The sequence below is a fragment of the Streptomyces sp. NPDC023838 genome, from assembly GCF_040639555.1.
GTDB lineage: Bacteria > Actinomycetota > Actinomycetes > Streptomycetales > Streptomycetaceae > Streptomyces.
Genome location: NZ_JBFAAD010000019.1, coordinates 1 through 112,310, shown reverse-complemented (window position 1 = coordinate 112,310; position 112,310 = coordinate 1). Strand labels below are relative to the sequence as shown.

At 72.2% G+C, this 112,310-nt stretch carries 107 protein-coding genes and 4 pseudogenes (1 of these 111 running past the window's edge); 60 read left to right on the top strand and 51 right to left on the bottom strand.

Annotated elements, in window-relative coordinates:
* Positions 1–712, top strand: partial view of a M28 family peptidase gene (locus tag AB0G17_RS23215; RefSeq protein ID WP_361385904.1) — the 3' end only. Its footprint begins 2,765 nt before the window's first position; 712 of the gene's 3,477 nt are visible here — the last part of the coding sequence; its start codon lies beyond the left edge, outside the window; it ends in the stop codon at positions 710–712.
* A gap of 81 nt (positions 713–793) precedes the next feature.
* Here AB0G17_RS23215 and AB0G17_RS23210 read toward each other — a convergent pair whose 3' ends face one another.
* Positions 794–2,155 (bottom strand): FAD-dependent oxidoreductase, encoded by a 1,362-nt coding sequence (locus AB0G17_RS23210; protein WP_361385901.1) that lies wholly within the window; start codon positions 2,153–2,155, stop codon positions 794–796.
* 237 nt (positions 2,156–2,392) lie between these two features.
* Between AB0G17_RS23210 and AB0G17_RS23205 the strand changes: the two genes are divergently transcribed.
* Positions 2,393–2,689, top strand: a complete 297-nt coding sequence (locus tag AB0G17_RS23205) for a DUF4031 domain-containing protein (protein ID WP_361385898.1) — start codon at positions 2,393–2,395, stop codon at positions 2,687–2,689.
* Between the two features lie 39 nt (positions 2,690–2,728).
* On the opposite strand, the gene AB0G17_RS23200 is transcribed toward AB0G17_RS23205, so the two are convergent.
* Entirely contained in the window at positions 2,729–3,235 is a 507-nt protein-coding gene (locus tag AB0G17_RS23200; RefSeq protein ID WP_361386030.1) for a DUF664 domain-containing protein, read from the bottom strand.
* A 304-nt stretch (positions 3,236–3,539) separates the two neighbouring features.
* On the opposite strand from AB0G17_RS23200, the gene AB0G17_RS23195 reads away from it, so the two are divergent.
* On the top strand, positions 3,540–4,394 hold the full coding sequence (locus tag AB0G17_RS23195) for an arylamine N-acetyltransferase (RefSeq protein WP_361385895.1): 855 nt from the start codon (positions 3,540–3,542) through the stop codon (positions 4,392–4,394).
* Between the two features lie 107 nt (positions 4,395–4,501).
* Here the strand turns inward: AB0G17_RS23195 and AB0G17_RS23190 are convergent, their stop codons facing one another.
* Positions 4,502–4,906, bottom strand: a complete 405-nt coding sequence (locus tag AB0G17_RS23190) for a DUF5997 family protein (protein ID WP_361385892.1) — start codon at positions 4,904–4,906, stop codon at positions 4,502–4,504.
* 58 nt (positions 4,907–4,964) lie between these two features.
* Between AB0G17_RS23190 and AB0G17_RS23185 the strand changes: the two genes are divergently transcribed.
* Positions 4,965–5,756: a LysR family transcriptional regulator substrate-binding protein gene (locus tag AB0G17_RS23185; protein WP_361385889.1), complete on the top strand. Its 792-nt coding sequence runs from the start codon at positions 4,965–4,967 to the stop codon at positions 5,754–5,756.
* Between the two features lie 200 nt (positions 5,757–5,956).
* Here the strand turns inward: AB0G17_RS23185 and AB0G17_RS23180 are convergent, their stop codons facing one another.
* Complete coding sequence (locus AB0G17_RS23180; protein ID WP_361385887.1) at positions 5,957–6,619, bottom strand: histone deacetylase; 663 nt, start codon at positions 6,617–6,619, stop codon at positions 5,957–5,959.
* Positions 6,616–7,122, bottom strand: a complete 507-nt coding sequence (locus tag AB0G17_RS23175; RefSeq protein WP_361385884.1) for a GNAT family N-acetyltransferase — start codon at positions 7,120–7,122, stop codon at positions 6,616–6,618. The genes AB0G17_RS23180 and AB0G17_RS23175 overlap by 4 nt, the downstream gene beginning before the upstream one ends.
* 147 nt (positions 7,123–7,269) lie before the next feature.
* On the opposite strand from AB0G17_RS23175, the gene AB0G17_RS23170 reads away from it, so the two are divergent.
* The 4 genes from AB0G17_RS23170 to fusA all read left to right on the top strand — a co-directional run bounded on the left by AB0G17_RS23170 (position 7,270) and on the right by fusA (position 11,795).
* Entirely contained in the window at positions 7,270–7,392 is a 123-nt protein-coding gene (locus AB0G17_RS23170; RefSeq protein WP_361385881.1) for a hypothetical protein, read from the top strand.
* 155 nt (positions 7,393–7,547) lie between these two features.
* Positions 7,548–7,988 carry a hypothetical protein gene (locus AB0G17_RS23165; protein ID WP_361385879.1) on the top strand — a complete coding sequence of 147 codons (441 nt, stop codon included), beginning with the start codon at positions 7,548–7,550 and terminating at the stop codon, positions 7,986–7,988.
* Positions 7,989–8,015: 27 nt separating this feature from the next.
* Positions 8,016–9,227 carry an aromatic acid exporter family protein gene (locus AB0G17_RS23160; protein ID WP_361385877.1) on the top strand — a complete coding sequence of 404 codons (1,212 nt, stop codon included), beginning with the start codon at positions 8,016–8,018 and terminating at the stop codon, positions 9,225–9,227.
* 486 nt (positions 9,228–9,713) lie between these two features.
* Complete coding sequence (gene fusA / locus AB0G17_RS23155) at positions 9,714–11,795, top strand: elongation factor G (protein ID WP_361385874.1); 2,082 nt, start codon at positions 9,714–9,716, stop codon at positions 11,793–11,795.
* Between the two features lie 64 nt (positions 11,796–11,859).
* Here fusA and AB0G17_RS23150 read toward each other — a convergent pair whose 3' ends face one another.
* The 7 genes from AB0G17_RS23150 to AB0G17_RS23120 all read right to left on the bottom strand — a co-directional run bounded on the left by AB0G17_RS23150 (position 11,860) and on the right by AB0G17_RS23120 (position 20,097).
* On the bottom strand, positions 11,860–12,522 hold the full coding sequence (locus tag AB0G17_RS23150) for a peptidylprolyl isomerase (protein ID WP_361385870.1): 663 nt from the start codon (positions 12,520–12,522) through the stop codon (positions 11,860–11,862).
* 255 nt (positions 12,523–12,777) lie between these two features.
* Positions 12,778–13,716, bottom strand: coding sequence for an AraC family transcriptional regulator (locus tag AB0G17_RS23145; protein WP_361385867.1), 939 nt, complete (start codon positions 13,714–13,716; stop codon positions 12,778–12,780).
* A 30-nt stretch (positions 13,717–13,746) separates the two neighbouring features.
* The gene (locus AB0G17_RS23140; RefSeq protein WP_361385864.1) at positions 13,747–14,670 is read right to left on the bottom strand and encodes an NADP-dependent oxidoreductase; all 924 of its coding nucleotides are present in this window, start codon (positions 14,668–14,670) and stop codon (positions 13,747–13,749) included.
* A gap of 183 nt (positions 14,671–14,853) precedes the next feature.
* Positions 14,854–15,960 (bottom strand): glycosyl hydrolase, encoded by a 1,107-nt coding sequence (locus AB0G17_RS23135; RefSeq protein WP_361385861.1) that lies wholly within the window; start codon positions 15,958–15,960, stop codon positions 14,854–14,856.
* Complete coding sequence (locus tag AB0G17_RS23130; RefSeq protein ID WP_361385858.1) at positions 15,957–17,705, bottom strand: glycosyltransferase family 2 protein; 1,749 nt, start codon at positions 17,703–17,705, stop codon at positions 15,957–15,959. The genes AB0G17_RS23135 and AB0G17_RS23130 overlap by 4 nt, the downstream gene beginning before the upstream one ends.
* Before the next feature lie 125 nt (positions 17,706–17,830).
* A complete protein-coding gene (locus AB0G17_RS23125) occupies positions 17,831–19,825 on the bottom strand; it encodes a serine/threonine-protein kinase (protein ID WP_361385855.1) in 1,995 nt (664 codons plus the stop codon).
* Positions 19,826–19,908: 83 nt separating this feature from the next.
* Complete coding sequence (locus AB0G17_RS23120) at positions 19,909–20,097, bottom strand: hypothetical protein (protein WP_361385852.1); 189 nt, start codon at positions 20,095–20,097, stop codon at positions 19,909–19,911.
* Positions 20,098–20,504: 407 nt separating this feature from the next.
* On the opposite strand from AB0G17_RS23120, the gene AB0G17_RS23115 reads away from it, so the two are divergent.
* A complete protein-coding gene (locus AB0G17_RS23115; RefSeq protein ID WP_361385849.1) occupies positions 20,505–22,217 on the top strand; it encodes a reprolysin-like metallopeptidase in 1,713 nt (570 codons plus the stop codon).
* A 133-nt stretch (positions 22,218–22,350) separates the two neighbouring features.
* Positions 22,351–22,629, top strand: coding sequence for a DUF6225 family protein (locus AB0G17_RS23110; protein ID WP_361385846.1), 279 nt, complete (start codon positions 22,351–22,353; stop codon positions 22,627–22,629).
* Between the two features lie 9 nt (positions 22,630–22,638).
* On the opposite strand, the gene AB0G17_RS23105 is transcribed toward AB0G17_RS23110, so the two are convergent.
* From AB0G17_RS23105 to thrC, 3 genes and pseudogenes are all read right to left on the bottom strand, one after another.
* Positions 22,639–23,259, bottom strand: coding sequence for an L-threonylcarbamoyladenylate synthase (locus AB0G17_RS23105; RefSeq protein ID WP_361385843.1), 621 nt, complete (start codon positions 23,257–23,259; stop codon positions 22,639–22,641).
* 231 nt (positions 23,260–23,490) lie between these two features.
* The gene (locus AB0G17_RS23100) at positions 23,491–24,390 is read right to left on the bottom strand and encodes an arginase family protein (protein WP_361385840.1); all 900 of its coding nucleotides are present in this window, start codon (positions 24,388–24,390) and stop codon (positions 23,491–23,493) included.
* A gap of 145 nt (positions 24,391–24,535) precedes the next feature.
* A pseudogene (gene thrC, locus AB0G17_RS23095) lies at positions 24,536–25,546 on the bottom strand (threonine synthase); the annotation flags it as partial.
* Positions 25,547–25,650: 104 nt separating this feature from the next.
* Between thrC and AB0G17_RS23090 the strand changes: the two are divergent.
* The 5 genes from AB0G17_RS23090 to AB0G17_RS23070 all read left to right on the top strand — a co-directional run bounded on the left by AB0G17_RS23090 (position 25,651) and on the right by AB0G17_RS23070 (position 33,119).
* Entirely contained in the window at positions 25,651–26,487 is an 837-nt protein-coding gene (locus tag AB0G17_RS23090) for a MurR/RpiR family transcriptional regulator (RefSeq protein WP_361385837.1), read from the top strand.
* A gap of 140 nt (positions 26,488–26,627) precedes the next feature.
* Positions 26,628–26,840 (top strand): hypothetical protein, encoded by a 213-nt coding sequence (locus AB0G17_RS23085; RefSeq protein ID WP_361385835.1) that lies wholly within the window; start codon positions 26,628–26,630, stop codon positions 26,838–26,840.
* Positions 26,837–28,360, top strand: coding sequence for an NAD(P)/FAD-dependent oxidoreductase (locus tag AB0G17_RS23080; protein ID WP_361385832.1), 1,524 nt, complete (start codon positions 26,837–26,839; stop codon positions 28,358–28,360). The genes AB0G17_RS23085 and AB0G17_RS23080 overlap by 4 nt, the downstream gene beginning before the upstream one ends.
* 404 nt (positions 28,361–28,764) lie before the next feature.
* Positions 28,765–32,574, top strand: coding sequence for a helix-turn-helix domain-containing protein (locus tag AB0G17_RS23075; RefSeq protein WP_361385829.1), 3,810 nt, complete (start codon positions 28,765–28,767; stop codon positions 32,572–32,574).
* 161 nt (positions 32,575–32,735) lie between these two features.
* Positions 32,736–33,119, top strand: coding sequence for a hypothetical protein (locus tag AB0G17_RS23070; RefSeq protein ID WP_361385826.1), 384 nt, complete (start codon positions 32,736–32,738; stop codon positions 33,117–33,119).
* Positions 33,120–33,197: 78 nt separating this feature from the next.
* Here the strand turns inward: AB0G17_RS23070 and AB0G17_RS23065 are convergent, their stop codons facing one another.
* Positions 33,198–34,142 (bottom strand): helix-turn-helix domain-containing protein, encoded by a 945-nt coding sequence (locus tag AB0G17_RS23065; protein ID WP_361385823.1) that lies wholly within the window; start codon positions 34,140–34,142, stop codon positions 33,198–33,200.
* A 348-nt stretch (positions 34,143–34,490) separates the two neighbouring features.
* On the opposite strand from AB0G17_RS23065, the gene AB0G17_RS23060 reads away from it, so the two are divergent.
* From AB0G17_RS23060 to AB0G17_RS23035, 6 genes are all read left to right on the top strand, one after another.
* Positions 34,491–35,762: a phenylacetate--CoA ligase family protein gene (locus AB0G17_RS23060; RefSeq protein WP_361385820.1), complete on the top strand. Its 1,272-nt coding sequence runs from the start codon at positions 34,491–34,493 to the stop codon at positions 35,760–35,762.
* Positions 35,759–37,051, top strand: a complete 1,293-nt coding sequence (locus tag AB0G17_RS23055) for an MFS transporter (RefSeq protein WP_361385817.1) — start codon at positions 35,759–35,761, stop codon at positions 37,049–37,051. Before AB0G17_RS23060 ends, AB0G17_RS23055 begins: the two co-directional genes overlap by 4 nt.
* On the top strand, positions 37,048–38,184 hold the full coding sequence (locus AB0G17_RS23050) for a GNAT family N-acetyltransferase (protein WP_361385814.1): 1,137 nt from the start codon (positions 37,048–37,050) through the stop codon (positions 38,182–38,184). Before AB0G17_RS23055 ends, AB0G17_RS23050 begins: the two co-directional genes overlap by 4 nt.
* Positions 38,181–39,329: an acyl-protein synthase gene (locus tag AB0G17_RS23045; RefSeq protein ID WP_361385811.1), complete on the top strand. Its 1,149-nt coding sequence runs from the start codon at positions 38,181–38,183 to the stop codon at positions 39,327–39,329. Before AB0G17_RS23050 ends, AB0G17_RS23045 begins: the two co-directional genes overlap by 4 nt.
* The gene (locus tag AB0G17_RS23040; protein WP_361385807.1) at positions 39,326–41,854 is read left to right on the top strand and encodes an acyl-CoA reductase; all 2,529 of its coding nucleotides are present in this window, start codon (positions 39,326–39,328) and stop codon (positions 41,852–41,854) included. Before AB0G17_RS23045 ends, AB0G17_RS23040 begins: the two co-directional genes overlap by 4 nt.
* A 216-nt stretch (positions 41,855–42,070) precedes the next feature.
* The gene (locus tag AB0G17_RS23035; protein ID WP_361385803.1) at positions 42,071–42,688 is read left to right on the top strand and encodes a DUF4232 domain-containing protein; all 618 of its coding nucleotides are present in this window, start codon (positions 42,071–42,073) and stop codon (positions 42,686–42,688) included.
* A 16-nt stretch (positions 42,689–42,704) separates the two neighbouring features.
* Here the strand turns inward: AB0G17_RS23035 and AB0G17_RS23030 are convergent, their stop codons facing one another.
* Entirely contained in the window at positions 42,705–43,520 is an 816-nt protein-coding gene (locus AB0G17_RS23030; RefSeq protein WP_361385800.1) for a uracil-DNA glycosylase family protein, read from the bottom strand.
* A 145-nt stretch (positions 43,521–43,665) separates the two neighbouring features.
* Between AB0G17_RS23030 and AB0G17_RS23025 the strand changes: the two genes are divergently transcribed.
* From AB0G17_RS23025 to AB0G17_RS23005, 5 genes are all read left to right on the top strand, one after another.
* Complete coding sequence (locus AB0G17_RS23025) at positions 43,666–45,309, top strand: amidohydrolase family protein (protein WP_361385797.1); 1,644 nt, start codon at positions 43,666–43,668, stop codon at positions 45,307–45,309.
* 64 nt (positions 45,310–45,373) lie between these two features.
* Positions 45,374–46,255 (top strand): hypothetical protein, encoded by an 882-nt coding sequence (locus tag AB0G17_RS23020; RefSeq protein ID WP_361385794.1) that lies wholly within the window; start codon positions 45,374–45,376, stop codon positions 46,253–46,255.
* Positions 46,248–46,724: a hypothetical protein gene (locus tag AB0G17_RS23015; protein WP_361385791.1), complete on the top strand. Its 477-nt coding sequence runs from the start codon at positions 46,248–46,250 to the stop codon at positions 46,722–46,724. The genes AB0G17_RS23020 and AB0G17_RS23015 overlap by 8 nt, the downstream gene beginning before the upstream one ends.
* Positions 46,725–46,759: 35 nt before the next feature.
* Positions 46,760–49,744: a hypothetical protein gene (locus AB0G17_RS23010; protein ID WP_361385788.1), complete on the top strand. Its 2,985-nt coding sequence runs from the start codon at positions 46,760–46,762 to the stop codon at positions 49,742–49,744.
* A 30-nt stretch (positions 49,745–49,774) separates the two neighbouring features.
* On the top strand, positions 49,775–50,224 hold the full coding sequence (locus tag AB0G17_RS23005; protein WP_361385785.1) for a hypothetical protein: 450 nt from the start codon (positions 49,775–49,777) through the stop codon (positions 50,222–50,224).
* Between the two features lie 71 nt (positions 50,225–50,295).
* Here AB0G17_RS23005 and AB0G17_RS23000 read toward each other — a convergent pair whose 3' ends face one another.
* Positions 50,296–51,465 carry an alcohol dehydrogenase catalytic domain-containing protein gene (locus tag AB0G17_RS23000; RefSeq protein ID WP_361385782.1) on the bottom strand — a complete coding sequence of 390 codons (1,170 nt, stop codon included), beginning with the start codon at positions 51,463–51,465 and terminating at the stop codon, positions 50,296–50,298.
* Positions 51,466–51,578: 113 nt separating this feature from the next.
* Positions 51,579–52,181 carry a GNAT family N-acetyltransferase gene (locus AB0G17_RS22995; RefSeq protein ID WP_361385779.1) on the bottom strand — a complete coding sequence of 201 codons (603 nt, stop codon included), beginning with the start codon at positions 52,179–52,181 and terminating at the stop codon, positions 51,579–51,581.
* On the opposite strand from AB0G17_RS22995, the gene AB0G17_RS22990 reads away from it, so the two are divergent.
* Complete coding sequence (locus tag AB0G17_RS22990; RefSeq protein WP_361385776.1) at positions 52,171–52,452, top strand: hypothetical protein; 282 nt, start codon at positions 52,171–52,173, stop codon at positions 52,450–52,452. The genes AB0G17_RS22995 and AB0G17_RS22990 overlap by 11 nt on opposite strands.
* A 26-nt stretch (positions 52,453–52,478) precedes the next feature.
* On the opposite strand, the gene AB0G17_RS22985 is transcribed toward AB0G17_RS22990, so the two are convergent.
* The 7 genes from AB0G17_RS22985 to AB0G17_RS22955 form a co-directional block, all read right to left on the bottom strand.
* Positions 52,479–52,745: a hypothetical protein gene (locus AB0G17_RS22985; protein ID WP_361385773.1), complete on the bottom strand. Its 267-nt coding sequence runs from the start codon at positions 52,743–52,745 to the stop codon at positions 52,479–52,481.
* A 331-nt stretch (positions 52,746–53,076) separates the two neighbouring features.
* Positions 53,077–53,916: an alpha/beta hydrolase gene (locus AB0G17_RS22980; RefSeq protein ID WP_361385770.1), complete on the bottom strand. Its 840-nt coding sequence runs from the start codon at positions 53,914–53,916 to the stop codon at positions 53,077–53,079.
* A 75-nt stretch (positions 53,917–53,991) separates the two neighbouring features.
* A complete protein-coding gene (locus AB0G17_RS22975) occupies positions 53,992–54,180 on the bottom strand; it encodes a hypothetical protein (protein ID WP_361385767.1) in 189 nt (62 codons plus the stop codon).
* Entirely contained in the window at positions 54,180–54,602 is a 423-nt protein-coding gene (locus AB0G17_RS22970; RefSeq protein WP_361385764.1) for a hypothetical protein, read from the bottom strand. Before AB0G17_RS22970 ends, AB0G17_RS22975 begins: the two co-directional genes overlap by 1 nt.
* Positions 54,603–54,647: 45 nt before the next feature.
* On the bottom strand, positions 54,648–56,111 hold the full coding sequence (locus tag AB0G17_RS22965; RefSeq protein ID WP_361385761.1) for a HAMP domain-containing sensor histidine kinase: 1,464 nt from the start codon (positions 56,109–56,111) through the stop codon (positions 54,648–54,650).
* On the bottom strand, positions 56,108–56,803 hold the full coding sequence (locus AB0G17_RS22960; RefSeq protein WP_361385758.1) for a response regulator transcription factor: 696 nt from the start codon (positions 56,801–56,803) through the stop codon (positions 56,108–56,110). The genes AB0G17_RS22965 and AB0G17_RS22960 overlap by 4 nt, the downstream gene beginning before the upstream one ends.
* A 96-nt stretch (positions 56,804–56,899) precedes the next feature.
* Positions 56,900–57,781, bottom strand: a complete 882-nt coding sequence (locus AB0G17_RS22955) for a GNAT family N-acetyltransferase (RefSeq protein ID WP_361385755.1) — start codon at positions 57,779–57,781, stop codon at positions 56,900–56,902.
* A gap of 276 nt (positions 57,782–58,057) precedes the next feature.
* On the opposite strand from AB0G17_RS22955, the gene AB0G17_RS22950 reads away from it, so the two are divergent.
* The 7 genes from AB0G17_RS22950 to AB0G17_RS22920 all read left to right on the top strand — a co-directional run bounded on the left by AB0G17_RS22950 (position 58,058) and on the right by AB0G17_RS22920 (position 68,198).
* The gene (locus tag AB0G17_RS22950; RefSeq protein WP_361385752.1) at positions 58,058–58,618 is read left to right on the top strand and encodes an N-acetyltransferase; all 561 of its coding nucleotides are present in this window, start codon (positions 58,058–58,060) and stop codon (positions 58,616–58,618) included.
* A 248-nt stretch (positions 58,619–58,866) separates the two neighbouring features.
* Complete coding sequence (locus AB0G17_RS22945) at positions 58,867–61,320, top strand: RICIN domain-containing protein (RefSeq protein WP_361385749.1); 2,454 nt, start codon at positions 58,867–58,869, stop codon at positions 61,318–61,320.
* Positions 61,321–61,406: 86 nt separating this feature from the next.
* Positions 61,407–63,293, top strand: a complete 1,887-nt coding sequence (locus AB0G17_RS22940) for an ABC transporter ATP-binding protein (RefSeq protein ID WP_361385746.1) — start codon at positions 61,407–61,409, stop codon at positions 63,291–63,293.
* 301 nt (positions 63,294–63,594) lie between these two features.
* Positions 63,595–64,935, top strand: coding sequence for a discoidin domain-containing protein (locus tag AB0G17_RS22935; RefSeq protein ID WP_361385743.1), 1,341 nt, complete (start codon positions 63,595–63,597; stop codon positions 64,933–64,935).
* A complete protein-coding gene (locus tag AB0G17_RS22930) occupies positions 64,935–66,173 on the top strand; it encodes an MFS transporter (RefSeq protein ID WP_361385740.1) in 1,239 nt (412 codons plus the stop codon). Before AB0G17_RS22935 ends, AB0G17_RS22930 begins: the two co-directional genes overlap by 1 nt.
* The gene (locus AB0G17_RS22925; RefSeq protein WP_361385737.1) at positions 66,170–67,159 is read left to right on the top strand and encodes a hypothetical protein; all 990 of its coding nucleotides are present in this window, start codon (positions 66,170–66,172) and stop codon (positions 67,157–67,159) included. Before AB0G17_RS22930 ends, AB0G17_RS22925 begins: the two co-directional genes overlap by 4 nt.
* Before the next feature lie 193 nt (positions 67,160–67,352).
* Positions 67,353–68,198: an HNH endonuclease family protein gene (locus tag AB0G17_RS22920; RefSeq protein ID WP_361385734.1), complete on the top strand. Its 846-nt coding sequence runs from the start codon at positions 67,353–67,355 to the stop codon at positions 68,196–68,198.
* A 34-nt stretch (positions 68,199–68,232) separates the two neighbouring features.
* Here the strand turns inward: AB0G17_RS22920 and AB0G17_RS22915 are convergent, their stop codons facing one another.
* Together AB0G17_RS22915 and AB0G17_RS22910 are read right to left on the bottom strand one after the other, a co-directional pair.
* Positions 68,233–68,991, bottom strand: coding sequence for a polysaccharide lyase family 7 protein (locus AB0G17_RS22915; RefSeq protein ID WP_361385731.1), 759 nt, complete (start codon positions 68,989–68,991; stop codon positions 68,233–68,235).
* A gap of 188 nt (positions 68,992–69,179) precedes the next feature.
* Positions 69,180–69,359: a hypothetical protein gene (locus tag AB0G17_RS22910; protein ID WP_361385728.1), complete on the bottom strand. Its 180-nt coding sequence runs from the start codon at positions 69,357–69,359 to the stop codon at positions 69,180–69,182.
* Between the two features lie 593 nt (positions 69,360–69,952).
* On the opposite strand from AB0G17_RS22910, the gene AB0G17_RS22905 reads away from it, so the two are divergent.
* The 3 genes from AB0G17_RS22905 to AB0G17_RS22895 all read left to right on the top strand — a co-directional run bounded on the left by AB0G17_RS22905 (position 69,953) and on the right by AB0G17_RS22895 (position 72,978).
* Complete coding sequence (locus tag AB0G17_RS22905) at positions 69,953–70,501, top strand: AAA family ATPase (protein ID WP_361385725.1); 549 nt, start codon at positions 69,953–69,955, stop codon at positions 70,499–70,501.
* 125 nt (positions 70,502–70,626) lie between these two features.
* Positions 70,627–71,925: a 4-hydroxybenzoate 3-monooxygenase gene (locus tag AB0G17_RS22900; RefSeq protein WP_361385722.1), complete on the top strand. Its 1,299-nt coding sequence runs from the start codon at positions 70,627–70,629 to the stop codon at positions 71,923–71,925.
* Positions 71,926–72,048: 123 nt separating this feature from the next.
* Positions 72,049–72,978 (top strand): alpha-L-glutamate ligase, encoded by a 930-nt coding sequence (locus AB0G17_RS22895; RefSeq protein WP_361385719.1) that lies wholly within the window; start codon positions 72,049–72,051, stop codon positions 72,976–72,978.
* A 39-nt stretch (positions 72,979–73,017) separates the two neighbouring features.
* On the opposite strand, the gene AB0G17_RS22890 is transcribed toward AB0G17_RS22895, so the two are convergent.
* A complete protein-coding gene (locus tag AB0G17_RS22890; RefSeq protein WP_361385716.1) occupies positions 73,018–73,305 on the bottom strand; it encodes a hypothetical protein in 288 nt (95 codons plus the stop codon).
* Between the two features lie 222 nt (positions 73,306–73,527).
* On the opposite strand from AB0G17_RS22890, the gene AB0G17_RS22885 reads away from it, so the two are divergent.
* Complete coding sequence (locus AB0G17_RS22885; protein WP_361385713.1) at positions 73,528–73,716, top strand: DUF6381 family protein; 189 nt, start codon at positions 73,528–73,530, stop codon at positions 73,714–73,716.
* 66 nt (positions 73,717–73,782) lie between these two features.
* Here AB0G17_RS22885 and AB0G17_RS22880 read toward each other — a convergent pair whose 3' ends face one another.
* Positions 73,783–75,000, bottom strand: a complete 1,218-nt coding sequence (locus tag AB0G17_RS22880; RefSeq protein WP_361385710.1) for a HAMP domain-containing sensor histidine kinase — start codon at positions 74,998–75,000, stop codon at positions 73,783–73,785.
* A gap of 213 nt (positions 75,001–75,213) precedes the next feature.
* Between AB0G17_RS22880 and AB0G17_RS22875 the strand changes: the two genes are divergently transcribed.
* The gene (locus tag AB0G17_RS22875) at positions 75,214–76,194 is read left to right on the top strand and encodes an iron-containing redox enzyme family protein (RefSeq protein WP_361385707.1); all 981 of its coding nucleotides are present in this window, start codon (positions 75,214–75,216) and stop codon (positions 76,192–76,194) included.
* Entirely contained in the window at positions 76,191–76,811 is a 621-nt protein-coding gene (locus AB0G17_RS22870) for a pyridoxamine 5'-phosphate oxidase family protein (RefSeq protein WP_361385704.1), read from the top strand. The genes AB0G17_RS22875 and AB0G17_RS22870 overlap by 4 nt, the downstream gene beginning before the upstream one ends.
* Here the strand turns inward: AB0G17_RS22870 and AB0G17_RS22865 are convergent.
* Positions 76,798–77,790, bottom strand: coding sequence for a hypothetical protein (locus AB0G17_RS22865; protein WP_361385701.1), 993 nt, complete (start codon positions 77,788–77,790; stop codon positions 76,798–76,800). The genes AB0G17_RS22870 and AB0G17_RS22865 overlap by 14 nt on opposite strands.
* A 174-nt stretch (positions 77,791–77,964) precedes the next feature.
* Positions 77,965–78,531 carry a thiol:disulfide interchange protein DsbA/DsbL gene (locus AB0G17_RS22860; protein ID WP_361385698.1) on the bottom strand — a complete coding sequence of 189 codons (567 nt, stop codon included), beginning with the start codon at positions 78,529–78,531 and terminating at the stop codon, positions 77,965–77,967.
* A 127-nt stretch (positions 78,532–78,658) separates the two neighbouring features.
* Here AB0G17_RS22860 and AB0G17_RS22855 point away from each other — a divergent pair, with 127 nt between their 5' ends.
* The 3 genes from AB0G17_RS22855 (at position 78,659) to AB0G17_RS22845 (ending at position 80,302) form a co-directional block, all read left to right on the top strand.
* Positions 78,659–79,477 carry a carboxymuconolactone decarboxylase family protein gene (locus AB0G17_RS22855; protein ID WP_361385695.1) on the top strand — a complete coding sequence of 273 codons (819 nt, stop codon included), beginning with the start codon at positions 78,659–78,661 and terminating at the stop codon, positions 79,475–79,477.
* 118 nt (positions 79,478–79,595) lie between these two features.
* Positions 79,596–79,766, top strand: coding sequence for a hypothetical protein (locus AB0G17_RS22850; protein ID WP_361385692.1), 171 nt, complete (start codon positions 79,596–79,598; stop codon positions 79,764–79,766).
* A 113-nt stretch (positions 79,767–79,879) separates the two neighbouring features.
* A complete protein-coding gene (locus AB0G17_RS22845; RefSeq protein WP_361385689.1) occupies positions 79,880–80,302 on the top strand; it encodes an ester cyclase in 423 nt (140 codons plus the stop codon).
* A 53-nt stretch (positions 80,303–80,355) separates the two neighbouring features.
* Here the strand turns inward: AB0G17_RS22845 and AB0G17_RS22840 are convergent, their stop codons facing one another.
* The 3 genes from AB0G17_RS22840 to AB0G17_RS22830 form a co-directional block, all read right to left on the bottom strand.
* The gene (locus AB0G17_RS22840; RefSeq protein WP_361385686.1) at positions 80,356–80,487 is read right to left on the bottom strand and encodes a hypothetical protein; all 132 of its coding nucleotides are present in this window, start codon (positions 80,485–80,487) and stop codon (positions 80,356–80,358) included.
* Positions 80,488–80,523: 36 nt separating this feature from the next.
* Positions 80,524–81,066 carry an FABP family protein gene (locus tag AB0G17_RS22835; RefSeq protein WP_361385684.1) on the bottom strand — a complete coding sequence of 181 codons (543 nt, stop codon included), beginning with the start codon at positions 81,064–81,066 and terminating at the stop codon, positions 80,524–80,526.
* A gap of 395 nt (positions 81,067–81,461) precedes the next feature.
* Positions 81,462–82,427 (bottom strand): cytochrome P450, encoded by a 966-nt coding sequence (locus AB0G17_RS22830; protein ID WP_361385681.1) that lies wholly within the window; start codon positions 82,425–82,427, stop codon positions 81,462–81,464.
* A gap of 235 nt (positions 82,428–82,662) precedes the next feature.
* Between AB0G17_RS22830 and AB0G17_RS22825 the strand changes: the two genes are divergently transcribed.
* The 3 genes from AB0G17_RS22825 (at position 82,663) to AB0G17_RS22815 (ending at position 85,105) form a co-directional block, all read left to right on the top strand.
* Entirely contained in the window at positions 82,663–84,048 is a 1,386-nt protein-coding gene (locus tag AB0G17_RS22825) for an endonuclease/exonuclease/phosphatase family protein (protein WP_361385678.1), read from the top strand.
* 39 nt (positions 84,049–84,087) lie between these two features.
* Complete coding sequence (locus AB0G17_RS22820) at positions 84,088–84,234, top strand: hypothetical protein (RefSeq protein WP_361385675.1); 147 nt, start codon at positions 84,088–84,090, stop codon at positions 84,232–84,234.
* Positions 84,235–84,337: 103 nt separating this feature from the next.
* Positions 84,338–85,105, top strand: a complete 768-nt coding sequence (locus AB0G17_RS22815) for a MerR family transcriptional regulator (protein WP_361386027.1) — start codon at positions 84,338–84,340, stop codon at positions 85,103–85,105.
* Positions 85,106–85,160: 55 nt separating this feature from the next.
* Here AB0G17_RS22815 and AB0G17_RS22810 read toward each other — a convergent pair whose 3' ends face one another.
* Entirely contained in the window at positions 85,161–85,610 is a 450-nt protein-coding gene (locus AB0G17_RS22810; protein ID WP_361385673.1) for a hypothetical protein, read from the bottom strand.
* Positions 85,611–85,924: 314 nt separating this feature from the next.
* Here AB0G17_RS22810 and AB0G17_RS22805 point away from each other — a divergent pair, with 314 nt between their 5' ends.
* Positions 85,925–86,092, top strand: coding sequence for a hypothetical protein (locus AB0G17_RS22805; RefSeq protein ID WP_361385670.1), 168 nt, complete (start codon positions 85,925–85,927; stop codon positions 86,090–86,092).
* Positions 86,093–86,125: 33 nt separating this feature from the next.
* On the opposite strand, the gene AB0G17_RS22800 is transcribed toward AB0G17_RS22805, so the two are convergent.
* Positions 86,126–86,677, bottom strand: coding sequence for a YcxB family protein (locus AB0G17_RS22800; RefSeq protein ID WP_361385668.1), 552 nt, complete (start codon positions 86,675–86,677; stop codon positions 86,126–86,128).
* A 341-nt stretch (positions 86,678–87,018) separates the two neighbouring features.
* Here AB0G17_RS22800 and nadE point away from each other — a divergent pair, with 341 nt between their 5' ends.
* Entirely contained in the window at positions 87,019–87,849 is an 831-nt protein-coding gene (gene nadE, locus AB0G17_RS22795) for an ammonia-dependent NAD(+) synthetase (RefSeq protein ID WP_361385665.1), read from the top strand.
* A 184-nt stretch (positions 87,850–88,033) separates the two neighbouring features.
* Here nadE and AB0G17_RS22790 read toward each other — a convergent pair whose 3' ends face one another.
* Positions 88,034–88,966 carry an aminoglycoside phosphotransferase family protein gene (locus AB0G17_RS22790; RefSeq protein WP_361385662.1) on the bottom strand — a complete coding sequence of 311 codons (933 nt, stop codon included), beginning with the start codon at positions 88,964–88,966 and terminating at the stop codon, positions 88,034–88,036.
* Between the two features lie 74 nt (positions 88,967–89,040).
* Here AB0G17_RS22790 and AB0G17_RS22785 point away from each other — a divergent pair, with 74 nt between their 5' ends.
* The 3 genes from AB0G17_RS22785 to AB0G17_RS22775 all read left to right on the top strand — a co-directional run bounded on the left by AB0G17_RS22785 (position 89,041) and on the right by AB0G17_RS22775 (position 91,845).
* Positions 89,041–90,141 carry a M20 family metallopeptidase gene (locus AB0G17_RS22785; RefSeq protein ID WP_361385659.1) on the top strand — a complete coding sequence of 367 codons (1,101 nt, stop codon included), beginning with the start codon at positions 89,041–89,043 and terminating at the stop codon, positions 90,139–90,141.
* Positions 90,142–90,344: 203 nt separating this feature from the next.
* Complete coding sequence (locus AB0G17_RS22780; RefSeq protein ID WP_361385656.1) at positions 90,345–91,229, top strand: aminoglycoside phosphotransferase family protein; 885 nt, start codon at positions 90,345–90,347, stop codon at positions 91,227–91,229.
* 67 nt (positions 91,230–91,296) lie between these two features.
* On the top strand, positions 91,297–91,845 hold the full coding sequence (locus AB0G17_RS22775; protein WP_361385653.1) for a YciI family protein: 549 nt from the start codon (positions 91,297–91,299) through the stop codon (positions 91,843–91,845).
* Positions 91,846–91,904: 59 nt separating this feature from the next.
* Here AB0G17_RS22775 and AB0G17_RS22770 read toward each other — a convergent pair.
* Positions 91,905–91,990: pseudogene (locus tag AB0G17_RS22770) on the bottom strand (DUF664 domain-containing protein); the annotation flags it as partial.
* A 38-nt stretch (positions 91,991–92,028) separates the two neighbouring features.
* Positions 92,029–92,106, bottom strand: a pseudogene (locus AB0G17_RS22765) (MerR family DNA-binding transcriptional regulator); the annotation flags it as partial.
* Between the two features lie 26 nt (positions 92,107–92,132).
* On the opposite strand from AB0G17_RS22765, the pseudogene AB0G17_RS22760 reads away from it, so the two are divergent.
* Positions 92,133–92,764 (top strand): annotated as a pseudogene (locus AB0G17_RS22760) (MerR family transcriptional regulator); the annotation flags it as partial.
* Between the two features lie 58 nt (positions 92,765–92,822).
* On the opposite strand, the gene AB0G17_RS22755 reads toward AB0G17_RS22760, so the two are convergent.
* Positions 92,823–93,272 (bottom strand): SRPBCC family protein, encoded by a 450-nt coding sequence (locus AB0G17_RS22755; RefSeq protein WP_361385650.1) that lies wholly within the window; start codon positions 93,270–93,272, stop codon positions 92,823–92,825.
* Between the two features lie 119 nt (positions 93,273–93,391).
* Positions 93,392–93,874, bottom strand: coding sequence for an STAS domain-containing protein (locus AB0G17_RS22750; RefSeq protein ID WP_361385647.1), 483 nt, complete (start codon positions 93,872–93,874; stop codon positions 93,392–93,394).
* Between the two features lie 138 nt (positions 93,875–94,012).
* On the opposite strand from AB0G17_RS22750, the gene AB0G17_RS22745 reads away from it, so the two are divergent.
* Complete coding sequence (locus AB0G17_RS22745; protein ID WP_361385645.1) at positions 94,013–94,342, top strand: helix-turn-helix domain-containing protein; 330 nt, start codon at positions 94,013–94,015, stop codon at positions 94,340–94,342.
* Between the two features lie 228 nt (positions 94,343–94,570).
* Complete coding sequence (locus AB0G17_RS22740; protein WP_361385642.1) at positions 94,571–95,200, top strand: dihydrofolate reductase family protein; 630 nt, start codon at positions 94,571–94,573, stop codon at positions 95,198–95,200.
* 66 nt (positions 95,201–95,266) lie between these two features.
* Here AB0G17_RS22740 and AB0G17_RS22735 read toward each other — a convergent pair whose 3' ends face one another.
* The 3 genes from AB0G17_RS22735 to cpt all read right to left on the bottom strand — a co-directional run bounded on the left by AB0G17_RS22735 (position 95,267) and on the right by cpt (position 99,197).
* Positions 95,267–96,259, bottom strand: coding sequence for a threonine/serine dehydratase (locus AB0G17_RS22735; protein WP_361385639.1), 993 nt, complete (start codon positions 96,257–96,259; stop codon positions 95,267–95,269).
* A 217-nt stretch (positions 96,260–96,476) separates the two neighbouring features.
* Positions 96,477–98,096, bottom strand: a complete 1,620-nt coding sequence (locus AB0G17_RS22730) for an alpha/beta hydrolase (protein ID WP_361385636.1) — start codon at positions 98,094–98,096, stop codon at positions 96,477–96,479.
* A 579-nt stretch (positions 98,097–98,675) separates the two neighbouring features.
* The gene (gene cpt / locus AB0G17_RS22725; RefSeq protein WP_361386024.1) at positions 98,676–99,197 is read right to left on the bottom strand and encodes a chloramphenicol phosphotransferase CPT; all 522 of its coding nucleotides are present in this window, start codon (positions 99,195–99,197) and stop codon (positions 98,676–98,678) included.
* Between the two features lie 247 nt (positions 99,198–99,444).
* Between cpt and AB0G17_RS22720 the strand changes: the two genes are divergently transcribed.
* Complete coding sequence (locus tag AB0G17_RS22720) at positions 99,445–100,308, top strand: SdrD B-like domain-containing protein (protein ID WP_361385633.1); 864 nt, start codon at positions 99,445–99,447, stop codon at positions 100,306–100,308.
* A gap of 126 nt (positions 100,309–100,434) precedes the next feature.
* Here the strand turns inward: AB0G17_RS22720 and AB0G17_RS22715 are convergent, their stop codons facing one another.
* Positions 100,435–101,406 carry a LysR family transcriptional regulator gene (locus AB0G17_RS22715; protein WP_361385630.1) on the bottom strand — a complete coding sequence of 324 codons (972 nt, stop codon included), beginning with the start codon at positions 101,404–101,406 and terminating at the stop codon, positions 100,435–100,437.
* 101 nt (positions 101,407–101,507) lie between these two features.
* Here AB0G17_RS22715 and AB0G17_RS22710 point away from each other — a divergent pair, with 101 nt between their 5' ends.
* On the top strand, positions 101,508–102,761 hold the full coding sequence (locus AB0G17_RS22710; protein ID WP_361385627.1) for a M6 family metalloprotease domain-containing protein: 1,254 nt from the start codon (positions 101,508–101,510) through the stop codon (positions 102,759–102,761).
* A gap of 61 nt (positions 102,762–102,822) precedes the next feature.
* Here the strand turns inward: AB0G17_RS22710 and AB0G17_RS22705 are convergent, their stop codons facing one another.
* The 5 genes from AB0G17_RS22705 to AB0G17_RS22685 are packed head-to-tail and all read right to left on the bottom strand — an operon-like array spanning position 102,823 to position 108,545.
* Complete coding sequence (locus AB0G17_RS22705) at positions 102,823–103,803, bottom strand: oligopeptide/dipeptide ABC transporter ATP-binding protein (protein ID WP_361385624.1); 981 nt, start codon at positions 103,801–103,803, stop codon at positions 102,823–102,825.
* Entirely contained in the window at positions 103,800–104,807 is a 1,008-nt protein-coding gene (locus AB0G17_RS22700; protein ID WP_361386021.1) for an ABC transporter ATP-binding protein, read from the bottom strand. The genes AB0G17_RS22705 and AB0G17_RS22700 overlap by 4 nt, the downstream gene beginning before the upstream one ends.
* A gap of 53 nt (positions 104,808–104,860) precedes the next feature.
* Positions 104,861–105,847, bottom strand: a complete 987-nt coding sequence (locus tag AB0G17_RS22695; protein WP_361385622.1) for an ABC transporter permease — start codon at positions 105,845–105,847, stop codon at positions 104,861–104,863.
* Complete coding sequence (locus tag AB0G17_RS22690) at positions 105,844–106,779, bottom strand: ABC transporter permease (RefSeq protein WP_361385619.1); 936 nt, start codon at positions 106,777–106,779, stop codon at positions 105,844–105,846. Before AB0G17_RS22690 ends, AB0G17_RS22695 begins: the two co-directional genes overlap by 4 nt.
* 14 nt (positions 106,780–106,793) lie before the next feature.
* A complete protein-coding gene (locus AB0G17_RS22685) occupies positions 106,794–108,545 on the bottom strand; it encodes an ABC transporter substrate-binding protein (RefSeq protein WP_361385616.1) in 1,752 nt (583 codons plus the stop codon).
* A 240-nt stretch (positions 108,546–108,785) separates the two neighbouring features.
* Here AB0G17_RS22685 and AB0G17_RS22680 point away from each other — a divergent pair, with 240 nt between their 5' ends.
* The 4 genes from AB0G17_RS22680 to AB0G17_RS22665 all read left to right on the top strand — a co-directional run.
* Entirely contained in the window at positions 108,786–109,943 is a 1,158-nt protein-coding gene (locus AB0G17_RS22680; protein WP_361385613.1) for an FAD-binding oxidoreductase, read from the top strand.
* 236 nt (positions 109,944–110,179) lie between these two features.
* Positions 110,180–110,491, top strand: coding sequence for a (2Fe-2S)-binding protein (locus AB0G17_RS22675; RefSeq protein ID WP_361385610.1), 312 nt, complete (start codon positions 110,180–110,182; stop codon positions 110,489–110,491).
* Positions 110,475–111,983 carry an NAD(P)/FAD-dependent oxidoreductase gene (locus AB0G17_RS22670; RefSeq protein WP_361385607.1) on the top strand — a complete coding sequence of 503 codons (1,509 nt, stop codon included), beginning with the start codon at positions 110,475–110,477 and terminating at the stop codon, positions 111,981–111,983. Before AB0G17_RS22675 ends, AB0G17_RS22670 begins: the two co-directional genes overlap by 17 nt.
* 73 nt (positions 111,984–112,056) lie before the next feature.
* Positions 112,057–112,310 (top strand): dihydrodipicolinate synthase family protein (locus AB0G17_RS22665; protein ID WP_361385604.1); only part of this gene is annotated, 254 nt, incomplete at its 3' end.

Below are 112,310 nucleotides of genomic sequence, written 5' to 3'. Positions count from 1 at the left end.
CCCGGGCGGCACTGTCACCGCCACGGTGAACACCACCACCGTCAGCGGTGACCCGCAGACCGTCGCCCTGTCGGTCTCGGGCGCGCCCAGCGGCGTGACCGCGACCCTCGACCCGACGTCCGTGCAGTCCGGCAAGGCCTCGACGCTGACCCTGCAGGTCGGTGCGGGCACCGCACCGGGCACGTACACCCTGACGGTCACCGGATCCGGCACGGTCAGCCACAGCACGACCTACACGCTCACCGTCGGCGGCGGCACCTGCACCCCGCGCCAGCTCGTCGTCAACGGCGGATTCGAGAACGGCTCCAGTCCGTGGACCAGCACCTCGGGCGTCATCACCAACCAGGCCGGCGAGACGCCGCACGGCGGCTCCTACATGGCGTGGCTGAACGGCTGGGGTCAGCCCCGCACGGACAGCGTCTCCCAGTCGCTGAGCATTCCGTCCGGCTGCTCCCGCTACCAGCTCTCCTTCTTCCAGCACATCGACACGGACGAGAACGAGAACGTCGCCTATGACGTCTTCACCGTCTCGGTGGGCGGCCGGACCCTGGCCACCTTCTCCAACCTGGACGCGGGCTCCGGCTACACGCAGAAGTCCTACGACCTCTCGTCGTTCGCCGGACAGACCGTGACCCTGAAGTTCAACGGTGTGGAGGACGAGGCACTGCAGACCTCCTACGTCGTGGACGACATCACCCTCCAGGTGAGCTGACAGCCGCCCCTGATCAGTGACGAAAGGCGTCGGCCCCCGCCTCTCCCGGCGGGGGCCGACGCATCTGTCCAGGGCTCGCGCCTACGCGCCGCTGGCCCTGAGCATCTCCTCACGCTCGACGATCTTGACGCGCTCGCGGCCCTGCGGCTCGCCCAGCGCCTTCTCGGCCTCGTCCAGCCGGTGCCACCCCTCCCACGTCGTCCAGCGCACCCCGCGCTCGGCGAGGAAGGCGTCGACCGCGTCCGGCTCCGGTGCGGAGGGGGTGCGCAGCCGGCCCTGGGCGTGGTCGTCCAGGAGGTTGGCGACGGTCTCGTTGGCGTCGCCCTTGGTGTGGCCGATCAGACCGACCGGGCCGCGCCGGATCCAGCCGGTGACATACGTGGAGGGGAGGTGCCGCCCGGCCTCCAGGACGCGGCCGCCCTCGTTCGGGACGGTGCCCGACTCCACGTCCCAGGGCAGCTTGGGGAGCTCGTCGGAGAGGTAGCCCACGGCCCGGTAGACGCCCTGGACGTCCCAGTCGTGGAACTCGCCGGTGCCCACCACGTTGCCGGAGCCGTCGAGGCGGGTGCGCTCGGTGCGCAGGGCGACGACCGTGCCGTCCTCGCCGAGGATCTCGGTGGGCGACTCGAAGAAGTGCAGGAAGAGCTTGTGCGGGCGGTCGCCGGTGTCGCGGATCGCCCAGTTCTCCAGGGTCTTGGCGACCATGTCCGCCTGCTTGTTGGAGCGGCGGGTGGCGATGGAGCCCTCGTCGTAGTCGATGTCCTCGGGGTCGACGATGACCTCGATGGTGGGGGAGTGGTCCAGCTCACGCAGCTCCATCGGGCTGAACTTCGCCTGGGCGGGGCCGCGGCGGCCGAAGACGTGTACCTCGCGCGCCCGGTTGGCCTTGAGACCGTCGTAGACGTTCGGCGGGATCTCCGTGGGCAGCAGCTCGTCGGCGGTCTTGGCGAGGATGCGCGCCACGTCGAGGGCGACGTTGCCGACGCCGAGGACCGCGACCTTCTCCGCGTGCAGCGGCCAGGTGCGCGGCACGTCCGGGTGCCCGTCGTACCAGGAGACGAAGTCGGCGGCGCCGTACGAGCCATCGAGCTCGATGCCGGGGATGTCCAGCGCCCGGTCGGCGTCGGCGCCGGTCGAGAAGATCACCGCGTCGTAGAACTCGTGGAGCTCGTCGAGGCTGATGTCGCCGGGGTAGTCCACGTTGCCGAAGAGCCGGATCTGCGGCTTGTCGAGCACCTGGTGCAGGGCGGTGACGATGCCCTTGATGCGGGGGTGGTCGGGGGCGACGCCGTAGCGGATCAGGCCGAAGGGCGCGGGCATCTTCTCGAAGAGATCGATCGAGACACCGGGGTCGGTGGCGGCCGCGGACTTCAGCAGCGCGTCGGCGGCGTAGATCCCGGCGGGGCCTGCGCCCACGATGGCTGTCCGCAGGGGGCGGGGCATGAGTGTTTCCCTTCGACCGACAACGAAATGGCTCGTCGGCCACCCTAAGCTTAGGCAAGCCTAAGTGAGTACCCGCCCCCCTTTTATGACCTCATAAGCCAACCTTATGACATCCCAAAGTGTTGGTGATGGGCGGGGGTGACGGACGGCGCAAAACGGTCGCCGCACCGGGGTGTCCCGCAGCCGCTCCGGGGCAAGGAAGAATACAAAGCCTCAGCAGGAGTGGGAGGTTGACCCTTGACCGTCTACGTGGACGACGTGAAGGACTACGGCGCTCTCGCGCGACGACGAGGTCTGCCGTCCGCGCACTGGTGCCATATGACGGCCGACACCGAGGACGAACTGCACGCGTTCGCGGCCGCCCTCGGCATGCGGCGCGCCTGGTACCAGCGCAAGGGCCCCCAGGACTACCGGTGGCACTACGACATCACCCCACCGACCCGCGCCCAGGCCGTACGGCTGGGCGCCCGCGAGGTGGACCGGCGGTTCATGGGCAACCTCATGATCAGCCGCAGCGGCGACGTCCGGGTCTGACCCGGCAGAACGCGACGGGCAGAGGACTGGGCGGGCCGGTCAGCGGCGGGACAGCACGCCCCGTACGAACGCGGCCTGGCCGGCGTGCTGGAGGCTGTCCGAGACGACGCTGACCAGCCGCACCGCCAGCGTGACCGGCGGGTCCCACGAGGTGTCCACGACCCGCGCGAGCGCTCTGCCGTCGAGGCCCGCCAGATAGGCGACCGTCTGCGCGTGGACGGCGTCGTGATACCCGGTCAGCTGCTCGGCGGAGGCGCTGACCGAGGCGACCTGGGCGGAGGTGTGCCCGTACCCGGTATCGGACTCGGCCAGCGGCAGCCCGAACCGCTCGGCCCACCCCTGCCCGCTCCACACCTGGTCGATTCCGGCCGCATCCGCGAGGTGGTCGTCCTGGATCCTGGTCAGATGCCAGACCAGCCAGGCGATGGAGTTGGCCGAGCCGTCGACGCGGAAGGCCAACTCCTCGGCGCTCAGGCCTTCGACGGCGTCCGCGACCGTTTCGCGGATTCTGCCGAACGCGTCGACGAGGAGCTCGGAACTGGTCACCGTGGTCACGGTCGCCAACCTAGTGCACGGGGCGGCGCGTGCGCCGGTGCGCGGCAGGGATCGCGCCGGGTGTCGCACCGGGTGTCGCGAACCTGCCGGGGCCGTCGCGCGGCCCGGTGGGCTTCCCCGTCGCAGCCCTTCGGTCCTAGGACGAAAGGGTGAGCTCGGCACCGCCTTTGAACAGAAGTTCCCTCACCTCACCGGGCATAGGCTCGGCGTCGTAACGGTTGATCGTTCTGAAGCCGACGACGTAGTGACCCGCGGCGTACGGAGACACCCGGCGCGGGTCGGAAGAGGGGGAGCCATGACAGAGACAGGGAAGGGCCGCGACTGGTCCGGCGACCGGTTGGACCTGGACGCCTACCTGGCCCGTATCGGATACGAGGGCGAGCGCGCGCCGACACTTGAGGTGCTGCGAGGGCTGCAGCGGGGACATGTGACCACGATCCCGTTCGAGAACGTCAACGCCGTGCTGGGCAAGCCGGTGGCGCTGGACATCGAGACGGTGCAGGACAGGCTCGTGCGGGGCGGCCGGGGAGGGTACTGCTACGAGCACGTCGTGCTGTTCGCCGGCGTGCTGGAACGCCTGGGCTTCGAGTTCACCGCCCTCATCGGGCGCGTCACGCTCGGCAACGACAAGATCCTCCCCGCCACCCACGCGCTGATCGCGGTGCGGCCGGCCGACGACGACCGGCTGTGGCTGTGCGACGTGGGATTCGGCAGCGGACCGCTCGCGCCCATCGAGATCGCCGACGGGGTCGAGGTGGATCTCGACGGCTGGAGGTTCCGGATGGTGCGGGAGGAGGGCCCGCTCGGCGTCGACCAGTGGTGGCTGTACCAGTACGGCCGGGACGGCTGGACCCACCGCCACACCTTCACCCTCACCCCGCAGTACCACTTCGACTACGTGGTGGGCAGCCACTTCGTGAGCACCCACAGCCGCTCGCCGTTCACGACCCGTCTGTTCACCCAGAAGTTCAGCGCCACCCATCACCACCACCTGGACGCGGCCACCTGGACCACGTTTCGCCCCGACGGCTCCGCCACCGAGCGCAAGATCGAACCGGCGGAGCTGGGGCGGGTGCTCGCGGACGAGTTCGAGATCGCGGTGGAGGGGGAGGAACTCGCACATCTGGAGCAGGGCCTCGCCTCGGCCTGACGCCCCGGAAGCCTGTCGCGGTACACGTGCGCGCCGGTGGTCTTCGCGGTGGCGAAGATCACCGGCGGCCGCCCGCAGAAGATCACCGGCGGCTCCCGCAGGGGAACTCAGGCGCGCTTGTCCTTGGACTCCTCGGCGCGCTGGGCGTTCTTCTCCTTGATGCGGACCGTTTCCTTGCGCACCTCGGCCTGGGTGGCGCGCTCCTTCTGCAGCCACTCCGGGTTGTCCTGCTTCAGGGCGTCGATCTGCTCGGTGGTGAGCGCGTCCGTGACACCGCCACGGGCGAGGCCCGCGATGGAGACGCCCAGCTTCGCCGCGACCACCGGGCGAGGGTGCGGGCCGTTGCGGCGCAGCTCCTGGAGCCACTGGGGCGGATCGGCCTGGAGCGCGTTCAGCTCGGTGCGCGAGACGACACCCTCCTGGAACTCTGCGGGGGTGGCCTCGAGGTACACACCCAGCTTCTTCGCCGCGGTGGCGGGCTTCATGGTCTGGGCGGTCTGGTGCGACGTCATGGTGTCAAGAGTATCGAGCGTGTGCGCCACCTCCGACCATCACCGGTAACCTGGCGGAGTGACAGGCTCGGAAGCAACCCCCTCGTTCCGGCTCGCCTACGTCCCGGGCGTGACACCCACCAAGTGGGTGCGGATCTGGAACGAGCGGCTGCCCGACATCCCGCTGACCCTGGTCGCGGTCTCGGACGCCGAGGCGTTCGACGTGCTGCGCGGCGGCGATGCCGACGCCGGTTTCGTACGGCTGCCGGTCGACCGGGAGGACCTCAGCGCCATCCCGCTGTACACGGAGACGACCGTGGTCGTGGTCCCCAAGGACCACGTGGTCGCGGCCGTCGAAGAGGTGTCCGCCGAGGACCTGGCCGACGAGACCGTGCTGCACCCCCTCGACGACACCCTGGACTGGGAGCGTCCGCCCGGGCAGCCCGCCTTCGAGCGGCCCGCCACGACAGCGGACGCCATCGAGCTGGTCGCGGCGGGCATCGGCCTGCTCGTCGTCCCGCAGTCGCTGGCCCGGCTCCACCACCGCAAGGACCTCACCTACCGGCCGGTGACGGGCACCCCGGAGTCGCGCGTGGCCCTGTCGTGGCCGCAGGACCGCACCACCGACCTGGTGGAGGACTTCATCGGGATCGTCCGCGGCCGTACCGTCAACAGCTCCCGGGGCCGCGCCCAGACCCCGGCCAAGGCCGAGCCGAAGGCCAAGCGGCCGGACGCGTCCGCGGCCCGGCGTAAGCCCACCTCGGGCAAGCCGGCCGCGGGCAAGTCGGCCGGCAAGAGCGCGCGGACCGGCTCCGGATCCGGCGGTTCCAAGGGCGGCGCCAAGCGCGGCAAGCCCCGCCGCCGTCCCTAGGGCCTGTCGTCACATTCCCGTCTGTCCTGCGACGCCTGGCACGCACTCTCGCCGCACCGGGCGAAAGCCCACGTACGTCCAGTACGAGGGCTCTAGCTCTCGCCCGGCGCGCCGAGAGCACGCACCAGACGCCGCCGGACCGCCCTTCGGGCGACGACGGGAATTTGACGACAGGCCCTGGCCCACACCCCCGTTGCCCGTTACAGCGTCAGCAGCTCCCGTACGGCCTGTTCGGACCAGTGGGGATGCGCCCCGGGGCGGGAAGCGACGTACGCGGCGACCGCGTCGGCGTCCCACGCCCCCGCCTCCAGCAGCCCCGAGGCCAGATGGCGCAGGTACGGGGCGGACGGCGCCGTCGACCGGACGTCACCCATCCGCCACGGCGCCGTGAACGTGAGCAGCGGAAGGCCGTCCAGCTGCCCCGCGCAGACGAGGGTTTCGTAGCGGCCGTCACCGAGCGCCGTCCGCCCCCGCGTCAGCACCTCGGTCAGATCGAGGTCGGCGCCTGGCTCCCGGTACATCTCCTGCGCGGCGATGTCGGCGAACTGGGAAGCCGACACGAGGTGGGCCCGGGCCAGCACACGGCCTGCGGCGTCCGGGTCGTAGAAGGCCCGGCCCCCGCCCCAGACCGGCGACCGGGTGGCGAAGTACATGACGCCCGCAAGCTCCACGGGGACCGACGCGGCCGGCAGCGTTTGGTCCCGGCAGCCCGGGTAGACACGGGTCCCGCCGGCCGGGCGTCCGCCGGCGAGGTAACAGGCGAGCCGGTGCAGGAACATGTTCGAGCCGTACGAGGTGTACCAGACCCGCCGAGGAGCCGGATCGGCAGGCGGCCCCGGCTCGATGGCGCGCGTGGAGCTCATGGGCGCGGCCGTCCCTCCTCCTCGGACAGCTTCCGCTCGAAGCGGAGGCCCGGGCGGCCGCTCAGCTCGGTCTCGCCGCAGGGGGTGAATCCCGTACGGGCCAGCACGGCTCGCGAGGCGGCGTTGTCGACGGTCGTCGCGGCCCGCAGCTCGGTCAGGCCGTACTCCCCGGCGGCCAGGGCGCAGACCTCGCGGACGCCCGCCGTGGCCAGTCCGCGCCCGGCGGCGCGCTCGGCGACGCGGTAGCCGAGTTCGGCCGAACCGTCCGCCACGTCCACCAGGTTGACCCGCCCCAGCACTTCGCAGCCGCTGCCCACCAGGAGGTGGAAGAAGTGCAGACCGGCCGCCTGCTCGGCGAGCAACTCGTCGTGGCGTGCGGCGAAGTGGGCGAAGTACTCGTCGCCCCGGTCGGGAATCGAGGCGGCGAAGTAGGCCCGGTTCTCGCGCTCGAAGTCGAGCAGGGCCGGAGCGTGGTCGAGGCGCAGAAGCTGGAGCTGGAACATGGCCCGCATGCTACGCACCTGACGCCAGGACAGCGGCGATTTAGGGACCCACCCGGCCCTCACGCCATCCCGGCTTCGCGGCGGCCGCCGCGCCCTGCCACGCCGACCGCCCGCCGCATGCCTTCCTCACGGAGCGAGGGTGAACTCGTGGACCAGCTCCACGAATTCGTCCTCCTTCTCGAAGAACGCCACGTGCCCCGCGTCGATTTCGGCGTACGTGCTGTCCGCGAACGCGGCATTCCCGGCGCCGCACGCCGGGTCTGCGGCTGAGGAGGTGGCCCAGTTCGCGGGGATGTCGACCGACTACTACACACGGCTGGGAACAGTCCCGCGGGCCGCAGCCGTCGCCCCAGATACTCACCGCGCTCGCCCGCGCCCTGCGGCTGAGCGACGACGAGCGCGACCACCTCCGGCACGGGCGCAACGTGGTCTGGCGCTGGTTCGCCGACCCGGCGGCGCGGGACGCGTACCCCGCTGGAGAGCACGCGCACTACAGCCGGGTCCACGTCGCGGACCTGCGGGCCAACGTGGGGCGCCGGGCGGGGGACCCGGTCGCCACCCGGCTGGTGCAGCGGCTGCGCGGCGCCGGCGAGGAGTTCGCCGCGCTGTGGGAGCTGCACGAGGTCGCCGTCCGCCGCCACAGCCGGATGCGCGTGCTGCACCCGGTGATCGGCCCGGTCGCCTCGACTGCCAGGTGCTCCTGGCCCCGGAGGGCAACCAGCGGCTCGTCCTGCTCACCCCGCCGCCCGGCACGGACGTGGCCGACCGCCTGGCTCTGCTCGCGGCCGCCGGGGAGGAGCGGCTGGTCGGGTGATTCGGCGCGCCGGGCCGTGGAAGCGGCGGGGCGCGGGACATCAGTGGAGTGAAAGCCACTGAGAGGGAAGGTGCGGGAGGTGCCCGAGTTCACTGATCCCCTCGTCCATCTCGCACGGCGCCGCCGGGAACCCGCGGTGGCGCAGACGCTGCGCTCCACGGCCGCCGCCGTCATCTCGTACGTCGTGGCGCTCCAGCTGAGCAGCGAGCCCGCGCCGCTCACCGCCCCGCTGACGGCCCTCCTCGTCGTCCAGGTCACCCTCTACACCACGCTGATCACCGGTGTGCGACGGGTGAACTCCGTGGTGGCGGGTGTGCTGCTCGCCATCGGATTCAGCGCGCTCGTGGGTCTGACCTGGTGGAGCCTGGGGCTGATCATCCTGGCCGCGCTGGTGATCGGACGCTTCGTCAAGGCCGGGGAATTCGTCCCGGAGGTGGCGATCAGCGCGATGCTCGTGCTCGGGGTGACCCGGGTGTCGGCGACCGCGTGGGACCGCGTCCTGGAGACGCTGATCGGCGCCGGCGTCGGCATGCTGTTCAACGTGCTGTTCGTGCCACCGGTGTGGGTGGAGTCCGCGGGCGAGGCCATCGTGGAGCTCGCCGCCCGGATGCGGCGGCTCCTCCTCGACCTGGCGCAGGAGGTCGGCGGCCACACTCCGGTGGCGCGGGCGGCGGCGAGGCTGCACGAAGCCCGGCGGCTCGACCACGACATCGTCCAGGTGGACGCCTCGCTGCGGCAGGCCGAGGACAGCCTGCGGTTCAACCCCCGGGTCAAGGAGGGGTTGCTGTCGCGGGTGGTGCTGCGCACCGGACTCGACGCCCTGGAGATCTCGGCGGTGGTGCTGCGGGTGGTCTGCCGGTCGGTCACCGACCTCGCCAAGGAGCGCACCCAGGAACACCTCTTCGAGCCGGAGACGGGCATCGCCCTGCGGGACGTCTTCGCCCACCTCGCCCAGGCCGTGGAGAGCTTCGCCGTACTGATCACCACGCAGGTCAGAGCCAATGCCGAAGAGGCGGAGAACCGCTTCGCCGCCGAGCTGGCGGCCGCCCGCGCGAGCCGTGACCGGGTCGCCCTGCTGCTGCTCGCCCAGGTCCGGCGCGACCCCCGGCAGTGGCAGCTGCACGGCGCGCTGCTCGCGGAGGTCGACCGGATCCTCGACGAACTGGATGTGGAGAAGCGCTCGCAGCGCCTGGTGGAGGAGCTCGACCGGCACTCCCGCGAACGCCGGGAGCGCCACGCGTTGCTCACCCGCCTCCAACGCGGTCTGCGTCTGCGGGAGCGGGCGGAGTGAAGCCGTGATCCGTCACGTGCGGGGTGCGCGCGGCTTCGTTCTCGTCGGCCTGTCCTCCCGGCGCCGCGCCCCCGGTTCGCCAGCGCGTTCACCGGCTCCGGCCGCGAGGCTGAAACCAGGTACGCGTACGGCGAGGCCCGGCCACGGTGCCGGTCCCCGAAATAATCGGGTGCCGATGGACCCGTCCACCTCACTACACTCACACCGCAGCGGCCACGGGATCCCGGGCCGTCCAGTCGACCAGTGAGGGGAGCCCCGGCATGCGTGTGCACACCGCCGCCGCCGTTCCCCCGTCGCGGTACGACGTGATCCTGGTGTCTTCCTCTTCCCGGTGACGGCCGCGCGGCCGCCACCGGACGCCCGCGACGAACTCCTGACCCCCGTCCGCACCGTGAGCCGTGTGCGGGCGGCCCGGTCACGACCTTGATGTCTCTCGTCCGGGAATCGCGCTGCCCTTTTCCGCTTCATCCTGAAAGGCCTCGGGCCGTGCGCACCAACCTCCGACCCCGCCCCACCCGTCCGCTGACCGTCATACGGAATCTGGGCATCCTCGCCCACGTGGACGCGGGCAAGACCACCGTCACCGAACGCATCCTCTTCGCGACCGGCGCCACCCACAAACGCGGTGAGGTCCACGACGGCACGACCGTCACCGACTTCGATCCGCAGGAGCGCGACCGCGGCATCACCATCTTCGCCGCCGCCGTGAGCTGTGACTGGGACGGACACCGGATCAACCTCATCGACACACCCGGGCACGTCGACTTCTCCGACGAGGTGGAACGCTCGCTGCGTGTGCTCGACGGCGCCGTCGCCGTGTTCGACGCGGTCGCGGGCGTCGAGCCGCAGAGCGAGTCGGTGTGGCGCCAAGCCGACCGGCACGGGGTGCCCCGGATCGCGTTCGTGAACAAGCTGGACCGCGTCGGGGCCGACCTGGACACGGCCGTCGCGTCGATCCGGGAGCGGCTGGGTACGGTTCCGCTCGTCGTCCACCTGCCGATCGGCCAGGAGGACGGCTTCACCGGCGTGGTGGATCTCGTGCGCATGCGCGCGCTGGTCTGGGGCGCGGGCGGCGAGGCGTACCAGGTGGACCCGGTCCCCGACGGCCTGCGCGAGGAGGCGCTGCGGCGGCGACGGCTGCTCGAAGAGGCGGTGGCGGAGCTCCACCCGGCAGCCCTGGAGGAGTTCTGCGCCGGCGCGGCGCTGCGGGACGCCACCCTGGCCACCGCGCTGCGCGACCTCACGCGCGGCGGCGAGGGTGTCGTGGTGCTGTGCGGCTCGGCGTACCGCAACCGCGGGATCGAGCCGCTGCTCGACGCCGTGGTGGCCTACCTTCCGTCCCCGCTGGACGTGCCCGCCGTACGGGGCACCCTGGACGGCGAGGTGCGGGAGCGGGCCGCCGATCCGGAGGCGCCCTTCGCCGGGCTGGTCTTCAAAGTCACCGCGACCGCCACCGGCCGGCTGACGTATGTGCGGGTGTACGCCGGAACCATCGAGAAGGGAGACACCGTGCTGGACGCCACGGCCGGGCGCACCGAACGCGTCGGGCGGATCCTGCGCGTACAGGCGGACCGGAACACCGAGGTGGAGCGCGCGATCGCCGGGGACATCGTCGCCGTGATCGGGCCCAAGTCGGCCCGTGCCGGGGCCACTTTGTGCGCACCGGACGCGCCGGTCGTCTTCGAGTCGCCGTCCGTCGCGGCCCCGGTCGTGTCGGTGGCGGTCGAGGCCCGCCGGAGCCTCGACACGGACCGGCTGGCCTCGGCGTTGGCCCAACTGGCCGAGGAGGACCCGTCGTTGGCGCTGCGCACGGATGCCGAGACCGGGCAGACGGTGCTGTCCGGGCTGGGCGAGCTGCATCTGGAGGTCGCCGTGGAGAAGATCCGCCGCGCCCAGGGCATCGAGCTGAGCGTCGGCCGGCCGCAGGTCGCCTATCGCGAGACGGTGGCCCGTGGGGTGTCCGGACTGCTGTACCGGCACGTCAAACAGGAAGGAGGAGCAGGTCAGTTCGCCCATGTCGTCCTCGACGTGGAGCCGCTGGACGGCGGGAGTGCGGAAGGCTTCGTGTTCCGCTCGACCGTCACCGGCGGCCGGGTGCCGCAGGAGTACGTCCGCGCGGTGGAGGCCGGGTGCCGGGACGCCCTGGCCGAAGGCCCCCTCGGCGGGCACCCGGTGACCGGGCTGCGGGTCACCCTGGCCGACGGCGCCACCCACTCCAAGGACTCCTCGGAGATGGCGTTCCGGACGGCGGGCCGTCTCGCGCTGCGCGAGGCCCTGCGCGCGAGCACGATGGCGCTCCTGGAGCCGGTCATCGAGGTCACCGTCACGGTGCCGGAGGGCGCGGTGGGCGCGGTCCTCGGTGACCTGGCCGCCCGGCGCGGCCGGGTCTCCGGATCGGCCGCCAGGGCGGGTACGGCGGTGGTGACCGCGACCGTGCCGCTGGCCGAGCTGTTCGGCTACGCGTCCCGGCTGCGCGGCCGCACCCAGGGCCGGGGCACCTTCACCACGCGGCCCGCGGGCTACGCCCCGGTCCCGGCCGGGGTGGCGGACACCCTGCTGACCCGCTAGCACCCCACGACGGCCCCGCCCGCAGAGGGCGGGGCCGTCGATTTCCCCAGGACGATCCCCGGGGCTACCGGTTCTTGATCTGTACGCGCTTGATGTTCACCGGCAGCGTCGGGAAACCGTCACCGGGGTTGTTCTGGTCGTCCTCGCCGCCCGCGGCGATCTTCTGCAACACGTCGAGACCGGCCGTGACCTTGCCGAACGGTGTGTAGGCCGGGGAGAGTTTGGTGTCCTTCCAGACGAAGAAGAACTGGCTTCCGTTGGTGTTCGGCCCGGCGTTGGCCATCGCCACCGTACCGGCCGGGTAGGTGGCGCCCGTGAGGTTCTCGTCGGGGAAGGAGTAGCCGGGGCCGCCGCTCCCGGTGCCGGTCGGGTCGCCGCACTGCAGCACATAGATCCGGGCCGTGGTGAGCCGGTGGCAGTGCGAACGGTTGAAGTAGTCGCGCTGGGCGAGGAACTTGAAGGAGTACGTGGTGCACGGCGCCTTGTCCGTGAGCGCCCGGAAGGTGATGGCGCCCTGGCTCGTGCGCAGGGTGGCGCTGTAGGGCTTGGCGGCCTTCACCGGGTCGAAGACCGGTATCCCCTTGAAGTTGTCCGCGGGCACGGCCGGCGTATAGGTGCAGGCGGTCGCGGTCCCGGGGGCGGCCGGAGCGGCGGCTGCGGCCTGCGTCGCGGCGCCGAGGGGCAACAGGGCGGCAGCGGCGAGCAGGGCGTACGGCTTACGGAGCACGAGACGGGTCCCTTTCGGATCGACACCGGACAGGTGTGTCATGGCCGCCTCATCCTGCCCGCCGCGAGGCGCGCCATGCGCGAGGTTGGGGAGAACCGCGCCTCGGCGGCGGGATCGGGGGCCGTCGAGATCGGGCGCCGCCTGTGATAGGTGTCGGAGCAACTGACCGACGTACGGCTTGCGTTCGCCGCCGCCTCCCCAACTGCTCCTCACGCATGAGCGGTTCGGCGGTCGGGGCGAGCGGATTCGTCCGGGTCAGGCCGCTCTCGTCTGACGGCGGTAGCCGCCCGGGGCCAGGCCGTACTCACGCTTGAAGGCCTTGGCGAAGGCGAACTCCGAGCCGTAACCGGTGCGCGCCGCGACCGTCGTCAGCGGGGCGTCCGTCTCGCGCAGCAGCCGCGCCGCCGTCGTCATGCGCCAGCGCGTCAGATACGCCATCGGCGGCTCGCCCACCAGCGCGGCGAACCGCCGGGCGAACGCGGCCCGGGACAGCCCGGCCCGCTCGGCCAGCGACTCGACCGTCCACGGGGCCGACGGGTCCTCGTGGATGGCCGACAGGGCCGGTGCCACCGCCGAGTCGCCCAGGGCCGCCGCCCAGCCCCGGGCGGCGGCCGGAGGCTGGTCCTCCAGCCACGCCCGCAGGATGTACAGCAGCAGCGAGTCGATCAGGGTCGGCACGATACCGTCCGAGCCGATGCGCGGGTTCTCCAGCTCGGAGCCGAGGAGCTGGACGGCGGCGCTCAGTTCGGGATGGCGGCCGTGCCGCGTCTGCAGGTGGATCACCTCGGGCAACTGGTGCACCAACGGGTGCGCGCGGCCCTGGTCCAGGTGGTAGTTGCCGCAGAGCAGGCTCGCCTCCGGGCCCTCGCCGCCGACCGAGACCGAGCCGATCGGCGAACCCCCGTCGCACTGCTCGGCCTTGGCCTCCTCCGCCACGGTGGAGGGGTGGTCGGCGAGGATGTGGCCCCGCCCGTCCCGCAGGAACACCACGTCACCGGGGTTCAGCGGGATCGGCTTGAGGTGCGGTGGCGCGTCCTCCAGGGGGACCAGCCAGCACGTCCCGTACAGCACCACATGGAACCCGGCCCCCGCGACCGCCGGCAGCCGCAGGCCCCAGGGGGCGCGGCCGTTGGTCCGTACGGACGTCGGGCGTCCCGTGCGCATCGAGGCCAGCGCCTCGGTGAGGATGTCCATCCGGCCTCGCCCTCCCTGGTGGTCCGTCGGTCAGACCGTCAGGACAATCTTGCCCTGGACGTGGCCGGCGCCGACCAGCTCGTGCGCCTTGCCGGCCTCCTCCAACGGGAAGGTCTCCTCCACGTACGGACGAATCGCACCCGCGTCGACCAGCTCGGCGATCGCCTCGAGGGCCGCGTAGTCCGGCTCGACCGAGATGCCCACGAAGCGTCGCCCGGCCGCCTCGACGCGTGCGGCGAGCTCGGCGTCGCCGTGCTCCAGGATGGAGACGAGCGTGCCGCCCGGGCGCACCGCACCCAGCACGAGGTCGCCCTGGGCGGCGGAGTCGAAGACGATGTCGGCGTCCTTGACGGTCTCGGTGAAGTCGGTCGCCCGGTTGTCGATGACCTCGTCGGCGCCGAGGCCGCGGACGAACTCGTGCCGGGCGGCACTGGCGAGGGCGATCACATGGGCGCCGCGCGCCTTGGCGATCTGCACAGCGAAGTGCCCGACGCCGCCCGCCGCCCGGTGGATCACCACCCGGTCACCCGCCTTGACGCCCGCCCCCTGCACCAGACCCTGCCAGGCGGTGAGCGCCGCGAGGGGGATGGCGGCGGCGTGCGCGTGGTCGACGGAGGTGGGCTTGCGGGCCACCTGACGGGACGGGACCAGGACGTACTCGGCGTATCCGGTGGCCGCGCGCGGGAAGTACGGCATCCCGTACACCTCGTCGCCCTCCTTGAACCGGGCGCCGGGGCCCGCCTCCTCGACCACACCGGAGATGTCCCAGCCGACGCCGAACGGCGGCTCGCCCAGCAGCGGGTAGGCGCCGGACCGGACGGCCAGGTCCACCGGGTTGACCGCGCTGGCGTGCACCTTGACGAGGAGCTCGCCGCCCAGCGGCTTGGGACGGTCGGTCTCCACGACCTCGAGGACCTCGGGGCCGCCGAAGGACTTCTGGATCACTGCACGCACGGTAACTCTCCCTAAGTCTGCACACGTTGGCGTCCGGATCGAGATCCGGCTCGGTGTGCGCTGCTTGATGTCCTCAACCTTAGGGAGATCGAACGAGCCGCAGAATGGCCTTCCGTCTCACTTATATGTCCCAGCGTCTCGCCGCCCGATGCTCCCGGAGCAAGAAGGAAGGGTGGCCAGGCTTCAGTGCAGCCGCGGTGTCGTGCCCGGCCCCCAGCCCTGCCGGTACCGGGCGGCCGCAGCACCCGCGGCGAACGCGGCCGAGGACGCGGGGGAGGTGCCCACGCGCCAGTCGATCTCCTTCACCGCCTGGTACCAGATGACGCCGATGATGTCGCGGTGGCGGGGCAGCGCGCGGAACATGCCGGTGATCCACTCGGCCTTGCGCCCGGCCGCGTCCGTGGCGCCGACCTCGGTGATGACGAGCGGCTTGCGGGTGAAGCGGCGCAGCTCGGTGCGGCTGGGGGTGAAGAGGGCGTCGAACGACTGGTAGTTCTCCTTGCCCACGGTGCCGTAGTAGCCGGACAGGCCCACCCAGTCCACGTAGGCGTCCCCGGGGTAGAGGCGGTGCAGCGGAGTGGAGTTGGTGTAGCTGACGTTGGGGCTCCACACCCACACCACGTTGCGCGCGCCCACCGCGTCGAAGACCTGGTGGACGTGGCGCCACGCCTGGACGTACTCCCCGCGGCCGTTGCCGTTGGACTGCTCGCACCAGGGGTACCAGTAGCCGTTCATCTCATGGGCGAAGCGGATGGCCACCGGGTAGCCGAGCTGTGCGATGCCCCGCGCCCAGGACCGTACGTACGCGTCGAAGTCGCCGTCGACGATCCGCGACAGGCGGTACGCGGGTTGTTCGCCGCGCAGCCTGGGCTCCTTCGCCTCCTTGCGGTGGTCCCACGGCTCCCAGGCGACCAGGGGCAGCATGCCCCGCTCGGCGACCCGGTCGATCGCCGCCGCGTCGAAGCGGTCGTGCGCCCAGTCGGCCGAGAACTCGAAGACCTGGGGCCGGTGCCGGGTCTGGCGGGCGAAGTCGGCCGCCTCCGTGAAGTCATGGGTGCCCTGGGAGGTGAAGACGCCGAGGAAGGTGTTTCCCGGGGCGGGGAAGGGTGTGGTGGGGTGCGGTGTGCCCGAGGCGCCGGGCAGCCGGGTCGTCGGGGGGAGCACGGCGTCGGCGCGGGCGGCCGCCGCGCGGCGATCGCGGTCCGCGAGGTCCGGGGCCACCTGGAAGGTGTACCAGCACAGCACGACGGCGCAGAGCAGCGCGAGCACCCGGGGCGCGGTGATCCTCACGGGTCGGCCCTCGCCGTACGCAGGCGCGCGGAGACGCCCTCGGCCAGCGCCAGCAGCGGCGGCGCCGACCCGGCCGCCAGGCACAGCAGCGTCCAGATCCGCATGCCCGTGTAGTCGTGGTGATGGAGGAAGCTGACGACCAGCAGGCCCCCGGCCAGCAGCGCCCAGATCAGATGCAGCCGGAAGGTGCGCGGTGACTCGGAGCTGCGCAGCTCGCCCTTGGCGGTGACGACGTACGCGAGCGGGCGGCGCAGCAGGGCGTTCACCGCGGCCGCGATGTACACGGGCCCGGCGAACAGGGTCAGCAGGATGCCCGCCGTGCCGATCTCGCGCCGCTCGTGTTCGGCGAGGTGGAACCGGCGCAGCCACAGCCACAGCGCGAACGACCCAGCCATGCCCGCCGACCACAGCAGGAACCAGGGCAGGCCCGGCAGTTGGATCGAGTTCACCCCGAGCAGCATGTACAGAGCGGTGGCGAGGGTGCCCAGCGCCAGGTTCACCGCGATGCTCGGGTAGTAGAACTGCACCAGGTCGTACAGCAGCCGCTGACGGGGACGGAGCCGGATGCCCTGCCTCAGACGCGGGTTGAGCTTGATCTCCCAGATGCCGTACGCCCAGCGCTTCTGCTGGTTGAAGTAGTCGGTCCAGGTCGTCGGGCCCTCGCCCACGGCCACCACGTCCGGGGTGTAGACGCCCTTCCAGCCGTTGCCGGTCGCGGGGTTTTGCGTGCCGTGCACCCTCATGCTCGTCAGATGGTCCTCGATGATGGAGTCCTGGTAGCCGCCGATCTGCCGCCAGGCGGCCACCCGGTAGAGGTGGTTGGTGCCGATCAGCAACGGCGCGTCGAGGCCGTTGCCGCCGCGCTCGACGATGCTGCTGAAGAGGTACTGCTGCACGGAGGCGCCGTGCGCGACCCAGTTTTCGTAGGCGTTCCCGTACACCTGCGGGGCGACCACGAACGCGGTGTCGGGGTCGTGGAAGTAGCCCAGGGTCCGCTCCAGGAAGCACGGCAGCGGCACGTGGTCCGGATCCATCTGCGCGACCACGTCGTACCGGTCCTCGTGCTCGGCGCGCCAGGCGTTGTGGTTGCCGGACTTGGTGCGGGCGCGGAACGGGCCGGACGGCTGGTTGTACTGGGGCCGGTCCTTGCGGCTGAAGTGGTGGACGCCCAGACGCGCGGCCATCTGCCGTACGACCGGGTCGTTGCCCTCGTCCAGGATCCACACGTCCACGGCGCAGTCCCAGCGCTCCACCTCCAGCATGGCGCGCAGCGTCCGCTGCACGACGGCCAGGGGCTCCTTCGACGGCACGATCGTCGTCAGCATGGCGACCCGCAGCCTGCCTGGTGGGGTCATGGGGACGGGGTCCCGTGCCCGGAAGGCGAACACCCAGATCGCCACCGCCTGCACGACTTTGATCACCTCCACCACGATGACCAGGCAGAATCCGACCCGGGCCAGACACAGCCAGCAGCCGCCCAGCCCGGTGACGCCTGGGCCGGGCACATGCTCGGGCAGGAGCAGCCAGCCGATGAAGACGAGGTCGGCCACGGCGGTCGCGGTGACCAGCGCCGTGAGCGAGATCCGGTCACGCGTGCACAGCACGGAGAAGAACCCGACTTCCGGGCGCGGGTTGGCCAGCGGACCGCAGCCCCGGGCGGCGTACCGGTAGTTGGTGACGGCCGACGCGTTGCGGCGGCGCCTCTCCTCGGCGCGCCGGTCCAGCCGGGATGGATATCTGGACATGTCCCCCCTTGCTGACCAACAACATCACTCTGGCGTGAAAAGGCCGCTACTTGCGGTGAGTAGGACTGCCGTCGTCCGCTGTCCGGTTCCCGCCCCCCTGCTGTGGTCGGGTGTTCGGGCGCGCGTCAGAGGCGCACGGCGTACAGGGCGCTGTCGTCGCAGCCGAAGTACACCGTGTCCTCGGCGACGGCCGGGGAGTGCACCGGAGCGGGGGCGAGATGGCTCCAGAGCTCGCGGCCCGTCGCGGCGTCCAGCGCGTAGAGCCTGCTGTCGTCGCTGCCCACGTACACCACCGCTCCCGCCACGGCAGGGGCGTGCACATCGCCCGCGGCCATGAACGTCCAGACGGTCTTCCCGGTGGCCGCCTCCAGCGCGTACAGCGCCTTGCCGCCTCCCACGTACACCAGCCCCCGCGCGAGGGCCGGGCTGGAGCCGACGGACGCGCCCTGGAACCGCCAGACCTGCTGGCCGGTGCCCGCGTCCACCGCGTACAGGCCGCCGTCGGTGCTGCCGAAGTGGACGAGGCCGCTCGCCACGGCCGGAATGCCGGAGACGGCGCCCCGGGTGGTGAACGCCCACTGCTTCTCGCCGGTGGCCGCGTTCACCGAGTACAGGTTGGTGTCGCTGCTGCCCACGTACACCGACTCGCCGGACACGGCGGGGGAGTGTGTGTCGTTGCCGGCGGTGAAGGCCCAGCGGCGCCTGCCGGAGGCCGCGTCCACGGCGTACAGCCGGTGGTCGGCGCTGCCGACGTAGGCGACCCCGCCGGTCACCACCGGGGTGTGCACGATGCCCTGGGTCGTGAACCGCCAATGGACCGAGCCCGAGCGCGCGTCGAAGGCGTACAGGACCCGGTCGTCGCCGCCCAGATAGACGCTGCCGCCCAGCACGGCGGGCGCGGACCCGATGGCCGCACCGGTCGTGTACGCCCACCGCCGCCGCCCGTCGGCCGTCCCCAGCGCGTACAGCGTGCCGTCGTTGCTCGCCGCGTAGACCAGGTCACCCGCCACTCTGGGGTACGACAGGACGGTGCCGGTGGTCGCGGAGCGCCAGCGCGGGGAGCCCCGCCCGGACGGCCCGCCGCCGCGCGAGAGCGCCCAGCCGGCGGCCGCCGCGCCCCCGGCCGCCAGGGCGCCGACGGCGGTGTGGAGAGCACGCCGACGGCCGACCGGCCGCCCGGGAGGGGCCTGCGGCGGCTGCTCGGGGCGCAGAGGTACGGAGAGGGGCGGCCCGGTCGTGGAGGTCGGGGCGTCCGGGAGGGCCGGCGCCGTGTCCTCGCCGTGCCACGGCTCCGGCAGCCAGCCCGGGGCGAGCAGCTCCACCGGTGACCGCCCGCCGGTCAGAGCGTGCATCAGCGCGGGCAGCTCGGGCCGGTCGGCGGGCTTCTTCGCCAGGCACCAGCCGATCAGGTCGCGCAACCCCGTGGGCACCGCCTGGAGATCGGGCCGCTCGTTCACCACCCGGTACAGCAGCGCCGGCACCGACGCCTCCCCGAACGGGCTGGTGCCGGTCGCCGCGTAGGCCAGCACCGAACCGAGTGAGAACACGTCGGACGACGGCTCGATGCGGAACCCCTGGATCTGCTCGGGCGACATATAGCCCGGGGAGCCGATCGTGGTGCCGGTCAGGGTCAGCCCGGTGTGCTCGCAGAGCCGGGAGATCCCGAAGTCGATGACGCGCGGCCCGTCCTGGGCGAGCAGGACGTTGGCGGGCTTGAGGTCCCGGTGGATCAGGGACGCGCCGTGGATCGCGGTGAGCGCCTCCACCAGCGCCGCGCCGAGCGCCCGTACGGACTGCTCGGGGAGGGGGCCGCTCTTCTGCACCGCGCGCTGGAGGGAGGGGCCCGGGATGTACGCCGTCGCCAGCCACGGCATGGGGCCCTCGGGGTCGGCGTCGACCACTCCGGCCGTGAAGAAGCCGCTCACGGCACGGGAGGCGATCACTTCACGGGCGAACCGCTGGCGGAAGGCCGGGTCCTGTACGTACTCCGGTCGGATGACCTTGATCGCGACCTTTCGGCCGCTCGGGGAGTAGCCGAGGTAGACCCGGCCCATGCCGCCGCTGCCCAGCTGGGCGACCAGCCGGTACGGCCCCACGGTGGCCGGGTCGTCAGACCCCAACGGCTCCAACGCGCCCCCCGGGTCGCATCCTGTCCTTCACCACGTCGCTCGCCATCGACGGGCCACGGAAAGCGTAGCGCCGGTCAGGCCCCGCCGCTCACGCCCGGAGCGACGAACCGGCGGTGCAGCGGCAGCAGTTGGATGTCAGGCTGACCGACGATCCCGGCCTTCTCGACGGCGGGCGCGAGGCGTTCGCCGAAGAACCGCTCGAAGTCCTCCTGGGACTCCCAGACGTCGGTGACGCGCAGGACGCCGGATTCGAACCACGCCACGTGCAGACAGGCCCCGTCGGCACCTGCTCCTCCCAGTCCACCGCCTCACGCACCGCGTCGTACTGCTCGGGGGTGACCCCCGCCCAGCTCAGCGAAAGGACAACAGCCATCGACCAACCCTCTCCCGATCCCAAGCCCGGACTCCGCGTCGGGCGGGCCAATTCTCGCCGCGGGGGTCCGGTTTGGGGCGCTGTGGCCGAGGGCGTGCGGCAGCGTTTCGGGAGCACGTACGGGGACCTTCGCGCCCCCGGGGCCGACGGCCGGGCCCGTCACCCGGCACCGAGGGCGGCCAGATCCACCGGACAGGCCCTGGGCCGCCACCCGTCCAGCGGCGGTCGGCGCGCCGGGGCGGCGGCGGGGCGCGAGCCTGGGGCTGTTGCCCGTCGACAGCGTCCCAGGAGAACTCAGTGCCCCGTCCCCGACGTCTGCTCCGTGGTGCGCTCGCAGCCGCCGTCCTCGCCCCGGCGCTGCCCGCCGCGACGGCGGCCGCCGAAGAGCCCGGGGCTCCGACGCCCGGGGCGGCGCGGACGGGCCAGGTCGAGTGGGCCGAGGGAAGCTTCCGGGCCGTCTGCGAAACCCGGCAGGGGGCCGCGCCCGACCGGCGCACCCTCCGGTTCTTCGACGACGCGCCGATGGAGGCGGTGGCCTCGCACATCGCACGGGACCGGCAGGGGACCCTGCTGTGGACCGGGCACCTCGCGGGCCGCCCCGACCGGCCGGTCAGCCTCGCCATCGACCGGGCGTGCGGACCCGGTGTGCCGAGGGTGGCCGGTGAGGTGCACCTGGGCAGCAAGCGGTACGTGATCGACGCCGACCGGCCGGGGTCCTCCACGGTGCGCGAGCTGACCTTCGCCCGGACGACGCCCGCGCGCGACGATGTCGTACGGGTCGAAGCCCGGCAGGGGCCCAGTTCGTCCCGGACCGCCCGGAAGACGCGGCAGGCGCGACGGGTTGGGCAGCACGGGCCGCTCGGGCCGCTCGGGCAGGTTCGGCAGATGAAGCCGGAGCCGGAGCCGCGTGCCGCCATCACCGCACCCGTCATCGACCTGCTCATCGGCTACACCCCCCAGACCGTCCGCAACACCCAGGGCGGGGTGGAGGCGCTGGACCTGAAGGTGAAGGCCGCGGTCGCGGGGACCAACGCCGCCTACTCCGACAGCACCGTCACCGCCCGGCTCAACCTGCTGGGCACCTTCACCACCCAGGAGTGGACGGGCGACGACAGCGACACCGAGGGCATCACCAGCGCGCTGTCGGACCCGCAGAGCGTGCGCTACTCCGGCGCGTTCGCCACCGACGCGCGCAACCGGCGCGACGAGAAGGGGGCGGACCTGCTGCACGTGCTCACCCAGTTCACCCCCGTACTGGGCAGCCTCTACACCGCGGGTACGGCCAGCGCCCCCTCGCTGCCCCGGATCATCCCCGGCGCCGATCCCTCGTACAGCAGCGACGGCGCGGCCTTCGGTGCCCAGCAGGTCGACACCCTGGGCACCTACCACCTGGCGCACGAGATCGGGCACAACTTCGGCCTCAGCCACGACTACCACACCGACCCCGTCGACCCCGCCGACAAGGACTACCGGCGCGGCAACCTCAACCCGTACTACCCCGACAACCACGGCTACCTGCCCGCCGACCGCACCTGGACGGACATCATGGGGTACACCATGGCGTGCGCCGACGAGGCCAAATGCGAGACGAAGCTGTGGTTCTCCAACCCCCGCCAGACGTACGACAACGTGCCCCGGGGTGTGCCGCTGGGCCGGCCCAACCCCGCCGACTGCGTCCGCGTCATGAACCTCACCGGCCCCGTGCTCGCCAACTACCGCACGCCGGCATCCCCTACGGCACCGGCGGCCCGGTACGCGCTCACCGCGGCCCCGGACAGCCCCGAGCACGGCACCGTCACGCCCGCCGCGACCGGCCTGTTCGACAAGGGCGACCAGGTCACCGTGACCGCCACGCCCAAGGCGGGCTACACGGTCGCCTCCTGGGCGGTGGACGGCACCCTCCAGTCCAGCCGGGCGAACGAGCTGACCGTCACGATGGACGGCAACCACTATGTGACCGCGAAGTTCGCCGTCGTGGCGAACGGCGCCCTACAGGGCGGTGACGTATGACCCGGCCGGGACGCCGGTGGGTGCCCGGCCGCCGGCGTGGCCCTGGGGCCCGTCGGCCGACCCGGCCCGTACATGGGCGGCCCATCGGCGCGGTTACGCGGCCGGGCCCGCCCGCGCCGCTAGCCTCGCCCCCATGACTGACACCTTTGAGCACAACCCCCGGGTGTGGACCGCGGCGCGCCTGCGCGAAGCCCTCCAGGGGCTGCCGGACGACACCCCCATCCACGTCGGTGTCGCGGACGGGCCGGGCGACTTCGACGGGTACACCGAGTACGCGCTGGTCAACCTGGAGCCGGTCGAGAAGGACCCCATGTCCGCCGGGCCCGCCGGGGCGGCCGCCGGGCACGGCGACGTGGAGTACACGCTCTTCGCGGACTTCAAGGCGGGCCAGTACCACTACGACCTGGACTGACCGCCGGCGTTACTCGAAGCGCGAGGTGTCGCCCGCCCCACGGCGTACGATCTCGACCTCGCCGCCGGAGAAGTCGATGACGGTGGTCGGCTCGGTGCCGCAGTCGCCCGAGTCGATCACGGCGTCCACCACGTGGTCGAGGCGCTCCTTGATCTCCCAGCCCTGCGTCATCGGCTCGGCCTCGTCGGGCAGGAGCAGGGTGCTGGAGAGCAGCGGCTCGCCCAGGTCGGCCAGCAGGGCCTGGGTGACGGTGTGGTCCGGAATGCGCACCCCGACGGTCTTCTTCTTGGGGTGCAGCAGCTGGCGCGGCACCTCCCTGGTGGCGGGGAGGATGAAGGTGTAACTGCCCGGCGTCGCCGACTTGATGGCGCGGAACACATCGTTGTCGATCTGCACGAACTGGCCGAGCTGCGCGAACGTCTCACACACCAGGGTGAAGTGGTGGCGGTCGTCGAGCTGCCGGATCGCCCGGATCCGGTCGATGCCGTCACGGTTGCCGAGCTGGCACCCCAGGGCGTAGCAGGAGTCCGTCGGATACGCCACGAGCGCGCCGGACCGGATGCTGTCGGTCACGCTGCTGATGGTGCGCCGCTGCGGATTGTCGGGGTGCACGTCGAAGTACTTCGCCATCCGCCGAGTCTACGGGCCGCGCCACGATAGTTCCCAAGGCGCCCGTTCACTCGTCGGGGTGGTGGCATGATCGCGGCGGACCCGGCCCCTGGAGACCTTCGCGAGCGTGGCCCCGGACCGGGATCCGCACGAGTGGTGAACCGGGCGGCCCCGGGGACGGGCCGCCCGCGCCGGGCTGCTCAGGAACGCCGGGCTGCTCAGGAACAAGGGGTGCTCAGGAACGAGGACTGCTCAGGAACGAGGGCCGAGGGCGTCCACCACCAGGTCCGCGAGGAGGCGGCCCGCCGTGCCGTCCGGGTCGAGATCGGGGTCGTAGATCGTGAGGTTGAAGCCCACGCAGCGCTCCGACCGCACCAAGGCGCCCAGGAGCGGTGCGAGTTCGTCGGGCAGCAGCCCGCCGGGGTCGGGGCTGTCGACGGCGGGCATCACGCTCGGGTCGAGGACATCGGCGTCCAGATGCACCCAGAACCCGTCGAGCGCCTCCGTCTCCAGGGACTCGCGGACCGATGCGCCGATCTCCGCCGGGCCCCACTGCCTGATCTCCCCGACCGTCGCCGTGGGGATCTTCAGCTCGGCGAACTCCGCCCGGTCCTCGTCGTCGTCCCGCATCCCCAGGATCCGGACGTCCTCGTCGCGTACGTACGGACGCAGCCCCTCCAGATCGGTCAGGTCGGCCTGGCCGCGCCCGGTGCCCAGGGCCAGCTCCTCACCGCCGGCCGCGCCGATCCGGTCGGAGTTGCCCGGGTGACGGAAGTCGGCGGAGCCGTCGATCACCACGATCCCGTACCGGCCGGTGCGGCGCAGCGCCAGCGAGGCGCCGAGCTGAATGGAGCAGTCCCCGCCGAGCACGACGGGGAAGTCGCCGGACCGGACGTGGTGTTCGACGCGGTCGGCGAGCTTGCGGGTGTACGAGGCGATGGCGGCCGCGTTGAAGACGCCGTCGCCCTCCTGCCAGTCGCCCCGGTCGTAGCGGGGCGGCACCACCACCCCGCCCTCGTGCGCCCCGAGCCGCCGTACGATGCCGAACTCCCGCATGGCTCCGGCGAGTTTGTAGCAGCCGGGGACCGTACCCGGGGCGGGCGGGCGCAGGCCGAGGTTGGACGGGGCGTCGATGACCACGAGACGTCGCATGCCCCACATCGTTGTCGAGGACAGCCCCGTCCTCAACAAGGATTCGCGGGCGTCAGGACGTCACGGCGTCACGGCGTCAGGATGTCAGGCGCAGGGCCTGGGCCACGTCCGCCGTCCGGGCCGAGGACGTGGTGGACTCGTAACCGCCGCGCATCGAGGCGTCCGGGTCCTTGAGACCGTTGCCCGTCACGGTGACCACCACGCGCTGCCCGGCGTCGAGGCGGCCCGCGCGGTGCTCGGCGAGCAGCCCCGCGATGCCGGCGGCGGAGGCGGGCTCGACGAAGACGCCCTCGTGGCGGGCGACGAGGCGGTACGCGTCGAGGATCTGCTCGTCGGTGACGGCGCCGATCAGACCGCCGGAGCTGTCGCGCGCCGCGATCGCGCCCGTCCACGAGGCGGGGTTGCCGATACGGATCGCGGTGGCCACCGTCTCCGGCTCGGCCACCACCTCGCCGTGCACCAGCGGCGCCGCGCCCGCGGCCTGGAAGCCCCAGAGCCGGGGCCTGCGGGTGGCGAGCCCGGCGGTGCCGTACGCGTCGTAGCCCCGCCAGACGGCGGTGATGTTCCCGGCGTTGCCGACCGGCAGGCAGTGGATGTCCGGCGCGTCGCCCAGTGCGTCCACGACCTCGAACGCGACGGTCTGCTGGCCCGCCAGACGGTGGTCGTTGACGGAGTTCACCAGCGCGACCGGGTGGTGCTCGGCCAGTTCGCGGGCGATGCGCAGACAGTCGTCGAAGGAGCCGGTCACCTCGACGATCTCGGCGCCGTAGCGGACCGCCTGGGCGAGCTTCCCGAGGGCGATGTGGCCCCGGGGGACCAGGACGGCGGCGCCGATGCCCGCGCGGGCCGCGTACGCGGCGGCCGAGGCGCTGGTGTTGCCGGTCGAGGCGCACACCACCGTGCGCGCGCCCGCCTCCACGGCCTTGCTGACCGCCACCGTCATGCCCCGGTCCTTGAAGGAGCCGGTGGGGTTGGCGCCCTCCACCTTCAGCCACACGTCGCAGCCGGTCAGCGCGGACAGATGGGCGGCCGGGACGAGCGGCGTGTTGCCCTCGTGGAGCGAGATGACGGGCGTGGTGTCCGTGACGGGCAGCCATGCGCGGTAGCCGTCGATGAGGCCGCGCCAGGGGCGGGTCCGTACGGAGGTGGTGGTGATGGCGGAAGAGCGCTCGTCTATGGTCACGAATGTTACTCTAACCCGAGATCTTCAGGAGATGCGAAACAATCGTTTCATCACCGGCGATGGCGGCGGGGAGTGGCATGGCGAACGACGACGAGGTGGCGGCCCGGCTCGGCGCGGTCTATCCGGAGCTGCCGCGCGGGGAGCAGGCCATCGTGCGGGTGCTGCTCGACGACTACCCGTTCGCCGCCCTGGGCTCGCTGCGCTCCCTCGCGGACCGGGCGAAGGTCAGCCCGCCGACCGCCTCCCGGCTCTTCGCCCGGCTCGGCTGGTCCGGCTTCGCCGACTTCCAGGCCGCGGTCCGGGCCGAGGGCCGCGAGCACGACCGCTCCCGGCTGCGCGAATTCGTGGCCACCGCCCCCGACGGCCCGCGCCGGGCGGCCGAGCAGCTCAGGGCCGGGCTCGACGCCACGATCGCCGCGGCCGGCGAACCCCTGCTCGGCCGGATCGCCGCGCTGCTCTCCCAGGCGCGCGGGGTGTGGGGGATGGGCGGCCCCCTGAGCGAACTCGCCGCCGACTATCTGGTCCGCCAGCTGGCCAGCCTGCGCCCGGGGGTGCGCCGGGTCCCGGACGGGGCGGCCGAGCGCGCCCGGGTCCTGCTCGACCTGGGCCCGGGCGACCTGGTCGTCGCGTACGACTTCCGCCGCTACAGCGACACCACCGCGCGGTTCGTAGGCGCGGCCCGGGCGCGTGGGACGCGGCTCGTGCTGGTCACCGACGCCTGGGAGTCCCCGCTCGCCGCACAGGCCGAGGTGCTGCTGCGGCTGCCCCGCGACGCGGCGGGCCCCATCGCCCCCCTCACCCACGAGATCGCCGTGACCGAACTGATTCTGGTCGCGGCCGTCCCGCTGCTCACCGAGTCGCCGGGGCGGCTGGAAAATCTCGACGCCCTCACGGCGGAGCTCGGCCAGGACTGAGCGGATGGACCCCCGGGGGGCGTGCGGCGACGCCGCCTCTCGGACCGTGCGCGCAGGGCGCCGGTCTTCGCGCCCTGCCGGGCCGCTCGGGCGGTACGAGACGGTGGCACGGTCCGATCGCCGCACGGGAAGGCCCATCGATGCCACGAGCTGCGCAGCCGACCACCGCGACCCCCACGACCCCCGCGAGCGAAGAGGCCTCCCCGCCCCTCTGCGTGGCCCGTGGCGGGGGCTCGACGGTGGTCGTGCGCAGCGTCGTGGCGTCGCCGCCCACGCGTCGCTCCCCGCTCGAATCCGGCCGCCGCAGACGCGGCCTCGCGGACGCCGCCGGGCCCGCCGGATCCGCGCGGTGATCCCCGCCCAGGCCTCCCGTCCCGGCAGGGACGCGCACGTGGTGGTCGTCGGAGCGGGGTTCTCCGGCATCGGCGCCGCGATCCGGCTGCGGCAGGCGGGGTTCCGGGACGTGGTCGTCCTGGAGAAGGCGCCCCAACTCGGCGGCACCTGGCGGGAGAACACCTATCCGGGCTGCGCCTGCGACGTGCCCTCCACGCTCTACAGCTACTCGTTCGCCCCGGACACCGCCTGGTCGAGGGTGTTCGCCGGGCAGCGGGAGATCCACGCCTATCTGGGGGCGACGGCCGAGCGGTACGGGGTCGGCGAGGTGCTGCGCTGCGGGGTGCGGGTGCGGGCGGCCCGCTGGGACCCGGCGGCCGCGCGCTGGCGCCTGGAGACCAGCGACGGGTCCTACAGCGCGGCGGTCCTGGTCCTTGCCACCGGTCCGTGGCACGTGCCGCGCCCGCTGGAGGTGCCCGGCGTCGAGGACTTCGCCGGACCGGTGCTCCACACCGCCCGCTGGGACCACGGCGTCGACCTGGCCGGCCGCCGCGTGGCCGTGGTGGGCAGCGGCGCCTCGGCGGTCCAGGTCGTCCCCGAGATCGTCTCCCGCGCCGCGCAGGTGCGGCTCTTCCAGCGGACCGCCCCGTGGGTGCTGCCCAAGCCCGATGTGCCGGTCCCGGCGGTGTTCAACTGGTGCCTGGACCGCGTGCCCGGCGCCCGCAGGGCCCTGCGCGCCGGGCAGTACGGCCTCCAGGAGGCTCTGGGTTGCGCCTTCCGCCACCCGGAGCTCGCCCGGCTGATCGAGGCGGGAGCCCGGGCGCACCTGCGCCTCGCGGTCCGCGACCGGCGCACCCGCCAGGCGCTCACACCGGACTACCGGCTGGGCTGCAAGCGCCTTCTGACCTCCAGTACGTACTACCAGGCCGTGTCGCAGGCGCACGTCCACCTCCACCCCACCGCCGTGGCGGCCGTGCGCGAGAAGGAGGTCGTCGGCGCCGACGGAACGGTGGCAGAGGCCGACGTCCTCGTCACCGCCACCGGCTTCCGGGTCGGTGAACTGCCGCTGGCCGACGGCCTGTACGACGCCGACGGCCGTACGCTCCGCGCGGCCTGGGCCGGTGAGCCGCAGGCGTACCTGGGCAGCAGCGTCAGCGGTTTCCCCAACCTCTTCCTGCTCCTCGGGCCGAATCTGCTCGGCGGTTCGACCTCCGCGATCAGCGTCCTCGAAGCCCAGCTGACCTACCTCACCGGCGCCCTCGCCCATCTCCGGCGCACCGGGCACGCCGCCCTGGACGTGCGGCCCGCAGCGCAGGCCGCGTACAACACGGCGGTGCAGGAGGCGCTGCGCGGCACCGTCTACAACACCGGCGGCTGCACCAGCTACTACCTCGCGCCCAGCGGGCGCAACACCTTCGCCTGGCCGTGGTCCACCGGACGCCTGGTCCGCCGGCTGAGCCGTTTCGACGCCGGCGCGTACACCTGGCACGCGCCTGCTGTCCGCGGGCCGGAACTGCCCGAGACGGCCGAGGCGTTCTGAGGAAGCACCCATCGCCGCCCGGCAGGGGCGCCGGTTCGTGACGCCGTCCGTGCGGCGCCGCAATGGCCGTGCGGAACCTGGGCCGACCACTACTGGCGGTAAGGAGTAACCGCGGGAAAACGACGATGCTTTCCGGCGGCCGGGTGAGGCGACCCGGCCGCCGTTCGTTCGGTCGCCGGGTTGTTTCTGGATCTCCGACTTCTCGGCCCCGACTTCCCGGCCCCGACTTCCCGGCCCCGACTTCCCGGACCCGGATTCGCGGATTCCCGGATACCTGGATTCCCGTTTCCGGGCGGACTTCTTCCGCTTCTGAATTTCCCCTTCCGTACGGCCGCGAAGTCCGCTCCCGGCACTCCTCGCACTTTCGAGGCTTACGTCCCGTCGGTCACGGAAAGGTACGGCTCGTGCCGACGAACGACGAGATGGCCAGTGAGTTCGCAGCCGAGCTACGGCGGCTGAGGAGCCTGCGCAGGATGTCCCTCACCGAGCTCGCCCGCTCGGTCCACTACAGCAAGGGCTACCTCAGCAAGATCGAGAACGGCGGGAAGCCCCCGACGCTCGACGTCGCCCGGCGCTGCGACGCCGCCCTCGGCGCGGACGGGAGCCTGACGCGTCTCGTACCGAAGACGCCCGCCGGACCGCCCGTCGGACCGCCCGCCGTCGGCGTCCCCCCGGCCCGCTCCGGTGAGACCGATCCGCAAGAAGCACAGTGCCCCTACCGGGGACTCGCCGCCTACGGGCCGCAGGACGCCGAGTGGTTCTTCGGCAGGGACGGCGCCACGGCGGAGCTGGTGGGGCGGCTCGCCGAGCGCGTGGGCCAGGGGCCGCTGGCCGTCGTCGCGCCCTCGGGCGCCGGGAAGTCCTCGCTGCTCCAGGCCGGGCTGCTGCCCGCGCTGCGGCGCGGCGCGCTCCCGGTCGCCGGGTCCGCCGCGTGGCCCGCCGTGGTGTGCACACCCACCGCGCACCCGCTCAAGGAACTGGTGCGCTGCACCGTCGATCTGCTGGGGCAGGCGGGCGACGGACTCACCCCCGAGGCGCTGGCCGAACGGCCGCGCGCCCTGCTGGACGCGGTCCGGGACGCCCACGGACACCCCGGGCTGGTCCTCGTGGTCGACCAGTTCGAAGAGGCCTTCACTCTCTGCGCCGACGCGCGCGAGCGCCGCGCCTTCGTCGCCGTGCTGCACGCGCTCGCGACGGGAGCCGGGGGACAGCGGCCGACGGGAGTCCCGGTCCCGGCCGAAGCGGCCGTGGTCCTCGGCGTGCGCGCCGACTTCTTCGGGCACTGCCTCGACCACCCGGAACTCGCCGAGGCGTTCACGCACGGCCTGTTCGCGCTCGCGCCGATGTCCGACGCCGAGCTGCGCGCCGCCGTCACCGGCCCCACCGAACGGGCCGGCCTCGTCCTGGAACCGGGCCTGGCCGAGTTGCTGCTGCGGGACCTGCGCTCCGGACCCGCCGCCTCCCCGGGCTCGCTGCCCCTGCTCGGCCACGCCCTGCTGGCGACCTGGCAGCAGCGCTCGGGCCGCACGCTGACGGTCGCGGGATACGAGACGACCGGCGGCATCCACGGAGCGGTGGCCCGCACCGCCGAGTCCGTGTTCACCCGCCTTGATCCGGCCGAGCAGCGCATGGCACGCCACCTGCTCGTACGACTGGTGCAGATCGGCGAGGGCTCCGCCGCCCAGACCCGCAGACCGCTCGAACGCGCCCTGATTCCCGGCCAGTCGGCGGATCCGGCGGCCGCCGCCCGCGCCCTCGACGCGTTCGTGCGGGCGCGTCTGGTCACCGTCGGCGCGCAGACCGTGGAGATCACCCACGAGGCACTGCTGCACGCCTGGCCCCGGCTGCGCGGCTGGATCGAGAGCGACCGCGCCGCCCTCGTCCAGCGCCAGCAGCTCGCGGACACCGCCGTGGAGTGGGCGCGCGCGGCGCACGACCCCGGGCTGCTGTACCGGGGCGCGCGGCTCGACGCGGTCCGCGACTGGGACCGGCCCGGGAGCGGTGACCGGCTGGGGCCGAGGGAAGCCGCGTTCGTGGCCGCGTGCCTCGCCGAGGAGGAGCGCGGGCGTCGGGCGGCGCGCCGCCACGTCCGGGTCCGCCGCGCCCTGCTCGGCGCGCTCGCCGCCCTGCTCGCCGTCGCCGTCGCGGCGGGCGCCGTGGCCTTCCGCCAGCGCTCCGACGCGTACCGACAGCGTCGCACCGCCCAGTCGCAGGCCATGGCGGTACGGTCGCAGGCGCTCGCCGAAGGACGGCCGGAGGCGTCCATGCTGCTGGCGGCCGCCGCCTATCGGACGGCCTCCACCCCCGAGTCGCGCGGGGCGCTGCTCAGCACCCAGGCCCAGTACTTCGGCGGCCGCCTGACGGGCCACCAAGGTGCGGTCAACGGCGTGGCGTTCAGCCCCGACGGCCGTCTGCTCGCGTCGGCCGGGTCGGATGCCACGGTACGGATCTGGGACACCGCCGACCACCGGGAGACGGCCACGCTCACCGGGTACGAGGGCCCGGTCACGGCCGTCGCCTTCGCGCCCGACGGCCACCGCCTCGCGACCGCCGGAACGGACGGGTCCGTACGCCTGTGGGACATGCCCTCGCACCGGATGACCGCGATCCTGACCGGTCACCGGGGAGCCGTGCGGTCGGTCGCCTTCGCCCCGGACGGGCGCGGACTGGTCTCGGGCGGCCTCGACCGCACGGTACGGCTGTGGAACACCGCCGACGGCACGGAGCGCGCGGTCCTCACCGGCCACGGTGACGCGGTGATGGCGGTCGCCTACGCCCCGGACGGCCGGACCGTCGCCTCGGCGGGCGCCGACCGTACGGTCCGGCTGTGGGAGGCGGCTGACGGGCGTCCGGGCGCCGTGCTCACCGGCCACACCGACCAGGTGCTCGGGCTGGCCTTCGCCCCGGACGGCTCCACCCTCGCGTCCGGCAGCGCCGACCGCACCGTACGCCTGTGGAACCCCGCCGACGGCACGGCGCGCGCGGTCCTCACCGGCCACGGCGACGATGTGAACGCCGTGGTGTTCAGCCGGAGCGGGGACACCCTCGCCAGCGCCAGCGGCGACGGCACGGTCCGGCTGTGGGACCCGGTCAACCGCCGGGTGGCGGCGGGGCTCTCGGGCCACACCGACTATGTCCTGTCCATCGCGGCGGGCTCCGACGGCCGCTTCGCGACCGGCGGGTTCGACCAGTCGGTGGTGCTGTGGAACCCGGGCGGCCCGGCGCTGGTCGCCCGGCCGTCCACCGAGGAGTGGCAGTCGGCCTTCTCGCCGGACGGCCGGCTGCTGGCCGCCGCGGCGGCGGATCACACGGTACGGCTGTGGGACGTGGCCCGCCGCCGCCCGCTCCCGCCGCTCACCGGCCACGACGGCTCGGTGTTCGCCGTCGCGTTCTCGCCCGACGGCCGGCTGCTGGCCTCGGCGGGCGCCGACCGTACGGTCCGGCTCTGGGAGGTGGCCAGGCGCCGGCTCCTCACCACGCTGACCGGGCACGCGGGTTCGGTGTTCGCGGTGGCGTTCTCCCCGGACGGGCGCACGCTGGCGTCCGCCAGTGCCGACCGCACGGTCCGGTTGTGGGGCACGGCCGACGGCGCACTGCGAGCGGTCCTGAGCGGCCACACGGACTTCGTCAACGCGATCGCCTTCAGCCCGGACGGGCACACCCTCGCCACGGGCAGCGACGACCTGACGGTCCGTCTGTGGGACCCGACGGGACACGCGGTGCGCGTGGTCCTGCGCGGCCACACCGGCTCGGTGCGCGGCGTGGCGTTCTCGCCCGACGGGCGCACCCTGGCCAGCGCCGGAAACGACGGGACGGTCCGCCTCTGGGACCCCCGGCGCGCCGCCCCGCTCCGCTCGCTCACCGGGCACAGCGGGTCGGTGCGCGCGGTGGCCTTCAGCCCGGACGGGGCGGTGCTCGCGAGCAGCGGAAGCGACCGGACCGTACGGCTGTGGCAGCCCGCGTCGGGTCAGCTCGTCGGCAGCCTGAGCGGACACACCGGCGCCGTATGGGGCGTGGTGTTCGCCCCCGGGGCCTTTGGCCGGACGCGGACGCTGGCGAGCAGCAGCAACGACGGCACGGTCCGGCTGTGGTCGACGGACCTGCGGTCCCGCGAGGCCGAGGTGTGCCGCCTCCTCGGCGACACCGGACCGCGCCGCTGGGCGGGGCTCCTGCCGGGACTGCCGTACGAACGCGTCTGCGGCCCGAGCGACTGACGAAGCGTCGGGTCCGTGGTCCGGTGCTGTTTCCCCGGGTGTTTCCCGTTTCACATCCGCACGGGCGACGCCCGCCTCCTCGACAGCGGCCCGGGGCGGCGGCCAGGCTCGAACCCGCGTCGACCAGCGGCGCAGGTACACCAGCAAGGAGCACGCACACCATGAACGCACGCGACAAGCTCGCCCTGATGGCGTCCGCCATCGTTCTGGCGACCGGGTTCACCACCGCCGTCCCCGCCGCGGCGGCTGCCCCGGCCGAGACGACCAAGCCCGCCGCCGAGTGCGGCGTGCGCTCGGACGGCCGGCTGTACTGCGGCAACAAGGCGGGCGCGAAGGGCTACGCGGACCGCTCGTACCGCTCGGCGACCCGCGGCACGCTGGTCGGCACCTTCAGCTGGTTCCAGTGCTGGGGGCACGGCGACCCGCACCAGGGCCAGAACGACATCTGGTACTGGACGCAGCTCGACAACGGCGCCTGGGGCAACGTGCCCGCCGTGGACGTGAAGACGGGCCAGGACCCGGCGCCCGGTCTGCGCGAGTGCTGACCGCCCGTCGTACGTGATGCCGCTGCCGTCCGCCGCAAGCCTCGCCGGCGGGCGGCGCCGGCGCGTCCGGACGAGCCGTCAGGCACCCTGGAAACTGCGGCGATAGGCGTGCGGGCTGGTGCCGATGAGGCGCTTGAAGCGGTCCCGGAAGGCGGTGGGGGAGCCGAAGCCGACCTGCAGGGCGATGCGGTCGACGGGGTGGGCGGTGGTCTCCAGGAGGTGCTGGGCCCGGCGGATCCGGGCCCGGTGCAGCCATTGCAGCGGCGAGGTGCCGGTCTGCTCGCGGAAGCGCCGGTGCAGGGTGCGGGCGCTCATCCCGGCTCGCGCGGCGAGGTCGTCGAGGGTGAGGTCGGCGCCGGCGTTCTCCTCCATCCAGCGCAGCAGCGGTTCCATCGTCGAGCCGCGCGGGGCGGGCGGATGCTCGGGGACGATGAACTGGGCCTGGCCGCCCTCGCGTTCCAGCGGCATCACGGACAGCCGGGCCGCGTCGGCCGCCACCGCCGAGCCCAGGTCGCGCCGGATCATGTGCAGGCACAGGTCCAGCCCGGCGGCGGCGCCGGCCGAGGTGAGCAGCTGCCCGTTGTCGACGTAGAGCACGGCCGGGTCGACGTCGACGGCCGGGTGGCGCTCGGCGAGCAGCGCGGCGGCGGCCCAGTGCGTGGTGGCCCGGTGGCCGTCGAGGAGTCCGGTGGCGGCGAGCACGAAGGCACCGGTGCAGATGGAGGCGATCCGGGTCCCCCGGGCGGCGGCCCGGCGCAGGGCGTCGAGGACGTCGTCCGGGACAGCGGCGGCGGGGTCGGCGCACCCCGGCAGGACGATCGTGTCGGCCTCGGCCAGCGCGTCGAGACGCCAGGGGGCCCGCAGCGTGAACGCCCCGGCGTCGACCTCCTCGGCGGGCGCGCACACCCGGACGCGGTAGGCGGGGCGCCCGTCGGGCAGCCGGGTGCGCTGGAACACCTCGATCGGCGTGGACAGGTCGAACGGGATGACTCCGTCGAGGGCGAGGACGGCCACGGTGCGCATGGCTCAACCATAGAAGAGCGCTCCGTCGCAGAACCACGCTCCACCATGGAAGAGCACCACGATCAGGGCCAGCTGCCTTCGAACGATGTGCCGTTGCCCCGTATCCACGCAAGAATCGTTGTTTTCGGCCATGTGGAGCGGTGGATGTGCGGCCAACTTTGCGATTCGCGCGCGGATGTTCCATCATCGTGACCGCGCGTCAGTTCTCGACGCGCTTCGAGGAGTCAGGGGCACGGGGAATCCCCTGTACACCGACCGATCCCGCAGGCGGCGAACACGTGGTCTCGCCATGCCGCGGTGATTCCCGCCCTGTTCCGTCCCTCTTCCGTTCACCTAGGCAAAGGCCGCATGTCCGCCCAGCAGCTTTCGGACCTCATCCGGTTCGCCCGTCACAACTCGCCCTTCTACCGGGACCTTTACGCGTCCCTGCCGCCGGACGCCGACCGCCTGACCGACCTGCCGGTCGTGGACCAGGAGAGGTTCTGGGCGGCCAACACCCTCGACGACAACCGCGTCCTGACCGGTCCGCTCAGCGAGGCGACCGTCTACAAGACCGGCGGCACCACCGGGGCTCCCAAGTTCTCCGTCTACACCCGCGACGAGTGGCGCACCTTCGTGACCGCCTTCGGCCAGGGCCTGGTGGACACCGGTCTGCGGCCGGGCCACCGCGTCGCGGACCTCTTCTACGCGGGCGAGCTCTACGCCAGCTTCCTGTTCATCCTCGACTCGCTGGCCCACGCCCCCGTCGACAACGTACGGCTGCCCATCGGCGGCGCCGCACCGCTGGAGTCCACGGTCCCGACCCTGCGCGACTTCGCGGCGCAGGTCGTGGCGGGCACCTCCACCACGCTGTGCCGCCTCGCCGAACACATCCTCGCGGCGGGCCTGCGGCTCGACGCGGTGGAGCTGGTCCTCTTCGGCGGCGAGGCACTCTTCGCCGACCAGCGGCGGCTGCTGGCCGCCGCGTTCCCCAACGCCGCGATCCGCTCGGTCGGTTACGCCAGCGTCGACGCGGGGCTGCTCGGCCGCCCCGTGCCCGGCCCCGACCCCCGGGTGCACCGGGCCTTCACCCCGCACTCGATCGTCGAGATCCTCGACGACACCACGGGAGAGCCCATCACCGAGGCCGGACGGCCCGGCCGGACCGTGGTGACCAGCCTCTTCCGCCGGCTGATGCCCATCATCCGCTATCCCGCGGGCGACCGCGCCGAGTGGAGCGACACCGCCCTCGGCCACTTCCGTATCCTCGGCCGCGCCGAGGAGGGCGTCCGGGTGGGGCCGGTCTCCCTGTACTCGCAGGACGCGCAGGACGCCGTGGCCCAGGCGGACACCGAGGGCCGCATCGTCGGCATGCAGCTGGTCGTCCGCCGCTGGGACGGGCGCGACGGACTGGTGCTACGGCTCGCCACCGCCCCGGGCGACGACGACCCGGCCGCGCTCGACGTGCTTGCCAAGGCCGTCGTCACCGAGCTGGAGAGCGCCCGGCCGCTGTATCCGGAGAGTGTGGGCGCCGGATTCGTACACCCGCTCTCCGTCGAGTGGGCGCGCCACCGCGACCTCGCCGTCAACCCGCGCTCGGGCAAGCTCGTCCGCGTTCTGGACGAGAGGCCGACCGCATGAGCGCCACCCTCGTGGACGAGGGCCGCCGCCGGCCGCTCGTCCTGCGCAACCGCGCCTTCGGCGCCGTGTGGCTGGGGCAGGTCCTGACCCAGGCCGCCGTCCGGATGTTCCAGGTCGGCGTCTCCTGGTGGCTGGTGGCCTACGCCGTCGACGGAGGACGGGGCCTGGCCTCCGGGCTCTTCATGGCGGTCAGCACCCTGCCCGCGGTGGCACTCGCCCCGGTCGTGGCCCGTGTCGTCGCCCGCACCGCCCACCGCTCCGTGCTGCGCACGGCCGCCGCGGTGGCCGGGTCCGTCGCCCTCGCCCTGGCCGGCTGGGCGTGGACGAGCGGGCTGCCGCTGCCCGCCGTGTACGCAGCGACCCTCGCCCTGGCAACCTGCCAGGCGTTCTTCGACCCGTGTCTGACCACCTCGGTGCCCGAACTCGTCGACGACGAGGACATCGAGACGGCCACCGGCTTCGAGCTGTCCACCCAGTCCCTGGCCGGTCTGGGCGGGGCGCTGCTCGGCGCCGTGACCGTCGACCGCGCGGGCGTGGCCGGGCTCGGCGCGGGCTGCGGGGCCGCCTACCTCGCCGCCGCACTGCTCGTCGCGAGCGTCCGCTTCCGTACCGCCGCACCCGGCGCCGACGGCGAGCCCGACGCGACGGCCGCAGCCGAGCGGCGCACGCTCCGCGACATCCTCGGCGGGCTCCCGTACGTACGGCGGATCCTGATCTGCTTCACCGCGGCCAACCTCTTCACCACCGCCGTCTTCGTCGTCATCCCGCTCTACACGCGGACCGTCCTCGGTGACGGCGGCTCCACCGTGGCCCTCCTGGAGGCGTCGCTGGGGTGCGGCACGCTCATCGGTTCGTTCACCGGCGCGCGGGTGCCGGGGCGGCCCACCGTCACCGGCGCGTATTGCCTGGCGCTGATGGCGTTCGCCCTCGCGCTGCCCGGCCTCGTCGCGGGGCGGCTGGTCTTCTCGGGGTGCCTGGTCGTGGCCGGCTGGTGCGTGGGGGTGATCGGGGTCCGTTTCGTCGCCCTGTTCCAGCGGCTGGTGCCCGCTGCCGACAAGCCCGGCTTCTTCGCGGTGATGCAGGCGGTCCTGGGCGCCTCCTTCCCGGTGGCCTCGCTGCTGTTCGGTCTCGCGGGGGACCACCTCTCGGCGCAGACGCTCTGCCTGGTGCAGGCCGCCGGACTGCTGCCCGCGGCCGCGGCCCTGGCCCTGCTGGGATCCGGTAACACCCGTGAGGACGCGGCGAGTTCGGCCGACCGCACCCCCGAGCCCGTCGGGAGTGAGCGATGAGCGCCCGTATCGCACCGGCCACCGGCGCCGACATCGCCGAGCTGCGCCAGCTCTACTACGCCGTCTACGGACCCCACTATCCGGCCGGACTCGGCACCGACCCGGCCGAGATGGCCCGGCTCATCCAGGACCCCGACTCGCTGTGGCTGGTGGCCCGCTGTCCGGACACCGGCGCGCTGGCCGCGTCGGCCGCCATCCACGGCGAGCCGGGCAGCCGGATCGGCCGCCTCGAAGGCCTCGCCGTCCACCCCGACCACCGCTCCGGCGGCCTGGCCGCCACGCTGACCGAGGCGCTGTGCGCCGGGATGCTGGACAGCGGGCGCCTGGACTCGGTGTACGCGACGGTCCGCACGGTCAGCGCCGGACCCCAGCGCGTCGTGGCCCGCAACGGCTTCCGCCCGCTGGGCGTCCTGCCCAACGCCGTGGATCTCAGCAGCCGCGAAAGCCTCGCACTCTACGCGCGTCACTCCGCCGGAGTGCTGGAGCGCCGGGTGCCGGTGACCGAGGTGCCCGCCCCACTGCTCCCGCTCCTGAAGGCCGTGGAGAGCTGTCTGGGCGTCAGCTACGGCGACGTCCGCGCCACCGGCCCGCTCCCGGCGGCCGGGCGCGGGCCCGGCGAGCGCCTGGAGATGATCGAGGCACCCGCCTTCGTACGCCGCCGCTTCCGCGAGCGCTTCCCCGACGCGGCCGGCTGGTTCTACCCGCTGCACACGCCCAACGTGCTGCTCACCCCCGACGACGGCCGGTTCGAGGTCTACGCGTACTTCAACCGCACCGGCGGCTACTGCTCGCTCCTGACCGCCCACCCCGACCCCGCCGCCGCTGCCGACCACCTCGAACCCGTCACACGGACCCTGACCCGGGCCGGAGCGGGCTATGTGGAGGCGCTGGTGCCGCTCGCGCACCACCAGGCACTCTCGGCGTTCCTGGCCCAGGGGTTCGTCGCGGGCGCGCTCTACCCGGCGATGCGCGCGGACGGCGACGGCTTCCACGACTACGTGGTCCTCTCCCGCACCACCGAGCAGATCGACTTCCGCGGCGTCGTCGTCGAGCCGCCCCTCCAGCCCTATCTGGACTGTTATCTGTCGGCCTGGGCGTCGACCTACCTGCCCACACTAGAGGTTGCCTCATGAACCCCCATCTCGCCCCGGTCGGCGTCCCCGACCCCGCCCTCCTGCCCCATGTGCAGGAGCTGTGCGACCTGACCGACCCGTACGCCTGCGGGCCCGCCGAGGACGAGCTGTTCGCCGCGGCCATGGCGGAGACCAACGCCTGGCACGCCGAACGCTCCCCGTTCTTCCGCTCGCTGTACGAGGCGACGGCGCCCGCCGAGCCGTACCGCGCCCCGCTGGTGCACGCCAACTTCTTCAAGCGCCACGAAGTGCTCTCCATCCCGCGCGAGGACGTCGATCTGCACCTGACCTCGTCGGGCACCACCGGCCAGAAGTCGCAGATGTTCTTCGACCGCTGGACCATCCGCTCGGCCCAGCGCATGGTCGCCCGCATCTTCGAGCGCAACGGCTGGATCACCCCCGACCAGGAGGTCAACTACCTCCTCTACAGCTACGAGCCGGCCCCCGCCCTCAACCTCGGCACGGCCTTCACCGACAACTACCTCTGCGACTTCGCCCCGGCCCGCACCGTCGAGTACGCACTGCGCAACACCGGCAACGGCCACGAGTTCGACCCGTTCGGCTGCGTCGCCGCGCTGCGCCGCTTCGAGAACGACGACGCCCCGGTCCGCATCCTGGGCTTCCCCGCCTTCCTCTACTTCACCCTGGAGCGGATGCGCGCCATGGGGCTGCCGCCCCTGTGCCTGCCCGAGGGCTCCCTGGTCGTCCTGGGCGGTGGCTGGAAGGGGCACGCCGACCGGCGCATCGGCAAGGAGGAGCTGTACGCCCGCGTCACCGAGCAGCTCGGCATCCCCGGCGACCGCATCCGCGACACCTTCGGCTCCGTGGAGCACTGCATCCCGTACATCGAGTGCGACCACCACCGGCTGCACGCCCCCGTCTGGTCCCGCGTCGCGATCCTCTCCACCAGCACCCTGGAGCCCCTGCCGTACGGCGAGACCGGTTATCTGCACCTCGTCTCCCCGTACATCACCTCCGTACCGGCGCAGAGCGTCGTCATGGGCGACCTCGCCTCGCTGCACCCGGGCGAGGAGTGCGGGTGCGAGCTGGCCACCGACTGGTTCACCGTCCACGGGCGCGCCGGAGTGAGCCGCAACAAGAGCTGCGCGGTGGCCGCCGCCGAACTGATGAAGGGCATGTCGTGACCGAGCAGAGGGAGACCATGGGCCGGGCGGGCGAACACCACTACTGGCAGGGCGCGTTCATCGGCGACGAGGAGGCCGGGCGGCGGCTCGTCTCGCTGCCCGCCGCCGTCGAGGAGGCGCTGGCGAGCCCGCTCGAGACCGAGACGGTCCTCGCCGCCTGCGACGCGCTCGCCACGGCCCTGCGCGACCCCGCGCACCCGGTACGCGACCGGCTCACGCCGCATCTGCCCGAGGGGGAGGACCCCGCGCTCCTCGGCGAGCTGGGCACCTACCTCAGCCGGACGGAGCTCACCCGCAAGCTGCGCCGCGAACTCGGCGGCACCGCCCCGGGACGGCTGAACCGGCCCGACGCCCGCGAGACGGTCTACGAGGCGTGGGCACCGGTCGGCCTGGTCGCCCACATCGCGCCGGGCAACGCGGCCACCGTCGCCCCGCTCAGCATCGTCGAGGGCCTGCTCGCGGGGAACGTCAACATCCTCAAGACCAGCAGCGGCGACACCCTCCTCACCCAGCACCTGCTCGCCGAGCTCGTCGCGCTCGACACCACCGGCGCCCTCGCCGCCCGCGTCATCGTGCTGCGCTTCCCCTCCTCCCGCAAGGAGTGGCTGGAGCTGATGTGCGCGCCCGCCGACGCGGTCGCCGTCTGGGGCGGCGAGAGCGCCGTCGAAGGGGTCGCCGCCCATGTGCCGCCCGGCTGCCGCCTGGTGGAGTGGGGCCACCGCATCTCCTTCGCCTACCTCACCCACGACACCTGGCACGAGCCCGCGACGCTGGAGGCCCTCGCGGCGGATGTGTGCCAGTACGAGCAGCAGGCGTGCTCCAGCCCCCAGGTGGTCTACCTCGACACCGAGGACGAGCAGGACGTCTTCGCCTTCGCCGGGCGCTTCGCGGACGTACTGGCCGCCCGGCCCGCCGCCGTGCCCGCGCCCGACGGTCCCGACATCGCCCAGCAGGCCGAGCTGACCACCACCGAACTCGTCGCCCGCCTCGAAGAACACCTGGGCCTGACCCGGGTGTTCGCCGCCCCCGACGGCTCCTGGCGGGTGATGGCCGATACCCGGTCCGCCCTCACCGCCTCGCCGCTGCACCGCAGCGTGTGGATCAAGCCGCTGCCGCGCAAGAAGCTGATCGCCACCCTGCGCCCCATGCGCCGCTACCTCCAGACCGCGGGCATCGCGGCGAGCCCCACCGACACCGCCGAACTCTCCCGCGCCGCCTTCGCCGCGGGCGTCACCCGCGTCACCCCGGTCGGCGCCATGCTCAGCGGCTACTCGGGCGAGCCGCACGACGGTGTGTACGCGCTCCAGCGCTACAGCCGCCGCGTCGCGGTCCAGGCCGACGACCGGTTCGCCACCACCGCGTGCCTGGACGATCTGGCGCGGCCGGTTCTCCTGCCGCCGCCGAGCGGCCCGCTGACCGGCAAGGAGGAGGTGCAGGAGCTCAACCGCCAGGTCGCCAGGGCCGACGCAGAGCTGTACTTCCGCAGCGGTGGCAGCACCGGCGACCCGGCGCTCTCCCTCTTCAGCTACGACGACTACGACACCCAGATGCACGCCGCCGCCCGCGGTCTGCTCGCCGCGGGCTACGACCCGATGGGGGACCGTACCGCCAACCTCTTCTACTGCGGCGGCATGTACGGCAGCTTCATCAGCTTCTTCTCCATCCTGGAGCGCCTCGGCGGCGTCCAACTGCCGCTCTCGGCCGGCCCCGACCACCGGGCCACGGCCGAGGCCCTGATCGCCCATCAGGCGGACACCCTCTTCGGCATGCCCTCCTACCTGTGGCAACTGCTGCACGAGGAGGCGGACGCGCTGCGCGAGTACGGCGGCATCCGCAAGGTGTTCTACGGTGGCGAGCACTTCACCGAGGCACAGCAGCGCACCCTGCGGGACACCTTCGGCATCGAGGTCGTCCGGTCCATCACGTACGGCAGCACCGATCTGGGCCCGCTCGGCTACCAGTGCACCGAGAGCGGCGGCGGCGTCCACCACCTGCACGCCGACCTGCACACCATGGAGATACTCGACCTCGAAGCCGACCGGCCCGTTGCGCCGGGGGAGACGGGCCGTCTGGTCTTCACCACGCACGCCCGGCGCGGCCAGCACCTCGGGCGATACGTGATCGGCGACCTCGGGCGCGCGGTCGACGGCCGCTGCCCGTGCGGCAGCCACGCACCCCGCTTCGAGCTGCGCGGCAGGACCGGGGACGTGATGCGGGTCGCCACGTACTTCCTCAACCACCGCCGCTTCGCCGCCATCGCGCAGGAACGGGCCGGCTACAGCGGCGAACTCCAGACCGTCCTCGACCGGCGGGACGCCCGCGAACGGCTCACCGTCCGCGTGGAATCCTCCGGCGCGGCGGACCCCGAGCTGCTGCGCGAGGCCTTCCTGGCCGACTACCCCGAGCTGCGCTCGGCCGTGACCGAGCGGCTGCTCGACCTCACGGTCGAGGCGGTCGACGGCGCGTCCCTGGACCGCAGCCCCACCAGCGGCAAACTGCGCTCGGTGGTGGACCTGCGCGGATAGCCATCACGTGCCTGTGCCGCCCCGGGCACCGCGCCCGGGCCGGCACAGAAACCGCCAGAGGCGCCCCAGGACGCTCACCACCCGCCCGTTGGGAGCGCCCCCGAGCGACCCTGTGAACAGGCCTGAAACCGCATCAGGGTGGTACGCGTCATTGTGGTGTGCGGAACGTCCTGTTCCGTACGTGGTTACGTCGAGTACGAGACTGAGGAGCCCGCTGTGTCGCGTCCCCGATTTCGCTGGTCCGCCGTCGCCGTCGTGGCCGCCGGTCTGACGCTGAGCGGTTGCGGTGGTGACCACTCGGGGGAGGCGGCGGCCACCGGCGGCGTCCCGAGTGCGTCGGCGAGCGGGGCCGTGTCGGACGGTGGGGGCAGCTCGGCGCCGACGCCGACGCCGTCGGGGTCGGGCGGTGCCGCCTCCGGGGCTCGCTGCCGAACCGCCGACCTCGGCTTCGCCATCGTGCCCACCAGCCGCGCCAAGAACCCCAACATCCAGTACGCGCTGACCATCACCCTCACCAACAAGAGCGCCAAGTCCTGTGTGCTGAACGGGTATCCGGGCGTGGACCTCGCGGGGCCCCTGACGTGGTCGCTGGTCCGGCAGACTGCCGTACAGCCGCATCGGGTCACGGTGCGGCCAGGCGCCACCACCACCTTCAACATCTTCTACCTGCCGTACGTCCAGGGTAGCGGCGACGAGTTCAAGCCGACCCGCATCGTCGTCACCCCGCCGGGCGAGACCCACTCCCACACTCTGCCGTGGCCGGTCGGCTCGATCCTGCTCCAGGACGGGGCCACGCACCCAGGTACGTATGTGAGCCCGGTGGGGGCCAAGTAGGCCTGAGGCAGCGGGCTCAGGAGAAGGGGCGCTGGTCCGGGGGGATCTGGACCATGATCGTGGCGCGCTTCTCTGTGGGCGTCGTCCCCTGGCGGCTGGCCCACGGCTCGTCGGAGCGCATCCACGCCGGGAGCCCTGGTGGCAGGTCGTCCGAGGGGATGGTGGCGAGGTCGGCCGGGGTCAGGGTGCTGCCGTAGGGGGTGAGCGGCCGGCTGGTGTCGGGGGTGACCACGCCGTGCAGTGCGTCGAGCGCGCCGTTCCAGTTCGTCAGCAGCTTGGTCATGGCCACGGCCGGGTCGGTCCCGGAACCGGCCGCGCTGTCGGGGTAGGTGGGATGGAGGATGTGCTGATAGGCGCCGGAGTACGCGGCGCCTGAGGGCGTCTGCCGCCACGTCTGGTACGCGGTGTCCGCGAGCCCACCCAGCGCGATCACGGCCTCGATGGGCTGATGGGCGACGAGGGCGTCCAGCCAGCTGTGCCGGTAGGCGGCGATGTGCTCGTCCTTGGCGTGGGCGTTGCCCCCGTGCTGTCCGTACACGCTGTACAGATACGTATTGACCATCACATAGCTCGTGTCGATGCCGAGTTTGGCCAGGAAGCCCTGGAAGCGGCGGCCCGCGGTGCCGACCAGGATCCGGCGGGTGACGGCCTCGTGGGCGGCCGGGTCCTGTCCGATGACCAGCACCCGGGCCGTGCCGTCGAGGCGCCCGCGGTGGAAGATCGGGCCCCACTCCACGCGGAAGTCGGTGGCCGGATAGACGTCGGGGCCGGGGTAGTCCCGTACGAGCGCGGCGTACGGCTCCTGGGCGTAGCCGGGGTCGAAGGGGTGCATGCGCTGCTCCTACTCCATGCGGATGATCAGTCATGACAGAAGGTGATCGCTGGATGACATTACGGCATGGTGTCTATTAAGTGATGTTCATCCGATATGTGGTGTTCATCCGTGCCTCCTCGGGGGTGGCGAGAAGGGATGCCGTATGTCGCCCGGAGCAGATGTCCCGGATACCGGCCGGTTCGCCCTGCGCGGCCGGATCGTCACCCTCGACGCGTCGGACACCGTGATCGAGGACGGAACCCTCTACGTGGCGGGCACGCTCATCGCGGCGGTGCTCCCGGCCACCGCACCCGCCCCGCCGGGCTTCGAAGCGGTGGTCCCCGTCGACGCGCGGGGCTCGGTCTACCCGGGGCTGATCGAGCTGCACAACCACCTGCCGTACGACGTACTGCCGCTGTGGCAGGTGCCGAAGAAGTACGGCAACCGCTCGCAGTGGGGCGGCAGCGGCAACCCCGCCTACCGCACCCTGGTCACCGGACCGATGAAGGTGCTCGGTCAGGACCCCCGCCTGATGCCCGCCGTCGTGCGGTACGTCGAGGCGAAGGCCCTGGTCAACGGCACCACCACCAGCCAGGGCATCGCCCTGTTCAGCAACGCGGGCGCCCGTCGCATGTACCGGGGCATCGTCCGCAACGTCGAGCAGACCGACACACCGGACCTGCCCGAGGCGGCCTCGCGCATCGCCGACGTGGAGGCGAAGGACGCCGAGAAGTTCCTTGCCCGGCTCCAGCAGCCGCACCGCCTGCTCCTGCACCTGGCGGAGGGCACCGACGCCGCCGCCCGGGCGCACTTCCAGGCCCTCCAGTTCAAACCCGGTACCTGGGCGATCACCGAGAACCTGGTGGGCATCCACTGCACCGGTCTGACAGCCGACGACTTCACCGTCTTCGCCGCACACGGCGGCTCCATGGTGTGGTCGCCGCTGTCCAACCTCCTGCTGTACGGGAAGACCGCGGACATCGCCGCCGCCAAGGCGGCCGGTGTGCTGATGGGGCTGGGCTCGGACTGGTCGGTGTCGGGGAGCAAGGGGCTGCTTGGCGAGCTCAAGGCCGCCCGCCTGGCGTCCACCGCCGCCGGATCCGTCTTCAGCGACCTGGAGCTGGTCGCCATGGTCACCCGGGACGCGGCCCGGATCCTGCGCTGGGACGCGGCCCTGGGATCGCTGAGTGCGGGGATGCGCGCGGACCTCGTCGTCGTGGACGGTGCCGACGGCGACCCGTACACCTCGCTCATCGACGCGCGCGACAAGGACATCCGGCTGGTCGCCATCGACGGTGTCGCCCGCTACGGGTCCCGTCGCCTCATGCACGCCCTGGCCCCGGGGGAAACCCTGGAGCCGGTCCCCGGTATGTCGGCGGATCACGTCCTGCATCTGCAGGACGGCACGGCGGACACCATCGTGGCCGGGCTGAGCCTCGGTGACGCCGCCGACCGGCTCACCGGCGCCCTGGCCGACCTTCCTGCCCTGGCGGCCGCCCCCGTACCGCCGCTCACGGCTGCGCCCGACGGCGGTGTGCGGTGGCAGTTGGCCCTGGACGAGATCGAACCCACCGGCGCCGAACTGCGCCCCCGGCTGCCGCTGCTGAGCGCGAGCGGGGCGGCGCACCCGAGCGGGCCCGGTGTCGGCGCGCTCACCGCCGCACCGGCCGAGCTCGAACCGGTGGTGCTGGACGCGCTGACCGCCTCCGGCGACCACACCTTCCTCCACACCCTGGCCGACGAGGCGAACCTGCCCGCCGAGTACGCCGACGCGCTGTCCCACCTGCTGACCCGGGCGTCCCCGTGAAGACCGTCCCCGTAGAAGACCGCTCCCGTAAGAGACCGTTCCAGCAGAAAGAGGAGCCCCCCGCATGCTGGTCACCCAGCTCGCTCTTGTATCCGAGACCGACCAGATCACTTTCTCCCAGCTCACCCGTGTGGCCGCCGCCCTCCAGAAGCAGGCCATCCGGGACTTCGCGCCGCTGTGGCAGATCCCCGCGTCCGTCGACGCCTTCGAGAGCCTGCACGACGTGCCCGTCGGCTACTGGCCGATGATCGTCCGCGACGACATCGGTGAACCCGGCGCGGCCGGTGTCCACATGGACAAGAACGGCCAGCCGTTCTCCCTCATCCAGTACAGCGACAGCTGGTCGCTGACCGCCAGCCACGAGATGCTGGAGATGCTCTGCGACCCCTATGGCAGCAAGGTGGTGGCCGGGCAGTCGCCGAAGAAGGGCCAGGGAGTGGTGGAGTTCCTCGTCGAGGTCGCCGACCCGTCCGAGGCGCCCGAGAACGGCTACACCATCAACGGACTGCTGGTCTCGGACTTCTTCACCCCGAACTTCTACGACCCCGTCACCGCTCCCGGTGTGCGCTACAGCTTCACCGGCAAGCTCGACGGCCCGCGCAAGATCCTCGAAGGCGGCTACCTGAGCTGGCGCGACCCGGTCAGTGACCACTGGTGGCAGCAGGTGTGGTTCGACACGCAGCGCCCCGTCTTCCGCGACCTCGGCAAGCTGACCGCCCGCGCCGGCAGCCTCCGCTCGGCCATCGACGCGCATACGAAGACGAACGCGCGGATCGCCGCCAGTGGCCCGGAGTCCGACCGCTTCACCGCCGCCCAGACCCTCACCGCCGCCGTCAAGAAGTCGACCGCGTCCCGCGCCGACGTGTGGCGCAGCCAGATCGACGAGCTGAAGGCCGGTCAGGTCACCGAGGGGACGTGGCAGGGCGGCAAGCACGGCCATGGATAGCGCTCCGCGTACCGGCCCGGCGGACGGCCCGGACGACGACGACCGGGACGGCGGCGACCAGCGGGAGGGCCTGCCGGAGACCCCGGTGGAAGCGACCCGCTCGACGCCGTCGGAGCCCGGCCGGGAGAGCCTGCGCGAGGCCGTCCACCGTCGTATGCGCGAACTGGACGACCGCCGCGCCGAGGAACCCACCTCGGACGACTCCAAGGAAACGGACGACTCCAAGGAGACGGAGGACTCCAAGGAAACGGACGACTCCAAGGAAACGGACGACTCCAAGGAAACGGACGACTCCGACGGGCCGGGCGACTCCAAGCGGCCGGCCGGAGAACAGGGCCCCTCCGGCGAAGAACGCCCGTCCGATGAACAGGGCCCGTCCGATGAACAGGGCCCGTCCGATGAACAGGGCCGCGACCGCGAACACGGCCCCGGCCATGAACTGGGCCCGGAGGACGAACCTCCGGACTGACCATCGCATCACGACCGATGTCATGAGGTGACCCGATGCCTCACTCCTCGCCGCCGCTCCCGACGGCTGCCCGGCCCGCCCGGCCCGTTACAGCCAAGCAGGGTTTCCTGCGGGCCTGGGCGGCGCTCGTTCCGGCGGCGCTCGGCCTCGCCTACTTCCTGTGGCGCGCCCCGGACGTCGACCTCCCCCGGCTCCAGCTCGCCGGTACCGCCACGGCGGCCAAGGAGGTGTACGACGGGCACGCCTCGGCCTTCCGTGACGCCCTGGTGGCGCACATGGTGTGGGTCGCCTGCGGCGCCGCGACACTGCTGCTCGTGTTCCAGATCGGGCACCACGCGTACTCCGGGCTGCGCGGCCGTCAGGTGTCCCTCTGGGCGGTGATCGCCACCTTCGCGGGCGCCGTGTTCGGTCTCGCCGAGAACGGTCTGCTCGTCGGGGCGCTGAGGGTCCACGGCCGCGTCGGCGACTGGCCGTTCGCCACCGCGACGGCACTGGAGACCGTCAGGTGGCCGCTGCTCGCTGTCTCCACGGTCATCGGCGCGATGGTGTGGGCCACGACCGTCTTCCGTGCGGGCAGGGGGATGCGGAAGGAGACCGCGAGCGGGGAGAAACCCGCGGACCCCGACGACGACGGCGACGACCACCGCACCCCGGAAGACCCGGCGAACGCGGACGACAGCGGAGACGCGGGGGACTTCGCGTACGGGCACGAAGCCGCGCCCGCCCTCTCGCCCCGCCATGAACACCCCACCTCCACACCCGAGTTGGTCCCTCCGTGGCCCGTCGCGGAGGCCGACGGGCGGGTCTGGCCGACCGGTGTCGCCCATCCGCACGCCGAGCCCGGTATCCCGTCGGCGCACTGGCGATACCACAGCACCACGGCTCCCGGCCGCCAGCACGCGAGGCTGGGCTTCTGCGTCTCCGGGGGAGGCATCCGCTCGGCCACGGTCACCCTCGGAGCCCTCCAGGCCCTGCGCCGGTCGCTGCGCGAGGCCCGCTACCTGGTCTCCGTCTCCGGGGGCGGTTACACCGTCGGAGCGATGCAACTGGCCCTGAACGACACCCTCACCTCCAGGGACGCGTTCACCCCCGGCTCGCCCGAGGAGGACCACCTGCGGCGGCACTCCAAGTACGTCGCCGACGGCACCGGACAGTGGTTGGTCGCGCTCGGCGTGCTGCTGCGCGGGCTGCTCGCGTCCCTGTTCCTGCTGGCCGCCGCGACCGGCACCATCGGGTTGGTGCTGAGCTGGGCGTACCACGAGGTACCGGTGACCGATCTGGCCCACCTCGCCAGACCCGGCATCCGTTTCTGCGCCCACTGCACCGCCACGCCACCGCGCCCGTCCTTCCGCGACCCCGCGGTGTGGACGATCGCGTACGCGCTCGTCGCCACCGCCGGGCTCTGGCTGCTGTGGCTCGTCGTGTACGTGTGGGACCGCGCCGACCAGGCGGCCCGCTGGCTGGCCCGGGCCTTCCAGGCGTTCGTGGTGCTCACCCTCGCGCTGACCGCCGTGGTCGTCGTACTCCCGCTGCTCGCCTGGTCGGCGGTCTACCTCCAGACCCGCTTGCAGCTCAGCCGCCCCGACGCCACGGTGGGCGCGGGCCTGACCGTACTGGTCACCTATCTCGCCGCGCTGGTGGGCACGTTGTGGCGGCGGCGCCAGACCGTGCGCAGGGGGCTGTCCAGGGTGATGGACGTCGTGCGGGGGCGCTCGGGCCTGAGCCGTGCCGTCCCCAACGGCCTGCTGCAGTATCTGATGGTGTGGGCCGTGCTGCTCGTGCTCCTGGCCGCCTTCCTGTTCCTCCTCGGCTGGACGACCGCCACCGGCTGGGCCTGGCCGCTGTGGATGCAGATCTGCGTTCCGGCGGTGCTGCTGTTCATCGGCTCGCTCCTGGACCAGACATGGATGAGCCTGCACCCCTTCTACCGCCGCCGGCTCGCCTCCGCGTTCGCCGTACGCCGGGAGATCCTGCCCGGGACGCACGGTACGCAGGTGGCGCGGCCGTACAACTTCGCCACGGAGACCACCACGCTCAGCGAGTACGGCGCGCGCAAGGAGAGTTTTCCGCAGGTCATCTTCGCCGCCGCGGCGAACCTCTCCGGCAGCGACCGCACACCGCCCGGCCGCCGGGCGGTCTCCTACACGCTCTCCCACGACTACGTCGGCGGTCCCGATGTGGGCTACGCCTGCACCGCCTGTCTGGAGCAGCGCTCCAAGCGGCACATCGCGCGGGACCTGACCGTCCAGTCGGCCGTCGCGATCTCGGGTGCCGCCTTCGCCTCGGCCATGGGGGCCCAGGCGCGCGCCTTCCAGATGCTGTTCGCGCTCTCCAACGCCCGTCTGGGCAGCTGGCTGCCCAACCCCGGGGCCCTCGCCGAGCAGTGGAACGCGCCGCGCTGGCCGTCGCCCCCGGCGCCGCTGATCCGCCGGCTGCCGTATCTGCTGCGGGAGGTGTTCGGCCGCTACCCGATGGACGACCGGCTGCTGCTGGTGACCGACGGCGGCCACTACGAGAACCTGGGGCTGGTCGAACTCCTGCGGCAGGGTGTGCGTACGGCGGTGTGCATCGACGCGAGCGGTGACATCCCGCCGTTCGCCACCACACTCGCCCAGGCGATCGCGCTCGCCCACGAGGAACTGGGCATCACCATCGCCCTGCATGACGCGACCGACCTCGTCCCCGGCAGCGGCGACCCCCTCCAGCCGCCCAACGTCCTCTCCGAGCTCAACGCCCGCCTCTCCCGTACGGCGGTGATCACCGGGGACATCACCTACCCCGAGGACCTGGACATCGACGGGGACAGGAGCCGCCACGGCACCCTGATCGTGGCCCGCACGACACTGACGAAGGACCTGCCGTACGAACTGCTCTCGTACGCGGCGGCCCACCCGGTCTTCCCGCACGACAGCACCAGTGACCAGTGGTTCGACCACCAGCAGTTCGACGCGTACCAGACGCTGGGGCACTGGCTGGGGAAGCGGGTGCAGGAACTGATCGACGAGGCGGAAGCGTCCTGAGGGGAAGAGCGGTTCCGAGACGGGGGAAGCATGAAGGCGGGCACGGCCGAGCAGGGTGAACGACGCGGCAGGGGCGCGTGGCCGGGACCGCGGGCCGAACACGTGGTGGGGATGGGCGCGTTGCTGAGCGCAGCCGCCCTCGTGGAGCGCGTACCGAGATTCGTGCCCGCGCATCACTACATCCTGTGCCACGCCTCACCGGCCCTCGACCGTCTGACCCTCACGGCGCTGGCCCTGGTCCTGACGGCCGGGATCGCCGCGGTGGCGGGCGGCATCGTGATGCAGTCCCGGCGGACCCCGCACCCGGCGCTGCCCGTCGTATGGCTGGTGATCGTCGCCGTGCTCCTGATCACGGCGGACGGAGTCGACGCCCACGGCGAGGCGTTGGCCGCGAAGCAGGCGGCGACGGGGTTCGCGGAAGGCGCGTGCGACTACATACCGCAGGATTACGGCGCGACGCCGGGCTGGTTCTTCTGGTGATCCGCTTCCTCCGGTGACCGCCGGGGCCGGGGCGAGGGCTGAGGAGACCCCGCTTCCCCCCGAAGGCCTGGTCAGGGCCGCATGAGGATCTTGACGGCGCCGTCGGCCCCGCGCTCGAAGATGTCGTACGCGTACGGCGCCTGCTCCAGCGGAAGGTGGTGGGTGGCGAAGTCGTCCACGCCGAGCGGGTCGTCGTCGGCGAGGAACGACATGATGTCGTCGCTCCAACGCGTGACGTTGGTTCGGCCCGTCCGCAGCTGGACGTGTTTGTCGGAGAGCGTCATCAGCGGCAGAGCGTCGGCCGTCCCGCCGTAGTCGCCGGCGAGCGAGAGGGTGCCGCCCCTGCGGACCAGGGCGATGGCCAGCCGCAGGGCGGCCCGACTCCGCGGCTGGGCGGTCCCGGACGCTTCCTGGGCCAGGGCCAGCCGGTCGAGCAGACCGTCGTGGGCCTCGGTGCCCACGGCGTCGATCACCGAGTCGGGGCCGCGCCCGAACGTATGGGTGCCGATCGCGGCGATCAGCTCGTCCTGGCTCTCGTAGTCGCTCGGGTCGAACACCTCCACGCCCCGCTTGCGCGCCCGCGCCAGCCGCTCCGGCACCACGTCGACGCCGATGGCGTGTGCGGCGCCGCGTTGCAGGGCGATCCGGCAGGCCATGTCGCCGAGGGGGCCGAGGCCGAGTACGGCGACCGTGCCGGCCGGGGGCACGTCCGCGTACTGGACCGCCTGCCAGGCGCTCGGCAGCACGTCGGAGAGGTAGACGAACCGGTCGTCCAGCGGCCCGTGGGGCACCTTGATCGGCCCGAACTGGGCCTGCGGCACGCGCAGGTACTCCGCCTGCGCGCCCGGCACGGAACCGGACGGCCCGGCGTGGCCGAAGAGCGCCGCCCCGGTGTCCTGGCTCGGGTCATGGGTCGTCAGGCACTGCGCGGGCAGCCCAGCCGAGCACATCCAGCAGTGCCCGCAGGCGATGTGGAACGGCACGACGACCCGGTCGCCGGGCTTCAGGTCCGGCACCTCGGAGCCGGTTTCCTCGACGATCCCGATGGCTTCGTGGCCGAGTACGTCTCCCGGCTTGACGAAGGGGGCGAGTGTGTCGTGCTGCTCGTACAGCCGCAGGTCGAAGTCGCACAGCCCGGTCGAGGTGACGCGCACGATGGCGTCGGTGCGCTCCTGGATCACCGGGTCCGGCACGGTCTCCACCCGGACGTTCCGCTTGCCCTGCCACGTCACAGCCCTCATCGGCGGTCCCTCCCCATCCTCGCTCGTGCGTCGCGGGACCGCCCGGGTACCCGTACCCCGCCGCGGGCAACGGTGGGTTCACGCCATTGGCGCGACGCCATGGCCCGGCAGGGTCACCCGGGCTGTGTCGGCTGCCGCATGGCGGGGCGCCGTGGGTCGCGTACGTCCGAAGCCGCGCCTGTGGCCGTGGCCGCGCGGCTCTGGGTGCAGGTCAGTACCCGGGTCGTACTGCCGTCGTCCTCCGTGATGTCCCGGACGTGCTCGAACCCCATCTTGGCCAGCACCGCCAGTGACGCCGTGTTCGGCGCGGCCACGGTGGCGTGCACCTCGGTCAGCCCGAGGGTGTCGAAGCCGTAGGCGACGATGGCCCGGGCCACCTCCACGCCGAGGCCGGAACCCCACGCGTCGGGGGCCAGCGCATAGATGATCTCGTGCCCGTCGACCACGTCGGTCGGTTTGATCTCGGCATGCCCGACCAGCCGCCCGTTCCGGCGAACGGCCCAGACGTCGAACCGCTCCTCGGCATAGACCTTGGTGAAGATCCGCCCGAACAGGGCCCGGTCGTCCGCTTCGGACGCGGGCCCGTCCCCCATCCACCGGGAGACCCTGGTGTCCTGGAACAAGGCGACGAAGCTCTCCTCGTCCTCGGGGGTGTACCGCTCAAGGAGCAGACGCTCGGTACGCAGCGTGGGCGTGGAAGCCGGAGTGGAAGTCACGAGTGGTGACGCTACGCACGCCGCCCCCGGACCGCCAAACGTTTTTCGCAGCGGGGGAGCTGGGGGAGCGGTTGAGGAAGGAGGCGGGGCGGCGGGCGGGCGCCGCGAAACTCCGTCATGGCCGGCCGACGCGATCGAGGCGTTCCCCGACGTCCTGCCCGGACTGCGCGCCTCGCACATCCTCGACGGCCGCGGCCACAGGGTCCAGCAGGAGCGCCCCGACGAGGTCAACCGGCACCTGACCGACTGCCTCGCCACGCTGCCCGCTTGACCTTGCCCGGTCATGACCCTGCCCGGTCACATGTGGGAGGCGGTCATCGCCATCGCGAGGACGATGGTCACCAGCGCCAGGCTCACCATGGCCGCCCGCGCGGGACTCATCCGGTCGCCCTCCCACCCCGCGCCCGAGGTGCCGCCCCGCTGTAAGGCCCGCCGGTCCGCCTCGCGCAGCCGGGTGCACCATTCGCAGTCGAATCCCGGGCGTGCTGGTGTGGACAGCCAGTAGGCCCCGGTCAGTTCGGCCCGGTGCGCGGTTTCCGGGCCCTGTGCAGCGTCCCTGTCCATGCCCGGTTCAACGCCGGAGCGCGGTGACGGGGAATGCGTGGGTCCGGTTTCGCGACCAAATCGTTGCTACGCATATGACCGAGCGGGCGGACGCGAGGCCGTTCTCCGCCTCTTTGTGCGCCGGCGGGGGAGCGATTGTGGCTGGCGGTTCACTGTCGGCGCGCCGGCTGCGGCTGCCATGCTGGCGGCAGGGCTTCGAAGCGGCCGCGCCTGTCCGTCGGTACGGCCGCGCGCGTGCCGGGGACGCAGGGTTCCCCTCCCGCTGCGTCCCCGGCACCCGGTGCCCGCTCCGCGGTCCGCGGAGCGGGCACCGATGGCCGGCCCAGCGGTGTCACCCCAGGAACGCGCCGACGGTCGCGGCGAACCGCTCGGCGTCGTCGAGCCAGGGGAAGTGCCCGGCCCGGGGCTGAACGACCAGTTCGGCATGGGGGAACACCCCGACCAGCTCCGCCACCGCGCGGGGCGGCGAATTGAGATCGACCTCCCCGGCCAGCAGCAGAACCGGCGAGCCGAGCCCCGCGAGCGCCGCCCGTGTGAGCTCGGGATCGAACGCGCCCTCGCTTCCGAAGACCGCCGCGGCCTCGCCGTTCTTCTGCCCCTCCTCGGCGGTCCGATGAGCCTGGGCCGCCGCGTCCCAGCGGCCGTACCAGAACGGCGCCACGGCCTGCCACGAGTCGGCCTTCGCCTCCCCGGCGAAGATCGCCTCCAGCGCCGTGAACGCCTCCGGGAACCACGGCTCGTCCCGGCGCAGCAGCGCCGTCCCGCGCCGCACCTCGCCCGCGACCGTGCTGCCGACGGCCATCACGCTCGGCGTGACCAGGACGAGCTTGCCGACGTGCTCCGGATGACGCTCCGCGTACCGTACGGCCAGATTCGTCCCGGCGGAGTGCGCGAGCAGGTCCATCCGGTCGAGGCCGAGGTGCTCGCGCAGCGCCTCGACGTCGTCGACGAGCCGGTCGCAGCGGTACGAGGCGGTGTCCTCCGGGGCCGCCGACTCGCCAGTTCCCCGAAGGTCCAGGACGGTCAGCCGCCGCTGCGCGGAGAGGCCGCCGAGGTCCCCGAGATAGGCGGAGGCCTGCATCGGCCCGCCGGGCAGACAGATCAACGGAGGCCCGTCCCCGAACACGTGGTAGGCAAGCTTGGTCCCGTCGTAGGCGGAAAAGGTAGGCATGGCCGAGACTTTGTCAGGGGGGCCGGGGCTGGGCAACCGGGTTCCTCGCCCACCGGGCGTCGGGCTTGACGCGCCCTACTTGTCCCCCTTGGCATCCGCGTCGGCCGCCGCCGCTGCCGACTCGGCCGCGCCGACCTTCTGCTCCATCTGCTGCTCCGTCCCCGAGGGCGGGTCGGAGCGGGCGTGGGAGTGGGAGCAGCCGGTGGCGAGCGCGGCGGTCAGAGCTGCCGCCGCCACGGCGTGCAGGAGGGGGCGGGCACGCATCACTTCGTCCCGTTGTTGTTGGCCTCGCACCAGGCGGCCACGTCCTTGAGATCCTTCTGGCGCTGCTGAAGGGTCGTCACCAACCCCTTGCGGTGCGTGAGTTTGTCGTTGAGGTAGGTCTCGATCGCCGTGTGTCCCTCCTTCTTGGCGTTGTCCACGCGCTGCTGCAGCCGGGCCACCGAGCCCACCGTGTTCACACCGCCGTTGAGCCGGTCGAGGGCGCGGTCCAGTCGCTTCGCGGCCTTGGGTGCCCGCTTGCAGATGCCCTTGGCCCCGTCGGTCGTGGGTGCCTTGGCCGTCGTACGCGGGGATGCGGAGGGGGTGGAGTCGGCGAAGGCGCTCGGCGCGGTGACGGTCAGGACGGCCGTCGCGGCCAGCGCGGCCGCGGCCGCCCGGCGGCGGGGCGAGAGGGGGTTGTTCATGGTTACTGCCTCCTGGTCCACAGGATTACTTCGGACCATCGGAGGCTAGGAAGGCTCTTTGTGGAAACTCTGTGACCGGGCCGCAGTGAGCGTCAGCCAGTCCCGCCGGAGGGGAAGTGCGCCGCCCCGCGCGGGGGTGGGCGAGGGCAGTCGTACCGTACAGCGGGTGCCCACACCACCGGGTCCGTCGCCGAGCTCGACGCTCCCGCGGTGCAGCGCCGCCTGCTGGGCGGCCAGCGTGAGGCCGAGCCCGGAGCCGGTGCTGCCGGGACCGCGGTGGAAGCGCCGGAACGCCTCCTGGCGGGCGTCGGGCGGGATGCCCGGGCCCCGGTCGTCCACGGTGATCAGTACCTGCCCGTCCTCCTGGCGGACGGCCACGGCGACCTCGGCGCGGCCCCGCGCGTCCCTGCCGTGGGCGAGCGCGTTGCCGAGGAGGTTGTCGAGCAGGATCCGGATGCCGGGCTCCCAGCAGTGCACCGGCGCGGGCTGCGCGTCCAGGGTGATCCGGGCGTCCGGCGACCGCCGCCGGGCCTCGGCCGCCGCCGCGTCCGCCGTCTCCGCGACGTCGAGCACGCGGAACGCGTCGGGCTCCACCAGATCGCCGCGCCCCAGCTCCCGCAGCGCGACCAGCATGCCGAGCAGCCGCGCGTGCTCCGCCCGCAGCTCGTCGACGACCGCGGCGCGTTCCGCCTCCGGCAGCCCGGGGAGGGCCAGGACGTCGAGGTTGGTGCCCATGCTCATCAGCGGATTGCGCAGCTCGTGCGAGGCGGCGGCGGAGAAGGAGCGCGCGGTGTCCAGGGCCTGTGCGGTGCGGGCGGCCTGTTCGTCGTAGCGGGCGAGGACGGTCTGGAGGGTGGCGGCCAGGTCGTCGACCTCGGTGACCCGGGTCGGCCGGTGGTCGAGCCGCACCGCGCTCGTACGGGGATCCAGTCCCGCCGTGCTTCGGCGCAGCCGGCGCAGCGGGCGGGTCGCCCCGTTGGCGACGGCCCAGGCGAGCAGCGCGGAGAGCGGGGCGGCGAGCAGGGCGGTGGTCACCGTGCGCCTTCGTACGAGGCCGAGTTGGGCCCGGTTCGCGGTGTCCGGCGCGAACACCCACAGGGTGCCGGAGACCTGCGGCCCCTTGACCGGCAGCGCGTACGCCCGCCAGCTCCGCCCCGCGCCCCGCACGGTCACCGCCACCTTGCTCACGTCCGGCAGCGGGACGGACGCGTCGGGCTGCGGGCCGCCGCTGAACGTCCCGTCGGGCCCGGTCAGCCGTACGCCCACGTCGAGCGCCGAGGTGAAGAGCCTGCGCTGCCGGTTCTCCTCGGCGGTGGGCTGGTCGTTGGCCGCGGCGCGCAGCAGCGTGCGGGCGTCGTGGGCGATCGCGGTGGCCCGGGTCCGCAGATGGCTGTCCTCCTCGTGGTGCAGATCGCGGGCGACCAGGGTGAGCAGCAGCCAGCCGCAGGCCAGGACGAGGACCGGTACGGCCACGCCCACCGCGAGGGCGATCCGGGTGGAGAGTTTCACGGCCGCTCCCGCAGGACGAAACCCACCCCGCGCACGGTGTGGATGAGCCGGGACGCACCGTCCGCCTCCAGTTTGCGGCGCAGATAGCTGACGAAGGTGTCCACCGCGTCGGTGCGTATGTCGACGTCGTACCCCCAGACCCGTTCGAGCAGCTGGTCGCGGGTGAGGACGAGGCCGGTGTTGCGGGCGAGGACTTCGAGGAGTTCGTACTCGCGGCGGGTGAGGTCGAGGAGGCGCCCGTCGCGATGGGCGGTACGGGCCGCCGGGTCGACGACGAGACCGCAGGCCCGGACCACGTCGTGCCCGGTGGGCGGGCGGCGGCGCAGCAGCGCGTGCAGCCGCAGCACCAGTTCCTGCAGCGCGAACGGTTTGACCAGGTAGTCGTCGCCGCCCGCCTGGAGACCGGCGATGCGGTCGGCGGTCTCGTCGAGCGCCGACAGCATCAGCACGGGCAGGTCGTGCCCGGCGCTCCGCAGGGCCGTACACACCTCGATGCCGCTCATGCCCGGCATGGAGACGTCGAGCACCAGCACATCGGGGGGTACCTGCCCGACGGCGGCGAGCGCGGCCCGGCCGCCGTCGGCGGTGCGCACCCGGAAGCCGCTGAGCCTGAGGCCGCGCTCCAGCGAGCGGCGCACCGCGTCGTCGTCGTCGACGACCAGGACGTCCCCGGGACGGTTCGGACCGCTCATCCGCCTCACCTCACTTCCCGCTGCCGCCCATCGAGCCGGGGCGGCGGGGCCAGGGTACGACGCCCGGCTGTGAACCCCCGGGCCGTGCGGCCCGGCCTACAGGTCGAGCTGGTATTCGTGGGCGGTGTGCGTCGGCAGATAGCCGAGCGTGTCGTTGATGTGTCGCATGTGCGGGTTGTTGTCCGCGGTGTCGGTCAGCAGGCCCGCGAGGTGGGGGTGGCGTTCGCGGGCCTGGAGGATGGAGGCGGCCTTCATCCAGTGGGCGAGACCGTGGCCGCGGTGCTCGGGCAGGACGGCGGTGCCGTAGTGCTGGGCGTCGCCGGTGCCGTCGCCCGGAACCACGAGTTCGGTGAAACCGACGATCGAGCCGTCCGCCTCGTCGACGGCCGCGACGGTGTGCAGGGTCTCGCCACGTTCGGCGACGGCCGCGGCCGCCGCCTTCACCCGGTCGAGGTCCCACACCACCGTGCCGAAGTCGGTGGCGCCCATCGGCATGTCGTCCATGGCCCGGCGGGAGGCCACGAAGGTGTCGGCGAGCTCGTCGGGCACCGTCCCGTCCCAGGACGTCAGCCGGTAGCCGGGGTGCGGCGCCCCGACGGCCTCGGCGAGGGACGAGAGGTCCGCGTCGGCCAGCGGCAGCCGGGTGTAGGTCAGGGTCAGCACCTTGCCGAAGCCGCGGGCGGCCAGGAACGCGTCGCCGGGGGAGCCCGCCTCCGCCTGCGCGATCATGCTGCGCCGGCCGTCCTCGCGCGCCGCTCCCACGGCCGCCTGGAGCAGCCGTGAGCCCGCACCCGCGCGGCGCTCGGCGGGGTGGACCTGGACGTCCAGTTCGGCGAGGTGGTCCTGCCCGGGCCGGGTGAACAGCCGGAGGAAGGCGGATCCGACGGGAACGCCGTCGGCCCCGGACGCCAGCCAGGCGAGCCGCCGACTGGCGGTGTTCTCGTCGGGGTCGGTCAGAGCGGTGATGCGCAGCGACAAGGTGTCTCCATCGCGAGAAGGGTGGGAGCGGGTGCGGTCGGGGTCGCGTTGCCCGGACGCGGGCAGGGGGTGCGTCGGCCGACCACCGGCATGGCTCGCTCGTCCACGCCGGCCGCCCCCCCCGTCCCCGCCCCCGAATTGCCGCGCGCGCGAGGCGTACCGCAACCTACGATCGCGGCCATGACATCACATGATCAGCGCGAGGGCTCCCCAATTACGTCCGCGACCACGTCCGCGATCACGTCCCCGACCACGTCCGCGGTTCCGTCCCCCATCATGTCCACCGACGGGGAATTGGCGATCCGTCAGGAGGCGGAGGCGGATCACCGCGCGGTAGGCGAGGTGCACACCCACGCGTTCGGGCCCGGCCGGGTGCCCGGCCTGGTCGAGGCGCTGCGCACGGCGCCGGCGCCGCTGGCCCCGATGTCCTTCGTCGCCACGCTCGGCGGCCGGGTGGTCGGGCACGTCCTGCTGAGCGCGGCGCGCCTCGACGCCCCGCGCCGGATCGTGGACGTCCTGTCCCTCTCACCGCTCGGCGTGCACCCCGACGTCCAGCGCCGGGGCATCGGCACCCGCCTCATCGAGCACGCCCTGGCGGCGGCCGACGAGCAGGGCGTGCCGCTGGTGTTCCTGGAGGGATCGCCGGTGTACTACCGCACGCGCGGCTTCGAGGCGGCAAGCCCGCTCGGCTTCCGCTCGCCCTCACTGCGCATCCCCGACCCCGCGTTCCAGGTCGCCCGACTCTCCGCCCATGAGCCGTGGATGACGGGCACCTTCGTCTACTCCGAGACCTTCTGGGCCCACGACTGCGTGGGCCTGCGCGACCCCGACGCCTGAGGGTAGCCCGCGAGCGCGGGAGCATCGGGATCCAGGGTGGGAATCCGGGATGCGCACAGGGGGAGGCCCGGCGGAACATCGCTGCCGCCAGGGTGCCGATGCATACAAAGTCGCACACAACTACCGAGGCGAGCCTGGGGCCTTGACGCCCCACCGCGGCCTTCCTAGTGTTTGCTGCTGCTTGGTTGAGTTCGCTTGTGATCGAAAATGTGTGTAGCTGTTTCCCTGTCAGAGAGGGCCGCACCACGATGAGATCCCTTCCCCGCACCCTGCTCGCCGTTCTGCTGCTGTGTCTGTCGCTGACCACCGTCCCGCAGGCGGCCGCCGCCGCGCGCGCCGCTCCCGGGTCCGCCACCGCCACCAACTCCGCCACCAACACCGACATCACGGTCGACGGCGCGTCCCCCGGCCGTATCTTCGACGGCGTCGGGGCGATCAGCGGGGGCGGCGGCAACACGCGGCTGCTGCTCGACTACCCAGAGCCGCAGCGGAGCCAGATCCTCGACTACCTCTTCAAGCCCGGCTACGGCGCCGCCCTGCAGATCCTCAAGGTCGAGGTCGGTGGCGACACCAACTCCACCGACGGTGCCGAATCCTCCATCGAGCACACCCGGTCCACGGTCAACTGCTCCAACGGGTACGAGTGGTGGCTGATGGAGCAGGCCAAGGCGCGCAACCCCGGTATCAAACTCGCCGCGCTCTCCTGGGGAGCACCCGGCTGGGTGGGCGGCGGCAACTTCTGGTCCCAGGACATGGTCGACTACCTGATGTCCTGGCTCGGCTGCGCCAAGCAGCACAACCTCACCATCGACTACCTCGGCGGCTGGAACGAGCGCGGTTTCAACGCCGCCTGGTACAAGAACCTGCACGCGACCCTCGCCGCCAAGGGGTACGCCACCAAGGTCGTCGGTGCCGACGACGGCTGGCAGATCGCGACCGCCATGCGGAGCGACAGCGCGCTCAACGCCGCCGTGGACATCGTCGGCGCCCACTACCCGTGCGGCTACATGTCCGCCATGACCAGCTGCTCGACCACCTCGGACGCGCTGGCCACCGGCAAGCAGCTCTGGGCGAGCGAGAACGGCTCCGAGGACGCGGCGACCGGTGCCGTCCCGATGGCCCGTGCCATCAACCGCGGGTATCTGGACGCGAAGATGACCGCGTTCATCAACTGGCCGGTGGTGGCCGCGCTCTACCCCAACCTCTCGTTCAACAGCATGGGCCTGGTGACGGCCAACCAGCCCTGGTCCGGCGCGTACAGCGTGGACCGCAGCGCCTGGGCGACCGCGCAGACCACCCAGTTCACCGCCCCCGGCTGGCAGTACCTCGACACCGCCTCCGGCTACCTCGGCGGCAACCGCGCCAACGGCAGCTACGTCAGCTATGCCGCGCCGGGCAAGGCCGCCTGGTCCAGCGTGTTCGAGACGATGGACGCGACCGCCGCCCAGACCGTCACCCTGAAGGTCGCGGGCGGGCTGCCGGCCGGCGCCCTGCACGTGTGGTCCACCGACTTCTCCAGCAACGGCGCCACCGCGCACATGGTGCCCGGGCCCGACCTCGACGCCACCTCGGGGACCTACCGGCTCACCCTCCAGCCCGGTCACCTCTACACCGTCACGACCACGACCGGACAGGGCGCGGGCACCGTCACCTCACCGCAGCGCGCCCCGCTCGCCCTGCCGTACGCGGACTCGCTGGCCGGGACCGCCACGGGCCGGGAGGCGCGGTACCTCGCCACCATGAACGGCGCCTTCGAGACCGCGCCGTGCGCGGGCGGCCGCACCGGCCGGTGCCTGCGCCAGCAGGCGCCGACCACCCCCATCCGCTGGACCGACGAGTCCACGCCGCAGCCGTACGCGCTGATGGGCGACGTGAACTGGACCAACTACACCGTCCGCTCGGACGCCCTGCTCGAACAGCCGGGCGCGGTCGAACTGCTCGGCCGGGTCGGCACCCAGGGCCGCAACAACAACGGCCTCAACGCCTACCACCTGCGCGTCGCGGACACCGGTGCCTGGTCGCTGCTGCGCACCGACACCGCCTGGTCCTCCACCACCCTGGCGAGCGGCACGGTCACGGCGCCCGGCCTCAGGACCTGGCACACCCTGGCCCTCACCTTTCAGGGCGCCGCCATCACCGCGAAGCTCGACGCGACCACCCTCGCCACCGTCACGGACGACAGTTACGGCGCGGGCCAGATCGGGCTCGGCACCGCGGGATACTACGGCGCGCAGTTCGCCAACCTGAGCATCACCCCCGGCACGACGGCGCCGCTCGACGGCACGTACCAGCTGGTCAACGCCAAGAGCGGCCAGCTCCTGGACGCGTCCGGGCAGGGCACGGCCGACGGCACCCCGATCGTCCAGTGGACGGGCAACGGAGGCACCAACCAGCAGTGGCGGCTCGCCTCGACGGGCGACGGCTACTACACCGTCACCGGTGTGGCCAGCGGCAAACCCCTCGACGTTCCCGGCCGGAGCGTCGTGCCGGGAACCCAGCTGAACCTGTGGACCGCCACCGGCGCGGCCAACCAGCAGTGGCGGGTGACCCCCGGCGCACGCGGCTGCCACGTCCTGGAGTCCCGGCTCGACGGCCATCTGGTGGACGTCAGCGGAGGCTCGCTCGTCGCGGGCGCCCAGGTGATCCAGTGGCCCGCGAACGGGGGTGCGAACCAGTGCTGGCGACTGGTCAAGGTGGGCTGATCCGGCGGACTGATTCACGGGAACCCGGCGGACCGATTCACGGGAACCCTTGACCTCAAGTTAACTAGAGGTCGTACGTTCCTCGTATGAGTATGGAAGCCACCGCGTGGACACAGCTCCACAACGTCATCACCGCGCAGCAGGACCGACGTCCGTTCAACCGAGCCACCCTGCGGCGCATCGCTGTGTTCGCGCGGCCCCACCGCCGCCGCATCGCCCTGTTCCTCCTGCTGAGCATCGCCACAGCACTGCTGGCGGTGGCCACCCCGCTCCTCGCCGGCCGCGTCGTCAACGCGATCGTCGGCGGCGAGGAGACGGGGACCGTCACCCGGCTGGCCCTGCTGATCGCCGCGATCGCGCTCGCCGAGGCGGCCCTGGGGCTGGTCGGCCGCTGGCTGTCGTCGACGCTCGGCGAGGGGCTCATCCTCGATCTGCGCACCGCGGTCTTCGACCACGTCCAGCGCATGCCGGTCGCCTTCTTCACCCGGACCCGCACCGGGGCCCTGGTCAGCCGCCTCAACAACGACGTCATCGGCGCCCAGCGGGCCTTCAGCAACACCCTCTCCGGCGTGGTCAGCAACCTCGTCACGCTGCTGCTCACCCTCGCCGTGATGCTCGGCATCTCCTGGCAGATCACCCTGCTCGCGCTGGTCCTGCTGCCCATGTTCGTCCTGCCCGCGCGCCGCATGGGCACCCGGATGGCCCGGCTGCAGCGCGAGGCCGCCGAGCACAACGCCGCGATGGGCACCCGGATGACCGAGCGGTTCTCGGCGCCCGGCGCGACCCTGATCAAGCTGTTCGGGCGGCCCGCCGACGAGTCCGCCGAGTTCGCCGCCCGGGCGGGCAGGGTGCGTGACATCGGCGTCCGTACGGCGATGGCGCAGTCCGCCTTCATCACCGCGCTCACCCTCGTCTCGGCCCTGGCGCTCGCCCTCGTCTACGGGCTCGGCGGCTACTACGCCCTGCACGGCAAGCTCGAAGCGGGCGCGGTCGTCTCCCTCGCCCTGCTCCTCACCCGCCTGTACGCGCCGCTCACCGCGCTCGCCGGGGCGCGCGTCGAGGTCATGAGCGCGCTGGTCAGCTTCGAGCGGGTCTTCGAGGTCCTCGACCTCAAGCCGCTCATCGCCGAGAAGCCGCAGGCCAAGGCGGTGCCGGACGGGCCGGTCTCGGTGGAGTTCGACGACGTGCGGTTCGGCTACCCCTCCGCCGACAAGGTCTCCCTCGCCTCCCTGGAAGAGGTCGCGAGCCTCGACACCCGGGGCGGAGCCGAAGTGCTGCACGGCGTCTCCTTCCGCGCCGAGCCCGGCCAGATGGTGGCCCTCGTCGGCTCCTCGGGCGCGGGCAAGTCGACGGTCGCCCAGCTGCTGCCGCGGCTGTACGACGCCGACGCGGGCGCGGTACGCCTGGGCGGCGTCGACGTACGGGACCTGACCGCCGACTCGATCCGCGACACCATCGGCATGGTCACCCAGGACGGCCACCTCTTCCACGAGTCGGTCCGCTCCAACCTGCTGCTCGCCCGTCCGGACGCCGTCGAGGAGGACCTCTGGGACGCCCTGCGCCGCTCCCGCCTCGACGGTCTGGTCGCCTCCCTGCCCGACGGGCTCGACACCGTGGTCGGCGAGCGCGGCTACCGGCTCTCCGGCGGCGAACGCCAGCGCCTGACCATCGCCCGTCTGCTCCTCGCCCGCCAGCGCGTCGTCATCCTCGACGAGGCCACCGCCCACCTCGACAACACCTCAGAGGCGGCCGTCCAGGAGGCCCTCGGCGAGGCGCTGGAGGGCCGCACCGCGGTGGTGATCGCCCACCGCCTCTCCACGGTCCGGGCCGCCGACCTCATCCTCGTGGTGGAGAACGGCCGCATCGTGGAACGCGGCACCCACGACGAACTCCTCGCGCTCGACGGCCGCTACCACGAGCTGTACCGCACCCAGTTCGAACGGCCGGGGGGTGCGCACACGGAACTGGCCTGACGGCGTCCGGGGCGGCCGTGGCCCGGATCGCCGCGACCGGCCTCGCCCCGTTCCTCGCGGGCGTCCTCGCGGCCCCCGGCGCCCGTTGCCGTCGCCCCCGTCGGACCACTGGTAGGAAACCTTCCAGTCCGCTACGCTCCCCGCGGCGGCTTGGCGCGGTGCCCGACCCCCGTGGGTATGACGCGCTCAGCGAGAGCTCTGACCCGGCTGCCGTGGCGCTGCCCCCTGCCCACGCGGGCAGGGGGCAGGGGCCGCGTCCCGGTGTCCAGCTCTCGCCGTCACCAAGTCACGGAGTCCAGGTATGCGCCTGAACACCTCAGCCCAGCTCCCGCGCGGCAGAAGCCGCAGCCTCACCCTCGTCCTCGCCGCCGTGCTCGCGCTCCTCGGTGGGCTGCTGCTCGCCTGGCCCGGGCGGGCCGGGGCCGCCGCCGACCCGCTCATCTCACGCGGGAAACCCGCCACCGCCTCCTCCTCCGAGACCTCCTCGCTCGGTGCCAAGAACGCCTTCGACGGCGACAGCGCCACCCGCTGGGCCAGCGCCGAGGGCAAGGACCCGCAGTGGATCCGCGTCGACCTCGGAGCGACCGCCATCATCAGCCGCGTCAGACTCAGTTGGGAAGCCGCCTACGCCAAGGGCTACCGCCTGGAGGTGTCCCAGGACGGGGCCTCTTGGACCCCGATCGCCGACGAGAAGGCGGGCAACGGCGGCACCGACGACTGGACCGGCCTCTCCGGCAAGGGCAGATACCTGCGCCTCTACGGCACCGCGCGCGCCACCTCGTACGGCTACTCGCTCTACGAGGCCGAGGTGTACGGAACGATCGACGGCGGCCCGCCCGGCGGTGCCTTCACCGTGGTCGCCGCCGGTGACATCGCTGCCCAGTGCACTGCCGCCGACAGCGGCTGCGCCCACCCCAAGACCGCCGCGCTCGCCCGGCAGATCGATCCGAAGTTCTATCTGACGATGGGCGACAACCAGTACGACGACGCCCGGATCTACGACTTCCGCGCCTACTACGACAAGACGTGGGGAGCCTTCAAGGCCAAGACCCATCCCGTCCCCGGCAACCACGAGACATACGACCCGGCCGGGGCCCTCGCCGGATACAAGGCCTACTTCGGGAACATCGCCTACCCGCAGGGCAGGAGCTACTACAGCTATGACGAGGGCAACTGGCACTTCATCGCCCTCGACTCCAACTCCTTCGACCAGTCCGCCCAGATCGACTGGCTCAAGGCCGACCTCGCCGCCAACGCCAAACAGTGCACAGCCGCCTACTGGCACCACCCGCTCTACTCGTCCGGCGGCCACGGCAACGACCCGGTCTCCAAGCCCGTGTGGAAGATCCTGTACGGCGCGAAGGCCGACCTCGTCCTCAACGGACACGACCACCACTACGAGCGGTTCGCCCCGCAGGACCCCGACGGCAAGGCGACCGCGGACGGCATCGTGGAGATCGTCGGCGGCATGGGCGGCGCCGAGCCGTACCCCATCGAGCAGGTCCAGCCCAACAGCCAGAAGCGGATCAGCGGCCAGTACGGCGTGCTGAAGCTGGAGTTCACCGACTCCGGCTACGGGTGGACCTACGTGGGCACCGACGGGCAGGTCAAGGACACCAGCCCGAAGTACGGCTGCCACTGATGTACTTGGCCACCACCGGCCGCACGGACGCGCCGCCCCGCACCCCCGGGGGCGGGCGGCGCGTCCCCGGCACCGTCCTCGCGCTCGGCGCGGTCAGCCTGGTCACCGACGTCTCCTCCGAGATGGTCACGGCTGTGCTGCCGCTCTACCTCGTCCTGGGCCTCGGCCTCTCGCCGCTCCAATTCGGCTTCCTGGACGGCATGTTCAATGGCGCCACCGCGCTTGTGCGGCTGCTCGGCGGGCGGCTCGCCGACCGCGGTGGCCGGCACAAACGGGTCGCCGGGGCCGGCTATCTGCTCTCCGCGCTCTCCCGGCCCGGGCTGCTCCTCGCGGGCGGCGCCACCGCCGGGATCGCCGCCGCGCTCGCCGCCGACCGGCTCGGCAAGGGCATCCGCACCGCCCCGCGCGACGCCCTCATCTCGCTCAGCGGCCCGCCGGAGACACTCGGCCGCTCCTTCGGCGTGCACCGCGCCATGGACACCACGGGCGCGCTCCTCGGGCCGCTCGCCGCGTTCGCCGTGCTCCGGGCGACCACCGACGCCTATGACGCTGTGTTCGTCGTCAGCTTCTGCGCCGGGCTGCTGGGTGTGCTCCTGCTGGCGGTGTACGTCCCACCCGCGTCCGGGGTGCTGCCATGCGCGCCCGTAACTCCCCGTCCGCGCACGGCACTTCGCGATCCCGTCTTCCGTCGCGTCCTGTACGCGACCGCCCTGCTCGGCGCCGCCACCATCGGGGACGCGTTCCTCTATCTGCTGCTCCAGCGCGGCCTCGACCTGCCGACCGCGCTGTTCCCGCTGCTGCCGCTCGGCCCCGCCGCGGGCTATCTGCTGCTCGCCGTCCCGGTGGGCCGGATCGCCGACCGGACCGGGCGGCGGCTGCCGTTCCTGCTCGGGCACGTGGCTCTGCTCGGCGCGTACGCCCTGCTGCTCGCTCCGCTCGCCTGGCCGACCGCCGTGGCCGTCCTCGTGCTCCTCGGCATCTTCTACGCCGCCACGGACGGCGTGCTGATGGCGCTCGCCGGGCCCCTGCTGCCCGCGCGCGGCCGAGCGGGCGGGCTCGCGGTGCTCCAGACCGGGCAGGCGCTGGCCCGGCTGCTCGGCGCGGCCGGGTTCGGGGCGGCCTGGACCCTGTGGGGGCAGCGGCCCGCGCTGTGGGTGGCGGGGCTCGCGCTGGCCGGCGCGCTCGTGGCCGCCTGGCGCGTCCTGCCCGCCCCCGCGCCTGCCCCGGAGGCGTCGTGAAGCCCGCTCACCCACAGCTCCGGCTCGCCCTCGTCGTGATCGCCGTGCTCCTGCTGGCGGGCGGCTCCCTCGGCTACGTCCTGCACGCCCGGCACCGCGAACACCCGCCCCAACAGGCCGACGCCGACAGCTCGTTCACCCTCGACGAGCCCGGCCTCTACTTCCGGGACTCGGCCACCGGCCGCATCGCCCGCCTGCCCGTACGAGGCGCGCCACGCGTCGTCGGCGGCCCGTCCTGCGACCGGTTCTACGCGGCGGGGGAGCGCGCTCTGTGCCTGCGCGAACTGCCCGGCCTGCCCGCCCGCACCCAGGCCCTCGTACTCGACCGGCGGCTGCGCGAAGTGCGCCGGGTGACCGTCCCCGGCATCCCCAGCCGGGCCCGCGTCTCCGCCTCAGGGCACCTGCTGTCCTGGACCGCGTTCGCCGTCGGCGACTCGTACGCCAGCTCCGGCTTCTCCACCCGCACCTCGGTCCTCGACCTGCGCACCGGCTATCTGATCAAGTCGATCGAAGGGATCCCGCTGACCATCGACGGCGCCCGCCACCACGCACCGGACGTCAACTACTGGGGCGTCACCTTCGCCCGCGACGACAACCGGTTCTACGCCACCGTCTCCACCCGGGGCCGCACCCACCTCGTCGAGGGCGATCTGCGGAACTGGTCGGCGAAGGCGCTGCGCGAGAACGTCGAGTGCCCGTCGCTGTCGCCGGACAACACCCGGATCGCCTTCAAGAAGAAGGTCTCCGGCGCCCCCCGGGCGCCCTGGCGGCTGTACGTACTGGACCTGGCGGGGATGCGCGAGCACCCGCTGGCCGAGCGGCACAGCGTCGACGACCAGGCGGCCTGGCTGGACGACTCGACCGTCGGCTACGCGCTGCCGGGACGCGGCGGGCGCACGAGCGACATCTGGTCGGTCCCGGCGGACGGCACGGGCGAGCCCCGCCTGCTGGCACCGGATGGCTCCTCGCCGGCGGCGGTGCGGTGACCGGCATAGGTGCGTCGTCCCGGCGGGCGGGTGCGGTCATGGGGGCCCACACCTCGCGCGCCGCGTGGCACTCCCCCCGAGCGGCGCCGAACGGGGGAATTGTCGGAAAATCGGGTCGGTGCGCGCGGGAGCGGTCAATGCCTCAAGGGGGTGCGTCAGCTCAAGAACGCCAAGCCACCGAAGGAGATCCCCTATGCGCTCGTACAGGCGACCGGTCCTCACCTCCGCCCTGCTCGTCGCGGCGCTTCCGGCAGCGGTGCTCGCCGTGGCCGCCCAGGCCGCGTCCTCGCCCGCGCGGCCGCAGGCCCACCCGCACCACCCAGCGGCGCTCAACTTCGACGAGCTCGACTGCGAAGGCCCCGAGGAGGACCGGCTGCCGTCGACCGCCTCGGGCCAGGGCGCGGTCCACCAACCCGGCACCGCCGCGTTCACCCCGGCCCCGCTCCCCAGCGGTCTTCCTTCCGCCGTGGTCAAGTGGCCCAGGAACATCCCGGACCTGGAGGACGCCAAGCGCATGCTCTCCGAGCTGGACGTCGGGACCTTCGACAGCAAGGGATTCCGGCGCACCGCGTTCGGCGGCAAGAGCTGCTGGGTCCTGCACGGCGCCGACAAGTGCTCCACGCGCGAACTGGCCCTCAAGGCCCTGTCCGACGTCCCCGCGACCGTGAAGAACGGCTGCAAGGTGGTGGGCGGCCGCTGGCGCAGCGCGTACGACGGCCTGACGGTCACCAACCCGCTGCGCGTCGACATCGACCACATCGTGCCGCTCCGGGCCGCCTGGGGCTCGGGCGCCCGGGACTGGCCCGAGTACAAGCGCCGCGCCTTCGCCAACGACCTCAGCGGCTCCCCGCAGCTGATCGCGGTCTCCACCTGGAGCAACCGTGACAAGGGCGACAAGGGCCCGGACAAGTGGCTGCCCAAGGGCTACGAGTGCACGTACAGCCGCGCCTGGATCGGCGTGAAGGACTACTACGGGCTGCGCGTCACGACGGCGGAGCGGAAGGCGCTGCGGGGGGTGCTGAAGCGCTGCCGGGGGTAAGAACGTTCCTCCACGGTGCACGCCGGAACCGCGCTCAGCGGTGGGAGACCGTGAGCTTGTAGAAGCCGACGCGGGCTCCCTTGGTGGTGCTGTCGGAGGACGACTGGTTGTACGACCCGGCCTTGAAGTACTGCTTGTAGCCGTTGAACGACGACGGGATCGGGTAGTGGGTCGTCGTGCCGTTGATCGTCAGATCGATCGTGTGGCCGCCCGAGACGCCGATCGCGTAGCTCCACGTCCTGCCGACCGGCACGTGGCCCACCGGGTGCGAAGTCTGGCCGCCCGAGGGGGAGTTCTCCGTGCCGAGGACGATGTCGCCGCTCGACCGGTAGTACAGCTCCAACAGCGGCTTGGTGGACGGGCCGCCCGTGCCGAGGTGGATCTGCCCCACACAGACGTTGGACGTCACGGACACCACGCGCAGGGTGGCGTTCAGCCGGTGGGTGCCGCTCAGCGACCAGTTGGCGGGGCTGCCGTCGCGGTTCATCTCGCGCAGCTCGGAGCGCGCGTAGCGGGAGTTGGGCGTGGTGACGCCCTTCTCCGGCGCCCAGAACGTCATCGCGCCATCGCGCGTGTCCGTGAAGAAGTACGCGTCCTGGAAGCCGTTGGCTCCCTGGAGCCGGGACGACGGGATCGTGGTCGGCGAGCCGGGGGAGCCCACCGGTTCCTGGAGTTCCCACACGGAGAGGTCGAAGTTGCCGCCCGGTGCGACCGTTGAGGCCGACGCGGCGGGGGCGACGAAGGCGAGGCCGCTCGCGGCGGTCACGTATATGAGCAGCGTACGGATGCGCATGGGGGCGTCCCGTCGAGGTAGGGGTCAATGCTCGACGCCAGGTTCACATCCATGAATCACGTGTGTCGACGTGAACTTGGCACGGAGAACCGTAGGGCTCTGGCGTGAGCGCGTCAATGGCCGGGTCAGGAGTCGTCAGGGGAGTGCATCGCCCCGCAGCCCTGGGCGCCGACCGGTGGCGAGCCCTCTCACGCCGGCGTGCCCGCGCCCGTCACGATCGGCAGCAGGGTGCCGTCCGGCGCCGTCAGGGCGAGGCGCCAGTCGGCGGCGGCCACGGCCGCGTCCAGACCGGTCAGTCGGAGTTCGGTCCACGCCCCTCCACGCTCGTCCGCGACGGCTTGGTGGGCGTGGCGGCCGTCAGTCTCCACGGGTTGGCCCGGGGGTGGGCCACGGGGACCGGGACGCAGAGGGTGGCGGACCCGTCGCCGTCGTCGGTGTAGGTCGGTTCGACCGAGGGTGCGGGCGCGGCGCGAGGACCGTGAGTACGGCCGAGGGCGGGCTCCACGCACTGGGTTGGGCCGCCGGTGGCTGCGCCCATGTGGCGTACGTGGTCTCTGGACCGGCTGCGCCGCGGGGTCCCAGGCCGGTTCGTCCGGCCAGGCCACCTCGCATACGTACGACAGGGGTGTCCAGGCGGGTGTGGTCGTGGCGAGCACGTCGCCGACCGGGGCGGTCCAGCGCCAACCGGTCGTTGGATCAACGTCGTTGTCGGGCTTGAGCATCACGTGCGCGACCACCGGCCAGCTCGCGGGTGGCGTGTCCAGGGCCGAGCGGCGGATGCGGGCCTTCAGCCTCTTCTCCGTGGTGCCACGGCTTCAACACTCCTAACCCGCCGGCCGTGGATATCTTCGACCCGGAACCGGCGGGGCAGGAGATCAGCGGCGCCGAGTTCGAGGAACAGTGGGCCCCGGCCTGCCAAGCGGACGCCGTAGAGGAATAGCGGAACAGAGGAGTAGAGAGCATGCCCGAAACCTCCTTCCAGGGCCAGATCGTGGACACCGAACCCGCCTCCGGCGTCTTTCTCGTCATCGGGATTCCCGGGTCCGGGAAGAGTTCGGTCTCGGCGGAGCTGGCCCGGCGGTTCCCCCTCGGCGCACACATCGAGGGCGACCACCTCCAGGACCTCATCGTCGCGGGCGGCCGTCTGCCCTCGCCGGAGGAGGACGTCGAGGCGGATCGCCAGCTGCTGCTGCGAGCGCGCAACGCGTCAGTACTGGCACGCAGTTTCCATGACGCGGGCGTCGTCGCGGTCATCGACGACGTGGTGGTCCGGCGGGCGCATCTGGAGTTCTACCTGGAGCAGCTGAAGGACTTGCCGCTGCGGTTGGTCGTGCTGGCTCCGGCGGCCGATGTCGTCGCCCGGCGGGTCGCCGAGCGGGACAAGGTCCTGGCGGATGACTGGTCTTTCCTGGACGACGCGCTGCGCCGCGAACTCGCCGGTGAGGGAACGTGGTTCGACAGCTCCGAACTGACCCTGGAGGAGACGGTCGACGCCATTCTGGCGACGTAGCAGCGCTCGATGGCGCATCGGGATGAGCAACTGGCCATCCGCCAGGGTTGGTTAAGCTTGTGCGGGACGTGCGAAACGCACCCGGTGACGCAGCACGGCCTCCGTTCGACTCGAGGGGACGAGCCATGCCACAAGCCCCCACCCGGACCCCGGTCGGCATAGTCGGCGCGGGCCCGGCCGGTCTCATGCTCTCGCACCTGCTCGCCCGCGCGGGAATCGACTCGGTGGTGGTCGACCACCGCACCCGCGCCGAGATCGAGGGCACCAGCCGCGCGGGCATCCTGGAGGCCGACAACGTCCGTCTGCTGACCGACTCCGGGGTGTCCGACCGGGTGCGCCGCGAGGGCCGCCCGCACGACGGCATCGCGCTGCGCTTCGGCGGCGAGAGCCACCGCGTGGACTTCCGGGCGCTGGTCGGCGAGAGCGTGTGGCTCTACCCGCAGACCGATGTGTTCACCGACCTCGCCGACGCCCGCGAACGCGACGGCGCAGACGTACGCTTCGGTGTCTCGGGCACCCGGGTGGTCGACCTGACCACCGAGTGCCCCGGAATCCTGTACACCGACACCGACGGTGTGGCGCGGGAGATACGCTGCGACATCCTGGTCGGCGCCGACGGCTCGCGCGGGGTGTGCCGCTCCACGGTGCCCGAGGCGGCACGCACCCACTTCTTCCGCGAGTACCCGTACGCCTGGTTCGGCGTCCTCGTCGAGGCCCCGCCCAGCGCCCCCGAGCTCGTCTACACCCACTCCGAGCGCGGTTTCGCCCTCATCAGCCAGCGTACGGAGTCCGTCCAGCGCATGTACTTCCAGTGCGAACCGGACGAGGATCCGGCGGCCTGGCCGGACGACCGCATCTGGGCGGAACTCCAGGCGCGGGTGCGCGGCGCCGACGGCTTCACCCTCAAGGAGGGCCCGGTCACCGACCGCTCGGTCCTCCGCTTCCGCAGCTTCGTGTGCGAGCCCATGCGGTACGGCAACATGCTGCTCGCCGGGGACGCCGCCCACACCGTCCCGCCCACCGGCGCCAAGGGCCTCAACCTGGCCCTGGCCGATGTGCGGTTGCTCGCCGAGGCCCTGGAGACCGCGCTGGCCAAGCGCGACCGCACGGCCCTCGACGAGTACGGCCCCCGCGCCCTGCGCCGCGTCTGGCGCGCCCAGCACTTCTCGTACTGGATGACCTCCATGCTGCACCGCGCCCCCGGCACCACCGACTTCGACACCCGCCGTCAGCTCGGGGAGCTCGCTGCGGTGGTGGACTCCACGGCGGGCTCGACGTATCTCGCGGAGGCGTACACGGGGTGGAGCGAAAGCCGGCCGGATCACGCTGGCTGCCGCCGTGAGGGGGAAGGGGCGGGGCCGGAGCAGGCGTATGCCGGTCGTCCTATGGGGCGGATGAGCGGGAACGGACCGGGCCGAGGTTGACGGAAAGTCTCCTTTGGCCCGGCGCGATGCCTCCGTAGATTCGGGGGCGCTTCCGTGTGCAGTGCCGCAGCCGGTTCTTCATCCTTCGCGACGACCGCGAGGGGGCAAGGGGACCAAGCCGGGATGAGTGACCGCGAGATCGTTCTGATGACCGACCACAGCTCGATGGAGGGCAGTCGCGCCGCCCTGGCCGCGGCGGTCGAGCTCCTGACGGGGCGGCCGCCGGTGCTGGTCGACGCCCGGCACTTCCTGACCGGCGGATCCGGCCGGACCTACGTCACGGACTCCGTGGTCCGCCTGGAGGTGCCGTCCGAGGACCTGGCGGTCACCCCGTCGGCCGTACTCGTCTACGAGGTCCAGCCGCCCGAACGCCGCCGCTTCGAGCCGTTCCAGCGGCAGCTGCAACGGTACGGAACGGTCTCGCTCGGGACGGACGCCGACGCGTGGCGGGCGGCGACCGACAAGAACCTCACGACGGCGCGGTTCGCGCTGCACGGCATCCCGCACACGGAGACCGTCACCCTCAGACGGCCCAGCGTGGCCGCGGCCGCCGCGGCCTTCGACAGGCTCGGCCGGGACGTCTGGGCCCGGCCCGCCCTCGGCACCTGCGGCAACGACGTCCTGCACATCACCGCGTACGAACAGCTCCTCCAGGCGCTCGCCCAGTACGCCGACTCCGGCCAGGACTGGCTGATCTCGCGCGACGCCGGGAACTTCAACGCCGACGGGCAGCGCCACCAGTTCCGTGTCTCGGTGCTCGACGGGCGCGCCGTGCAGGCGTGCGAACACGTCCAGGCGCGCCCCGACGCGCCCTGCAACGAGGCCCAGGGCGCGGCCTGCACCCCCATCCCGGTGGACGATCTGCCCGTCGACCTCTGCGAACTGGCCGTCGCGGCCACGAAGTCCGTGGGGCTGCGCTTCGGCGGCGTCGACCTCGCCGTCGAGAACGGCGGCGCGGTCTTCGAGGTCAACGTCCATCCGATGCTGGGCTCGGCGCACCCGGCGGAGTCGGTCGCGGTCCCGTATGTGGAGGCGCACCTGGCCATGCTGTGACCGGACAAAGGATCACGAGTTACGGGCGTCTCCGCGCCCCTACGCTCCGGACGGCACGAAGTAGTTGTGCACCTGAGAGACCTTCGGCTCGGGGCCCTGAGGCAGCCCGGCCTCCTGCGCGAGAGGCGTCACCACCTCCATGAACTTCTGCATGGCCTGCTCGGACTCCCACAGGTCGGAGATCTTCACGCCGCCGCCCATCGGGACGCAGACGTGGGCCAGACAGCCCCCGAAGGGGTTGCTGGGCAGCGCCTGGAGTCTGGAGTTGAGGGCGTCGTACTGCTCCGTCGTCACACCGGGCAGCTCGATCTGCATCAAAATCGCCATCGGGTTCTCCTCCGCGGAACGGGTCTCGTGCCTCCCCACCGCCACCATGGCGGCCCATACCCGGGGTCAGCACAGCACGCCCGTCTCCCACGGGCATCCCACCCGGCGCCGTAAGAGTGGCTTGTCCTGCGGGGATAGCGGTGCGTGACCGTTCCGGATGCGCGCGGCGCGGAGCGCTGATTTTCTGGTGGCGTCCGCTCCCCCCCGATCTCAGGAGTGATCATGAGCATTGCAGACGAGTCCGGCGGCCGTTCCCGGCAGATGCGCCAGAAGGCGGAGCAGCTGGAGCAGGCCGCCGAGCGCGCCAACGACCCGGCCGAGCGCGACCGGCTGAAGGAGAAGGCGCGTCGCCTGCAGGAGGAGAGCAAGCAGGCCGACCAGATGGGCAGCGGCGGCATCGACCCCATGTGACGCCTCTTGCGCACGCACTGAAGAAGCCGGCCGGTGGCCACCCCCGCAACATCGCGGGGCGTGGTGTCACCGGCCGGTTTCTGGTGATACGGGAAGGGTCAGCGTCGCCTGCGCGCCCCCGTCCTCGAGGTTGGCGAAGGTGAGGTGCGCGCCCAGCAGCGCCGCCTGGCCCGCCGCGATGGTGAGCCCCAGGCCGAGACCCGTCCCCTCCGCGCCGGTACGGAAGCGCTGCGGGCCCTGCGCGACGAGGTGTTCGGGGAAACCCGCGCCGTGGTCCCGTACGCGCACGGTCGGGCCGTCGACCTCGACCAGCACCGGCTCGGCCCCATGCCGCAGGGCGTTGGTGACCAGGTTGGTCAGCACGCGCTCCACCCGGCGCGGATCGGTCTCCACCGTGCCGTCGCAGACGACGTCGACGCGCACGTCCGGTGCGGCCCCGGCCGTGGCGGTGCGCCCCTCCGCCGCCGCTCGCACCACCCGCCGGGCCAGAGCGCTCAGCTCCACCCACCGCGACTCGGCCGCCTCCGTGCCGCTGTCGAGCCGGGCCACTTCGAGGACGTCCTCCATCAAGTCCCGCAGCCGCCAGGCCCGTTCCTTGACCATGTCCTCGGCGCGGCCCTCCGGCAGCAGCGCGGCGGCCGCGATCAGCCCGGCGACCGGGGTGCGCAGCTCGTGGGCGATGTTCGCGGTCACCTCGCGTTCGGCCTGGAGGCGGGCGGCGAGCGCGTCGGCCATCGCGTTGACGGCGTGGGTGAGGGTGGTGATCTCGTCCCGGCCGGTCTCCGGCAGGCGTGCGGTCAGATCGCCATCCGCGATCTGTTCCGCGCTGCGCGCGGACTGTCGCAGCCGCCTGGCGAAGCGGGTGGCCAGGCCGAGCCCGATCACCGTCGCCACACCGGTGCCGATGGCGCCGGACTGCCACATCACGCGCTCGACCTCGTCGCTGAGGCCGTTGGAGGGGGCGCGCAGGGCGAGGACGGTGCCGTGGTCCGACCCTTCGGCGGCCCAGATGACGTCGCCGTGATCGGTGCTCTGCACATACGTGGCCCGGTGGCCCCCGGCGACCTTCGCGCGCAGCGGGCCCGGCAGGTCGGACGGGTCGACCTCCAGGCCCTGGGCGGGCCTGCCCTGCTGTGCGGTGACCCGCGCCGCGTAGAGGAGCCGTTCGAGCTGCACGTCACGCTCGCGGTTGGTGAGCAGGACCGGTACCTGGCTCGCGGTGACCACCGCCGCCAGGGTGGCGGTCACGGTGATCGTGACGCCTATCTTGAGTCGCAGTCCCATGTGCCGGCCTTGTCCCCTGCGGAGCGGTAGTTCGCGCCCGAGCCTACGGAACGTGCTCCGGAGGCCGGAGGGCAGCCCGGCCCGTTGGCCGACCGGCACCGTTGACCGCCGGGCGCGCGGCCGCCACTGTGGCGCTATACGGGGTGGCCGCGGCGCCCCTGCCGCTCGAACCACGGCCGCCGGGCCGTCAGGCCCGAGGTGGGAGAGGGACCGATGACGCAGATGGACACCGACGGACCGATACCCCGGCATACGTCCTGGCCCGCGGACGTCGCCGCGGCCTTCCCCCCTGGAGACGCGGCGCCCGACCCCGTACGGCGGGGCGCCCTCCTGCGTGGTCTGCACCGGTACTACCTGGCGTACCTGGCGGGGCCGGAGAGCTTCCAGGACATCCCGCGCCTGAACACCGACGCCCGGGTCGCCGCGACCGAGCAGGCGTGGCTCGCTTGGGAGGACGCGCGGGTCGACGCCGACGCGCTGCCCGCCACCCCGGACGCGTTCCGCGACTGGTTCCTGCGGACGGCCGCGGGGCACGTACAGGCGGAGTTCTGCCGCTATCTCGCCGAGGACGCGACGCTGCCCGAGATCGCGCTGTTCTTCCTGGCCGAGGAGCTGGTGGACAGCAAGTTCGACGACCTGGTCGCCCTGGTGCAGCTCGGCACCACCGGGACCACCAAGCTCACCATCGCCGAGAACTACTGGGACGAGATGGGGCGGGGCAGCCCGGAACGGGTGCACACGCGGTTGTTCGAGCGCTCGGCCCAGTACATGCGCAAGCACCTCGCCACGGCCGGCGCCGGGATCGGCTTACAAGGCGAACACGGTGAACTCCAGGTGCCCGAGGTGTACGAGAACGCCTGCCTGCCCCTGATGTACGGCATCCACCGCCACCTCGTCCCCCGCGCCCTCGGCGCGATGGGCCTGATGGAGCAGAGCGCGCCGCCCCGCTTCCAAGCCATGGTCGAGGGCTGCGAGCGGCTCGGCGTCCCCGAGGACGTGATCGAGTACCAACGGGTGCACGTGCACGTGGACGCCGACCACGGAGCGGAGTGGCTTGAGGGCGTGTTCACCCCGCTGGTGGCCGACTCCCCCGCCGTGCTGCGCGAGATCGCCATGGGCGTGGCCACCCGGGTGCGGGTGGCCGACGCGTACTACCGGTGTGTCCGGCAGCGGATGAGGGAGGTGGCCCGATGAGCGGCACCGTCTACCACGAGGGGAGCCGCTTCCTCCAACGGCGCCTGGGCACCGAGCGGTTGGCGGACCACATCGCCGAGCGGTACGTGCTCGACGCGCTGGCCGACGAGCACATCGGGTGGATCACCGGCGCCGACGTCGTCTACCTGGCGACCGTGAGCCCCGAGGGGCAGCCCGAGTGCTCGTACAAGGGCGGACTGCCCGGCTTCGTACGGGTCCTGGACCCGCACCTCCTGGAGATCCCCAGCTACGACGGCAACGGCATGTACCGCTCGCTCGGCAACGCGGTCTCCTCCCCGAAGGTCGGTCTGCTGTTCCTGTTCCCCGAGCACTCCGCGAAGCTGCGCCTGACCGGGTACGGAGAGGTGACCTGCGAGCCCGAGGACCTCGCCGCGCACCACGGCGCCCAGGCCGTCCTGCGCGTCCGGATCCGCGAGGTCTTCGAGAACTGCCCGCGCTATCTGCACGACGTGGCGGCCGGCGTCCACTCCCCGCACTGCCCCCGGCCAGGCCACCAGCCGCCGGACCCGAGCTGGAAACTGAAACCCGAGTACGACGGCCTGGTCACCCGGTCGTCGGCCACCCGCGACCCGCTGACTGGACCTACCGGGGGTTGAGGAGGCCGGACGTCGCGGCGGTGGCCGGTTTGCCGATGGGCGCGCGGTACTTCTCGGTGAGCGAGGGGCTGTGCAGCAGGTCGCCGGGGGTGATGAAGTCGGGATCGGCCGCGGTGGCGCGGATCTTCTCCAGGGCCTCGCGGGAGGTGAGGCGCTCGGCGCCGTCGACGTCCGCGCTGGTGGCCTGGTGCAGCGCGGTGCCGAACGCCGCCATGGACGCCAGCAGCTCCTCGTCGCTGGGGTCGGCCAGCGCGTCGGTGCCCGGAAGGTGCTGGACGGCCGGGATGCCGTTCGCCCTGCCGACGGCCGCGTGGTAGGCGGAGAGCACGGGCGCGAGCGCCGCCTCGACGCCGGCGGGGTCGTGCGCGCCCAGCGCGGTGGGGGCCTTCTGCGGGACGTGGGGGAGCGCGGGGTGGCCCTGGGCCCACTCCAGGAGCGTCTGCCGCTCGGCCCGTTCCGTGAGCGCACTGCCCTGGAGGCGCAGCTCGTACGGCGGCTCGGGCTTGGCCTCCGCGTGGCAGCGGTAGACGAACTCGGAGCAGATCATGGGCTGTTGGCCGCGTTCGGCCATCGTGTTGAGGACCCCGGCGGCCTGGTCGAGGACGGCGCGCACCATGCGCTTTCCGCCCGGCGGCAGCGGGATGCGACGGGTGACGGCCAGCAGCGCGAGCAGCACCACCTGCTGGTGCGCGTAGACGTGGCGGGTGCCGAGGTAGCGCTGGGCCACGTCGATGACCGGGACCATGTCCGCCGGGCGGGTCAGCGTACGCCCGACGAGGAGGTCGTGCGCGTCGAGAGCCTGGGCATAGGTGATGGTGCGCAGACCTTCGCCGACGCACTCGGCCAGTGTGTCCGGCCCGACGGCGATCGCGGCGTGGCTGACCTCGGAGCCGTCCAGGAGGCAGATGGCGCGGGAGAGGTGTCCCGTGCCGCGCGTCAGGACGACGTCACCGGTCTTGAGCTCGGAGGGGAGGGGCATGGAGGCGTTCCCGTCTGTGGCGTGTGCGTACCGCTGGGGGCACTGGTTCGCTGCTGCCATGCCCATCGCCGCCGCGGAGCCGACACGTGGTTCGGAGGATCACTCCCTTGGGTGATGAAGTATCGGTCCTGCTCGCCGCATGGGGGCCGCCCGGTGACCGCTGGAGCGGCGCGGCTACCGCGTACGCGCCATGACCACGAGCTGTTCGACCACCCGCAGCAGGTCCGCGGGGCTGCCCGAGGTCTTCAGATCGGTCCTGTACTTCCCGTTGACCAGGAAGGTGGGGACGCCCTGGACACCGGCCCTGCGCACCTGCGCCTTGGCGGCGGCCAACTGCCCCTTCACTCCGAAGGAGTTGAGGACCGCCAGATAGCGTGCCCGGTCGACGCCGAGCCGGGCGACGAAGTCCGCCTGCTCCTCCGGCCCGGCCAGCCGCTTCCCTTCCTGCTGCACGGCCTCGTGGACGGCCCGCATCGTCGCGGTGTCGGCGTGCGCCAGGGCCTCCAGCGCGAAGTGCATCTGTGCATGGGCGTCCCACGGGCCGCCGAAGGGGGCCGGGACGCGCACGAACGTCACCCCGGTCTGCCGCGCCGCCCAGCGGCGCACGGCGGGCTCGATCGCGTACGAGTGTGGGTCCCCGTACCAGAAGAACTCCCACACCTCGACCGTGCCGGCCGTGGTCCTCGGGGCGGGCGGCGACAGCTCCACGTACCGCTCGCCCGTCGGGATCTCATCTGCCATACGTTGTTCTTCCTCACCTGTGAGCTGCCGCCGACCCGGTGCGCCGCCACGCTCGGGCCGGGGGTGATTTCCTTCGCCGGAACCGATGCTTGCGCTGGAGTGCACTCCAAGCCCTAGTTTCGGTCATATGAACAGCGCACAGAATTCCGGAACCCCTTCCACCATCGCCGACGAGCGCTTCGAGCGCGGTCTCGCGCTCCTGCGGAAGGTCGGCGGCAGGCAGCAGCCCGCCGTGCTCGACAGCACCGCCGACATCGCCCCCGACCTCGGCCGGATGACGGTCGCCTTCGGTTACGGCGAGCTCATGGCCAACGACCGGCTCACCCTCCAGCAGCGCCAGCTGGCCACCATCGGCGCGCTCTCCGCGATGGGGACGGCCGCCGCCCAGCTCCGCTTCCACATCGACGGGGCTCTGAACGTGGGCGTGAGCCCCGCGGAGGTCGTGGAGGTGCTCATCCACACCGCCGTGTACGCCGGTGTGCCCGCGGCGCTCAACGGCGTCGCGGTGGCGCGTGAGGCGTTCCGTGCGCGGCCCGAGCTCGCCTACGAGCCGACCGATACGGGCGAGCGCGACCAGCGGTACGAGCGCGGGCTCGCCAAGCTCGCCGAAGTGGACGGGCACGCGGGGGACGCCGTCGTCGCCTCCCTCCAGGACATCGCCCCCGACCTCGGGCGCTACATCATCGAGTTCGCGTTCGGCGACGTCTACTCCCGCCCCGCCCTCGACCTCAAGTCCCGCGAGCTGGCCAGCGTCGCCATGTGCACGGCTCTCGGCACCGCCGCCCCGCAACTGCGCGTACACATCCACGGCCTCCTCAACGTCGGTGGCACCCGCGAGGAGGTCGTCGAGGTCATTACGCAGATGGCCGGGTACGCGGGCTTCCCCGCGGCCCTCAACGGCATCGCAGCGGCGCGCGAGGTGTTCGCGGAGCGGGGCGAGGGCTGAACCCCGCTCTCGACTCCGACGATCGAGCAGGCGACGAGCTGCCCGAAATGCGATCTTCGTACGTATGTGCGAGCCTGGTGGCATTCAACCTCCGAGGTCCCTTGAAGGAGGCATCGTCGTGGGCAAGAAGCAGACCCGACAGAACCGCGGCGCCCGCACCGGTGGCCACGATCACGGTGTGACGGCGGAGACGAAGGAGCCGACGAGGTCGCCCGCGGGGCAGGACGCGGCGCGTCCGGCACCGCAGGAGGTCTCCCACAAGCAGCCGCGGAAGTTCGGGCACAACTGACCGATCGCGGTAGGAAGCGGGTCCGACGACTGCCCCGTCGACGGGAGTTGACGGGGGAGCCGGTCCTGCGTTTAGCTCACCCCCGCAACAAGCGATCATGTGGGGGGCCTGTCGTGGTGGACGACAACAAGAAGGCAGTGCGGGGTTTCTTCGAGGCGGTCAGCGAGCGTCGGCTGGAGGATCTGCCTCGGTTCATGGCGCATGACGTCGTGGACCACAACAAGATCATCCATGGTGAGGCCGATGAGCCGGGCGCCGCGTTCGACGGCCTGCGCCAGCAGCTCGCCGCGTTCGACCCGCTCACCGTCCACGTCGACGAGCTGATCGGCGAGGGGGACCGTGTGGTCGCCCGGGTCACCCAGCGCGGTGTCCACGGCGGGACGCACCCCCGGATGCCCCAGCCGACCGGCCGCAGCTTCGATGTCGAGGCGATCTGGATCTTCACGATGGCCGACGGGAAGATCAAGGAGATCCGGGCCGTCAGCGACCGCCTCGGTTTCTTCCTCCAGCTCGGCTGGGACTGGCCGCAGGTCTAAGGGCTGCGGGGCCCGTACCTGCGTTACGGGCCTCCATGGGGCTGCACAGCGGGTCAGCGCGGCCCCACGATGAACAGCACGAGCATCAGCAGGATCAGCAGAGACCAGCCGAGCACCCCGATCTTCCTGCGGTGCGGGTTGCGCCCCTGGGGCCAGCCGCCGACGTCGTGCGCATCTCTGTCCATACCGATGAGCTTACGAGTCGGTGTCCGCATCCTCGTCTACGCCTTGCGCAGCAGGCGCGCCGAGAGGTGATGCTGGAGCGGTCGGCCCACCGCCGCGAGGTCGTGGACGAAGGTGAGGGTGTCGTCGTCGGTGAGGGTGTACCGGCGGCGGGTGGCGTCGACCTCCTTGGCGGTGGGGGTGAGGGCCACCTCCTGGGTGGAGAGGTCCACCGTGTTCTCGCCCGCGTGGCCGACCGCGATCTCCGCGATCCCGGTGGGCTGGGTGATCAGCGCCTCCACCCGGCCGTCCGCCTGGAGCCGCCACCAGCCGCTCTCCCGGGCGGAGGGGCGCAGCGGCGTGTCGTCGGCGCCGAGCAGCCAGGCCCTGGCCTCGTAACGGAGGAAGGGGCGGCCGTCGTGGCTGAAGGTGACCTCCTGGGCGTAGGCGAAGTCCCCGCCGATCGTCGGGTACCCGCCCTGCCCCCGGCCGTGCCAGGTGCCGAGCAGGCCGAGCACCGGCGCGAGCAACTCGTGCGGCGCGGGCACGTCGTCGAGCCGGTGGCTGTCGGGGTACGGGTTCTCCGGTACGGGGTCGAACACGGTGTGCGCTCCTGAGGTCGGGGGGTCGGTGTCGGCGGCGGCGCCCGTATGCCGGTGTACCGGTATGCCGGTATGCCGGTATCGGTGAAGCCTAGAGTGTCGAGCCCCTCGGGGCCGGGGAAGCGGCCACGACCCCCGCCTCCGCCCCGCCCCTGCCCCTCTCGCCACCGTCGCCTTCCGGTTATGAACGGACCTCTGGCGCCGGCTCGCGCTGTCCCGGTGCCGGTCAGGCCCGGCGCCCGGCAGCCCCCTCAGGCTGAACCGCCAGGCGCGTTGCGGGATGTGCACGTCATGTCGAGCGGGCCCGGCCCAGCGTGCCGCGCACCGTACGTGCGAGGTCGCCTCCGGGCCGGGGGTCAGGTCCCAGCGGGTGCAGACCGTAGCGAGGGCGAGTGTCATCTCCGTGAGGACGAACTGGTCGCCGATGCACTTGCGGTTGCCCCCCCCGAAGGGTCGGCGGGGGTGGCGGTGCGCCCGCCCAGCGTCGCGTCCACCTCGGCGTGCAGTTGTTCCCGTGCCTTCGTGTGCTGGCTGATCAGCCACAGGGCGAGGACCAGGGTGTTGGCGGTGGTCTCGAAACCGGCGCCGATCATCACCATCAGCTGGTCGCGGATGTCCTCGTCGGACATGGGCTCGCCGGTGTCGTCGTCGTGGGCGGCGAGCAGCATCGACACCAGGTCGTGCTCGCCGGGTGCGGCACGCCGGGCGGCGATGATGTCGTCGATGGCGCGGTGCAGGCGTGTACAGGCGCGGCGATAGCGCAGGTTGCCCCGGGTGGGCAGCCGGTAGAGCGGCCCCAGCGGCAGCATCACGTGCTGGTAGATGCCGTCGATGACGGCGTGCAGGCTCTCCAGCACCTCGGCCACCGCCGAGTCCCCCGCCTGCGCGGCCAGCACGCTGCGGGTGACGATGCGCAGGGTCAGGGTGGTCAGCGCGGCGGTGACGTCGAGCCGCTGACCGGGCTTCCAGGCGCTGGTCATACGGTCCACCTCCTCGCCCATGACCACCGCGTACCCGCCGATGCGGCCCGGCTGGAAGGCGGGCTGCATCTGGCGGCGCTGCCAGCCGTGTTCGCGCCACGCGGCCATGGGCAGACTGCTGCCGAACAGCACCCGTGCCTTGTCGAAGAACGGGCCGCCCTTGTCGAAGGTCCGCGAGTCGGTGAGCATCTGGCGCGCCGCGTCCGGCCGGCAGACGACATAGGCCGGCCAGGGCCCCATCCCGATCCGTACGAGGTCCCCGTGGGCCGGCAGCGAGGACAGGAACTCCAGGGGGCGGGCGTGGAGTTGCCAGGCGTGCCCGAGCAGGGACAGGCCGCCGGGAGCCACACCGGCGCGCGGCCGTGAGGGGGTGGTGGTCACAGCAGGACACCTCCATGAGGAACACGCAGGGGCGCTGTGCGCGTCAGGCCGTCGGCTTCCGACTATCCTCTCCCCGCATACGCACCGGAACCCGGCGCGAAGCAGCCCGCGCGGGCGCGGCCGGGACGGCGGCAACCCCCCACCGGGGAGCACGTACCACGAGGCGGAGGGCCCGGCAGCGGGGATCCCCTGCACTCCTGGCAGGTCCACATCACCGGTTCCCTATCCTCCCGGTATGAAGAATCGTCTGCGCATGTCGCGGCTGCTGGCTGCCGCGCTGATCGGGGCGGCTCTGCCGGCCCTGCTCGGCGCCCCCGCCACGGCGGTCGCACCGCCACCCCCGAACACCAGTAAGTCGGCCGGACAGCAGTGGGAGTTGCTCTCGCTCGCCACCGGCAAGTACGTCTCGGTGGAGGCGTCCGACGCCAACGAACTGCACGCACGGGCGGACAACCCCGGCATACCCGAGCAGTTCACCCTGCACACGGACACCTCGGCCAAGGGGGCGACGGTCTCTCTGCGCTCGCAGGCCAACGGGGCTTATGTGGCAGCGGAGTTCGGTGCCGGGGCGGATGGCCGGTACGGGAAGCTGCGCGCCAGGACCGAGGGGCCGCCCGCCGGGTGGGAGAAGCTGGAGCTCGTCGCGCAGCCGCAGTCCGGCGCCGACGTCTACGCCCTGCGCTACCAGGACGGCACGCAGGAACGCTATGTGTCGGCCGACGCGGGCGCCACCGGCGACGGGCTGCTCCAGGCCCGCGCCACGGCGGTGGGTTCGTGGGAACGCTTCCGTCTGGTGGCTGTGGCCGCACCCGCCGACCCGCCCGCGCCGCCGTCCGCGTCCCCGCGCACCGTCAAGGCGATGACCTGGAACGTGTGCTCCGACAACAACAAGGCGTGCGGCTTCTACCACACGACGGCGGGCCCGCTGGCGGACGAGATCACGGCCCGCGCCAAGGCCGCCGGGAACCCGGATGTGATCCTGCTCGAAGAGTTCTGCGAGAAGTTCGCCAAGCCCGTGGAGCTGGCGCTCGAAACGCAGCTCGGCGGCGGCTGGGACGTACGGTTCGCACCGGTTCAGTACCAGGTGCCCGGAACGAACATCAAGGCGCAGAAGAACTGTCGGCCCGACGCGTCAGGAGCCGACCGGGGCGCTTATGGCGTGGCGCTGGCCGTGCCTGAGGAGAACACCTGGTACCGGGCGTACGAGTTGCCCTCCCCGCCCGGCGTCGAGCAGCGCACCGCGCTGTGTGCCACGGTCACCTCTTGGGCGGCGGAGGTGTGCGCCGCGCACTTCAGCACGGGCGGCCCCGGCTACGACGACCCCGACCGTACGTACCAGCCGCGGCAGGCGGACGCGCTGCGCCAGGCCGCGTCCCTGCCCGGCTACCGCCCGCTGCTCGGCGGCGATCTGAACGCCGCGCCGTCGACGGGTGTGCTGGGCACGCTGTACTCCGCGTACGAGGAGTGCGACGCGCACTCGGCGACACCGAACCGGCCGACGACGGGCGCGATCAAGATCGACTACCTCTTCGGCGGAGGCACGTGGAGCGGGTGCGGCGTCGCCCCCGACACCGGCTCCTCCGACCACCGGGCGGTGTGGGGCACGCTCGCTCTGTCCTGAACCGCGTCGTGAAGATTCGGCCGCCCGCTCAAGAAGCCGGTGGGTGGATCGACCGGCGCCGCGGGCGACGCGACGGGTGGCCAGGACATGCTCACGGCCACGCTCAAGCGCCTCCAGCAGGTCCAAAACGGCGAGGGGGCCACGGTCACCACCGCCGATGTGGCGGCCAAGGCCGACAAGAAGTAGTCGGAACGTTCCCCACGCGCCGCGGCTTGCGGTTGCCGCAGCGTCAACTCCTACTGTCTTCGGTGTGGCCGGAGATACCGGCCCGGCGATGGGAGGCACGGCGATGGCCTGGTCGATCGCGGACGTGGCCCGGATGTCCGGAGTGACGTCCCGGACGCTGCGGCACTACGACGAGATCGGCCTGCTGCCACCCGCCTGGATCGGTGCCAACGGGCACCGTCACTACGAAGAGGCCGAGCTGTTGCGGCTCCAACAGATCCTGCTGATGCGGGAGTTGGATCTGGGACTGCGCGAGATCCGGGCGGTCCTGGACAGCCGGGTCGACCAGGTGGCGGTGCTCCGCGAGCACCACCGACGGCTGCTCGCGGAGCGGAACCGGCTGGACACGCTCGCCCGCACGGTCGGCCGCACCATCGCCGAACTGGAGGAAGGCAAGGACGACAACACCATGGCGAAGATCAACAGGCCGGAGAACCTGTTCGAGGGGTTCGAGCCCGACACCGCGGAGACCGAGGCCGAGGTGCGTGAGAAGTGGCCGCAGGCCTGGGAGCAGTCCCAGCGGGCCGTCGAGACGATGACCGCCGACGACACCGAGCGGTGGCAGCGCGAGGTGACGGCCCAGATGATCCGCTTCGCGGAGTTCATGGTGGCCGGCGCACCGGTCGACGATCCCGCGGTGCAGGCCGAAGTGGACGTCCACTACCAGGCCGTCTGCCGCTTCTGGACCGCGAACGCGGCCGCGTACAAGGGGCTCGGCCACACGTATGTCGACGACCCGCGGTTCCGCGCGAACTTCGACAAGATCGCCGATGGGCTGGCGGTCTACCAGCGCGACGCGATGGTCGTCTACGCCGACGCCCGGCTGGACTGACCGACTGCGGAAACCCAACCCGCGGTGGCCCGGCACTACGCGGGGTGTGCCCGGCTCACAGCCGGAAAACCACCCCGCGCCAGGTCCATCCCGCGTCCAGGACCGCACTCCGCAGGGGGTTCTTCATCTCCGCGAAGTCGAAGCGCGCCACCTCCGTCCTCCGCGGGAGGCCGTTGGGCCCGCGCTCGATCGTCCAGTCCCAGGCGACGGTGGTCACCTGCCCGCGCGAGTACTCGCGCCTGCGCGCGTCCCACTCCTCGTCGAGCGCCCGCACCTCGTGCCGCGCCGGAACCACCCGCATGCGGGTGCGAACGGTCAGACGCAGCTGCGGGACCCGCCACATCGCCACCAGATCGGCCCGGTCGGAAGGGGCACCGTTGCGTACGACGAACGGCACGTCCGGCCCGTTGACCGCGAGCAGCGCGGCCCGCACTTCAGCGGCCGTACGTGCCGCGACGCCGGCGGCGGGGGAGCGGGTGCCGGTCAGCCTGTCGAATATGCCCATCGGGACAACTTACGGGATGGTGCTGACGGTGGAGTCGGCGAGGGCGGTGCGGGCTGGCCGGGGGCCGCCGCGCCGCGCCCGTGACCAGTGGGCCGGCGCGATCTCGTACGGTGCAGCGCACGCATCGCGGCGACGAGGGCCCGTCCGCTTGCTTGGGACAGCCCTCCAGTGTGTCCCGGGGGGCAACCCATTCGCACTGATGAGGCAGGTCCACCCGGACGGGGCATCCTTGGGGTGATCCTCGGGCAACTCCTGTGCGCCGTCGCTATGTTGGCCGCTCTCGTCGGCAATCCCGGAGTCGCCATGGAGGCGTCGTGAAAGTCTTCTGGGTCCTCTTCGCCCTCCTCCTCACCGCGCTCGCGCTGGGCGGATTCATCAACGCGGTGAAGGACGCCGACAAGGCGAGCCGCATCGGCGACCTCGTCATCAGCGCCCTGCTCGCTCTGGCGGCCCGGGGGAGCTGGAGGCGCGTCGGCGCCTGACGGGTCTCGCTCGCCGAGGAGGCCGGGGGCGCGTCAGCGCTTGCCAGTAGGGCGGGGCAGGTGCTGGTCGAGGATCCACCGCAGCCGGTCGGCCCCGTCCGGGTGCGGCAGGGCGCGCTTGGGGAAGAACGCTACGCACGCCCTCTTCGGGTCGGCCGAGAGCAGCACGAACAGGCGGGGCGTCTCCACGTAGCGGGAGAACGCGGGCCAACCGGACCATCCGTTGGTGTGTCGCGTCGTGACCGTCACGCCGAAGGCGTCCACGCAGACGCGGCGCTCACCTTCCCACTCGGCGTGCCGGTGTGCCCGGCGGGCCTGCAGGCGCGGCGCGATCACCAGACCGAACGTCACGAACGCCACGGCGAACAGCAGGGAGACCCAGTTCACCGAGCCGCCCTGGGAGTCGATGCGCACGGCCGGCGCGGCGATGACCACGCCGAACACGGAGATGATCCACTTCCCTCGGCGGCCGACGGGAGAGGCCTTCGTGAGGACACGTATCCCTTCCCTGAACTCGTCGGCCGTCGCCCGGTACACCAGCTGCACACCCTCAACGGTGGTCTGCTGGTTGCTGTCCATACTCATCCGCTTCTCTCCTGGCTCGATGTACCGCCGACGAGCCAAGCCGAAGCGTGCTTCCTGCCGACGTTCCGGGACATTATGCGTGCCCGCGGAGGTGACCGTCGTCGGCGCTCGGGCTGCGGCCAGGGGGGAGGGGCGTGCCTCACGGTCTCCTGGTTGCGAGAGTCCCGGGCCGGAGAGGCCTGGGTCCACATGACGGCGGGAGTATCCCCGCAGGAGTGAAGGGCCGGCCGGAGTGAGGGCAAGCCGCGGCGAGGGGGCCTGCCGACGTCCGGGCAGGCGTCCGGTATCCCCTAGGTAGGGTGGGCGTACTACCCCATCGTGAACCCGAACAAGGAGCAGACGTGAGCGAGCCGGCGTCCACCGCCCTGCAGCAGGAGATCGCCCGGGAACTCCAGGTCGCCGAGACCTTCGAGGCCGAGCGGGAGATCGAGCGCCGGGTGGCTTTCCTCGCCGAGCGGCTGACCTCCACCGGCCTGCGCTCCCTCGTCCTCGGCATCAGCGGCGGCGTCGACTCCACCACCACCGGCCGCCTGTGCCAGCTCGCCGTCGAGCGGGCCCGGGCCGCCGGGCACGAGGCGCGGTTCTACGCGATGCGCCTGCCCTACGGCGTTCAGGCCGACGAGCACGACGCCCAGCTCGCGCTCTCCTTCATCCAGGCCGACCACGTCCTGACCGTGGACATCAAGCCCGCCAGCGACGCCGCGCTGGAAGCCTCGCTCACCGCCGACGTGAGCTTCCGCGACGCCCACCATCAGGACTTCGTGCACGGCAACATCAAGGCGCGCCAGCGCATGATCGCCCAGTACGCCGTGGCGGGCGCGCACGAAGGCCTGGTCGTCGGCACCGACCACGCCGCCGAGGCGGTCTCCGGCTTCTTCACCAAGTTCGGCGACGGCGCCGCCGACCTCGTCCCGCTCACCGGTCTGACCAAGCGCCGGGTGCGCGCCGTCGCGGACGCCCTGGGCGCGCCCGCCGAGCTGGTGTGGAAGACCCCGACGGCCGACCTGGAGACCCTCGACCCGGGCAAGGCCGACGAGGACGCGCTTGGCGTCACGTACGACGACATCGACGACTTCCTGGAGGGCAAGCCGGTGGACGAGCGTGCCTTCGAGACGATCGTCCGCCGCTACCGCCTCACCGAGCACAAGCGCCAGCTGCCCGTCGCGCCGTAGCCACGTAGCGGCCGCGCCGGATGCGCCCGCAGGGGCGTGGGTGCGTGTGGCCCCGGGAGTGCCTCAGGCATTCCCGGGGCATCGCATGTTCGACAAGCCGGCGACGCGCCTGGAGGCCCGCAGACCCTTGATCAGGCTCGTACGGGCAGGCGGTCATCGCGAGGTGATGGGGATGCCGGCCCGTCTACGGGCGCTCCGTCAGCAACCCCGCCAAGTGGTCGGCGAATTCGGTGAACCGGTCCAGTCGGGGCCCCTTGCGGGCGATGCGGAATCCATGGCGGCGGCCCCAGAACGCGGTCTGGACGGCGTGGAACTGGGCCCACCGCCGGGTGCGTTCGCGATCGAGTTCCGCTGCCTCGGCGAAGACGTCGAGCGCGCGGCGGACGGCCTTGCGCAGGTCGTCCGCCGCGAGGAGCGCCAGCGCGCGGGATTTGAGCAGGGTGCCGCCGTCGTAGGCGGGGTCCCCGGCGTACCCCTTGGGGTCGACGGCCAGCCACGGTTCGCGGTCGGCGCGCAGGATGTTGCCGGCGTGGAGGTCGCCGTGGATGAGGGTGTCCGGCTGGACGCGGCCCAGTTCGCGGACCGTCGCCACCGCGGCGTCCACCACATCGCGCGACAGCGCGTGCGTCAGCTCCGCGGCATCCTTGCCCAACTGCTCCTCCCAGGCGTCGGCCCGCTCCCGCAGCCGGGGCAGCCCGGGCGGCGCGGGGACGGCCAGCCGGCGGTTGAGGCGTCCCGCCACCGTCACCACCTCATCGCCGTCCTGGACCTCCGCCAGGGTCGACGTCCGCGCCCGTTCCAGCAGCATCGCGAACCGGTCGTCGTCACGTTCGTACAGCCACACCGCGCCGCGCCCGGCCCACGCGGCGAACGCGTCCGGCTCGTGGACATTGCCCGGGTGCGGAAACGACACCTTCAGCACGGCGGGCGCTCCCGTCGGCCGGCGCACCGGGACGATCACCCCGACACCCCCGTGCGTCACTTCGCCGTCCGGCACGCACCCCCAGCGCTCCAGCAGCCCCTCCACGATCCCGGGCAGCTGGGCGAGCCAGGCCGCGCCGGGTTCTCCTTCGCGCTCGACGGTGGTCCGCGCGAACACCTCTGGTATCACCATCATCCGGGCACGTTACGTGCCGGACGGGCACCGTAACCAGGAAACGGCCGTCGGGGCGTACGAAGTACGCTGACCGCGTGACCACGCACAAGAGCGTCGATGTGAGTGTTGACGCGATGATCGAGGACCTCAGGACACTTGTCGAAGTCGAGTCTCCCTCACGCGATCTCGATGCCCTGGCGGCATCGGCGACGACCGTCGCCGCCGTCATCGAGAGCCGCCTCGGCGGCAAGGCCGTCCTCGTCGAGAGCGGGGCCGGGCCGCACGTCCACTGGTCGGGCGGTGGCGATCCCCGCGTACTGATCCTCGGTCACCATGACACGGTGTTTCCGCTCGGCACGCTCGCGCGCCGCCCGTTCCGGGTCGCGGACGGGCGAGTCACCGGCCCCGGTGTCTTCGACATGCTGGGCGGTCTGGTGCAGGCCGTTCACGGGCTGGCGGCGCTCGACGACCTGTCGGGCGTCGAGATCCTGGTGACGGCGGACGAGGAGGTCGGCTCCGGCTCGTCCCGGGCTCTGATCGAGGAACGGGCCCTCGCGTGCGGTGCCGTACTCGTCTTCGAGGGCGCCGCCGACGGCGGAGGTCTGAAGACCGGCCGCAAGGGCTGCGGCACGTACCGCGTCTCGATCGCGGGACGGGCGTCGCACGCCGGACTCGAACCCGCCGCCGGGGTCAACGCCTTGGTCGAAGCGGCACACCAAGTACTGGACATCGCGGCGCTCGGGCGCCCCGAGATCGGCACGACCGTCACACCGACCGTCGCGTCCGCGGGAACCCTGGACAACGTCGTTCCCGCCGAGGCGACCGTCGTCGTGGACGTCCGGGTGGAATCGGCCGAGGAGAAGGAGCGTATCGAAGCGGCGTTCGCGGCTCTTGCTCCGCACCTCGACGAGGCGGAGATCACGGTCGAGGGAGCCGTCGGCCGGCCCCCGATGCCCGAGTCGGCGTCGGCTGAACTCTTCGCGGTGGCGCGGAAGTTGCGTCCCGGGATCGCGGGCGTGGCAGTCGGCGGCGGCAGCGACGGCAACTTCACGGCCGCGCTGGGAGTGCCGACGCTCGACGGCCTGGGAGCCGTGGGAGGTGGGGCTCATGCCGACCACGAGTACGTGGTGGTCGAGACGATGGCCGAGCGGGCGAACCTTGTCGCGGGGCTGGTGAAGGCGATTCGGAGCGCCTGACGGGAGGGCGGTGCGAGGGAGGCGGAAGGTAAAGGGAGGGTCGACCCAACAGGCTTGGCCTGTGGGGCCGATTGGTTGTCCTGGCGCCGGCGAACGGAGATCATGAAGCCGTACGTCCACCCGGGGCAGCCACCCCGGACAGCCAGCCCGGCGCCGACCGTCTCGCGGGTGGATACGACGAGGGACAGGAGACCCATCCACTCATGGACATCGAGATCGACGCGGACCTGGTGCGGTCCCTTCTGCGCGAGCAGCATCCGGACCTGGCCGGGCTCGACCTGAGTACGGTGGCGGGTGGCTGGGACAACCAACTGTGGCGGCTGGGCGACGAGTTGGCCATACGTATGCCGCGCACGCCACGCGCGCCGGAACTCCTGCGCAAGGAGCACCACTGGCTGCCCCTGCTGGCTCCGGGCCTGCCGCTCCCGGTGCCGACCCCGTTGCGGATGGGGGAGCCGTCCGCGCTGTTCCCGCATGTCTGGACCGTGGCGAGATGGGTTCCCGGCGAGCCGGGCGACCGTGCCCCGATCACCGAGGGCCACCACGCGGCCGATACGCTGGCGCGTTTCCTGAGGGCCCTCCACAGGGACGCGCCCGCCGGGGCACCCACCAACGCCGAGCGTGGAGTTCCGCTCGCAGATCTGACACACCATCTCGACAAGCAGCTCCAAGCCGTCGCCTCCCGCGTGCCCGCCGGTATCCGGAACGTATGGGAGGAGGTGGTGTCGGCTCCCGGGTGGGAGAGGCCGCCGGTATGGGTCCACGGCGACCTTCATCCTGCGAACGTCGTGGGCTCGGACGGAACGCTCACCGGCGTGATCGACTTCGGCGAACTCTGCGCCGGTGACCCGGCGACGGACCTCGCAGCGGCGTGGCTGCTTCTGCCATCGGGCGCGGCTTCGCGGTTCTTCGAGACGTACGCCGACGCGGACACGGCCACCATCCGGCGTGCACGCGGGTGGGCCGTGCTGCGAAGCCTCTCCCTCGTCAGTATCGGGCAGGCCTGGGAGCGGGGGCTTCCCGGTGGCAAGCAGACATGGGGAGCGGCGGGCCGGGTGGCGCTGGAACGGGTGCTGGCATCCACCTGAGAGGTGGCCGTGCGGCCTTGTCGAAAGGCTGTTGAGGTGTGGCCGTACCTCGGGGAGACTCCGGGCCATGGAGTTCTTCTGCTACCACCGCGATCGGCCCGACTCGGTCACGTTGCGCGACCAGCTGCTGGAAGCCCACTGGTCCTACATGGACGGGTACGAGAAGGAGCTGATCGCGCGCGGTCCCACCTTCGCCGAGGACGGTGAGACGCCCAGTGGCAGCGTGCACATTGTGGCGCTGCCGGATCCCGCCGCGGCCCGCGCGTTCGCCTTCGACGAGCCCAACTACCAGGCAGGCGCGTACCGGGACGTGCTGATACGGCGGTGGCGCAACCTGCTCGGGTGTACCATGTGGGACTTCCCGGGCGGCCGCACCGGCGGCAACCGCTATCTGGTGCTCGGTCTCGGCTCGGGGGAGCCCGCCGACCTCGTGGTGCCGCCGGACCGCGACGACCTGATCGCGTACGGGCCGCTGCTGTCCGACGACGGGGCCACCTGGGTGGGTACGGCGGCGCTGGTCCGGGCCCCGGACGCGGACACCGCTCGTACCGTCCTGACCCGCGACCGCTACGCCGACATCGAGGTCCACCACTGGGAGTTCGGCGGGCGCCGGTGAGGTGACGGGTTTCCCGGCAGCGGGGTGACGGCTTGCCGGTGCTGCCGCTGGGCCTCACACCCCCTGGCGCCGTCGATCCGCTCGCGAAGCAGGTCGGCGTGTCCGTTGTGGCGGGCGTACTCCTCGATCCCGGGACATCGGTGTATCTCCCGCACCGCTACCGTTCGTTGACCCTCACACCGGCAGACCGGTCGCGTCGTAGTGACGCAGCGTCCGGACCGAGACGCGACCGTGCCGGGCGAAGTCTCCGATGGTGAACATGATGGCTCCGAGTTGAGCGCCTGACACACTACACGGCTGCCCAGTTGGCCCGCCTCAACCGCGTCATCGCGCTCAAGGACCTCGGGTTCACCCTTCAGCAGGTCCGGGAGATCCTGGACGAGAAGGTCGCCGCCGCGGCAGCCATCGCGGCCTCCAGCTCGGCTTGCCGCAGCCGCAGCATGCCGCGCAGTTCCTCGGTGGTCTCTACGACGAGTTGTTGTGGCGTCTGGGCGAGGAGGACGTCACGCCGACGGGACCGGGCGTCGCCTACTACGAGGACGCCCCGGAAGGCGACGGAAGGATCGTCGTCCACGCCGCCGTCCAGGTCGGGGCGCCTCTCCAGGACGGTGCCTTCCGGGTGCTCGACCTGCCGCCCGTCGACCGGGCGGCGACGATCGTGCACCGCGGCTCAATGGACGCGGTGCTGCCCACGGCGCAGACCCTGGCCCGCTGGATCGACGGTAACGGCTACCGGTCGGACGGATACCCCCGGGAGATCAACCTGGAGTGCCCGGCCGACCGCGACGAGTGGGTGACCGAACTCCAGACACCGGTAGCCAAGGCCGGGGTTGCCAAGGCCGGGGGTGCCGAGACAGGGGTTGCCGAGACCGTGGCTGCGGAGGCAGACGTCGCCAAGCCGCCGCTCGCCAAGCCCTGATACCCGTCGTGACGGTGCGGTGTGGCCGGAGTGGCGCCCCGGCCACACCACACCTGCCTCAGACCTGGCCCCGCCACGCCCCCGTCTCCGTGCCGCGGCTCTCGATGTACGTCTTGAAACGCTTCAGGTCCTGAGTGATCTGGTGCTTGACCAGGCCCAACTTCTCGCCCGCGGTCTCGACGGCGCCCTCGGGGGCGTGCTCCATCTGCAGCATCACCTTGGTGTGGCTGTCGTCGAGACGGTGAAAGGTCACCACGCCCGCCTGGTGGACGTCCCCGTCCACCGTGGTCCAGGCCACCCGCTCGTCCGGGATCTGTTCCACGACCTTCGCGTCGAACTCCCGTGAGACACCGTCCACCTTGGTCACCCAGTGGGTCAGGGTCGGCGTCCGCTGTTCGATCCGCTCCACTCCACCCATGAACCGCGGGAACTCCGTGAACTGGGTCCACTGGTTGTACGCGACGGTGACCGGGACGGATACCTCGATCGACTGCTCGACCTTCGACATGAAGCTTGCTCCTCGAAGCTCTCGACTGCGGTGGAGGCCGTCGGGTACCCGGGCCGTACGGCCGTACACGTCTCCGAGGGCGGTCGCTTCTACCGTCTCCGAGGACGGCCGCTTCTACGTCACCGGCCTCGACCAAGTCCGCCCTGGGTATCGCGGTGCTGCTGGACGGCGTCCGGGGCCCGGGTGGGGGCAGTCGGGCGGTGGTCGTCCGGCGGGGCGAGGAGCGGGAGCGTGTGGGTGACGGTCAGCAGTCTCCGTACGGCGCCGCTCGCGGCGCGGACGCAGAGGGTCTTGCCTTCCCGGAGCGCGCGTTGACGGATGCGCAGCAGGATGTTGAGGCCCGAGCAGTCGCAGAAGTCGACCCGGCGCAGATCGAGGTCGAGACCGTGGCGCGAGCGGTCGAGAGCCGCACGCAGCGTGCTGTGGAGCAGCTGGTCGGCGTCGATGTCGAGCTCGCCGGTGATCACGGCCAGCTGGCGGTCGCCCGCCGGGTGGATCTCGATCTCCAGGCGCGGCAATGGCCGGCCGCTCGGCGAGTACGCCGGTGCCGCGTAGGTGGTGCCCCCGCGGTTGAGCTGTGCGGGTATCGCGTGCTCTGGCATGGCATTGGCTCCCGAGGCATCCGCCGGTGCCTTGCTCGGCTTCCTCAAGGTTCCGCCTCCATTCCTCATGCGTCAAGAGATACATGAAAAGTATTTCACCTATTTGTATGCGTGAAAGGTGCGTCATACCCTGAGGGGATGGGTGCTGTACCTGAACCGCACGCGGGCTGGACGTTCTTGACGAACCACGCCCGCGTCCTCGCGGCGATCGCCGACGACCCCTCCGTCCGTATACGCGACATCGCCGCGCACTGCCGCCTCACCGAGCGCGCCGTCCAGCGGATCATCGCGGATCTGGAGGAAGCCGGATATCTCTCCCACACCCGGCGGGGCCGTTCCAACACGTATCGCATCGAACCGAGCAACCCCCTGCGGCATCCGGCCGAGGCCGGGCTGACCGTGGCGACCCTGCTCGCGATGCTGGCCCAGCACGACCAACAGCGCGGGCAGCAGCCTCAGCACCTGTGAACGCGCCGGACCAGCCGCGCGACCGCGTGCCGACGGAGGGCCTGTGCGGCTCCTCGGACTCGTCGGGTTCCTCGGACTCGTCGGGTTCCTCGAACTCGTCGGGCTGCTCGGCCTCGTCGGGTTCCTTGGGCTGCTCGGATTCCTCAGGCTCCTCTGGGCGATGAGTTTTCGCGGGCCCGGGAGTCAACCGGGGAGACAGGCGGGTTCCGCACGCGAAAGGGCAGCACCATGAGCACCCTCATCGTCACCGTGTTCGTCACGCTGGACGGCGTCATGCAGGCTCCGGGCGGGCCGGGCGAGGACGTCGACGAAGGCTTCGAGCACGGCGGCTGGCAGGTCCCGTACGTCGATGACGACTTCGGCCGGCTCATGACCGACGTCTTCGAACACACTGCCGACCACCTCCTGCTCGGCCGCAGGACGTACGACCTCTTCGCCTCCTACTGGCCTCGCGTCACCGACGAGAACAACCGGATCGCCGTGAAGCTCAATTCCATGCCCAAGTACGTGGCGTCGCGCACCCCGCGCGACCTGGAGTGGAACAACTCGCACCAGCTGACGGGCGACGCCGCGGACTCCGTCGCCCGGCTCAAGGAGCAGGTCGACGGCGTGATCATGACGCAGGGCAGCAGCGACCTGATCCGCACCCTGCAGCAGCACGACCTCGTCGACGAGTACCGGCTGCTCATCAACCCCGTGATCCTCGGCACCGGCAAGCGGCTCTTCAGCGAGGGCGCCAGCCCTTCCGCCTGGACGCTCAAGGAGTCCCGTACCACCGGGGCGGGCGTGCAGTACTGCGTGTACGAGCGGTCGGGAAAGCCCGAGTACGGATCCTTCGCGCTGGACGAGGAGGGGTGAAGACGGTCGACGCCCGCCCGGGCGACGCCCCGCCTTCGTAGCCCGCAGATCAGCCCTGGTCCGGCTTCAGCCCTGGTCCGGCCAGTGGGCGAGGTCGCCGGGGTCCGTGTTGGCGCCGCAGAGGACGACGGCGGCCTTCTCGCCCGCCTGGTTCCGCGCCGCGGTGAGGCCCGCGAGCGCGGTCGCGGCGGCGTGCTCCACGGCGATACGGCGGTGGTCCCACAGGGCCCGGCGGGCGCTGACGATCTCACTGTCGGGTACGAGGACGGAGTGCACGTCGGCCTGGCGTGCGGCGTGCAGGGCCATCGCCGAGACCCGGCGCGCGCCGAGGGCGTCCGCGGCGATCGAGTCGACCGTGACGTCGACCGGGCGACCGGCCCCGATCGCGGCGTTCAGCGCGCGGCAGTTCTCCGGCTCGACCGCGACGACGCGTACGCCGTGGTGACGGGCGGCGGTGGCGACGCCCGAGAAAAGGCCCCCGCCGCCGACCGCGACCACCACGGTGTCCAGGTCGGGGACCTGCTGGAGGATCTCCTCCAGCAGTGTGCCCGCCCCGGCGGCGATGAGCGGGTGGTCGTACGCGTGCGAGGCCAGCGCGCCGGTCGTGGCGGCGAAGTCCCCGCAGGCGGCCAGCGCGTCCGCGTACTCGGCGCCGACCAGCCGGACCTCGGCGCCGAAGCCGCGCAGCCTGGCGACCTTGACGGCGGGCGCGGTGGTGGGCAGGAAGACGGTGGCGGTGACGCCCTGCTGCTGGGCGGCCCAGGCGCAGGCGAGCCCGGCGTTGCCGCCCGAGGCGATCGTGACCCCGGCGTCCGGGAGGGTCCCGGCCTCGCGGTGGGCCTGGATGAAGTTCTGCGCCCCACGGGCCTTGAACGAGCCGGTGTGCTGCATGAACTCCAGCGCCAGCCACACCTCGCGGGGCGCGTCGGGGTAGGCGGCGATGTCATGGCGGGCGGCGAGGAGCTCCCCGGGATCGGCCTGGGCGAGAGCGACGCGGCGGACGCGTCCGGCGATGCGGTCGGCGGCCGCCTTGACGTCGCCGTACGTGAGCTGGTGCATGTCGGGGGCTCCCATACGGAGAGGGCGAAGGGCGCGGAAGGTGGTCAGGGCCGGGTGAGCGCCGGGCCGTGGTGGCGATCGATACGCTGTACCGTACCCAGTTCCTCAAGCGCCTGGTCGAGCCGCAGCTCGCCGACTGCCTCGCGTGCTCCCGGGCCGCTCCCGGGAGCACGCGTCGGCAGTCGGGTCCCCGCCGGACTCCGCCTCTGGCCGGTGGTCAGAAGCGGCCGTGGACGGCCTCCCGATCCGTGGGTGACATCGCGGCCGCGGGCGCCTTCAGGCTCGGCGTGGGCTCGACGTAGGTCGGGGTCGGGTCGGCCTCGGGGGCGCAGGTCTTGGCGATGAGACCCTTGCCGGAAGGCAGAGTTCCGTCCCGCAGGTACGCCACGAAGGTGTCGTCCAGGCAGGCGTTGCCGTGGAAGAGGACCTCGTGGAAGCTGCCGCCGTTCTGCACGACCAGCTTGGAGCCGGGCAGTGCCTTGCGCATCGCGACGGCGCCGGGGTACGGCGTGGCCGCGTCCTCGGTGGCCTGGAACAGCAGCACCGGCGGAAGGCCCTTGCCGGTGATCTTCAGTCGGCCCGGGCCGCCCTGGTAGGGCCAGAACATGCAGGCTGCGTTGTACCACATGTTGTTGTACGTGTAGAACGGCGCGACCGCGTTGACCTTGGCCTGGTCCTTCTTCCAGAACTCCCAGTCCCGGGGCCAGTTGCTCTCCGTGCACTGGGTGGCGTTGTAGTTCGGGAAGGTCCCGTCGTCGGCGCCCGGCGCGGCGTACCGGTTGTACGCGATGGCCAGCGGGCGGGTGTCGTGCCGGTTGAGGTAGCCCGAGAGCACCGTGGCCATCCGGGGCCAGCGCAGGAAGTTGTAGCCGCCCCCGTAGAAGGTGTCCTCGAACTCGGCCGGGCCGATCTTGCCGGGGGCGGGCGCGGCGGCCACGGGGGTGGTGCGCAGCGCGTCCTCCACGGCGTAGTACTTCTTGATCACGGCGTTCGCGTCGGTGCCGAGGTGGTAGACCGAGTCGGCCTTGGCGGTCCACTCGGCGAAGGCGCGGAAGCGCCGCTCATGCTCCTTGTCCTGGAGGATGTTGTGGTCGTACCAGGAGATGGTGGGGCCGACGATGCTGTCCAGGACCATGCGCCGCACCCGCGAGGGGTACAACTGGCCGTAGGTGGAGCCCAGTGAGGTGCCCCACGAGCCGCCGTAGAAGTTGATCTTCTTGGCGCCGAGCGCGACGCGGATCCGGTCCATGTCCCGCGCGCTGTCCACCGTCGTCATGTGCGGCAGGATCCAGCTCCAGTCCGCCGCGCAGTCGGCGGCGTACGTCGCGGCTTTGCGGAGCCACGCCTTCTCGGTGCCGTGGCTGACCTGGTAGTCGGGCCGCGCGCCGTCGAAGTAGTGGGCGTCGCAGACCACATGGGGTTCGCTGCCGTTGGTGCCACGGGGGTCGAAGCCGATCCAGTCGTACGTCGAGGCGACGTCGGCCGGGATCTGGCCGGTGATGTACGCGGGCATCCACAGACCGCTGTCGCCGGGCCCGCCGGGGTTGAGCAGGATCGGGCCCTGCTGCTTGGACTTGGGGGCGGTGGCGGGGAGCCGGTTGAGCTTGAGCTTGATCTTCCGCCCGTCGGGGTGGGTGTAGTCCAGCGGGACTTCGAGCATGGCGCACTGCAGCGCCGGGGTCGTGGTGTCACCGCAGGACGTCCAGGCGATCCGCCCGGCGTCGGCCTCCTGGCGGTCGGGGGCCGCGACGCTGTCGGGGGCCGCGGCGACCGGGACCGCGCTGCCCAGTAGGACGCTCGAGACCGCAACGGCCAGCAGTGTCAGTGGTCTTCGCATGTGCCCTCCTCAGTCGGCGCGCCGGGCCGGCGCGACGGGGTCAGAGAAATGATGTGACATGTGCAATGGCACATGTCACACGGTGGCGTTTCTCGTTACGCAACCGTGATTCGGTCCTCAATGGGCCGGGCGCCGGACGTGATCGTGGCGTACGAGACGGGGGTGGTCGAGGTGTGCAGGTCAGGCTGGCCCGCAGCGCTCCCGAAGTCGGCCCCGGCGTGGGCGAGTTGGGGCGAACCCTGCCGAAACACCCGCACGCCGGGCGTGGAGGCCGGGCGGGCGGTGGGGCGGGGGAGGCGTGACAGAGGCGCGCGGCGCGGGCCGGTGGTTGCGAAGCCGGCGGTGCGGATGGAACGCCTGGGCGCCCGCAGCCGCTTCGAGGCGGGCGTACGCTCGGTGCAGCACGGCTGGCTGCCGTCGATTCCGGGCTGAAGTGCCCGGCAGAGCCCCTGAGTTGCTGATCCCCTGAGCGATCCCTTGAAGGCCGAGCTGGGCGCGTCGGGGCGGCTACTCATTTCTTCGTGAGTACGTGAGTAGCGGGGGAACGCCGGACCGGTGGCGGCCCGGACTGATGGCCGCTCAGATGACATGCGCGGCGATGGCCTGGGCGCACGTCAGGGATTCCGTGTGTGTCGTGTCCACTTCCACGTCGTAGACGACGCCCTCGTGGGCCAGGTGTGCTTGGGAGGCGGCCATTCCCCGGGCCCGGTCACCCCGTGCCGTCTCGCGGGCCGCGGCGACCGTGCTCTCGCACCGCACGCCGACCCACAGCACGGCCAGATCGCCAATGGCTTTGCGCCAGCGCTGCTGGGAGGCGGCTCCGCCGAGGAACACGTCGTCGACGACGACCCTGGCGCCCGCCCGGGCCGTCGCCGCGACGCCTTCCATCCAGGCCGCCTCCAGCGCCCGGAAGTCCGCGCCGACGGTGACCGTGCCGTCGGAGCCGAACCCGATGCCGTCGGACGATGCCTGCATGCTCGCGGGCAGCGCGTCGACGAGCGAGTCGATGCCGAACGCCAGCCACGGATGCGGCAGTACGGCCTGAAGACACCGCACGATGCCGGTCTTGCCCGAGCTGGAGCCGCCGTTGAGAATGATCATCTGAGTCGTCACCGCGACACAGTACGGTGCACACCCCCGCGGTACGGAACGAATTTTCCGGCCAGGTGGACCGAGCCCACGCCGGTGGGCTGTTCGCGTTGGCGAGGGTGTCGCCGGGGCGGCGGGGCCACGCGGGCTCGCCGCGCGCTGTGGTCAGGCAGGAGCCCATGAGCGTTCCTACAGCACGGTGCTCCCCAGCGGCCACTCCGGCCCCGCGCGGCGGCACGAAGAACACCGCGGAGCCGTAGTGTTCGATGAACGGGGTGAGGGCGTCGTGGCGCCGGTGCAGATCGGCAACCGGGTCTGGTTCGACCGCGGCCGCGACGGCATCCAGGGCCCGGCCGAGGAGCCCATCCCCGGCGCGACGGTGACGCTGCTCGACAAGGAAGGCCAGGTCGTCGACAGCACGACGACCAATGAGCGCGGCGAGTACTCCTTCCAGGCGGAGCCGCACACCGCGTACCGGATCACGTTCGACGTGACCACGGCGAACACCGGTGGCATCCCCGAGCGACCCGCGCCCGGCGACCTCGTACCCACGGCGAAGGACCAGGGGCGCAACCGCTCCATCGAATCCAACCCCGACCCGCGTACCCAGACCGACCGGTTCACCACCGGCGCGGCGGGCGACAACGACCACACCCACGACGCCGGTTACTCCGTCCGGCCCCAGGACAAGCTCAAGATCCTGAAGCGGGACGCCACCTCCCACCAGGCCCTGCGGGGCGCCGTGTTCGAGCTGTGGCAGGAGACGAACGGGACGGGCGGGCTCCAGACCGGCGGCTCCACCCCGGAAACCAAGCACGGTGCGGCCTGCGCCCCGGACCGGCAGGGCCACTGCACCTCCCCCGGCCTCCCGCTCGGCACCTACTACCTGCGCGAGACCGCGGTGCCCGAGGGCTATCGCCTGCCCGGGCGGCCGGTGACCGGGCCGTACAGGGTGACGGCCGCCAACGCCGGGCACGGCGTCGAGGTCAGCCTGGAGAACAGGAGAGGCGAACCGGGCAAGGGCAAGGGCAAGGGCAAGGGGAAGGGGAAGGGGAAGGGGAAGGGGAAGGGGAAGGGGAAGGGCAAGGGCAAGGGCAAGGGAGGCAAGGGCGGGCCGCGGTGACCCTGACCCGGACCGCTGACCCGGGCCGCTAACCCGGACCGCCGACCCGGCCGGACCGGTCCGTCGACCACATGGTCCACCCGCCGCACGGGCCCCGAGCGCATCCGCGCATCCGGGGGCCCGTCGTCATGGCTCCACCAGCCCGGGTACCCCGCCCGACCCGCGCTTCAGCCACCGCGTGTACGCCGGGCTGGCGGCGCGGGTGTCCAGGTATCCGGCGCGCACCCGGCGCAGGATCTCGGTGTCGTGCGGGGTGAGCGGTCCGTCGCGGCGCCAGGCCAGAACATGGCGGTAGTGGAGTGGGTTTCCGGCCAGCGGGCGTACGGCGACACCGGGGACCTCGACGAACGTGGCCTGGCACAGGCTGACGGCCAGTCCGGCCCGCACGATCTCGATCAACTGGCGCCCCTCGGCCTCGTACGGGGCGTACGGGCGGCGGTGTGTCAGGGCGCAGACCGACGACCAGTACTCGCGGGTGCGGTCCCGGTCGGGGCCGGGCACAGCCCAGTCCTCCTCGAGGAGCCGCGCCAGGGTCACCTCCTCCTGGGCGGCCAGCGGATGGGCCGCGGGCAGCAGCGCGAACACGGGCTCGGTGGCGAACGGGACGAGGACCACGCCGTCGCGCGGCAGGAGCTCGTCGTGGGGGTTGTCGCCGAGGACGGCGGCCTCCAGCCGGCCCGCCGCCACGTCCTCCAGGAGCGGCACGGGGGAGTGGTGCGAGCGGGCGGTGACCTCGGTTCCGGGCAGCAACTCCCTTACCGCCACGATGAGATGGCCGATGAGCGGGCCGCCGACGGAGCCCAGGCGGACGCGGTCGGGGGCCGACATCCGCCGGGCTGCGCGGGTGGTGTCCGCGAGCAGGCCGTCGACTCCCGGCAGGATCGACTGGGCGCGGGTGAGGACCAGCTCCCCGAAGCCGGTGGGGACCGCGCCGTCGCGTCTGCGGTCGAAGAGGGCGCCGCCGAGCATGGTCTCGATACGGCGGAGCTGCGCGCTGAGCCCGGGCTGGGTCATGCGCAGCGCGGCGGCCGCCTTGGTGAGGCTCCCGGCCTCCGCGATCGCACACACCACCCGCAGGTGCCGCAGCTCCAGATCCATGGCGCGGATGTTATGGAGCGACGACATCTTTCGGACAGGGGCGGGACGACGCCACTCTTATGTGAAATGTCACATGCCATTCATCTGGAGGTCGCGAGTCCATGAGACGCACCACTCCCGCCCCTGACCGAGAGCCCGCTCTCGTCCCTTCCCCCGCCCTGCGCGCCGCGCGTCCTCGGCCCGTCATACGCCGGGCACTGCCGCTGCCCGTCCTGGCCGTCACCGTGCTGCTCCTCCTGCTGGGCGTGGCACCGGCCCGCGCGCACGCCGACGCGCCCTCCGACTGCGCACTGCGCGGCACCACCGGCTGGTCGGACGAGGGGCATGGCACCGACCGCTCCGTCTTCCAGCGCTCCACCGGCACCGTCAAGGCCGCCATGATCTTCGTGGACTTCCCGGACGCGCCGGCCACCGAGGCCCCGGCCGACGACGCCGCGCAGCTCACGCCGGGCGCGAACTGGCTGTGGAACGCCTCGTACGGCAAGGTGTGGCTCGCCATCTCCCAGCACTCCTGGTGGGTGCGCATGCCGCACGACTCCACCTCGTACGGCTTCGCGCGCGGGCTGAGCCACGAAGCCCACGAGGCGTACCTGAGGGACGCGGTCAGGGCCGCCGACCCGTCGGTGGACTTCTCCCGCTACGACATGGTCTACGTCGTCCCCACCAGGAACGCGAAGGCCATCTCCTTCACGCCGACCTATGTGTACCAGCCGGGCACGGCGGGCGTCGTCGCCGACGGCACGACCGTGAAGTGGTCCGTCACCTTCGGCCAGGACATGTGGAACTGGGGCCCCAAGCTGGTCGGCCACGAGACGGCGCACACCTTCGGCCTGCCCGATCTGTACGCCTTCGACGCGGGCAGCGACGCGCACCGGTTCGTCGGCGGCTGGGACGTCATGGGGCTGATCAGCGGGAAGGCGTCGCAGTACTTCGGGTGGGAGTCGTGGAAGCTCGGCTGGACCGACGACACCCAGGTCGCCTGCCAGGCGTCGCGCGGCACCCGCACGGTGGACCTCACCGCCGTCGAGTACGGCAGCGGAACCAAGATCGCCGTGGTGCCGACCGGGCCGACGACCGCGTACGTCGTCGAATCGCGCCGGGCTGTCCAGGCGGACACGGCGGCCTGCTCGACCGGCGCGCTCATCTACAAGGTCGACACGTCCGTGGCGACCGGATACGGGCCGATCCGTGTCGTGGACGCCAAACCGGCCGCCGCTGCGGCGAGTGGCTGCCGTCCGCTGGACGACGCGCCGTACTGGTCGGGCGAGTCGTTCGCGGATTCCGCGGCCGGGGTGCGGATCGACGTGCTGAGCGCGAACGGCTACGGGGAGCGGGTCCGTATCACCAAGTCGTAGCGGGGACAGGTGCGCAAGGGTGTGCCCCGGAACCGTTCGCGGTTCCGGGGCACACCCTTGGTCAGGCCGCCTCGGGGAAGTGACAGGCGACCTGCCGCGCCTCGCCCGGCGCGGCGATCCGCAGCACCGGCGCCTCGCTGCGGCACCGCTCCTGCGCCTTCGGGCAGCGCGGGTGGAAGGAGCAGCCCGGCGGGGGCGCGGCCGGGCTCGGCGGGTCGCCCAGGAGCGTGATGCGCTCGCGGGCCCGCTCGGCGGCCGGATCGGGCAGTGGGACGGCGGAGAGCAGGGCGCGGGTGTAGGGGTGGGCCGGGGCCGTGTACACGCGCTCCTTCGCGCCGATCTCGACGATCCGGCCCAGGTACATCACGGCGACCCGGTCGCAGACCCGCTTGACCACCGACAGGTCGTGGGCGATGAAGAGGTAGGCCAGTCCGAGTTCCCGCTGCAGGCGCTCCATCAGGTTGACGATCTGAGCCTGGACGGAGACGTCGAGCGCGGAGACGGGCTCGTCCGCGATGACGAGCCGCGGCCCCGTCGCCAGCGCGCGGGCGATGCCGATGCGCTGGGCCTGCCCGCCGGAGAACTCGTGCGGGAAGCGGTCGACGTGCTCGGGGATGAGCCCCACCAGTTCCATCAGCTCGACGGCCCGCAGCCGCGCGTCGGCCGCCGAACTCCCCTGCACCAGCAGGGGGTCCGAGATGATCCGCGCGACGGTCTGGCGCGGGTTGAGCGAGGAGTGCGGGTCCTGGAAGACCATCTGGATCTCGCGGCGCAGCGGCTTGAGCTCGCGCTGGGAGAGATGGCTGATGTCGTGGCCGTCGTAGGCGATCGAGCCGCTGGAGGGTTCGAGGAGGCGCACGATGGTGCGGCCGGTGGTGGACTTGCCGCAGCCGGACTCGCCGACCAGGCCGAGCGTCTCGCCGGGCGCCACGTCGAAGCTGATGCCGTCGACCGCCCGTACGGGAGCCGAGCCGCGCCGCCGGGCCGGATAGACCTTCGTCATGTCCCGTACGGACAGCAGGGGTTGGGTCGCTGTGGTCATGAAGGAGCGCCTTCGTACGTGGGGAGGTGGCAGGCCGACGCGTGGCCGGCCGGACCGGACAGCAGGGGCAGCTCGGTCTCGCAGCGCAGCCGCTCGCTCGCGGCGGCCGACGCGGCCCGGGAGCAGCGGGGCGCGAACGCGCAGCCGGGAGCCGGGGTGAGCAGGGACGGCGGGCTGCCGGGGATCGCCCGCAGCGGTGCGTCGTCGGGGTCGTCGAGCCGGGGCAGCGAGTCGAGCAGCCCTCGGGTGTAGGGGTGGGCCGGCGCCCCGAACAGGGTGTCCACCGGGGCCTGTTCGACCGCCCGGCCGCCGTACATCACCAGGACCTCGTGGGCGACGCGGGCCACCACTCCCAGATCGTGGGTGATCATGACGACGGCGAGTCCGTGTTCCTGCTGCAGCCGGGCGATCAGCTCCAGGATCTGGGCCTGCACGGTGACGTCGAGCGCGGTGGTCGGCTCGTCCGCGATCAGCAGCTCGGGCTCGCAGGCCAGCGCCATCGCGATCATCACCCGCTGGCGCATACCGCCGGAGAACTGGTGCGGGTACTCGCCCGCCCGGCGCCGCGGCTCCGGGATGCCGACCTCGGCCAGCATCTCCACCGCACGCCGTCGGGCCACCGCGCGGCCGGAGCGGAAGTGGACGCGGTGGTGCTCGGCGATCTGCTCACCGACCGTGTAGTAGGGGTGGAGGCTGGACAGCGGGTCCTGGAAGATCATCGCCATGCGGCGGCCGCGCAGCCGGTTCAGCTCACGCTCCGTCAGACCCACCAGCTCTTCGCCGCCGAGGGTGATGGAGCCGCTGACCTGGGCGCCGGTGTGCAGGCCCAGGACGGCCATGGAGGTGACGGACTTGCCGGAGCCGGACTCTCCCACGATGCCGAGCGTGCGGCCCCGGTGGACGTCGAAGTCGAGCGAGTCGACGGCGCGTACGGGACCGCGCTGCGTGGGGAAGGTGACGCTCAGGTTCCGCACGGACAGCAGGGGCTCGCGCGCGTCCGCCAGGTGGGTCGCTCGTGGCACGTCCCGGAGGGACGAGGTGGGGCGGGGCGCGTCCATCAGTACCTCACTCGCGGGTCGACGACGGCGTAGAGCAGGTCGACGGCCAGGTTGGCGACGACGATGAAGGCGGCGGCGAGCAGGGTCACACCGAGGATGACGGGCTGGTCGCCGCTGGACAGGGCGCCGTAGAAGAGCCGTCCGATGCCTGGCAGCCCGAAGATGGACTCGGTGATCACCGCGCCCGCGAGCAGTCCGCCCAGGTCCATTCCGAAGATGGTCAGGATCGGCGTCATACCCGCCCGCAGCCCGTGCTTGACGACGACCGTGCGCCGGGGCAGGCCCTTGGCGCGGGCGGTGCGGATGTACGGCTCCGCCATGGTCTCGATCATCGAACTGCGGCTCTGGCGCGCGTACATGGCCGCGTACAGCACGGCGAGCGCGAGCCAGGGCAGCAGCAGGTTGGACGCCCAGTGGACCGGGTCCGAGCCGAAAGGCACGTACTGCGGATACGGCAGCAGCCCCGCGGTTCTGATCAGGCCGTAGATCAGCATCATGGAGGTGAAGTAGACGGGCAGCGAGGCCGCGGCGACCGCGCCGACCATCAGGACCTTGTCGGTGAGGGTGTCCTTGCGCAGTGCCGCCGTGACGCCGGCCGACAGACCGAGCACCAGCCACAGGACGGCCGAGCCCAGTGCGAGCGAGGCCGAGACCGGAAGCCGGTCCATGAGCAGCCCCCACACCGACTCGCTGTTCTCGTACGAGTAGCCCAGGCACGGGAAGTCGCAGTGCAGCGCGTACTGGCCGCTGCCCATGGTGCGCCCGGTGAAGATGCCGGAGGCGAAGTCCCAGAACTGCTTCCAGATGGGCTGGTCGAGGCCCATGTGGGTGCGGATCGCCGCCAGGCGTTCGACGCTGCACGACTTGCCGCACGCGGCGGCGGCCGGGTCGGAGGGCAGCACGTAGAAGATGGTGAAGGTGACGGCGGCGATCGCGATCAGGACGCCGGTCACCGCGAGCAGCCGGCGGCCGATGTAGAGGATCATGAGCGGCTTCCCCTCGGGTCGAGGATGTCCCGCAGCGCGTCGCCGAGCAGGGTGAAGGCGAGCACCGTGAGGAAGAGGCAGGTGCTCGGGATGACGAAGTACATGGGGTCCGTGTCGTAGAAGGCGACGCTCTCGGCGATCATCTGGCCCCAGGAGGGCGTGGGCGGGCGGACGCCGACGCCGAGATAGCTCAGCGCCGCCTCGGTGGCGATCATGCCGGGGATGATCAGCGTGGTGTACGCGATGACGGGCCCCGCGACGCCCGGCAGGATGTCGCGGGTGAGGATCCGCCAAGAACCTGCGCCGTTGACGCGGGCCGCGTCGACGTACTCGCGGTGCTTGAGCGAGAGGGTCTGGCCGCGGACGACCCGGGCGATGCCGGGCCAGCCGAACAGGCCGATCACCGCGGTCATCAGGATGATCCGGTTGACGTCCTTGGCCACCGACATCATCGCGATCATGAAGATGAGGGAGGGGAAGGACATGGTGAGGTCCATGAGCCTGCTGAGGACCGCGTCGGTGCGGCCGCCGAAGTAGCCGGCCGCGATCCCGGCGGCCGTCCCCGCGACCACGACGATCGCGGTCGCGGTGAAGGCGATCAGCAGGGAGACCTGGGCGCCGTGCACGACACGGGCGAACAGGTCGCGTCCGCTGACGGGTTCCACGCCCAGCCAGTGGTCGGCGGAGATGCCGCCGAGGGCGCCGAGCGGCTGGCCGCCCAGATACGGGTCGACGGCGGTCTTGTCGAACTCCTCGGGCGACCAGCCGCCGAGCCTGCTCAGCAGGGGAGCGGCGGCCGCCATGACGACGAAGAGCGCCACGACGGCGAGGGAGATCTTGACGGAGGTGCGGCGGCGCAGTTCCGCGCGGGCCAGCTGCCAGGGGCCGCGGCCCGCCGGCGCTGCGGCCACCGGTGCGAGGGTGGTGGTCATGATCCGGCAGACCCTCAGCCCTGGCTCTTCGAGGGGTCCTTGAGGCCGGCCGTGGCGTAGTCGAGCTGACCGCCGAAGGAGGTCTGGCCGTAGGCGCCCGCGATGTTGGTACCGAGCACCAGCGGCCAGCGGCGCACCAGGACCGGGACGGCCGGGGCCTTGGCGAGGATCTCGCCGTCCAGCTGCTGCCAGGCGGCGTTGGCCTGCTTGGCGTCCGTCATGGCGGCGATCTCGTCCATCTTCTTCATGGTCGCGTCGTCGCGGAAGAGCGAGTGGTTGCCGGAGTTGCCCTTCTCCTTGATGTAGCGGCCGTCGAAGACGAAGGGGAGGAAGGTGGATCCTGACGGGTAGTCGGGACACCAGCCCGTGTAGACCATGTCGGTCCGGTTCTTGGTGTCACCGATCGTCGCGTAGAACGCGGACGGGTCGACGGTCTCGATGGTGACCTTGATCCCGGCCTTGCCGAGCGCCTGCTGGATCGCCTCGCCGCGCCCCTTGTCGCCGGTCGAGACGGTCATCTTGGTGGTGAACCCATCCGGCTTGCCCGCGTCCTTGAGGAGCTGCTTGGCCTTCGCCACGTCGCCGGCCACCGGCACCTTCGAGGTGTCCGGCTGCTTCCCGCCGAAGAGGGAGGCGGGCATGTACGCGGTGGACGGGTCGTTGAAGGCGGGGCCGCCGGACGCGGTCAGGACGGAGTCCTTGTCGAGGGCGTACTGCACGGCCTGACGCACCTTCACGTCGTCGAACGGGGCGCGCCCGGTGTGCATCTGGACCATGTCGGTGCAGTTGGTGGACTCGGCGATCAGGCGCTTGCGGACCTCGGCGCTGGGCAGCACCTTGGCGGCGCTCTCCGGACGCAGGGCGCCCCAGGAGACGGCGGAGGCGTCCGCGCCCTGGGAGGCGATCAGCCGGTCGTCGATCTGGTTGGCCTTGAGCCCCATCACCATCACGAGCTTGTCCGGGTACGCCTTGCGCACCTGGTCGGTGGCGGCGTCCCAGTGGGTGTTGCGCACCAGCACCAGCTTCTTGCCCCGCTCGTACGAGTCGATCTTGTACGGGCCCGAGGAGAACGGCCGGTTGTCGTACTGGGGGCCCTTGTCCTGCGCCCGCGGGACCGGCGCGAAGGTCGGCATCACGGTGGCGTTGGGGAACTCCGCGAAGGGCTTGCGCAGCTCGAAGACGATCGTGTGGTCATCCGGCGTCTTGACGGAGTCCAGGTGCTTGCCCTGGGCCGGACCCTGGTAGCCGTCGGCGCCGGCGAGGTAGCGGGCCGCGTAGTCGGCGCCGCCGGGCAGGTCGGGCGAGAAGGACCGCTCCACGTTGTACTTCACGTCCTGAGCGGTGACGGGGGTGCCGTCCTCGTACTTCACCCCCGGCTTGAGGTGGAAGGTCCAGGTCTTCGCGCCGTTGGAGGAGGTGCCCAGATCGGTGGCCAGGTCGGGCACGAGTTCACCGCCGCCGGTGCCGGGGGCCGCCTTGTAGGTGACCAGGGTGCGGTAGAGCAGCCGGGTGCCGAAGTCCATGTCGTTCATGACCCAGTTGCGGGCCGGGTCGAGGTGGGTGAAGTCCTGGTTGGACAGGACGGTCAGGGTGCCGCCCTTCTGGGGGGTGCCGCCCACGACGGTGCCCGCGTTGGCGGTCGCGGGGTTCTTGCCTCCGGCGTCCGGTCCCGCGTCCGAGTGCTTGGTCTTCGAGCAGCCGGTCGCCCCCAGGGCGAGGGATGCCGCCAGGGCGGTGGCGAGGGCGGTGAGGGTGCGCTTGTTCATCAGTGGTCACTCCGAGAGCGCGAGAGCAGTCTGACAGCCAGAGCTGGCTGGAATGTGACCTGTAACATAGTAATGTGAAATTGTACTGACAACCCATTGGCGGCACCTTTATCTACTCGTGTCCCAAGGGGCTCGCGCGAGGCGCGGTTTGGTGCCGAGCGCCGTCTCTCGGGGGTGCCTCTTGGTGAACCTTGGTGGACACCTCTTGGCGCGCGCAGTGCAATGTGAAATATTACTGCTGTGCCCACGAGAACATCCTCGGACGTCATCGTCATCGGTGCGGGCGTGGTCGGCGCGGCCTGCGCCTACTACTCCGCACGCGCCGGCCTCACCGTCACCGTCGTCGACCGCGGCCCCGTCGCGGGCGGCACCACCGGCGCCGGTGAGGGCAACCTCCTGCTCTCCGACAAGGAGCCCGGTCCCGAACTCTCCCTCGCCCTCGCCTCCGCCGAACTGTGGCGCGAGCTGGCCGAACTGCTCCCGCCGCAGATCGAGTACGAACCCAAGGGCGGCCTGGTCGTCGCCTCGGGCGAGCCCGGGATGAAGGCCCTGCGCGACTTCGCGACCGGACAGCAGCGGGCCGGTGTGCGGGCCGAGGAGGTCCCGGCGGACCGCCTGTACGACCTGGAGCCCCACCTGGCCCCGGGCCTGGCGGGCGGCTTCCACTACCCGCAGGACGCCCAGGTCATGCCCGCCCTCGCCGCGGCCCATCTGCTGCGCGCGGGTGGCGGCCGGATCGGCCTGCGGCTCGGCGAGGAAGTCACGGCTCTGCTCACCGGGGAGGGCGGCGAGGTCAAGGGAGTGCGCACGGCCAGCGGCACGCGGATCCACGCCCCGTACGTGGTGAACGCGGCAGGCACCTGGGGCGGCCGAGTCGCCGGGCTCGCGGGCCTGGATCTGCCCGTCCTGCCGCGCCGCGGCTTCGTTCTGGTGACCGAGCCGCTGCCCCGTGTGGTGCGGCACAAGGTGTACGCGGCGGACTACGTCGCCGACGTCGCCAGCGACTCCGCCGCGCTCCAGACCTCGGCGGTGGTCGAGGGGACGGCCGCGGGCCCGGTCCTGATCGGCGCCAGCCGGGAACGGGTCGGCTTCGACCGCACCCTGTCCACCGAGGCGCTGCGGCGCCTGGCCGCCCAGGCCGTCGCCCTCTTCCCGGTCCTGGGTGGCGTACGGGCACTGCGCACGTACGCGGGCTTCCGCCCGTACCTCCCCGACCATCTGCCCGCCATCGGCCACGACCCCGGGATGCCGGGCCTCCTGCACGCCTGCGGCCACGAAGGGGCGGGGGTCGGCCTCGCCCCGGTCACCGGGCTGATCGTGGCGGCGTGCCTGACCGGAGGTGAACTGCCGTTGGACATCGCCCCGTTCGCGCCCGGCCGATTCACGGCGACGGGCTGAGGGGAGCCGGCCGACTCGCCCTTCGCGGTGGCGGCCTGGCGACTTCCCGGCTCCGGCTCCGGGACATCCCGATCCTGTCTGTCTCCCGGGTTTCCCAAACCTGGGCACGCGGGCCCGCCTGTCGCGCTTCCCGGGCCCGCTGCCGGGGCCCTCCCGGAAGCGCCCCCTGTCTCCTCGCCCCCCACCGAACACCCGTCCCCGGACCGACCCCCGCCCGCTGTACAAGGAGGCTCCCCGTGCCCCGTACCCCCGCCGACCTGGTCGGGACGCGCACCGGCCCATCGTTCGAGATCACCTTCGGGGACCGGTCCGTCCGGGCTCAGCCCGGACAGTCCGTCGCCGCCGCGCTGTGGGCCGCGGGCATCCTCGCCTGGCGGACCACCCGCACCACCGGCCGCCCGCGCGGCGCGTTCTGCGGCATCGGGCAGTGCTACGACTGCCTCGCCACCATCAACGGACAGCCCAACCGAAGAGCTTGTCTGGTGCCCGCCCGCCCCGCAGACACGGTGATCGCCCAGGAAGGACACGGCCATGCGTCCCTCGGCTGACACGCCCGCGGCGTCCGAGGCGCGCGACCCGTACGACCCGTACGATCTCGCCGTGATTGGCGCGGGCTGCGCCGGGCTCGCCGGGGCCGTCACCGCCGCCGAACTCGGCCTGTCCGTCGCCCTGTTGGACGCATCGCCGCAGATCGGCGGGCAGTTCTTCCGACACCCCGCGCCGGACGCCGGGGCGACGCGCCCCGAGGCCCTGCACCACGACTGGTCCCTCTTCACAGGGCTTCGGCGGCGCCTGGAGGCCAGTGAGGTGCACCACCTCGGCGGCCATCACGTGTGGACCGTCACCCGCGACGGCGACGACGGCCCCTGGGCCGTCCACGCCGTCACCGGCGCAGACGGAGGCGAGGAGCGGCCGGTACGGGTGCGGGCCCGGGCGGTGCTACTCGCGACCGGCGCGTACGAGCGGCAACTCCCCTTCCCGGGATGGACGTTGCCCGGCGTGGTCGGTGCGGGCGGGGCGCAGGCCATGCTGAAGTCCGGCCTGGTGCTGCCCGGCAGGCGGGTCGTGGTGGCGGGCAGCGGCCCCCTGTTGCTCGCGGTCGCCTCCTCGCTGGCCGCCGCCGGGGCGCACGTGCCCGCCGTCATCGAGGCTTCCGGATACCTGGGCTACGCCCGCCAGCCGTACGTGCTCGCGGCCAACCCGCGCAAACTCGCCGAGGCGGCCGTGCACGGCGGAGCGCTGCTGCGCCACCGGGTACGGCTGCGCACCCGCAGCGCCGTCACCGAGGTGCACGGCACCGAGCGCGTGGAGGCGGTCACCGTGTCCCGGCTCGACCGCGAGTGGCGGCCCGTACCGGGCACCGGTCGCCGGATCGAGTGCGACGCGCTGGCCGTGGGCCACGGCCTGGCGCCGCAGATCGAACTGGCCACCACTCTGGGGTGCGCCACCCGCACCACCCCCGACGGCACCACCGCCCTGGTCCTGGACGCCTCTCAGGAGACGTCGGTACGAGGACTGTGGGCAGCGGGGGAGACCGGTGGCGTCGGCGGGGCCCGACTGGCCGATGTGGAAGGCGAGTTGGCGGGCCTCGCGATCGCCGCCCGGCTGAGCGGGCACCCCGCCCTCTACGGCCGCGGCCGCGTCCGGGATCTTGAGCGCCGCCGGGACCGGATGCGCGCCTTCGCCGACGCCATGGCCGCCGCGCACGCGCCGGGTACCGGCTGGCCGCAATGGCTCACCGACGACACCGACGTGTGCCGGTGTGAGGAGGTGACCGCGCACAGCGTCCGCGCGGCGGTCACCGACCTCGGGGCGCGCGACGCCCGCACCGTCAAGCTGTTCACCCGGGCGGGGATGGGCTGGTGCCAGGGCCGGATGTGCGGTGCGGCCGTGGCCTGCCTGGTCGGGCAGCACGACGGCGCGGCCCCGCTCGCGGATCCGCCCCCCGAGCGGCGGCCGTTCGCGGTGCCGGTACCCCTGCGCGCGCTCGGCTCGCTCGACGATCCCGTACCAGCCCCGCACACCCCCACGACGGACTGACCCCGGGCGCCGCCCCTTTGGGGTGACTTGCGCCCACCAGTGAAATGTCACATCACATAGAGAGGCTGCCGACATGGCCAGCAACACCGTGAACACCCCCGCGAACAGCACCTGGAACCCCACCCGTCCCTGGCGCGGCATCATGGTCGCCACCGCCCTGCCCCTGCGCGAGGATCTGTCCGTCGACTATGACGCCTATGCCGCCCATGTGCGCTGGCTGATCGACAACGGCTGCGACGGTGTCGTGCCGAACGGCTCCCTCGGCGAGTACCAGACGCTGAGTGACGAGGAGCGTGCCCGTGTGGTCGACGTGGCCGTGGAGGCGGC

Bases quoted from the DNA above. Each gene is read 5' to 3' on its own strand.
- AB0G17_RS22900 (WP_361385722.1), top strand. From the start codon at position 70,627: ATGCCACAAGCCCCCACCCGGACCCCGGTCGGCATAGTCGGCGCGGGC.
- AB0G17_RS23010 (WP_361385788.1), top strand. From the start codon at position 46,760: ATGCCTCACTCCTCGCCGCCGCTCCCGACGGCTGCCCGGCCCGCCCGG.
- AB0G17_RS22790 (WP_361385662.1), bottom strand. From the start codon at position 88,966: ATGATGGTGATACCAGAGGTGTTCGCGCGGACCACCGTCGAGCGCGAA.
- AB0G17_RS22735 (WP_361385639.1), bottom strand. From the start codon at position 96,259: ATGCACCAGCTCACGTACGGCGACGTCAAGGCGGCCGCCGACCGCATC.
- AB0G17_RS23090 (WP_361385837.1), top strand. From the start codon at position 25,651: ATGGCGAACGACGACGAGGTGGCGGCCCGGCTCGGCGCGGTCTATCCG.
- AB0G17_RS23015 (WP_361385791.1), top strand. From the start codon at position 46,248: ATGGATAGCGCTCCGCGTACCGGCCCGGCGGACGGCCCGGACGACGAC.
- AB0G17_RS22800 (WP_361385668.1), bottom strand. From the start codon at position 86,677: ATGAGTATGGACAGCAACCAGCAGACCACCGTTGAGGGTGTGCAGCTG.
- AB0G17_RS22780 (WP_361385656.1), top strand. From the start codon at position 90,345: ATGGACATCGAGATCGACGCGGACCTGGTGCGGTCCCTTCTGCGCGAG.
- AB0G17_RS22895 (WP_361385719.1), top strand. From the start codon at position 72,049: ATGAGTGACCGCGAGATCGTTCTGATGACCGACCACAGCTCGATGGAG.
- AB0G17_RS23145 (WP_361385867.1), bottom strand. From the start codon at position 13,716: ATGGACATCCTCACCGAGGCGCTGGCCTCGATGCGCACGGGACGCCCG.
- AB0G17_RS22710 (WP_361385627.1), top strand. From the start codon at position 101,508: ATGAGACGCACCACTCCCGCCCCTGACCGAGAGCCCGCTCTCGTCCCT.
- AB0G17_RS22920 (WP_361385734.1), top strand. From the start codon at position 67,353: ATGCGCTCGTACAGGCGACCGGTCCTCACCTCCGCCCTGCTCGTCGCG.
- AB0G17_RS22980 (WP_361385770.1), bottom strand. From the start codon at position 53,916: ATGCCTACCTTTTCCGCCTACGACGGGACCAAGCTTGCCTACCACGTG.
- AB0G17_RS22870 (WP_361385704.1), top strand. From the start codon at position 76,191: ATGAGCGGCACCGTCTACCACGAGGGGAGCCGCTTCCTCCAACGGCGC.
- AB0G17_RS22970 (WP_361385764.1), bottom strand. From the start codon at position 54,602: ATGAACAACCCCCTCTCGCCCCGCCGCCGGGCGGCCGCGGCCGCGCTG.
- AB0G17_RS23110 (WP_361385846.1), top strand. From the start codon at position 22,351: ATGACTGACACCTTTGAGCACAACCCCCGGGTGTGGACCGCGGCGCGC.
- AB0G17_RS22855 (WP_361385695.1), top strand. From the start codon at position 78,659: ATGAACAGCGCACAGAATTCCGGAACCCCTTCCACCATCGCCGACGAG.
- AB0G17_RS23030 (WP_361385800.1), bottom strand. From the start codon at position 43,520: ATGCACCCCTTCGACCCCGGCTACGCCCAGGAGCCGTACGCCGCGCTC.
- AB0G17_RS22905 (WP_361385725.1), top strand. From the start codon at position 69,953: ATGCCCGAAACCTCCTTCCAGGGCCAGATCGTGGACACCGAACCCGCC.
- AB0G17_RS23190 (WP_361385892.1), bottom strand. From the start codon at position 4,906: ATGACGTCGCACCAGACCGCCCAGACCATGAAGCCCGCCACCGCGGCG.
- AB0G17_RS22885 (WP_361385713.1), top strand. From the start codon at position 73,528: ATGAGCATTGCAGACGAGTCCGGCGGCCGTTCCCGGCAGATGCGCCAG.
- AB0G17_RS23130 (WP_361385858.1), bottom strand. From the start codon at position 17,705: ATGTCCAGATATCCATCCCGGCTGGACCGGCGCGCCGAGGAGAGGCGC.
- AB0G17_RS22755 (WP_361385650.1), bottom strand. From the start codon at position 93,272: ATGTCGAAGGTCGAGCAGTCGATCGAGGTATCCGTCCCGGTCACCGTC.
- AB0G17_RS22670 (WP_361385607.1), top strand. From the start codon at position 110,475: ATGCGTCCCTCGGCTGACACGCCCGCGGCGTCCGAGGCGCGCGACCCG.
- AB0G17_RS22825 (WP_361385678.1), top strand. From the start codon at position 82,663: ATGAAGAATCGTCTGCGCATGTCGCGGCTGCTGGCTGCCGCGCTGATC.
- AB0G17_RS22930 (WP_361385740.1), top strand. From the start codon at position 64,935: ATGTACTTGGCCACCACCGGCCGCACGGACGCGCCGCCCCGCACCCCC.
- AB0G17_RS22960 (WP_361385758.1), bottom strand. From the start codon at position 56,803: ATGAGCGGTCCGAACCGTCCCGGGGACGTCCTGGTCGTCGACGACGAC.
- AB0G17_RS22935 (WP_361385743.1), top strand. From the start codon at position 63,595: ATGCGCCTGAACACCTCAGCCCAGCTCCCGCGCGGCAGAAGCCGCAGC.
- AB0G17_RS22810 (WP_361385673.1), bottom strand. From the start codon at position 85,610: ATGGGCATATTCGACAGGCTGACCGGCACCCGCTCCCCCGCCGCCGGC.
- AB0G17_RS22745 (WP_361385645.1), top strand. From the start codon at position 94,013: ATGGGTGCTGTACCTGAACCGCACGCGGGCTGGACGTTCTTGACGAAC.
- AB0G17_RS23085 (WP_361385835.1), top strand. From the start codon at position 26,628: ATGCCACGAGCTGCGCAGCCGACCACCGCGACCCCCACGACCCCCGCG.
- AB0G17_RS23000 (WP_361385782.1), bottom strand. From the start codon at position 51,465: ATGAGGGCTGTGACGTGGCAGGGCAAGCGGAACGTCCGGGTGGAGACC.
- AB0G17_RS23005 (WP_361385785.1), top strand. From the start codon at position 49,775: ATGAAGGCGGGCACGGCCGAGCAGGGTGAACGACGCGGCAGGGGCGCG.
- AB0G17_RS22740 (WP_361385642.1), top strand. From the start codon at position 94,571: ATGAGCACCCTCATCGTCACCGTGTTCGTCACGCTGGACGGCGTCATG.
- AB0G17_RS22975 (WP_361385767.1), bottom strand. From the start codon at position 54,180: ATGCGTGCCCGCCCCCTCCTGCACGCCGTGGCGGCGGCAGCTCTGACC.
- AB0G17_RS22750 (WP_361385647.1), bottom strand. From the start codon at position 93,874: ATGCCAGAGCACGCGATACCCGCACAGCTCAACCGCGGGGGCACCACC.
- AB0G17_RS22945 (WP_361385749.1), top strand. From the start codon at position 58,867: ATGAGATCCCTTCCCCGCACCCTGCTCGCCGTTCTGCTGCTGTGTCTG.
- AB0G17_RS22690 (WP_361385619.1), bottom strand. From the start codon at position 106,779: ATGACCACCACCCTCGCACCGGTGGCCGCAGCGCCGGCGGGCCGCGGC.
- AB0G17_RS22890 (WP_361385716.1), bottom strand. From the start codon at position 73,305: ATGGCGATTTTGATGCAGATCGAGCTGCCCGGTGTGACGACGGAGCAG.
- AB0G17_RS23050 (WP_361385814.1), top strand. From the start codon at position 37,048: ATGAGCGCCCGTATCGCACCGGCCACCGGCGCCGACATCGCCGAGCTG.
- AB0G17_RS23025 (WP_361385797.1), top strand. From the start codon at position 43,666: ATGTCGCCCGGAGCAGATGTCCCGGATACCGGCCGGTTCGCCCTGCGC.
- AB0G17_RS23180 (WP_361385887.1), bottom strand. From the start codon at position 6,619: ATGAGCTCCACGCGCGCCATCGAGCCGGGGCCGCCTGCCGATCCGGCT.
- AB0G17_RS22940 (WP_361385746.1), top strand. From the start codon at position 61,407: ATGAGTATGGAAGCCACCGCGTGGACACAGCTCCACAACGTCATCACC.
- AB0G17_RS23070 (WP_361385826.1), top strand. From the start codon at position 32,736: ATGAACGCACGCGACAAGCTCGCCCTGATGGCGTCCGCCATCGTTCTG.
- AB0G17_RS22880 (WP_361385710.1), bottom strand. From the start codon at position 75,000: ATGGGACTGCGACTCAAGATAGGCGTCACGATCACCGTGACCGCCACC.
- AB0G17_RS22715 (WP_361385630.1), bottom strand. From the start codon at position 101,406: ATGGATCTGGAGCTGCGGCACCTGCGGGTGGTGTGTGCGATCGCGGAG.
- AB0G17_RS23195 (WP_361385895.1), top strand. From the start codon at position 3,540: ATGACAGAGACAGGGAAGGGCCGCGACTGGTCCGGCGACCGGTTGGAC.
- AB0G17_RS22915 (WP_361385731.1), bottom strand. From the start codon at position 68,991: ATGCGCATCCGTACGCTGCTCATATACGTGACCGCCGCGAGCGGCCTC.
- cpt (WP_361386024.1), bottom strand. From the start codon at position 99,197: ATGATCATTCTCAACGGCGGCTCCAGCTCGGGCAAGACCGGCATCGTG.
- AB0G17_RS23020 (WP_361385794.1), top strand. From the start codon at position 45,374: ATGCTGGTCACCCAGCTCGCTCTTGTATCCGAGACCGACCAGATCACT.
- AB0G17_RS23210 (WP_361385901.1), bottom strand. From the start codon at position 2,155: ATGCCCCGCCCCCTGCGGACAGCCATCGTGGGCGCAGGCCCCGCCGGG.
- AB0G17_RS23055 (WP_361385817.1), top strand. From the start codon at position 35,759: ATGAGCGCCACCCTCGTGGACGAGGGCCGCCGCCGGCCGCTCGTCCTG.
- AB0G17_RS22865 (WP_361385701.1), bottom strand. From the start codon at position 77,790: ATGCCCCTCCCCTCCGAGCTCAAGACCGGTGACGTCGTCCTGACGCGC.
- AB0G17_RS22695 (WP_361385622.1), bottom strand. From the start codon at position 105,847: ATGATCCTCTACATCGGCCGCCGGCTGCTCGCGGTGACCGGCGTCCTG.
- AB0G17_RS23175 (WP_361385884.1), bottom strand. From the start codon at position 7,122: ATGTTCCAGCTCCAGCTTCTGCGCCTCGACCACGCTCCGGCCCTGCTC.
- AB0G17_RS23060 (WP_361385820.1), top strand. From the start codon at position 34,491: ATGTCCGCCCAGCAGCTTTCGGACCTCATCCGGTTCGCCCGTCACAAC.
- AB0G17_RS23065 (WP_361385823.1), bottom strand. From the start codon at position 34,142: ATGCGCACCGTGGCCGTCCTCGCCCTCGACGGAGTCATCCCGTTCGAC.
- AB0G17_RS22860 (WP_361385698.1), bottom strand. From the start codon at position 78,531: ATGGCAGATGAGATCCCGACGGGCGAGCGGTACGTGGAGCTGTCGCCG.
- AB0G17_RS22705 (WP_361385624.1), bottom strand. From the start codon at position 103,803: ATGACCACAGCGACCCAACCCCTGCTGTCCGTACGGGACATGACGAAG.
- AB0G17_RS22815 (WP_361386027.1), top strand. From the start codon at position 84,338: ATGGCCTGGTCGATCGCGGACGTGGCCCGGATGTCCGGAGTGACGTCC.
- AB0G17_RS22875 (WP_361385707.1), top strand. From the start codon at position 75,214: ATGACGCAGATGGACACCGACGGACCGATACCCCGGCATACGTCCTGG.
- AB0G17_RS23045 (WP_361385811.1), top strand. From the start codon at position 38,181: ATGAACCCCCATCTCGCCCCGGTCGGCGTCCCCGACCCCGCCCTCCTG.
- AB0G17_RS22950 (WP_361385752.1), top strand. From the start codon at position 58,058: ATGTCCACCGACGGGGAATTGGCGATCCGTCAGGAGGCGGAGGCGGAT.
- AB0G17_RS22775 (WP_361385653.1), top strand. From the start codon at position 91,297: ATGGAGTTCTTCTGCTACCACCGCGATCGGCCCGACTCGGTCACGTTG.
- AB0G17_RS22730 (WP_361385636.1), bottom strand. From the start codon at position 98,096: ATGCGAAGACCACTGACACTGCTGGCCGTTGCGGTCTCGAGCGTCCTA.
- AB0G17_RS22840 (WP_361385686.1), bottom strand. From the start codon at position 80,487: ATGGACAGAGATGCGCACGACGTCGGCGGCTGGCCCCAGGGGCGCAAC.
- AB0G17_RS23105 (WP_361385843.1), bottom strand. From the start codon at position 23,259: ATGGCGAAGTACTTCGACGTGCACCCCGACAATCCGCAGCGGCGCACC.
- AB0G17_RS23100 (WP_361385840.1), bottom strand. From the start codon at position 24,390: ATGCGACGTCTCGTGGTCATCGACGCCCCGTCCAACCTCGGCCTGCGC.
- AB0G17_RS22985 (WP_361385773.1), bottom strand. From the start codon at position 52,745: ATGGACAGGGACGCTGCACAGGGCCCGGAAACCGCGCACCGGGCCGAA.
- AB0G17_RS22685 (WP_361385616.1), bottom strand. From the start codon at position 108,545: ATGAACAAGCGCACCCTCACCGCCCTCGCCACCGCCCTGGCGGCATCC.